118 protein-coding genes, 1 tRNA gene and 1 pseudogene are annotated in these 109,731 nt (G+C 67.1%); 80 read left to right on the forward strand and 40 right to left on the reverse strand.

Translation table 11 applies throughout. The features are described from left to right. Window positions 1-176: 176 nt before the first annotated feature. Window positions 177-928, forward strand: a pseudogene (locus KNW02_RS08130) (IS5 family transposase). Window positions 929-1,047: 119 nt separating this feature from the next. Here the strand turns inward: KNW02_RS08130 and KNW02_RS08135 are convergent. Continuing rightward, window positions 1,048-1,284 carry a hypothetical protein gene (locus KNW02_RS08135; RefSeq protein WP_216032771.1) on the reverse strand — a complete coding sequence of 79 codons (237 nt, stop codon included), beginning with the start codon at window positions 1,282-1,284 and terminating at the stop codon, window positions 1,048-1,050. Next, window positions 1,281-1,577 carry a PadR family transcriptional regulator gene (locus KNW02_RS21280; protein ID WP_216032772.1) on the reverse strand — a complete coding sequence of 99 codons (297 nt, stop codon included), beginning with the start codon at window positions 1,575-1,577 and terminating at the stop codon, window positions 1,281-1,283. The genes KNW02_RS08135 and KNW02_RS21280 overlap by 4 nt, the downstream gene beginning before the upstream one ends. A gap of 704 nt (window positions 1,578-2,281) precedes the next feature. On the opposite strand from KNW02_RS21280, the gene rpsJ reads away from it, so the two are divergent. The 20 genes from rpsJ (at window position 2,282) to rpmD (ending at window position 11,647) form a co-directional block, all read left to right on the forward strand. Then, window positions 2,282-2,590, forward strand: a complete 309-nt coding sequence (gene rpsJ / locus KNW02_RS08145; protein WP_042247848.1) for a 30S ribosomal protein S10 — start codon at window positions 2,282-2,284, stop codon at window positions 2,588-2,590. 11 nt (window positions 2,591-2,601) lie between these two features. Continuing rightward, window positions 2,602-3,468 (forward strand): 50S ribosomal protein L3, encoded by an 867-nt coding sequence (gene rplC, locus KNW02_RS08150; protein WP_216032773.1) that lies wholly within the window; start codon window positions 2,602-2,604, stop codon window positions 3,466-3,468. Continuing rightward, window positions 3,465-4,085, forward strand: a complete 621-nt coding sequence (gene rplD / locus KNW02_RS08155) for a 50S ribosomal protein L4 (RefSeq protein ID WP_216032774.1) — start codon at window positions 3,465-3,467, stop codon at window positions 4,083-4,085. The genes rplC and rplD overlap by 4 nt, the downstream gene beginning before the upstream one ends. Further along, complete coding sequence (locus KNW02_RS08160; RefSeq protein WP_216032775.1) at window positions 4,082-4,378, forward strand: 50S ribosomal protein L23; 297 nt, start codon at window positions 4,082-4,084, stop codon at window positions 4,376-4,378. The genes rplD and KNW02_RS08160 overlap by 4 nt, the downstream gene beginning before the upstream one ends. A 95-nt stretch (window positions 4,379-4,473) precedes the next feature. Beyond that, the gene (gene rplB / locus KNW02_RS08165; RefSeq protein ID WP_216032776.1) at window positions 4,474-5,310 is read left to right on the forward strand and encodes a 50S ribosomal protein L2; all 837 of its coding nucleotides are present in this window, start codon (window positions 4,474-4,476) and stop codon (window positions 5,308-5,310) included. Window positions 5,311-5,313: 3 nt separating this feature from the next. Then, window positions 5,314-5,592 (forward strand): 30S ribosomal protein S19, encoded by a 279-nt coding sequence (gene rpsS / locus KNW02_RS08170; RefSeq protein WP_216032777.1) that lies wholly within the window; start codon window positions 5,314-5,316, stop codon window positions 5,590-5,592. Window positions 5,593-5,597: 5 nt separating this feature from the next. Then, the gene (gene rplV, locus KNW02_RS08175; protein ID WP_216032778.1) at window positions 5,598-5,978 is read left to right on the forward strand and encodes a 50S ribosomal protein L22; all 381 of its coding nucleotides are present in this window, start codon (window positions 5,598-5,600) and stop codon (window positions 5,976-5,978) included. Further along, window positions 5,978-6,688, forward strand: a complete 711-nt coding sequence (gene rpsC, locus KNW02_RS08180; RefSeq protein ID WP_216032779.1) for a 30S ribosomal protein S3 — start codon at window positions 5,978-5,980, stop codon at window positions 6,686-6,688. Before rplV ends, rpsC begins: the two co-directional genes overlap by 1 nt. 13 nt (window positions 6,689-6,701) lie before the next feature. After that, window positions 6,702-7,115: a 50S ribosomal protein L16 gene (gene rplP, locus KNW02_RS08185; RefSeq protein WP_216032780.1), complete on the forward strand. Its 414-nt coding sequence runs from the start codon at window positions 6,702-6,704 to the stop codon at window positions 7,113-7,115. A gap of 200 nt (window positions 7,116-7,315) precedes the next feature. Then, window positions 7,316-7,522 (forward strand): 50S ribosomal protein L29, encoded by a 207-nt coding sequence (rpmC, locus tag KNW02_RS08190; protein ID WP_216032781.1) that lies wholly within the window; start codon window positions 7,316-7,318, stop codon window positions 7,520-7,522. A 12-nt stretch (window positions 7,523-7,534) separates the two neighbouring features. Further along, window positions 7,535-7,780: a 30S ribosomal protein S17 gene (gene rpsQ, locus KNW02_RS08195; protein ID WP_216032782.1), complete on the forward strand. Its 246-nt coding sequence runs from the start codon at window positions 7,535-7,537 to the stop codon at window positions 7,778-7,780. 79 nt (window positions 7,781-7,859) lie between these two features. Continuing rightward, a complete protein-coding gene (gene rplN / locus KNW02_RS08200) occupies window positions 7,860-8,228 on the forward strand; it encodes a 50S ribosomal protein L14 (protein WP_010400243.1) in 369 nt (122 codons plus the stop codon). Further along, on the forward strand, window positions 8,228-8,533 hold the full coding sequence (gene rplX / locus KNW02_RS08205; RefSeq protein WP_216032783.1) for a 50S ribosomal protein L24: 306 nt from the start codon (window positions 8,228-8,230) through the stop codon (window positions 8,531-8,533). The genes rplN and rplX overlap by 1 nt, the downstream gene beginning before the upstream one ends. After that, window positions 8,533-9,093 carry a 50S ribosomal protein L5 gene (gene rplE / locus KNW02_RS08210; protein WP_216032784.1) on the forward strand — a complete coding sequence of 187 codons (561 nt, stop codon included), beginning with the start codon at window positions 8,533-8,535 and terminating at the stop codon, window positions 9,091-9,093. The genes rplX and rplE overlap by 1 nt, the downstream gene beginning before the upstream one ends. A 19-nt stretch (window positions 9,094-9,112) precedes the next feature. Then, window positions 9,113-9,418 (forward strand): 30S ribosomal protein S14, encoded by a 306-nt coding sequence (gene rpsN, locus KNW02_RS08215; RefSeq protein ID WP_216032785.1) that lies wholly within the window; start codon window positions 9,113-9,115, stop codon window positions 9,416-9,418. A 10-nt stretch (window positions 9,419-9,428) separates the two neighbouring features. Continuing rightward, window positions 9,429-9,827 (forward strand): 30S ribosomal protein S8, encoded by a 399-nt coding sequence (rpsH, locus tag KNW02_RS08220; protein WP_216032786.1) that lies wholly within the window; start codon window positions 9,429-9,431, stop codon window positions 9,825-9,827. 12 nt (window positions 9,828-9,839) lie between these two features. Further along, window positions 9,840-10,373: a 50S ribosomal protein L6 gene (rplF, locus tag KNW02_RS08225; RefSeq protein ID WP_216032787.1), complete on the forward strand. Its 534-nt coding sequence runs from the start codon at window positions 9,840-9,842 to the stop codon at window positions 10,371-10,373. Window positions 10,374-10,385: 12 nt separating this feature from the next. Further along, the gene (gene rplR / locus KNW02_RS08230; protein WP_216032788.1) at window positions 10,386-10,745 is read left to right on the forward strand and encodes a 50S ribosomal protein L18; all 360 of its coding nucleotides are present in this window, start codon (window positions 10,386-10,388) and stop codon (window positions 10,743-10,745) included. Between the two features lie 121 nt (window positions 10,746-10,866). Further along, window positions 10,867-11,448, forward strand: a complete 582-nt coding sequence (gene rpsE, locus KNW02_RS08235) for a 30S ribosomal protein S5 (RefSeq protein WP_216032789.1) — start codon at window positions 10,867-10,869, stop codon at window positions 11,446-11,448. A 10-nt stretch (window positions 11,449-11,458) separates the two neighbouring features. Continuing rightward, entirely contained in the window at window positions 11,459-11,647 is a 189-nt protein-coding gene (gene rpmD / locus KNW02_RS08240) for a 50S ribosomal protein L30 (RefSeq protein ID WP_145396710.1), read from the forward strand. Between the two features lie 121 nt (window positions 11,648-11,768). On the opposite strand, the gene KNW02_RS08245 is transcribed toward rpmD, so the two are convergent. Further along, a complete protein-coding gene (locus tag KNW02_RS08245; protein WP_216032790.1) occupies window positions 11,769-12,380 on the reverse strand; it encodes an eCIS core domain-containing protein in 612 nt (203 codons plus the stop codon). A gap of 360 nt (window positions 12,381-12,740) precedes the next feature. On the opposite strand from KNW02_RS08245, the gene KNW02_RS08250 reads away from it, so the two are divergent. The 21 genes from KNW02_RS08250 to KNW02_RS08350 all read left to right on the forward strand — a co-directional run bounded on the left by KNW02_RS08250 (window position 12,741) and on the right by KNW02_RS08350 (window position 42,283). After that, window positions 12,741-14,036: a transporter substrate-binding domain-containing protein gene (locus KNW02_RS08250; RefSeq protein ID WP_216032791.1), complete on the forward strand. Its 1,296-nt coding sequence runs from the start codon at window positions 12,741-12,743 to the stop codon at window positions 14,034-14,036. Continuing rightward, entirely contained in the window at window positions 14,036-14,824 is a 789-nt protein-coding gene (locus KNW02_RS08255; RefSeq protein ID WP_252733567.1) for a class I SAM-dependent methyltransferase, read from the forward strand. Before KNW02_RS08250 ends, KNW02_RS08255 begins: the two co-directional genes overlap by 1 nt. Beyond that, window positions 14,818-16,473, forward strand: coding sequence for a transporter substrate-binding domain-containing protein (locus KNW02_RS08260; RefSeq protein WP_216032792.1), 1,656 nt, complete (start codon window positions 14,818-14,820; stop codon window positions 16,471-16,473). Before KNW02_RS08255 ends, KNW02_RS08260 begins: the two co-directional genes overlap by 7 nt. Next, a complete protein-coding gene (locus KNW02_RS08265; protein ID WP_216032793.1) occupies window positions 16,455-17,084 on the forward strand; it encodes a hypothetical protein in 630 nt (209 codons plus the stop codon). The genes KNW02_RS08260 and KNW02_RS08265 overlap by 19 nt, the downstream gene beginning before the upstream one ends. A gap of 150 nt (window positions 17,085-17,234) precedes the next feature. Continuing rightward, the gene (locus tag KNW02_RS08270; protein WP_216032794.1) at window positions 17,235-17,810 is read left to right on the forward strand and encodes a Pvc16 family protein; all 576 of its coding nucleotides are present in this window, start codon (window positions 17,235-17,237) and stop codon (window positions 17,808-17,810) included. After that, window positions 17,807-18,523, forward strand: a complete 717-nt coding sequence (locus tag KNW02_RS08275; protein ID WP_216032795.1) for a hypothetical protein — start codon at window positions 17,807-17,809, stop codon at window positions 18,521-18,523. Before KNW02_RS08270 ends, KNW02_RS08275 begins: the two co-directional genes overlap by 4 nt. 14 nt (window positions 18,524-18,537) lie before the next feature. Beyond that, window positions 18,538-20,841, forward strand: coding sequence for a phage tail sheath C-terminal domain-containing protein (locus KNW02_RS08280; protein ID WP_216032796.1), 2,304 nt, complete (start codon window positions 18,538-18,540; stop codon window positions 20,839-20,841). Window positions 20,842-20,873: 32 nt separating this feature from the next. Further along, window positions 20,874-21,332: a phage tail protein gene (locus tag KNW02_RS08285; RefSeq protein WP_216032797.1), complete on the forward strand. Its 459-nt coding sequence runs from the start codon at window positions 20,874-20,876 to the stop codon at window positions 21,330-21,332. A 5-nt stretch (window positions 21,333-21,337) separates the two neighbouring features. Further along, on the forward strand, window positions 21,338-21,796 hold the full coding sequence (locus tag KNW02_RS08290) for a phage tail protein (protein WP_216032798.1): 459 nt from the start codon (window positions 21,338-21,340) through the stop codon (window positions 21,794-21,796). After that, window positions 21,797-21,970: a DUF5908 family protein gene (locus KNW02_RS08295; RefSeq protein WP_216032799.1), complete on the forward strand. Its 174-nt coding sequence runs from the start codon at window positions 21,797-21,799 to the stop codon at window positions 21,968-21,970. Window positions 21,971-21,973: 3 nt separating this feature from the next. Then, window positions 21,974-22,660 carry a LysM peptidoglycan-binding domain-containing protein gene (locus tag KNW02_RS08300; protein WP_216032800.1) on the forward strand — a complete coding sequence of 229 codons (687 nt, stop codon included), beginning with the start codon at window positions 21,974-21,976 and terminating at the stop codon, window positions 22,658-22,660. A gap of 9 nt (window positions 22,661-22,669) precedes the next feature. Next, window positions 22,670-24,436 (forward strand): phage baseplate assembly protein V, encoded by a 1,767-nt coding sequence (locus KNW02_RS08305; RefSeq protein ID WP_216032801.1) that lies wholly within the window; start codon window positions 22,670-22,672, stop codon window positions 24,434-24,436. A 19-nt stretch (window positions 24,437-24,455) separates the two neighbouring features. Then, window positions 24,456-24,746: a PAAR domain-containing protein gene (locus tag KNW02_RS08310; RefSeq protein WP_216032802.1), complete on the forward strand. Its 291-nt coding sequence runs from the start codon at window positions 24,456-24,458 to the stop codon at window positions 24,744-24,746. 4 nt (window positions 24,747-24,750) lie between these two features. Then, a complete protein-coding gene (locus KNW02_RS08315) occupies window positions 24,751-25,188 on the forward strand; it encodes a GPW/gp25 family protein (RefSeq protein ID WP_216032803.1) in 438 nt (145 codons plus the stop codon). A 9-nt stretch (window positions 25,189-25,197) separates the two neighbouring features. Continuing rightward, window positions 25,198-26,088, forward strand: a complete 891-nt coding sequence (locus KNW02_RS08320; protein WP_216032804.1) for a hypothetical protein — start codon at window positions 25,198-25,200, stop codon at window positions 26,086-26,088. Between the two features lie 28 nt (window positions 26,089-26,116). Then, window positions 26,117-30,067 carry a hypothetical protein gene (locus KNW02_RS08325; RefSeq protein ID WP_216032805.1) on the forward strand — a complete coding sequence of 1,317 codons (3,951 nt, stop codon included), beginning with the start codon at window positions 26,117-26,119 and terminating at the stop codon, window positions 30,065-30,067. Then, window positions 30,064-31,032: a hypothetical protein gene (locus KNW02_RS08330; RefSeq protein ID WP_216032806.1), complete on the forward strand. Its 969-nt coding sequence runs from the start codon at window positions 30,064-30,066 to the stop codon at window positions 31,030-31,032. The genes KNW02_RS08325 and KNW02_RS08330 overlap by 4 nt, the downstream gene beginning before the upstream one ends. Beyond that, complete coding sequence (locus KNW02_RS08335) at window positions 31,029-33,230, forward strand: hypothetical protein (protein ID WP_216032807.1); 2,202 nt, start codon at window positions 31,029-31,031, stop codon at window positions 33,228-33,230. The genes KNW02_RS08330 and KNW02_RS08335 overlap by 4 nt, the downstream gene beginning before the upstream one ends. Continuing rightward, window positions 33,227-37,543, forward strand: a complete 4,317-nt coding sequence (locus tag KNW02_RS08340; protein ID WP_216032808.1) for a contractile injection system tape measure protein — start codon at window positions 33,227-33,229, stop codon at window positions 37,541-37,543. The genes KNW02_RS08335 and KNW02_RS08340 overlap by 4 nt, the downstream gene beginning before the upstream one ends. After that, window positions 37,536-38,885: an ATP-binding protein gene (locus KNW02_RS08345; protein ID WP_216032809.1), complete on the forward strand. Its 1,350-nt coding sequence runs from the start codon at window positions 37,536-37,538 to the stop codon at window positions 38,883-38,885. The genes KNW02_RS08340 and KNW02_RS08345 overlap by 8 nt, the downstream gene beginning before the upstream one ends. Then, complete coding sequence (locus tag KNW02_RS08350; protein WP_216032810.1) at window positions 38,882-42,283, forward strand: hypothetical protein; 3,402 nt, start codon at window positions 38,882-38,884, stop codon at window positions 42,281-42,283. The genes KNW02_RS08345 and KNW02_RS08350 overlap by 4 nt, the downstream gene beginning before the upstream one ends. 9 nt (window positions 42,284-42,292) lie before the next feature. On the opposite strand, the gene cobD is transcribed toward KNW02_RS08350, so the two are convergent. Continuing rightward, window positions 42,293-43,279: a threonine-phosphate decarboxylase CobD gene (gene cobD / locus KNW02_RS08355; RefSeq protein ID WP_216032811.1), complete on the reverse strand. Its 987-nt coding sequence runs from the start codon at window positions 43,277-43,279 to the stop codon at window positions 42,293-42,295. 205 nt (window positions 43,280-43,484) lie between these two features. On the opposite strand from cobD, the gene KNW02_RS08360 reads away from it, so the two are divergent. The 17 genes from KNW02_RS08360 to KNW02_RS08440 all read left to right on the forward strand — a co-directional run bounded on the left by KNW02_RS08360 (window position 43,485) and on the right by KNW02_RS08440 (window position 59,825). Next, complete coding sequence (locus KNW02_RS08360) at window positions 43,485-43,988, forward strand: type III secretion system chaperone family protein (protein WP_216032812.1); 504 nt, start codon at window positions 43,485-43,487, stop codon at window positions 43,986-43,988. Between the two features lie 40 nt (window positions 43,989-44,028). Then, window positions 44,029-44,844: a pyrroline-5-carboxylate reductase gene (gene proC / locus KNW02_RS08365; protein ID WP_216032813.1), complete on the forward strand. Its 816-nt coding sequence runs from the start codon at window positions 44,029-44,031 to the stop codon at window positions 44,842-44,844. Next, a complete protein-coding gene (locus tag KNW02_RS08370; RefSeq protein WP_216032814.1) occupies window positions 44,841-45,173 on the forward strand; it encodes a tRNA-binding protein in 333 nt (110 codons plus the stop codon). Before proC ends, KNW02_RS08370 begins: the two co-directional genes overlap by 4 nt. Beyond that, a complete protein-coding gene (locus KNW02_RS08375; protein ID WP_216032815.1) occupies window positions 45,173-46,123 on the forward strand; it encodes a 2-hydroxyacid dehydrogenase in 951 nt (316 codons plus the stop codon). The genes KNW02_RS08370 and KNW02_RS08375 overlap by 1 nt, the downstream gene beginning before the upstream one ends. A 79-nt stretch (window positions 46,124-46,202) precedes the next feature. Further along, window positions 46,203-46,403, forward strand: coding sequence for a CsbD family protein (locus KNW02_RS08380; protein WP_216032816.1), 201 nt, complete (start codon window positions 46,203-46,205; stop codon window positions 46,401-46,403). Between the two features lie 105 nt (window positions 46,404-46,508). Further along, on the forward strand, window positions 46,509-47,759 hold the full coding sequence (locus tag KNW02_RS08385) for a glycerate kinase type-2 family protein (protein ID WP_216032817.1): 1,251 nt from the start codon (window positions 46,509-46,511) through the stop codon (window positions 47,757-47,759). Window positions 47,760-47,768: 9 nt separating this feature from the next. Then, on the forward strand, window positions 47,769-48,749 hold the full coding sequence (locus KNW02_RS08390) for a magnesium transporter CorA family protein (protein ID WP_216032818.1): 981 nt from the start codon (window positions 47,769-47,771) through the stop codon (window positions 48,747-48,749). A gap of 161 nt (window positions 48,750-48,910) precedes the next feature. Beyond that, the gene (locus tag KNW02_RS08395) at window positions 48,911-50,458 is read left to right on the forward strand and encodes an ATP-dependent DNA helicase (RefSeq protein WP_216032819.1); all 1,548 of its coding nucleotides are present in this window, start codon (window positions 48,911-48,913) and stop codon (window positions 50,456-50,458) included. Between the two features lie 30 nt (window positions 50,459-50,488). Beyond that, window positions 50,489-50,974: an SRPBCC family protein gene (locus KNW02_RS08400; RefSeq protein WP_216032820.1), complete on the forward strand. Its 486-nt coding sequence runs from the start codon at window positions 50,489-50,491 to the stop codon at window positions 50,972-50,974. 89 nt (window positions 50,975-51,063) lie between these two features. After that, complete coding sequence (locus KNW02_RS08405) at window positions 51,064-51,951, forward strand: LysR family transcriptional regulator (RefSeq protein ID WP_348524697.1); 888 nt, start codon at window positions 51,064-51,066, stop codon at window positions 51,949-51,951. A gap of 86 nt (window positions 51,952-52,037) precedes the next feature. After that, entirely contained in the window at window positions 52,038-52,514 is a 477-nt protein-coding gene (locus KNW02_RS08410) for a formate dehydrogenase subunit gamma (RefSeq protein WP_216032821.1), read from the forward strand. Then, on the forward strand, window positions 52,511-54,028 hold the full coding sequence (locus tag KNW02_RS08415) for a formate dehydrogenase beta subunit (protein WP_216032822.1): 1,518 nt from the start codon (window positions 52,511-52,513) through the stop codon (window positions 54,026-54,028). The genes KNW02_RS08410 and KNW02_RS08415 overlap by 4 nt, the downstream gene beginning before the upstream one ends. Then, a complete protein-coding gene (fdhF, locus tag KNW02_RS08420) occupies window positions 54,025-56,958 on the forward strand; it encodes a formate dehydrogenase subunit alpha (RefSeq protein ID WP_216032823.1) in 2,934 nt (977 codons plus the stop codon). Before KNW02_RS08415 ends, fdhF begins: the two co-directional genes overlap by 4 nt. A gap of 1 nt (window position 56,959) precedes the next feature. After that, window positions 56,960-57,784, forward strand: coding sequence for a formate dehydrogenase accessory sulfurtransferase FdhD (gene fdhD / locus KNW02_RS08425; protein WP_216032824.1), 825 nt, complete (start codon window positions 56,960-56,962; stop codon window positions 57,782-57,784). After that, window positions 57,774-57,974, forward strand: a complete 201-nt coding sequence (locus KNW02_RS08430) for a formate dehydrogenase subunit delta (RefSeq protein ID WP_216032825.1) — start codon at window positions 57,774-57,776, stop codon at window positions 57,972-57,974. The genes fdhD and KNW02_RS08430 overlap by 11 nt, the downstream gene beginning before the upstream one ends. Before the next feature lie 55 nt (window positions 57,975-58,029). Next, entirely contained in the window at window positions 58,030-58,980 is a 951-nt protein-coding gene (locus KNW02_RS08435; RefSeq protein WP_252733569.1) for a diacylglycerol/lipid kinase family protein, read from the forward strand. Next, window positions 58,977-59,825 carry a metallophosphoesterase family protein gene (locus tag KNW02_RS08440; RefSeq protein ID WP_216032827.1) on the forward strand — a complete coding sequence of 283 codons (849 nt, stop codon included), beginning with the start codon at window positions 58,977-58,979 and terminating at the stop codon, window positions 59,823-59,825. The genes KNW02_RS08435 and KNW02_RS08440 overlap by 4 nt, the downstream gene beginning before the upstream one ends. On the opposite strand, the gene modC is transcribed toward KNW02_RS08440, so the two are convergent. The 3 genes from modC to modA are packed head-to-tail and all read right to left on the reverse strand — an operon-like array spanning window position 59,765 to window position 62,318. Continuing rightward, a complete protein-coding gene (modC, locus tag KNW02_RS08445) occupies window positions 59,765-60,853 on the reverse strand; it encodes a molybdenum ABC transporter ATP-binding protein (RefSeq protein WP_216032877.1) in 1,089 nt (362 codons plus the stop codon). The two genes, KNW02_RS08440 and modC, sit on opposite strands and share 61 nt — an antisense overlap. Continuing rightward, window positions 60,850-61,545, reverse strand: coding sequence for a molybdate ABC transporter permease subunit (gene modB, locus KNW02_RS08450; RefSeq protein WP_216032828.1), 696 nt, complete (start codon window positions 61,543-61,545; stop codon window positions 60,850-60,852). Before modB ends, modC begins: the two co-directional genes overlap by 4 nt. After that, window positions 61,542-62,318 carry a molybdate ABC transporter substrate-binding protein gene (gene modA / locus KNW02_RS08455; protein ID WP_216032829.1) on the reverse strand — a complete coding sequence of 259 codons (777 nt, stop codon included), beginning with the start codon at window positions 62,316-62,318 and terminating at the stop codon, window positions 61,542-61,544. The genes modB and modA overlap by 4 nt, the downstream gene beginning before the upstream one ends. 294 nt (window positions 62,319-62,612) lie before the next feature. Here modA and rpsA point away from each other — a divergent pair, with 294 nt between their 5' ends. The 6 genes from rpsA (at window position 62,613) to trpB (ending at window position 67,663) form a co-directional block, all read left to right on the forward strand. After that, on the forward strand, window positions 62,613-64,292 hold the full coding sequence (gene rpsA, locus KNW02_RS08460) for a 30S ribosomal protein S1 (protein ID WP_216032830.1): 1,680 nt from the start codon (window positions 62,613-62,615) through the stop codon (window positions 64,290-64,292). A 225-nt stretch (window positions 64,293-64,517) separates the two neighbouring features. After that, complete coding sequence (gene ihfB / locus KNW02_RS08465) at window positions 64,518-64,802, forward strand: integration host factor subunit beta (RefSeq protein WP_216032831.1); 285 nt, start codon at window positions 64,518-64,520, stop codon at window positions 64,800-64,802. A 68-nt stretch (window positions 64,803-64,870) separates the two neighbouring features. Continuing rightward, complete coding sequence (locus KNW02_RS08470) at window positions 64,871-65,269, forward strand: LapA family protein (RefSeq protein ID WP_216032832.1); 399 nt, start codon at window positions 64,871-64,873, stop codon at window positions 65,267-65,269. A 5-nt stretch (window positions 65,270-65,274) separates the two neighbouring features. Beyond that, window positions 65,275-65,910, forward strand: a complete 636-nt coding sequence (locus KNW02_RS08475) for a phosphoribosylanthranilate isomerase (protein WP_431356750.1) — start codon at window positions 65,275-65,277, stop codon at window positions 65,908-65,910. A 19-nt stretch (window positions 65,911-65,929) separates the two neighbouring features. After that, window positions 65,930-66,388 carry a GNAT family N-acetyltransferase gene (locus tag KNW02_RS08480; RefSeq protein ID WP_216032834.1) on the forward strand — a complete coding sequence of 153 codons (459 nt, stop codon included), beginning with the start codon at window positions 65,930-65,932 and terminating at the stop codon, window positions 66,386-66,388. Window positions 66,389-66,436: 48 nt separating this feature from the next. Then, window positions 66,437-67,663, forward strand: a complete 1,227-nt coding sequence (gene trpB / locus KNW02_RS08485; protein ID WP_216032835.1) for a tryptophan synthase subunit beta — start codon at window positions 66,437-66,439, stop codon at window positions 67,661-67,663. A 13-nt stretch (window positions 67,664-67,676) separates the two neighbouring features. On the opposite strand, the gene KNW02_RS08490 is transcribed toward trpB, so the two are convergent. The 12 genes from KNW02_RS08490 to KNW02_RS08545 form a co-directional block, all read right to left on the reverse strand. Continuing rightward, entirely contained in the window at window positions 67,677-68,132 is a 456-nt protein-coding gene (locus KNW02_RS08490; protein ID WP_252733571.1) for a PaaI family thioesterase, read from the reverse strand. 78 nt (window positions 68,133-68,210) lie between these two features. Continuing rightward, window positions 68,211-69,062, reverse strand: coding sequence for a pyridoxal kinase (gene pdxY, locus KNW02_RS08495; RefSeq protein WP_216032836.1), 852 nt, complete (start codon window positions 69,060-69,062; stop codon window positions 68,211-68,213). Continuing rightward, window positions 69,059-69,742, reverse strand: a complete 684-nt coding sequence (locus tag KNW02_RS08500; protein ID WP_216032837.1) for an MOSC domain-containing protein — start codon at window positions 69,740-69,742, stop codon at window positions 69,059-69,061. Before KNW02_RS08500 ends, pdxY begins: the two co-directional genes overlap by 4 nt. Before the next feature lie 73 nt (window positions 69,743-69,815). Next, window positions 69,816-70,370 (reverse strand): biotin transporter BioY, encoded by a 555-nt coding sequence (locus tag KNW02_RS08505; RefSeq protein WP_216032838.1) that lies wholly within the window; start codon window positions 70,368-70,370, stop codon window positions 69,816-69,818. 107 nt (window positions 70,371-70,477) lie between these two features. Further along, window positions 70,478-71,083 (reverse strand): 2-dehydro-3-deoxy-6-phosphogalactonate aldolase, encoded by a 606-nt coding sequence (locus KNW02_RS08510; protein ID WP_216032839.1) that lies wholly within the window; start codon window positions 71,081-71,083, stop codon window positions 70,478-70,480. Continuing rightward, window positions 71,080-71,994: a 2-dehydro-3-deoxygalactonokinase gene (locus KNW02_RS08515; protein WP_216032840.1), complete on the reverse strand. Its 915-nt coding sequence runs from the start codon at window positions 71,992-71,994 to the stop codon at window positions 71,080-71,082. The genes KNW02_RS08510 and KNW02_RS08515 overlap by 4 nt, the downstream gene beginning before the upstream one ends. A 77-nt stretch (window positions 71,995-72,071) precedes the next feature. Next, on the reverse strand, window positions 72,072-73,016 hold the full coding sequence (locus KNW02_RS08520; RefSeq protein ID WP_216032841.1) for an AEC family transporter: 945 nt from the start codon (window positions 73,014-73,016) through the stop codon (window positions 72,072-72,074). After that, window positions 73,013-73,837 (reverse strand): MBL fold metallo-hydrolase, encoded by an 825-nt coding sequence (locus tag KNW02_RS08525; RefSeq protein ID WP_216032842.1) that lies wholly within the window; start codon window positions 73,835-73,837, stop codon window positions 73,013-73,015. Before KNW02_RS08525 ends, KNW02_RS08520 begins: the two co-directional genes overlap by 4 nt. After that, window positions 73,834-74,640 (reverse strand): TatD family hydrolase, encoded by an 807-nt coding sequence (locus KNW02_RS08530; RefSeq protein WP_216032843.1) that lies wholly within the window; start codon window positions 74,638-74,640, stop codon window positions 73,834-73,836. Before KNW02_RS08530 ends, KNW02_RS08525 begins: the two co-directional genes overlap by 4 nt. A 3-nt stretch (window positions 74,641-74,643) precedes the next feature. After that, complete coding sequence (locus KNW02_RS08535; protein WP_348524699.1) at window positions 74,644-75,756, reverse strand: DNA polymerase III subunit delta'; 1,113 nt, start codon at window positions 75,754-75,756, stop codon at window positions 74,644-74,646. After that, window positions 75,753-76,430 carry a dTMP kinase gene (tmk, locus tag KNW02_RS08540; RefSeq protein ID WP_216032844.1) on the reverse strand — a complete coding sequence of 226 codons (678 nt, stop codon included), beginning with the start codon at window positions 76,428-76,430 and terminating at the stop codon, window positions 75,753-75,755. The genes KNW02_RS08535 and tmk overlap by 4 nt, the downstream gene beginning before the upstream one ends. Then, entirely contained in the window at window positions 76,431-77,576 is a 1,146-nt protein-coding gene (locus tag KNW02_RS08545; RefSeq protein WP_216032845.1) for a D-alanyl-D-alanine carboxypeptidase family protein, read from the reverse strand. It abuts the gene before it with no gap. A gap of 116 nt (window positions 77,577-77,692) precedes the next feature. Between KNW02_RS08545 and KNW02_RS08550 the strand changes: the two genes are divergently transcribed. Continuing rightward, window positions 77,693-78,151, forward strand: a complete 459-nt coding sequence (locus tag KNW02_RS08550; protein ID WP_252733573.1) for an SRPBCC domain-containing protein — start codon at window positions 77,693-77,695, stop codon at window positions 78,149-78,151. Between the two features lie 4 nt (window positions 78,152-78,155). Here the strand turns inward: KNW02_RS08550 and KNW02_RS08555 are convergent, their stop codons facing one another. The 7 genes from KNW02_RS08555 to KNW02_RS08585 form a co-directional block, all read right to left on the reverse strand. Further along, a complete protein-coding gene (locus tag KNW02_RS08555) occupies window positions 78,156-78,830 on the reverse strand; it encodes a DUF2270 domain-containing protein (protein ID WP_252733576.1) in 675 nt (224 codons plus the stop codon). Between the two features lie 80 nt (window positions 78,831-78,910). Next, a complete protein-coding gene (locus tag KNW02_RS08560) occupies window positions 78,911-79,483 on the reverse strand; it encodes a thymidine kinase (protein WP_216032882.1) in 573 nt (190 codons plus the stop codon). Window positions 79,484-79,593: 110 nt separating this feature from the next. Next, window positions 79,594-80,823 (reverse strand): DEAD/DEAH box helicase, encoded by a 1,230-nt coding sequence (locus KNW02_RS08565; protein WP_216032883.1) that lies wholly within the window; start codon window positions 80,821-80,823, stop codon window positions 79,594-79,596. A 535-nt stretch (window positions 80,824-81,358) separates the two neighbouring features. Continuing rightward, on the reverse strand, window positions 81,359-81,823 hold the full coding sequence (gene dtd, locus KNW02_RS08570) for a D-aminoacyl-tRNA deacylase (RefSeq protein WP_216032846.1): 465 nt from the start codon (window positions 81,821-81,823) through the stop codon (window positions 81,359-81,361). Beyond that, entirely contained in the window at window positions 81,820-82,236 is a 417-nt protein-coding gene (locus KNW02_RS08575; RefSeq protein ID WP_216032847.1) for a DUF6691 family protein, read from the reverse strand. Before KNW02_RS08575 ends, dtd begins: the two co-directional genes overlap by 4 nt. Next, window positions 82,233-82,658, reverse strand: a complete 426-nt coding sequence (locus tag KNW02_RS08580; RefSeq protein WP_216032848.1) for a YeeE/YedE family protein — start codon at window positions 82,656-82,658, stop codon at window positions 82,233-82,235. Before KNW02_RS08580 ends, KNW02_RS08575 begins: the two co-directional genes overlap by 4 nt. Before the next feature lie 67 nt (window positions 82,659-82,725). Beyond that, the gene (locus tag KNW02_RS08585) at window positions 82,726-82,953 is read right to left on the reverse strand and encodes a hypothetical protein (RefSeq protein WP_216032849.1); all 228 of its coding nucleotides are present in this window, start codon (window positions 82,951-82,953) and stop codon (window positions 82,726-82,728) included. Window positions 82,954-83,057: 104 nt separating this feature from the next. Between KNW02_RS08585 and KNW02_RS08590 the strand changes: the two genes are divergently transcribed. Together KNW02_RS08590 and KNW02_RS08595 are read left to right on the forward strand one after the other, a co-directional pair. Beyond that, window positions 83,058-83,300 carry a DUF2312 domain-containing protein gene (locus tag KNW02_RS08590; protein ID WP_216032850.1) on the forward strand — a complete coding sequence of 81 codons (243 nt, stop codon included), beginning with the start codon at window positions 83,058-83,060 and terminating at the stop codon, window positions 83,298-83,300. A 210-nt stretch (window positions 83,301-83,510) separates the two neighbouring features. Further along, a complete protein-coding gene (locus KNW02_RS08595) occupies window positions 83,511-84,773 on the forward strand; it encodes a glycosyltransferase family 4 protein (RefSeq protein ID WP_216032851.1) in 1,263 nt (420 codons plus the stop codon). Window positions 84,774-84,991: 218 nt separating this feature from the next. Here the strand turns inward: KNW02_RS08595 and KNW02_RS08600 are convergent, their stop codons facing one another. The 3 genes from KNW02_RS08600 to KNW02_RS08610 all read right to left on the reverse strand — a co-directional run bounded on the left by KNW02_RS08600 (window position 84,992) and on the right by KNW02_RS08610 (window position 88,922). Continuing rightward, window positions 84,992-85,987, reverse strand: coding sequence for a HupE/UreJ family protein (locus KNW02_RS08600; protein WP_252733579.1), 996 nt, complete (start codon window positions 85,985-85,987; stop codon window positions 84,992-84,994). Continuing rightward, window positions 85,984-86,817 carry a peptidyl-prolyl cis-trans isomerase gene (locus KNW02_RS08605; protein ID WP_216032852.1) on the reverse strand — a complete coding sequence of 278 codons (834 nt, stop codon included), beginning with the start codon at window positions 86,815-86,817 and terminating at the stop codon, window positions 85,984-85,986. The genes KNW02_RS08600 and KNW02_RS08605 overlap by 4 nt, the downstream gene beginning before the upstream one ends. Window positions 86,818-86,996: 179 nt before the next feature. Further along, the gene (locus KNW02_RS08610) at window positions 86,997-88,922 is read right to left on the reverse strand and encodes a DUF3604 domain-containing protein (protein ID WP_216032853.1); all 1,926 of its coding nucleotides are present in this window, start codon (window positions 88,920-88,922) and stop codon (window positions 86,997-86,999) included. Between the two features lie 341 nt (window positions 88,923-89,263). Between KNW02_RS08610 and KNW02_RS08615 the strand changes: the two genes are divergently transcribed. After that, window positions 89,264-89,674, forward strand: a complete 411-nt coding sequence (locus tag KNW02_RS08615; RefSeq protein WP_216032854.1) for a DUF6173 family protein — start codon at window positions 89,264-89,266, stop codon at window positions 89,672-89,674. 3 nt (window positions 89,675-89,677) lie between these two features. On the opposite strand, the gene KNW02_RS08620 is transcribed toward KNW02_RS08615, so the two are convergent. Then, window positions 89,678-89,998 carry a TM2 domain-containing protein gene (locus tag KNW02_RS08620; RefSeq protein ID WP_216032855.1) on the reverse strand — a complete coding sequence of 107 codons (321 nt, stop codon included), beginning with the start codon at window positions 89,996-89,998 and terminating at the stop codon, window positions 89,678-89,680. Between the two features lie 396 nt (window positions 89,999-90,394). Here KNW02_RS08620 and pheT point away from each other — a divergent pair, with 396 nt between their 5' ends. The 6 genes from pheT (at window position 90,395) to KNW02_RS08650 (ending at window position 97,002) form a co-directional block, all read left to right on the forward strand. Beyond that, on the forward strand, window positions 90,395-92,782 hold the full coding sequence (pheT, locus tag KNW02_RS08625; RefSeq protein WP_216032856.1) for a phenylalanine--tRNA ligase subunit beta: 2,388 nt from the start codon (window positions 90,395-90,397) through the stop codon (window positions 92,780-92,782). 185 nt (window positions 92,783-92,967) lie between these two features. After that, a complete protein-coding gene (locus KNW02_RS08630; RefSeq protein WP_216032857.1) occupies window positions 92,968-93,867 on the forward strand; it encodes a siderophore ABC transporter substrate-binding protein in 900 nt (299 codons plus the stop codon). Window position 93,868: 1 nt separating this feature from the next. After that, window positions 93,869-94,828 (forward strand): iron chelate uptake ABC transporter family permease subunit, encoded by a 960-nt coding sequence (locus tag KNW02_RS08635; protein WP_216032858.1) that lies wholly within the window; start codon window positions 93,869-93,871, stop codon window positions 94,826-94,828. After that, window positions 94,825-95,769: an iron chelate uptake ABC transporter family permease subunit gene (locus tag KNW02_RS08640; protein WP_216032859.1), complete on the forward strand. Its 945-nt coding sequence runs from the start codon at window positions 94,825-94,827 to the stop codon at window positions 95,767-95,769. The genes KNW02_RS08635 and KNW02_RS08640 overlap by 4 nt, the downstream gene beginning before the upstream one ends. Then, on the forward strand, window positions 95,766-96,527 hold the full coding sequence (locus tag KNW02_RS08645; protein WP_216032860.1) for an ATP-binding cassette domain-containing protein: 762 nt from the start codon (window positions 95,766-95,768) through the stop codon (window positions 96,525-96,527). The genes KNW02_RS08640 and KNW02_RS08645 overlap by 4 nt, the downstream gene beginning before the upstream one ends. Before the next feature lie 124 nt (window positions 96,528-96,651). Beyond that, window positions 96,652-97,002: an MliC family protein gene (locus tag KNW02_RS08650; protein WP_216032861.1), complete on the forward strand. Its 351-nt coding sequence runs from the start codon at window positions 96,652-96,654 to the stop codon at window positions 97,000-97,002. A gap of 250 nt (window positions 97,003-97,252) precedes the next feature. Here KNW02_RS08650 and KNW02_RS08655 read toward each other — a convergent pair. From KNW02_RS08655 to KNW02_RS08665, 3 genes are all read right to left on the reverse strand, one after another. Beyond that, a tRNA-Gly gene (locus KNW02_RS08655) sits at window positions 97,253-97,326 on the reverse strand. 39 nt (window positions 97,327-97,365) lie between these two features. Further along, window positions 97,366-97,968: an HAD family hydrolase gene (locus KNW02_RS08660; protein ID WP_216032862.1), complete on the reverse strand. Its 603-nt coding sequence runs from the start codon at window positions 97,966-97,968 to the stop codon at window positions 97,366-97,368. Beyond that, the gene (locus tag KNW02_RS08665) at window positions 97,965-98,414 is read right to left on the reverse strand and encodes a nucleoside deaminase (RefSeq protein WP_216032863.1); all 450 of its coding nucleotides are present in this window, start codon (window positions 98,412-98,414) and stop codon (window positions 97,965-97,967) included. Before KNW02_RS08665 ends, KNW02_RS08660 begins: the two co-directional genes overlap by 4 nt. Before the next feature lie 120 nt (window positions 98,415-98,534). Between KNW02_RS08665 and KNW02_RS08670 the strand changes: the two genes are divergently transcribed. Continuing rightward, the gene (locus KNW02_RS08670) at window positions 98,535-100,133 is read left to right on the forward strand and encodes a pseudouridine synthase (protein WP_216032864.1); all 1,599 of its coding nucleotides are present in this window, start codon (window positions 98,535-98,537) and stop codon (window positions 100,131-100,133) included. Window positions 100,134-100,159: 26 nt separating this feature from the next. Here KNW02_RS08670 and hemP read toward each other — a convergent pair whose 3' ends face one another. Together hemP and KNW02_RS08680 are read right to left on the reverse strand one after the other, a co-directional pair. Beyond that, entirely contained in the window at window positions 100,160-100,336 is a 177-nt protein-coding gene (hemP, locus tag KNW02_RS08675) for a hemin uptake protein HemP (RefSeq protein WP_216032865.1), read from the reverse strand. 132 nt (window positions 100,337-100,468) lie between these two features. Next, window positions 100,469-101,398 carry a zinc ABC transporter substrate-binding protein gene (locus tag KNW02_RS08680; RefSeq protein WP_216032866.1) on the reverse strand — a complete coding sequence of 310 codons (930 nt, stop codon included), beginning with the start codon at window positions 101,396-101,398 and terminating at the stop codon, window positions 100,469-100,471. A gap of 87 nt (window positions 101,399-101,485) precedes the next feature. Between KNW02_RS08680 and KNW02_RS08685 the strand changes: the two genes are divergently transcribed. The 4 genes from KNW02_RS08685 to KNW02_RS08700 all read left to right on the forward strand — a co-directional run bounded on the left by KNW02_RS08685 (window position 101,486) and on the right by KNW02_RS08700 (window position 103,951). Further along, a complete protein-coding gene (locus KNW02_RS08685; RefSeq protein ID WP_216032867.1) occupies window positions 101,486-101,986 on the forward strand; it encodes a Fur family transcriptional regulator in 501 nt (166 codons plus the stop codon). Continuing rightward, window positions 101,983-102,750 (forward strand): metal ABC transporter ATP-binding protein, encoded by a 768-nt coding sequence (locus KNW02_RS08690; RefSeq protein WP_216032868.1) that lies wholly within the window; start codon window positions 101,983-101,985, stop codon window positions 102,748-102,750. Before KNW02_RS08685 ends, KNW02_RS08690 begins: the two co-directional genes overlap by 4 nt. 17 nt (window positions 102,751-102,767) lie before the next feature. Next, the gene (locus KNW02_RS08695) at window positions 102,768-103,550 is read left to right on the forward strand and encodes a metal ABC transporter permease (protein WP_216032869.1); all 783 of its coding nucleotides are present in this window, start codon (window positions 102,768-102,770) and stop codon (window positions 103,548-103,550) included. 197 nt (window positions 103,551-103,747) lie between these two features. Continuing rightward, complete coding sequence (locus KNW02_RS08700) at window positions 103,748-103,951, forward strand: hypothetical protein (RefSeq protein ID WP_431356749.1); 204 nt, start codon at window positions 103,748-103,750, stop codon at window positions 103,949-103,951. Window positions 103,952-104,126: 175 nt separating this feature from the next. Here the strand turns inward: KNW02_RS08700 and KNW02_RS08705 are convergent, their stop codons facing one another. The 5 genes from KNW02_RS08705 to KNW02_RS08725 all read right to left on the reverse strand — a co-directional run. Continuing rightward, window positions 104,127-104,780, reverse strand: a complete 654-nt coding sequence (locus KNW02_RS08705) for a YjbF family lipoprotein (protein ID WP_216032871.1) — start codon at window positions 104,778-104,780, stop codon at window positions 104,127-104,129. Continuing rightward, complete coding sequence (locus KNW02_RS08710) at window positions 104,777-106,990, reverse strand: YjbH domain-containing protein (RefSeq protein ID WP_216032872.1); 2,214 nt, start codon at window positions 106,988-106,990, stop codon at window positions 104,777-104,779. The genes KNW02_RS08705 and KNW02_RS08710 overlap by 4 nt, the downstream gene beginning before the upstream one ends. 119 nt (window positions 106,991-107,109) lie before the next feature. Next, window positions 107,110-107,925, reverse strand: coding sequence for a COG3650 family protein (locus KNW02_RS08715; protein ID WP_216032873.1), 816 nt, complete (start codon window positions 107,923-107,925; stop codon window positions 107,110-107,112). Window positions 107,926-108,224: 299 nt separating this feature from the next. Further along, window positions 108,225-109,202 (reverse strand): N-acetyl-gamma-glutamyl-phosphate reductase, encoded by a 978-nt coding sequence (argC, locus tag KNW02_RS08720; protein ID WP_216032874.1) that lies wholly within the window; start codon window positions 109,200-109,202, stop codon window positions 108,225-108,227. Window positions 109,203-109,605: 403 nt separating this feature from the next. Then, a partial coding sequence (locus KNW02_RS08725; RefSeq protein ID WP_216032885.1) for an L-serine ammonia-lyase, iron-sulfur-dependent, subunit alpha occupies window positions 109,606-109,731 on the reverse strand: 126 nt, incomplete at its 5' end.

Genomic DNA, 109,731 nt, shown 5'->3' on the forward strand with positions numbered 1-109,731 from the left:
CCAAACACCACAATTCCCATAGCGCCAAACCGGACCGCGGCTTCGTTCAATCCGGCTTCAATGAGGTCGCGGAACGCGCCAAGACGCCCCCGATCCGCCACGCGACCTCACAGAACCCTCCAGATTCCCAACTTTGGTGAGTTCTGATTCAAGGTTGCAAACAGAGGAGAGCAACCTTGACCCGTCTTGTCCTGAACGACGCCCAGTGGGCGATCATCGAACCCTATTGCCTGGGCAAGCCGACGGACCCCGGCCAGACCGGGCGCGACCCGCGGCTTTTCGTTGAAGCGGTGCTCTGGATCGTCCGCACCGGGGCGCAATGGCGGGAACTTCCCGAGGTATTCGGCAAATGGAACTCGGTGTTCAAACGGTTCCGCCGCTGGGTCAAGGCGGATGTGTTCTATCGGATATTCAAGGCACTGTCCTCGGATGCCGACTTTGAGTACACGATGGTCGATGGCTCCATCGTCAAGGTTCACCGCTCGGGACAGGGCGCCAAAGGGGGACTCAAAGCCAGGCCATCGGGCGCTCTCGCGGGGGAGTGACCACCAAGATCGTCGCGCTGACCGATGCGCTCGGAAACCCCGTCGATTTCAGACTGCTGCCGGGACAGGCGCATGATCTGCGCGGCGTGCCGGACCTGCTCGCCGATCTCGCTGCCGGATATCTTCTGGCAGACCGCGCCTTCGATGCCGATTGGCTGAGATCCGATCTGGCGGAACGCGACATCGTGCCGGTCATTCCGCCGAGATCGAACCGGCGGTTCCCGGCGGAGTTCGACAGGGAAACCTACAAGTGGCGGCACCTCATCGAAAATTTCTTCGGAAAGCTGAAAGAGAACAGAGGCATCGCGATGCGCTCCTGCAAGACCGATCACAGCTTCATCGCGTTCATTGCGCTCGCCGCAACCATCATCCTCACAAAATGAACGTCAACAGACCCTAGGGTGCATACAAGAATGTCAAATACGCGTTTCCGCACGAGGTATTTCTCATAGTTATCAGCAGAAAAACCATGCGCTTTCCCCAGGCGCGCTGCGCCGAATAGCTAGATCGAGGCAGCGTGTGTCAGCTTTCCCGTAAGTGTTTTGGTTGAGTCATTGTGGCTTAGCCATTCTTCAAGGTAACGTTCCGCGATATCTTCATGGAGGCGGCCCGCAGATTTGCGCAGTAACTCCTCAGAAAAACTTGGGATAAAGACCTTGGCATCCTCGCCAAGAACACGGCCTATGACCGCGACAACCACAACGCCGAACAGCGAGATCAGGTTGAATAGCACGGTCAAGCTGGCAGTCCTCCGGTAGGAGGCATTTGCAGTGGCGCCAGTTCCCGCGCGGCAGCCGAGGCACCCAAACCCGTAATTCGGTAGAAACGCCGTCGTGGGCGACCCAGGTCTTTGGGATCGCCCTCTTCCCATCGGCTACTGACAAGCCCTTCCAGCTCCATTCGGGCGAGCAATGGATAGAGGGTGCCAGAGACGATGCCGAGTTCGCGTGACATATCGGCACCGGCATGTTCCCTGTTTGGGTCAGAGGTAAGAAACGCCAGCAATTGGAGAGATTTGTAAGACATCCGCATGGAGACCCTATATCACGAATCTACATAGGGGTGAAGCACGAACTCGACCTTGCGGATCAAAGGTTCTTTCACGTCACCGGCATGAGGAGATCCGGGGTCGGCAGCATAGCGCTTCAAGAACGATGCTCTATCTTCGTCGGCCTGACCGACCGGCCCCACGCCGCCCCCGGTTCCTGCGCCGCCGTCGAGGTGGCCCGGGGCCGCGCCGCGCATCCTCGCCAGCGAGAACCTGCGGGCCGCAGACCTCCGGCGGTTCCCTCCCCTCGCGCTCTTTCCAAGTACCTCGGGGGAGTCCGCAAGGACGGGGGCAGCGCCCCCCCTACATCCGCCAGCACAATCCGGCGCGCAACGCACGCAGGCGGTGTACAGCCTGTGCACTCCCGGTGCAGGGGTTGTGCGCCGCCGGAACCAGCAGTTCTTGGGGCTGTCACAGCCGACCCTTCAGATGGCTGGACGGCCGCAGAAGAACGGCCATGTAGGCAGGTGACGGCATCGGCGCGCGCCCGAAAAACCCCTGAACTGCGCTCTTGACGGCTTTCGGGCCATGGCGCTATACGCCACGTCGCACCGGCAGAGATTCCGGTTGCCATTATCAGGGCCGTCCGCTATGGGGGCGGCCTTGCAGTTTTTATACGGTTCGACGCTGGCTTCGCGTGGTGCGCTGTCAGCCTCTCAACTGGAACTCCCCATCAGAGGGATGACATATGCAAAGCCAGAATATCCGTATCCGGCTGAAGGCTTTCGATTACCGCGTGCTGGACGCCAGCACCCAGGAGATCGTCAATACCGCCAAGCGCACCGGCGCGACCGTTCGCGGCCCGATCCCGCTGCCGAACAAGATCGAGAAATTCACCGTCCTGCGCGGCCCGCATATCGACAAGAAGTCGCGCGACCAGTGGGAGATCCGCACCCACAAGCGTCTCTTGGATATCGTCGATCCGACGCCGCAGACCGTTGACGCCCTGATGAAGCTCGACCTCGCCGCCGGCGTGGATGTCGAGATCAAGGTGTAAGGGGGACGGACATGCTGCGTACAGGTGTTATCGCCAAGAAGCTGGGCATGACCCGGCTGTTCCTCGAGGATGGCCGCCAGGTTCCGGTGACCGTCCTGCAACTGGACAATCTGCAGGTCGTGGACCAGCGCACGGTTGCGCGTGACGGCTATACCGCCGTTCAGCTTGGCGCCGGCGTTGCCAAGGCCAAGCGCACGACCGCCGCGCTGCGCGGTCATTTCGCCAAGGCCAATGTCGCGCCCAAGCGCAAGATCGCGGAATTCCGCGTGGCTGAAGAGAACCTGATCAATGTCGGTGAAGAGATCACCGCTGACCATTATTTCGCCGGTCAGTATGTGGATGTCGCCGGCACCTCGATCGGCAAGGGTTTCGCCGGTGCGATGAAGCGGCACAATTTCGGCGGTCTGCGCGCCTCGCACGGCGTGTCGATCAGCCACCGCTCGCACGGCTCGACCGGGCAGTGCCAGGACCCCGGCAAGGTGTTCAAGGGCAAGAAGATGGCCGGCCATCTGGGTGCCGTGCGCATCACCACCCAGAACCTGCAGGTCGTGCGCACCGATGCCGATCGTGGCCTGATCATGGTCAAGGGCTCGGTTCCCGGCTCGAAAGGCGGCTGGGTCACCATCAAGGACGCCGTCAAGAAGGCGACGCCCGAGAACCTGATCTATCCCGCCGCGCTGAAATCGGCCGCCGAGGAGGCCAAGCGCGTCGCCGAGGCCGCTGCCGCCGCCGCCGCCGCCGAGGAAGAAGCCGCCCGCAAGGCCGCCGAGGAAGCGGCTGCCGCCGCCGAAGAGGCCGCGCTGAAGGAAGCCGAGGTCTCGATCGAGGCCGACAAGGCCGCCGAAGGCGATGCCGCGCCCGAAGGAGACAAGGAATGAAACTCGATGTGATCAAGCTGGACTCCGGTAAGGCCGGGTCCATCGAGCTGGCCGACGAGGTCTTCGGGCTGGAGCCGCGCGGCGACCTGCTGCAGCGCGTCGTCCGCTGGCAGCGGGCCAAGGCGCAGGCCGGCACCCATTCGGTGCTGACCAAGTCGGAAGTCAGCTATTCGACCAAGAAGATCTATCGCCAGAAGGGCACCGGCGGCGCCCGCCACGGTTCCAAGAAGGCGCCGACCTTCCGTCACGGTGGCGTCTACAAGGGCCCGACCCCGCGCAGCCATGCCTTCGATCTGCCGAAGAAGGTCCGCGCCCTGGGTCTGAAGCACGCCCTGTCGGCCAAGGCCAATGCGGGCGAGCTGGTGGTGGTCGAGGATCTGAACCTCGCCGATGCCAAGACCTCGGCCGTCGCCAAGGCCGTGAAGGAAAACGGCTGGAAGCGCGTGCTGGTGATCGACGGTGCCGAAGTCAACGAGGGCTTCGCCCGCGCCGCGCGCAACATCGAGGGCGTGGATGTCCTGCCGTCGATGGGCGCCAATGTCTATGACATCCTCAAGCGCGACACGCTGGTGATCACGCGCGCGGGTGTCGAAGCTCTGGAGGCTCGCCTGAAATGAGCGCGAAAGCTGAACATTACGACGTGATCGTCAAGCCGATCATCACCGAAAAGGCCACGATGACGTCGGAAAACAACGGCGTCGTCTTCGAGGTCGCCAAGACCGCCAGCAAGCCGCAGATCAAGAATGCGGTCGAGGCGCTGTTCGGTGTCAAGGTGAAGGCGGTGAATACCACCATCACCAAGGGCAAGCAGAAACGCTTCCGGGGCCAGCTTGGCCGCCGCAGCGATGTGAAGAAGGCCTATGTGACCCTCGAAGCGGGCAACACTATCGACGTCTCGACGGGACTTTGATAGACGGCTGCGACTCTGCGGCCCCGGCTCAACCGGGGCCGCGATCGTTTGACTGAAACGGACCAGATCGGTCCAAAGCAACGGAAGACAGAAAGATGGCATTGAAGTCGTATAAACCGACGACGCCTGGCCAGCGCGGGCTGGTTCTGATCGACCGTTCGGAGCTTTGGAAAGGTCGCCCGGTCAAGTCCCTCACCGAGGGGCTGACCAAGAAGGGCGGTCGGAACAACACCGGACGGATCACCATGCGCCGCAAGGGCGGCGGGGCAAAGCGCCTGTATCGCATCGTCGATTTCAAGCGCAGCAAGTTCGACGTGACCGCGGTGGTCGAGCGGATCGAATACGATCCCAACCGTACCGCCTTCATCGCGCTGATCTCGTATGAGGACGGCGAGCGCGCCTATATCCTGGCGCCGCAGCGTCTGGCCGTGGGCGACAAGGTGATCGCCGGCGCCAAGGTCGACGTGAAGCCCGGCAACGCCATGCCGTTTTCCGGCATGCCGATCGGCACGATCGTCCACAATGTCGAACTGAAGCCCGGCAAGGGCGGCCAGATCGCCCGCTCGGCCGGCACCTATGCCCAGTTCGTCGGCCGCGATGGCGGCTATGCCCAGATCCGCCTGTCCTCGGGCGAGTTGCGCATGGTCCGTCAGGAATGCATGGCCACCATCGGTGCGGTGTCGAATGCCGATCATTCGAACCAGAACCTCGGCAAGGCCGGTCGCAACCGGCACAAGGGTATCCGCCCTGCCGTTCGCGGTGTCGCGATGAACCCGATCGACCACCCGCATGGTGGTGGTGAGGGCCGGACCTCGGGCGGCCGTACGCCGGTCACGCCCTGGGGCAAGGACACCAAGGGCAAGAAGACCCGCAGCAACAAGTCGACCGACAAGTACATCCTGCGGTCGCGTCACCAGAAGAAGGGACGCTAATCCATGGCACGTTCTGTTTGGAAGGGCCCCTTTGTTGACGCCTATGTGCTCAAGAAGGCGGAAAAGGCCCGCGAGTCGGGGAAATCCGACGTCATCAAGATCTGGTCGCGTCGTTCGACCATCCTGCCGCAATTCGTCGGCCTGACCTTCGGCGTCTATAACGGGCACAAGCATATCCCCGTTTCGGTGTCGGAAGAGATGATCGGCCAGAAATTCGGTGAATATTCGCCCACCCGGACCTATTACGGTCACGCGGCGGACAAGAAAGCCAAGAGGAAGTAATCGTCATGGGTAAGGAACAGAATCCGCGCCGCGTGGCGGAGAACGAGGCGATGGCGAAGACCAAGATGCTTCGTACCTCGCCGCAGAAGCTGAACCTGGTGGCTCAGCTGATCCGTGGCAAGAAGGTGGATCGCGCGCTGGCCGACCTGACCTTCTCGCACAAGCGCATCGCCGGCGACGTGAAGAAATGCCTTCAGTCGGCCATCGCGAATGCCGAGAACAACCATGGCCTTGACGTCGACAGCCTGGTCGTCGCCGAAGCCTGGGTCGGCAAGAACCTGGTGATGAAGCGCGGCCGTCCGCGGGCGCGTGGCCGCTATGGCAAGATCATGAAGCCGTTTTCGGAAATCACCATCAAGGTGCGCCAAGTCGAGGAGCAAGCGTAATGGGTCAGAAAGTCAACCCCATCGGGATGCGCCTCCAGGTCAACCGCACCTGGGACAGCCGCTGGTATGCCGATGACAAGGACTATGGCGATCTTCTGCTGGAAGACCTGAAGATCCGGGACTTCATCAAGAAGGAAGCCAAGCAGGCCGGCATCAGCCGCGTCATCATCGAGCGTCCGCACAAGAAGTGCCGCGTGACCATTCACGCCGCCCGTCCGGGCGTCATCATCGGCAAGAAGGGCGCCGATATCGAGGAACTGCGCAAGAAGCTGGCGAACTTCACCAAGAGCGAACTGCACCTGAACATCGTCGAGGTCCGCAAGCCGGAAGTCGACGCCGCTCTGGTCGCGGAATCGATCGCCCAGCAGCTCGAGCGTCGGGTCTCGTTCCGCCGCGCCATGAAGCGCTCGGTCCAGAACGCGATGCGCATGGGTGCCCTCGGCATCCGCGTGAACGTCGCCGGCCGTCTGGGCGGCGCCGAGATCGCGCGGACCGAATGGTATCGCGAGGGCCGTGTGCCGCTGCACACGCTGCGCGCCGATATCGACTATGCGCTGGCCGAAGCCACGACCCCCTACGGGATCATCGGCATCAAGGTGTGGATCTTCAAGGGCGAGATCATGGAACATGATCCGCAGGCCCGCGACCGCCGCGCCGCCGAGGCCCAGGAAGGCCCGGCCCCGCGCGGCCCGCGCCGCGACGCCCGGTAAGGAGTAGGAAACAATGCTGCAACCGAAACGGACGAAGTTCCGCAAACAGCACAAGGGCCGCATCCACGGCCAGGCGAAGGGCGGGTTCGAACTGAACTTCGGCTCCTACGCGCTGAAGGCCACCGAGCCCGAGCGTGTGACCGCCCGCCAGATCGAAGCGGCCCGCCGCGCGATCACCCGCCACATGAAGCGTCAGGGCCGGGTCTGGATCCGGATCTTCCCGGACGTGCCGGTTTCCTCGAAGCCGACCGAAGTGCGGATGGGTAAGGGCAAGGGTTCGGTCGATTTCTGGGCCGCCCGCGTCCACCCGGGCCGGATCATGTTCGAGATCGACGGCGTGTCCGACGAGATCGCCCGCGAGGCGCTGCGTCTGGGCGCGCAGAAACTGCCGGTCCTGACCCGCATCGTCGCGCGCGAAGACTGGTAAGGCGGGGGAAACCCGGCCAACGGAAAGCCGCCCCGCCGGGAAACTGGCGGGGCTTGCCCTTTCCGCCCCGTCAGGGGCGAAAGGGGTTGCCAAAGACGGGGCCGGCCTGTATGGGCAGGCCTTCATCACGAAACTCCACCGGAATCAGGGTGGCCCGGACAGACCGGGGCTCTCCGGTGATGTTGAAAGGAACAGGCGCCATGGATGCGCAGGAACTGAAATCGAAGACGCCCGACCAGCTGCAAGAGCAGCTTGTCGCGCTGAAGAAGGAGGCGTTCAACCTGCGCTTCCAGCAGGCCACTGGTCAGCTTGAGAACACCGCCCGGATGCGCGCCGTGCGCCGCGACGTGGCCCGTGTGAAAACCATTCTGAACCAGAAAGCGGCCGACGCCGCTGCCTCGAACTAAGGAGCCCGGTCCATGCCCAAACGCATCCTGCAAGGCAAGGTCGTCAGCGACAAGAACGCCCAGACCGTGACCGTCCTGGTCGAGCGCCGCTTCAAGCATCCGCTGCTGCACAAGACCGTGCGGTCGTCGAAGAAATACCGCGCCCATGACGCGGAGAACCAGTTCAAGGTCGGTGACACCGTTCGCATCATCGAATGCGCGCCGATCTCGAAGACGAAGCGCTGGACTGTCCTGACGGATGAAGCCGTCTCGGCATAAGTCCTTCATTACAGATCAGTCATTGATCGAAACCCTGGGGCCGGAATAAGGCCGGTCCTCAAAGGTCGGGAGAAACCAAATGATCCAGATGCAGACCAATCTGGATGTTGCTGACAACTCCGGCGCACGCCGGGTTCAGTGCATCAAGGTCCTGGGTGGTTCGCACCGTCGCTATGCGTCGGTGGGCGACATCATTGTCGTGTCCGTCAAGGAAGCCATTCCGCGGGGCCGGGTGAAGAAGGGTGACGTCCGCAAGGCCGTCGTCGTTCGCACCGCCAAGGAAGTGAAGCGCGAGGACGGAACCTCGATCCGCTTCGACCGCAACGCCGCCGTCATCCTGAACAACCAGGGCGAGCCGGTCGGCACCCGTATCTTCGGGCCGGTCGTGCGCGAGCTGCGCGCCAAGAACTTCATGAAGATCATCTCGCTTGCCCCGGAGGTGCTGTGATGGCTGCCAAGCTGAAAAAGGGCGACAAGGTCGTCGTGCTGGCCGGCAAGGACAAGGGCCGTCAGGGCGAGATTACCGCCGTGTTCCCGAAAGAGAACAAGGCGGTCGTGGACGGCATCAACATCGCCATCCGTCACCAGCGTCAGAGCCAGAACAGCCAGGGCGGCCGCATCCCGAAAGCGATGCCGATCGACCTGTCGAACCTCGCGCTGATGGACAAGAACGGCAAAGCGACCCGCGTCGGCTTCCGCGAGGAAGACGGCAAGAAGGTCCGTTTCGCCAAGACCACGGGAGACGTGATCTGATGCTGGACGCCGCAAAATACACGCCGCGCCTGAAGGCGGTCTACAAGGACACGATCCGGGCCGCGATGAAGGAAGAATTCGGCTACAAGAACGACATGCAGATCCCGCGTCTGGACAAGATCGTCCTGAACATGGGCATCGGCGAGGCCGTCAAGGACACCAAGAAGGTGAAGCAGGGCGCCGAGGAACTGTCGCTGATCGCCGGCCAGAAGGCCGTGATCACCAAGGCGAAGAACTCGATCGCAGGCTTCCGCGTTCGCGAGGAAATGCCGCTGGGCACCAAGGTGACCCTGCGCGGTGACCGGATGTACGAATTCCTCGATCGTCTGATCAACATCGCGCTGCCCCGCGTCCGCGACTTCCGCGGCGTCAAGGGCAGCTCTTTCGACGGCCGCGGCAACTATGCCATGGGCCTGAAAGAGCACATCGTGTTCCCGGAAATCAACTTCGACAAGGTCGATGAAGTTCTGGGGATGGACATCATCATCTGCACCACCGCGCCGACCGACGCGGAAGCGAAGTCGCTGTTGAAGCATTTCAACATGCCGTTCAACAGCTGATCGCGGAGGGAAAGAAGATATGGCAAAGAAATCGATGGTCGAGCGCGAGAAGAAGCGCGAGCGTCTGGTTCAGAAATACGCCGCCAAGCGCGCGGCGCTGAAAGAGGTCATCAACGACCAGTCCCTGCCGATGGAAGAGCGGTTCAAGGCCTCGCTGAAGCTGGCCGAACTGCCGCGCAATTCCTCGGCCACGCGTCTGCACAACCGGTGCCAACTGTCCGGTCGTCCGCATGCGTATTACCGCAAACTGAAACTGTCGCGGATCGCGCTGCGCGAGCTTGGCTCGCATGGTCAGATCCCCGGCCTGGTCAAATCCAGCTGGTAAGGGGGCGACTATGAACATGAACGATCCTCTCGGCGATATGCTGACCCGCATCCGCAACGCGCAGATGCGTGGCAAATCGACCGTTCGCACCCCGGCCTCCAAGCTTCGCGCCTGGGTCCTGGATGTGCTGAAGAACGAAGGTTACATCCGCGGCTATGAGGAAGTGACCACCGATGCCGGCCACAAGGAGCTGGAAATCGGCCTGAAATACCACGACGGCGCCCCGGTCATCCGGGAACTGTCGCGGGTCTCGAAGCCCGGCCGCCGCGTCTATGCCGGCGCCCGTGAAATCCCGCAGGTCCGCCAGGGTCTGGGCGTCTCGATCGTCTCGACCCCCAAGGGCGTCATGTCGGATGCAGCGGCTCGCAACGCCAATGTTGGCGGCGAAGTCCTCTGCACCGTGTTCTAAGGAGGGCAGCAGATGTCTCGGATTGGTAAACGACCGGTCGCTCTGCCCAAGGGTGTGACGGCCGAGATCAAGGGCCAGACCATCGAGGTCAAGGGACCGAAGGGCAGCCGTACCTTCACCGCGACCGACGATGTCGATCTGGTGCTGGAAGAGGGCAGCGTTGCGGTCAAGCCGCGCGGCCTCAGCAAGCGTGCGCGCCAGCAATGGGGCATGACCCGCTCGATGATCGAGAACCTGACCGTCGGTGTGTCGGAAGGCTTCAAGAAAGAGCTGGAAATCCAGGGCGTTGGCTACCGCGCGCAGATGCAGGGCAAGACCCTGAAACTGTCGTTGGGCTATAGCCATGACGTGAATTTCGAGACGCCCGATGGTGTCACGATCACGGCGCCGAAGCAGACCGAAATCGTTGTGGAAGGCATCGACCAGCAGCTTGTTGGTCAGGTGGCCGCGAATATCCGCGAGTGGCGCCGTCCCGAGCCCTACAAGGGCAAGGGCATCCGCTACAAGGGTGAGTTCGTCTTCCGCAAGGAAGGCAAGAAGAAGTAAGGGGCGCGAGAAATGGCACTGAAAAAGCAAGAGCTGTTCCAGAAGCGCCGCCTGCGCGTGCGGAACAAGTTGCGGGCGATGTCGAATGGCCGTCCGCGTATGTCGGTTCACCGTTCGTCGAAGAACATCTCGGTTCAGATCATCGACGATCTGAAGGGCGTGACCCTGGCCTCGGCCAGCACGCTGGAGAAGGATTTCGGCGTCGTCGGCAAGAACAATGTCGAGGCCGCCGCCAAGATCGGCGCCGCGATCGCCGAACGTGCGAAGAAGGCCGGTGTGGAAGAGGTTGTCTTCGACCGTGGCGGCTTCATCTTCCACGGCAAGGTGAAGGCTCTGGCCGACGCCGCTCGCGAAGGCGGACTGAAGTTCTGATCCCTGTGGGTGGCGCCTGCCAGGTGGCGGGGCGCCATCCCGATGATCCGGGGATGCCATGCGCGTCCACCAGGATCGGTTGCAACGGCGCGGATCGCGCCAGATATACAAGGAATGCCTGATGGCAGAACGTGAAAACCGTCGGGGCCGCCGCGAAGAGCGCGAGGAGACCCCGGAATTCGCCGATCGTCTGGTTGCGATCAACCGTGTGTCCAAGACCGTGAAGGGCGGCAAGCGCTTTGGCTTTGCGGCTCTGGTCGTGGTGGGTGACCAGCGCGGCCGTGTCGGTTTCGGCAAGGGCAAGGCCAAGGAGGTCCCCGAGGCGATCCGCAAGGCCACCGAACAGGCCAAGCGCAACATGGTCCGCGTGCCGCTGCGCGATGGCCGCACCCTGCATCACGACATCGAGGGCCGCCATGGCGCGGGCCGCGTGGTGATGCGCACCGCCGTTCCCGGGACCGGGATCATCGCCGGCGGTCCGATGCGCGCCGTGTTCGAGATGCTGGGCGTTCAGGACGTCGTGGCCAAGTCGCTTGGCTCGCAGAACCCCTATAACATGATCCGCGCCACCCTGGACGGTCTGAACAAGAACTCGAGCCCGCGCTCGGTCGCGCAGCGCCGCGGCAAGAAGGTCGCGGACATCCTGCCGCAGACCGACAAGCCGGCCGAAGCGCCCGTCGAAGCCGCTGCGGCGGAAGCGTAAGGAGTAGGACATGGCCAAGACCATCGTCGTCAAGCAGATCGGCAGCCCGATCCGCCGCCCCGCCATCCAGCGCGAGACGCTGAAGGGCCTGGGCCTGAACAAGATGAACCGCACCCGCGAGCTGGAAGATACCCCGGCGATCCGCGGCATGGTCGCCAAGATCCCGCATCTGGCGGTCATCATCGAAGAGCGCGGCTGAAGCCGCCCCTTCCTGTGCGAAGCAATCAGAACGCCCCGGAGGTTTTCCGGGGCGTTTGCCGTTTTCGGGGCAGGCGGAAGCTGGAACAGGGTCCGTGTCGTGGCCCTGCGGATTGCGGCCGTCAGCCGTTGCCGGATCGTGCGGCTTGCTCGCCCATGCGGTCGGCCTCGGCCTCCAGCGACGGGCTGTCATTGACCGCGACATCGCCGATCTGCGTGGTCGGCTGGACCCGGCCTTGCTGCTGCTGAACGACATGCCAGGCTTCGTGCGGCAGGTGGCGTTCCTGTCCCGAGGCAAGGTGGATGTCGTTGCCCTGGGCGAAGGCATGCGCGCCGACCTGGGCGGGCGCGGCAGAGTTGTAATGGACCTGAACCCCGCTGAGATCGGCCCCGGACATCATCTGCATGGACTGCTGCAACCCTTCGGGAAGCCCGCCGCTTGAGGCCGGCTTGGCCTGCAGCATCTCCTCGTCCTCCTGGCGCTGGACCGGATCGGCTGCGGTGCCGAATCGGCCCTGCATCAGGTCCTCTTCATCCGGTCCCGCGCGTTGGAGCGCCCTGCCGTCGCCGAGGGCCTGCAACTGCGCCAAACGCTGGGTCGCCGGGCTCTGATCGGCGCGGAACTGCATCGCATCCAGACGATCCGCCGAGTCGATATCGTGATCGCGCTGACCACCCCCAACCCTGCCGGCCGGTGCAGACTTCGCGCGCTCGGACGTAAAGATCTGTGCCATGATGCCCTCATTTCTATGGCGACAGTCTAGCAGCCGGGCCGACAAAAGTCATGTCCGCCGCCACGCCGGATCGGCGGAAGAGATACGGGTTCTAGACCATTGTGTTTACTAGCGGAAAACGCGAGTTTTTGGTTTTGGGAAAGACCGCAAATCCGACGCACCGCCGGGGGCGGAACGGCTGCTTCCAGCCCTCCGGCAGTTCATCCCATGGAATCACTTGAAGAATTTGTTGCCGAGAGGTGGGTGGCGCGCGTATTAATTGTGGCGAGGATCAACGCTCGATAACCTGTCGGTTGAAACGCGGGACACGTTCAATTGCCATCATCTGCCAGAAACCTTGCCGTCGCCGGTATTCTCGGCGTGCTGACCATTGTTTTCGCGGGGGCGGCGGGCGCTGATTGCAGCGAAGACCCGGCCGCGCGGGATCTGACCGTCGCGCTGCGTCAGGCGGAACCCTTCACCTATCTCGACGAACATGGATCGCCGCAGGGTTTCACCGTCGATCTGTGGGAAAGGATCGCCCGGAACCTGTGGCTGGACCCGGAGAATCCCCCGTCCGCCGAACAGTTGCGGGGCATGTCGGCGACCGAGCAGAACGCGCTGCGGCGGCAGTATTCCTATGTGGTCCTGGACAGCATCGACCAGCAGGAGACGGCACTGGGCAATTGCGATGTCGATGTGGTGATATCGCCGCTGACGATCACCGCCGAGCGGATGCGCATTCACGACTTCTCGCAGCCCTATCTGTCCTCGGGGCTGGCGCTGGCGGTGCCCAGTTCCGGGGCGATCCATTTCGATCAGGCCGTCGCCACGATCGTCGAGACGATGTCGCAGTCGAACGTGCTGCTGGCCATCGTGGGCTTTCTCAGCTTCAACCTGCTGATGGCATTCCTGGTGCGGCGCTATCTGCGGCGATCCGAGGAGGCCGCGGCGGGTCTGCAGGTCGGCACGCGCGATGTGCTGGATGCGATCACGCGCACGGTGGCGCTGCGCGGGGTCGGTGACGACTACACCACCGCGCTGGCGAAACTGCTCGAGATCTTCATGGCGGTGGTCGGCACGGCGCTGTCGGCGACGATCCTCGGGGTGCTGACCACGGCTTTCGTCAGCTCCATCGGCACCCAGCAGCAGGTCGATGCCGGCAAGCTTGTGACCATGCGCGTCGCCACGCTGCGATGCTCGACCGCGCAGGCCTTTCTGACCGAACAGTATGTCAGCCAGCGCCAGACCATCCTCGAGGGCGATCCCTTGCGGCCGGCGCTGGAGGCGCGCATTGACTGGCTGGCCTGTCCCGAAGGGGCGACGATGGAAGGCCCCGCCGAGATGTACGAGGCCACCGGACTGCCCGGCGCGGTGATGCTGGCCGGTTCCTGGCAGGAGGCGGTTCGGCGTCTGGCGTCGGGTGAGGTCGATGCGGTTCTGGGCGACTGGGTGGCGCTGACCTATCTCAGCCGTCAGGGGGTCTTTTCGGGCCGTCTCGACGTGCTGCCGACCGTCTATCGCAATGAGCCCTATGGCTGGGGAATCGCCCGTCGGAATGATGCGGATGGCCTGCGCAACGCCATAGACAGCGCGCTGATCTCGGAGATTCGGGGTGAATACTGGCGCCGGGATCTTGAGGAGGTGCTGGGTCAGGGCAGCATCTCGCCGAACTGATGCGTGCCGAGGGCGATCATTCCGCGTTGTCCGACGAGGATGACAACCTGCCCTCCTATCAGGCCTATTTCGAATCCGGCCAGTACGACCTGCGCTATCCGGGGCCCAACCGCACCATCGCGCGGCGGCTGGCACAACTGCTGACCCCGGAAAGCAGCCTGCTGGATTTCGGCTGCGGCAGCGGGCGTTATCTGCTGTCGCTGCAGGGCCGGGTCGGGCGGGCCGCGGGCTATGACATCAGCCCCGCCGCCCTTGCCCTGCTGCGCGCGCGCGCGGCCGCGCGTGGCTGGGACGAGTTGTCGATCCTCGGGCCCGAAACCGCGGCGCTGCCGCAGTATGTGGCGCAGCGGGGGCAGGTCGATCTTGTCCTGTGCCTGTTCGGGGTTCTGGCTCATATCACCTCGCCGGTGGCCCGTGCCGAGGCGCTGGAACGGATGCGTCTGGCGTTGAAACCCGGCAGCGGGCGGCTTTTGCTGTCGGTGCCCAATATCCGCCGCCGGTTCCGCCAGGAACAGCGGCAGATGAATGGCGCGGCGCCGGGCTTCGTGCGTTATCGGCGCCGGATCAATGGCGGCTCGGTGCCGCTCAACTATCAGCTTTTCGATGCCGAGCGGTTGCGGCGGGAACTGACCGAGGCGGGCTTTCTGGTCCGCCGCCTCGGCTGTGAAAGCGTGCTGCCCGAAAGCTGGATCGTGAACGGCCCTGCGGCCCGGCATGTGGACGGGATCCTGACCCCGATCTGTCCGCTGCGCTGGTGCTATGGGATCTATGCCGAGGCGTCATGCTAGGCCGCCTGCTTCCACTGCTTGGTCTTCTGGCCGGGCTTGCGGGGGCGGTCGCGCAGGCCCAGACCGTTCCGGTTCCGCCTGAACTGGTTGCGCAGGCGCCGGACGATCCCGATGGCCGGCTGGGACATGTCCTGCGTCGCGGGACGCTGATCGTCGGGGTAAAGACCGACTACCCGCCCTGGGGCATGCTGGACATTGCCGGCAATGCCGTCGGACTGGAGGCCGATCTGGCCCGTGATCTGGCCGACCGGCTGGAGGTCGGCCTGGAACTGCGGCCGGTCACCGCCGGCAACCGCATCGGTCGGGTCAATCAGGGTCAGGTGGATCTGGTCATCGCCACCACCGGCGACACCTATGAGCGGCGCCTGCAGGCCGATCTGTTGCAACCCGGCTATTATTCGGCCGGCGTGGTCTTGTACGGGCGCGCCGATCTGGCGCTTGGCGACTGGTCGGCCCTGCGCGGGCGGCCGGTCTGCCTGAACCGGGGCGCCTATTACAACCGCGCGCTGGAACAGGATTACGGACTCGATGGCCAGTATTTCACCGGCAACCGGGAATCGCGGCTGGCGCTTCTGTACGGGCGCTGCGTCGGCTGGGCCTTTGACGACACGATCCTGACCCGCATGGTCCGCGACGCCCCGAGCGACGATCTGGCGGTGATGAAACAGGCGATCCTGGTCAGCCCCTGGGTCGCGGTCGTGGCCCGGGGCGAGGGAGAGCGTGATCTGGGTCGCTTCGTCTCGGACATGATCGGCGAATGGCATGCCTCGGGCCGGATCCTCGAATTGCAGGACAAATGGGATATCCCCCGCACCGGGTTTCTGGAAGACAAGCATGCGCTCTGGTCGCGGCGCGGCGAGGATGGGCGCGCGCTTTGTGCCCGCCAGCCCGAGACCGGCCGTTTTCCCGCCGAATGTCTGGACCCGCCGCCGCTGCGCAGCGTGCCCGCCGCGCAGCCGCCCGACTGGATGCAGCGGCTGGACGAAGCCACCGGGATCAATCTCTCGGTTCTGGCCGACGCCTATGATCGCGGGCGGTTGATCCGCGGGCTGGGGCTGACGCTGGCGCTGGCGGGCATGGCGATCGTCGGGGCGCTGACGGTTGGGGTGGTTCTGGGGTTGCTGCATGTGATCCTTTCGGGGCGCGGCTGGATTGGCCGGTTGCTGCTGCTGCCCCAGAGGCTGCTGGTCACGGTCTCGCGGATGACGCCGCCCATCCTGCAACTCTATATCGTGTTCTTCGGCCTCGGCGGAGTATTGGCGAATTCCGGGGCCTTCACCCCCGGCGCCTTTGTCATCTCCACGGTGATCTTCTCGCTCTATGCCGGATCGACCAATACCGTGATCCTGTCGCATGCGCTGGAGCATGAGCGCGGCCTGCACCCGGACCGCCCGGCCTTGCGGCTGCTGCCGATGGCGATCGAGCGTGGATATGACGGGCTGGTCGCGTCCTGCGTGAACATCGTCAAGGCGGCCGGCATGGCCAGCGCCATCGCCGTCGGCGAACTGATCTCGACCGTCAACCTGCTGGTCTCGGAAGGGGCGGATACGCGCACGCTGATGAACGGGTTGCTGCTGTTCTACTTCCTGTTCGTGCTGGGGATCGTCTGGCTGTTCGGGCGGGCCAAGTCATGGCTGGTGCGGCCATGATCGAGCAGGTGCTGGCACAAAGCCGCTATCTGGGCGGCGGATTCGCAATCAATCTGCTTATCTCGATCCTGGCGATGGCCATCGGGACCGTTCTTGGCGCGGTGCTGGGGGCGATTCGCTTTCACCGGCTGACCGGCCTGTCGGCTGCGGCGCGGCTGGCGACCAACCTGTGCCGCAACGTGCCCAGCTTCGTGCTGCTGTTCTACATGGCCTCGATGCTGCCGGCCGAGATCGAGGTCAACGGCGCGATCGTGGTGGTGCCGCTGTGGATCAAGGCGACGCTGGCACTGATCTTTCCGGTCGCCGGCTTCGCCTCGGACCAGTCGCTGGGCTATCTTCGTCAGCGTCATGCGCAGATTGGCGGTGCGGCCGAAACCTTCGCCGTGGCGTGGATGCAGTATTTCCTGATCGTCATCATGGCCTCGGCGACCGCTTCGGTCATCGGCGCGGATGAAATCGTCGGGCGGGCAAACAACCTGATCTCGCGGGTGGATGATCCGTATTTCATGCTGGTGGTATATCTCTACGTTTCGGTCTGGTTTCTGGCCGTCGGGATGATCTTTTCGGGGCTTCTCAAGGTCACCATGAGACGGCGTGTGGAAAAGGCATGATACAATCCCGGCGTGTTTTTTTCCTTGTGTTGGCAGCACTTTGCGCTACGCTGCGTCAAATCCGAATCTGAACTGTACCGATCGGTAAGATTAAAAACCCGCGCCAGACGGGGAGGGATATCCTTTGCGTAGAGATGATGGGCTGCCGGCATGATCGATCTGTGCCTGAAGCTGATCCGCGACCAGTTGAACCGCCATCTGCAGGGCCTGTTCGCGGTGCCCGAGGACATGGTGGTCCTGTCGCCGCTGGTCGATGCCACGGGCAAGCAGGCGGACGAAACCCGGAACCGAGTGGCGTTGTTTCTGCTGAACCTCGCGCAGGATACGGTGCCGCGGCAGCGTCGCCCCGGCGGGTCGCCCGAGGTCGGCATGTTGCCCCCGATCCATCTGGACATCTATTTCATGCTTGCCGCTGCCCATGACCCCGAACTTTACGCCGAGGGGCTGAAGCAGATGTCGGCGGCGATGCTGTTCTTTCAGGCCAATCCGGTGCTGACGCCCCGCAATGTTCCCGAGATGCCGCGACCACTGTCGCAGCTCAGCATCGACATGATCAACCTGCGGGTCGAGGAACTGGCACAACTCTGGGGCAACCTTGGCGGCCGCTATGTGCCCTCGGTCACATACAAGATGCGCACGGCCATGATAGATGCCGAGGCGATAACCCGGATCGACCCGGTGATCACGACGCGCGAAAACCGCGCGCTGCCCAAAGGGGGCGCATGATGCCCGATCACGTCGTCATAAGGCTGACGCTTCGGCACGACTACTACCTTCCCGACCTGCCGCCCCTGCGGCTGTTGGCGCCGGTGGGTCTGGTGGTCCGCCGTATCGGGGAACGACTTGTCGTGATCGCGCGGGACGGGGCCGATCTGCCCGAGCGTGTGACCCTGACGCTGCTGGCGCAATCGCCCGATCTCTGCCGGGTTACCCAAGGCTATGATTGGCACCGGGTCCCGGTCCTGAAGCTGGCCGAAGGCGAGGATCAGGTCCGGTTCGGGACCCGTCCCGAGGATGGCGATGAGGCGCGGCGGATGGGCGACTGGCGGGTGGTCCTGCTTGATGTCGCGCTTGCGGCCGACCCGCCCCGCGATATCGAGGTGCATTTTTCAGCGGTCGCTGCCTATTGGGCCTATTGGCTGACCGGGCGCGGCCTGCGCGACGATATCCGCATCGTGGATCCGCATGATGCCGCGCAGTTCGACGATCTGGGTCCGGCGACCCTGCCCGACGGCCGGGAGGCCCGGGTCATCCGCTCGGCCGAGCCGCTGGCCCTGCGGGCCCGGCCGACCGAACGTTTCGCGCTGCAATACGAGGGCCAGTTCGGCCCGGTCATGCTGGTCCCGGTGCTGCCGGCGGCCGGCGTGAACACCCGCAAGCTCACCGGAGACGGAGCCGATGACCGTCTTCAGGCAGACATCTACGTCACGTTGAGTTGAAGGAGAGCCCTGCAATGGTCATGAAAACGCCCGGTGTCTATATCGTCGAAAAGAGTGCCTTTCCCAACTCGGTCGTTCAGGTGGCGACCGCGATTCCGGCCTTTATCGGCTATACCGAGAAGGCGATGAACGGGAATGTGCCGCTGCACCTGACCCCGATGAAGATCAACTCGTTCTCCGAGTTCGAGACCTATTTCGGCGGGCCGCCGGTGCCCTATTTCACCCTGTCCGAATTCGCCGAACGCGAGGGGCTTCAGCCCTATGGCGAGGATGCCGACCAGCAGCAGGCGGCCGAGCTGCCGCAGGCTGTCTTCACCACCAACGGCCCGCGCGGCCTTGAGAAGTTCGAACTGAAGCAGGTCAATCCGGCCCATCTGCTCTATGCCGCGATGCGGCTGTTCTACAGCAATGGCGGCGGCAGTTGCTTCGTCGTTTCGATCGGCACTTATGACGACCCGATCGAGCCCGGCCCGATGCTGAAGGCGCTGACGCGGCTTGAGAAGGAAACCGAGCCGACGATGGTGGTCATTCCCGAGACCACCCGCCTGAACCGTCAGGATTCGGCCAATGTGCAGCAGCAGATGATGCGCCATTGCGGCGAGGTGATGAAGAACCGCTTTGCCATTCTCGATATCCATGGCGGCTATCTGGACGAGCGCAGCCCGCGCGGCGATCCCGTCGCATCGTTCCGCAACGATGCCGGCACCAATAATCTGGACTATGCCGCGGCCTATTATCCGTGGCTGGATACCTCGGTCTTCACCTCGCGGGTGTTCACCTACGAGAACATCGTGCTGGAAAGCCGCGGCAAGTTCATCTCGCTGCTCAAGCGCAGCGTGAACTCGAACAAGCAGATCGTCGAGGAGATCAAGAAGGTCGGCACGGCGGTCCTGACGGGCGATTTCACCATCTCGGTCAAGTCGGGCGGCAGCACGGTTCTGAAGCCGGGCGATATCTCGGCCCGCGACGACACCACCGAGGCCGGGGCGCTCAGCTACAAGGTCGAGACCCGGGAAGGCGAGATGCCCGGCAAGCTGGTCCGCAAGGGATCGACCGATCCGGTTGCCGGCTTTACCCAGAAGGAAATCGAGGCGGGGGTGATCAGCTTTGAACACGATGCCGCCCAGGGGCCGCGTGGCAGCTTTTCGATCGTCGTGACCGACGAGGACGGGGTGCAGACCGAGGCGCGCACGGTGGCCATCGTCGCCGGAAACGAGGTGCTGGCTCTGCCCGATGTGGTCAAGGGCACCTCGGTCAAGATCGATGTCGGCAGCGCCGGGGGCGACGCGGGCAGCGTCCGTCTGGTGGGGGCGGACCCGATCGACGAGGTGGCGGTCAGGAAGGCAGATCAGGACGTGATCGCCGCCAAGGACGCGGTCGACAAGGCCGCCGACAAGGTGACCGACGCGCAGACGAAGAAGCTGGCGGATGCCGAGGCGGCGGCGGTGGTCAAGGTCAAGGACAAGACCCTGACCCTGCGCGGCATCGGTGTCTGGCAGGTCGATGGCAGCGCCATCAGCTTTGCCCCGGCGCCGGAACTGCGCGACAGCGAGGTGGCGGTGAAATACACCGTCGATGTGAAGGGCGAAACGCAACCCCCGCAGGAGATCAGGGTGCTGCTGGACGGGATCGACACCAAGCCGCCCGCGCCCTCGCCCAGCACCGCGACCGTGGACAAGACCATGCGCGCGATCGTGCCGCTCTATAACGACGTGATGAACAGCATCACCCGCTATATGAACGCCATGTCGCCGGCTGCCGCCATGGCCGGCCTCTATACCATGGTCGACAATTCGCGTGGCGTCTGGAAGGCCCCGGCCAATGTCTCGGTCAATTCGGTCGTCGCGCCGATGGTCAATATCGACAACCTGCAGCAGGAGAACCTGAACGTCTCGACCACCGGCAAGTCGATCAACGCGATCCGTCCCTTCGTGGGCGAGGGCACGCTGGTCTGGGGGGCGCGGACGCTGGACGGCAACAGCCTCGACTGGCGCTATATCAACGTCCGCCGGACCATGATCATGATCGAGGAATCGATCCGTCTGGCCGCCAAGGCCTATGTGTTCGAACCCAACACCGCCAATACCTGGGTCACGATCCGCTCGATGCTGGAAAACTTCCTGACCTCGGTCTGGAAGGCCGGCGGCCTGGCCGGCGCCGTGCCCGAGGACGCCTTCAGCGTCCATGTGGGCCTGGGCGAGACGATGACACCGGTGGATATCCTGGAAGGCCGTCTGCTGATCACGGTTCTGGTCGCCGTCGTGCGCCCGGCCGAGTTCATCGAGATCACCTTCCAGCAGCAGATGCAGAAATCCTGAGACACGCCATTCAGCACGAAGGAACTTGACCCATGGCAGATGACGGCTCCGCCCAGACACAGGCCATCTGGCCGCTTCCGAAGTTCCATTTCCAGGTGAAATGGGACGACACCGAACTGGCCTTTCAGGAGGTCTCGGGCCTCGATATCGAGACCGAGGTGCTGGAATACCGTGCCGGCAACAGCAAGGTGTTCTCGAAGGTGAAGATGCCGGGGATGATCAAGTCTGGCAACATCACCATGAAGAAGGGTGTGTTCGCCAAGGACAACGCGATCTTCGACTGGTTCAAGGAAATCAAGATGAACACCATCAAGCGCAAGGCGATCACCATATCGCTGCTTGATGAAAGCCAGACGCCGACCATGGTCTGGAAGGTGCAGAACGCCTTTCCGGTCAAGATCACCGGCACCGATCTGAAGGCCGAGGGCAACGAGGTTGCGGTGGAAAGCATCGAGATCGCGCATGAGGGCCTGGTCATCGAGAATGCGTGATCCCGATGGCCGAGGATTTCAGCCTTCCCGTCGCCTTTCACTTCACGCTGTCCTTCGCTGGAAGCGGCATCCCGGTCAAGGATGCCGCCTTCCAGGAGGTGTCTGGCCTTGAACGGGGCATCGAGCTGGAAACGGTGGTCGAAGGGGGCGAGAACCGCTTTGTCCACCAGCTTCCGAAGCCGGTAAAGCAGGGAACGCTGAAACTGAAACGCGGGCTGACCGACAGTTCGGGCGGCCTGGTCAAATGGTGCAAGGCCACGATCGAAAGCGATTTCGCCAAGCCGATCGAAACCAAGGAACTGGTGATCGACCTGCTGGACGAGGAGGCCGAGCCGATCGCCTCGTGGAGCATCAGCAACGCCTATCCGGTGAAATGGTCGATGGCGGCCTTTGATGCCATGCGAAACGAGATTGCGATCGAAACGGTCGAACTGGCCTTCACCACAATGCGGAGGAAACTGTAAATGGCGGTCGAGATCGGACAGCTTGTCCTGCGGGCCACGTTCGGACCGGCCGAGCGCCAGCCTGCAATGGCCGAGACCGAGATCGAGCAGGCGCTGGCCGACCTGCGCCGCGACCTGCTGGCCGAGACGCGGGAGATGATCGAGGACGAGGCCCGGCGGCGGTGGGAGCGCTGAGCCATGGCCAAGCTGAAGATCATCCGCTGCAAGATCCAGTCCGGCAAGATCGAGCCGCAGAGCGGACCCGCGAATACCTTCGAGGCGGTGATCAATCCCGAAAGCTATTCCCACAGTTTCGGGCTGAACTATTCCGGTGGAAAAAGCAGCCGCAGGCGATCGCTCAGCAGATCCGCGGCGACCCCCAGATATTCGACACCCCAGCCGCAGGAGCTGAGCTTCACCATCGTTCTGGATGGCACCGGGGTCGTGCCCGACCCCAAGAAACAGAGCGTCAGCGATCAGATCACCCAGTTGCGGCGCGTGGCCTATGATTATGACGGCAACGAGCACGAGCCAACGCCGGTCAAGATCATCTGGGGCAAGGGCCTGAAGGCGTTCTTCGGCCGGCTGGTCCGGATGAAGGTCGACTATACCCTGTTCCATCCCGACGGCTCGGCCCTGCGCGCCAAGGTCGCGCTGTCGCTGATCGAGGCGGTGACCGACAAGCAGGAGGCGCTGCAGGCCAAGAACCGCTCGCCCGACCTGACCCATGTGGTCCGGGTGCGCGAGGGCGATACGCTGCCGCTGCTGTGCTACCGGGTCTACAATGACGCAACCAAATACCTCGAGATCGCGCGGTTCAACGACCTCGACGGATTCCGCGACCTGATGCCCGACACGCTGCTGCGTTTCCCGCCGATGAGATGAGGGGGAACCATGCCGGCAAGCCCATTGGAAAACTGCGACGGGGTCCTTGGCGTCACCATCAAGCTGGACGGCGCGCCGATATCGTCGGAAACGCAGGTTGCCCTCGTCGATGTGCGCAAGGCCGTCGGCACCATTCCCGAGGCGAGGGTCGAGGTTCCGGTCTTCGAGATGCTGGCGGACGATGCCGCGGAGCTTGACGGCAACAGTATCAGCCTCGGCGCCCAGATCACCATTGCCGCCTTCTATGGCGACGGCGCCGAGCAGGAGCTGTTCAGCGGCGTGATCATGGCCGTCAGGCTGCGCGTCGACGGGCGGTCCGGCCCGCGGCTTGAGCTGACCTGCCGTGACAAGGCGATGGCGCTGCTGGAGTTGCGCAACTCGCTGGCCTATGTCGACCAGAAGGACAGCGATGCGATGAGCGCGGTGATCGGCGACGCGGGGTTGGAGGCGGATGTCGAGGCCAGTACGGGTGACGCGCTGACGCAGTTGCGCTTTGCGGTCAGCGACTGGGATTTCCTCAACATCCTTGCCGACCGCAATGGCCAGATGGTGATCGTCGATGGCGGCAAGATCAGCATCCGGGCGCCCGACACCTCGGCCGCGGCGCCGCTGAAGATCACTTTTGGCTTGGATGTGATCGAGTTGGATGTCTCGGTCGATGCGCAGCGCGCCATCGGCGCCGCCGAGATCAGCGCCTGGGACAGCCAGCAGCAGCAGGCACTGACCGGCAGCGGCGGCGCATTGCCCGCGATCAGCCTCGGCAACAAGACCAGCGACGCGATCGCCGAGGTGCTGGGCGCGCGCACCCGCCGCACCAGCACCGCCGGCGAATTCGCCAGCGCCGATCTCGAGAGGATGGCCAAGGCCCGGCTGGCGCGATCGGCGCTGGCGGCGGTGCATGGCAGCTGCCTGTTCCAGGGCTCGGGCGCAATCGCGCCGGGCGACATGCTGGAGATCGGCGGGGTCGGGGCGATGTTCAGCGGTACCGGCTATGTCTCGGGCGTGCAGCACCACATCAGCGACGGCAACTGGACGACCGAGACGCGGCTTGGCCTGTCGCCGTCCTGGGCCACCGACCGCAGCGGGGCCGATGCGCCGGCGGCGGCGGGGATCACCGCGCCGCATATGGGCCTGCAGATCGGCAAGGTGCTGACCATTGCCGAGGATCCCGACGGCAAGCAGCGCATCAAGGTCAAGCTGCCGATGATCGGCGACCCGGCGGCCGAGATCTGGGCGCGCTATGGCCAGCCCTATGCCTCGGGTTCGGCCGGGATCCAGTTCATGCCGGAAACCGATGACGAGGTTGTGGTGGGGTTTCTCAGCGCCGATCCGAACTCGGCGATCGTTCTGGGATCGCTGCATAACGGTCAGGCCACGCAGGCGATTGCGCCCGAGGCCGAGAACAAGCTGAAGGGCATCATCACGCGCGAGAACCTGCGCGTCGATTTCGACGACGACAAGAAGATCCTCAAGCTGTCCACGCCCGGGGGTCATGCCATCACCATGGATGACGACGCCAAGGAGCTGAAGCTTGAGGACATGAACGGCAATTCGATCACCTTCAGTACGTCCGGCATCGCCATGGCCAGCGACAAGGACATCAGCATCACCGCGACCGGCAAGGTCGACGTCACCGCCACGCAGGATGCCACGCTCAAGGGCATGAACGTCACCTGCAACGGCGATACCGGCTTTACCGGCAAGGGCGGGGCCACGGCGGAACTGTCGGCGGGCGGGCAGACGACCGTCAAGGGCGCCATGGTGATGATCAACTGAGGACCGAGGAGGAACAGGAATGCCACCCGCTGCCAGACTGACCGACATGCACAGCTGTCCCATGGTGACCGGCATCGTGCCGCATGTCGGCGGGCCGATCATCGGGCCGGGGGTGCCGACCGTTCTGATCGTCAGCCTTCCCGCCGCCGTGGTCGGTGACAACTGCACCTGCGTCGGCCCGCCGGCGACGATCGTCAAGGGCTCGGCCACGGTGATGATCGGCGGCAAGCCGGCGGCACGGATGGGCGATTCGACCGCGCATGGCGGCGCCATCGTGCTGGGCGCCCCGACCGTGATGATCGGGGGCTAGGGCCATGGCGCGCGATGACCCGGGATTTCTTGGCCGAGGCTGGCACTTTCCGCCGGATTTCGACGCCAATACCGGCCAGCCCGCGCTGGCCGAGGCCGAGGACGACATCGCCGAAAGCCTGCACATCCTGATGGGCACGCGCCGAGGCGAGCGGATCATGCATCCGACCTATGGCTGCCGGATCCACGATCTGGTCTTCGAGATCATGGATGGCGAGACCGAGGCGGCGATCGAGACGGCAATTTCCGAGGCGATCCTGTTCTTCGAGCCGCGCATTACCCTACATCAGGTCATCGTCGGCACCGAGGACTGGCTTGACGGGATTCTGCGCATCCGGCTGGACTATTCGGTCGATCAGACCAACTCGCGCAGCAACATCGTCTTTCCCTTCTACCTGGCCGAGGGCACGCTGCTGCCCGGCTTCGCCGCCTCGGGCTCATAGGGGGCAGCGATGGAAAGCCGGCATCAGCTTCGGATCATGCGGACCGCCCTGCTGGCGGGGCTCGCGCTGGCTGTTGCGGGCTGCGGGGGCGCCGATGACCCGGAGCCGGTTGCGGCCTGTGCCCTGGCGGATGGCGGCGATGACCGGCTGAGTGGCGCCTATCTGCGGCAATCCGAAGCCGCGCAGGGCTTCGAGGCGCTGGTCGTAAGCGGCGTGGAGGCCGGAAACGGGATGCTGCAATCGCTGGCCTTCGACGATCAGAACTTCGAGAAGTTCAAGGCCGGCGACGGGGGGCTGACGGGTTCGGGAGGCTCGAACGCGACGGCGCGGGCGGGCTTCGGGGCCGCCGGAAGTTTGCCCGCGGTCTACGACTTCCTCTACGAGGCCGAGGGCAGCGCCTATGCCGGCGCGATGGTTGTCGGGCCGATGCCGGACGCCGCCGAGATCCCCGGTGCGGGTGGCGCGAGCCACAGCGGCCGGATCGAGGTCCGGCTTGGCGCCCCGGCCAGCGACGGGCAGGGCATGACCGCGCAGGCGACGGGACGGTTCACGCTGGTCGTGGGCTACGGCACCCGGCGCGCGGAACTCAACGCCGAACTCTCTGGCGGCGGGTTGCCCTTCACGCGGCTTCGCTGGACCAATCTCTTTCTCTGCGGCGCGCGATTCGTCAGCAGCGGACAGGGCCAGATCACGGTGAGCGACGCAGCCGGCGCGACCGGCCAGCCCTTCGGTCAGGGCGATCAGCCGGTGCCGTTCAGGGCCGCCTTCGAATCCTCGCTTTTTGCATCCGGGGAACGCCCGGCACCGCCCGATGCCGTCGGCGGGGTCTTCATGATCGAAAGCGATGTCGGCGCCATTACCGGGGTGTTCCTGTCCGATCAGCCGGCGGGGTCGCCATGACGTATCTCGCGGTTGAGGAGGAAGGAAGGTGAGCGGGCGTTGGCTCGATATCGAACCGACGCCGGGTTCGCTGGCCTCCGCGCGGCTGCCGGCGGCCCTGGCGCATCGCGACTTGTGGATTCGGTCGCGATCGCTGGCTGTGGCCTTCTGCGCCGCGGGTCGGCGGCTGGGGGCAGACCGGGCCGCGGTCGCGCGCCTCGACCCCTATGCCAGCCCCTGGGCGCGGCTCTTCCAGCAGGAACCGGCCTACCTCTTCGCCCAGTTGATCAGCTTCGATCCGGCAGAGGCCGGTTTCGCCTTTTCCGAGGTGCTGGAGCGCGATCCGCACCTTGCCGCCGCGATGATCGCCGATCTGGCCGGGCAGTTGCAGGGCTTTATCCAGCGCATGGATTTCGACGCACCGCGTCTGTTCTCGCGCCAGCTTGACCAGATGGATGCCGAGATTCGACTGCGCGAACGTCTTGGCGTGCTGGCCGTCGATCGCAAGGGCGCGGTGCTGGACCTGTTGCGGCAGCATCCGGCGGTCGAGGCGCTGAAAGGGCAGGGCAGGGCACTGGCCGCTGCCCGCGAGTTGCACGAGCAGTTGCGGGCCGCCCACACCATGCTGCGCAATGCCGCGGCCACCTTCGCACCGCTTGCACAGGCCGCGTTCGACAATCGGATCCATTCGGGCCGGATCGATCCCGCCCTTGGCCTGCTGATCGCGGAACTGCGCACCGCGCAGCATGTCGAGGCCGCGCTCAACCGCCTGCCGGAAATCCATACCCGGCATTACTATGACGCGATCATCGGGCAGAAGCCTGCCCCGCCGGGGACCGAACGGGTTCTGCTGGCGCTGGATCAGTCTCTGCAGTCGCTGCATCTTGCGCCCGAGACAAAGCTGGCGGCGCGGCTGCCCGATGCCACCATCCAGCAGTTCTCCAGCGAGGCGGCAGTGCCGGTCGGCCCCGCGATGATCGCGGATGTGGCGATGCTGGCCTATGAAACCGACCGGCATATTTCCTACAATGCGGCGCTGGACGGGATCACCGGCGTCCGCGCCGCCCGGTTCCGGCCGGATGCGGCGACCGGCGATCCATCGGGCAGGGTCTTTACCCAGGGCAGCGAAATCCCGAACCAGATGGGGCTGGATATCTCGTCTCCTATGCTGGCGCTGTCCGAGGGGGTGCGGCTGATCGAGGTCTCGCTGCATCTGAAGCGCTGCTCGGACCTGCCGGCGGCGTCGCGGCCCCTGACCCGGCACGAGCAGGAAAACCCGGGCCCCTTCCCCGATCCCGATGTCCGGCTGGTGCTGGCGGGCGATCCCGATCTGGTCGCCGCCATGATGACGGGCAAGCGCGAGGCCGCGGTCGAGACCCTGACCCTGGCCATCAGCCAGCTGGCGCTGGACCGGCAGATCACCCCGTCGATGTCGCTGATCTACGAGCATCTGACGGGCCTTGTCCCGGGCGTCGCCGGGTTGCGGATGCTGCTGGGCCGGATCGCGACGCTGAGCCTGATCGAGCGCGCGCCGTTCCCCGCCGGCGAATACTGGACCCGGCTGTTCGCGCTGATCGACCGTCACCGGCCGGATCTCGTCGGTCAGGGCCGGGCCGGCCTGGAACCCTACGAGGATGCGCTGCAGGGATCGATGATCTTCTCGGCCTTCTCGGAACGGCCCGACGGCACCATCGACTATACGCCCGAGGACGTGTTCGAAAGCCTGCTGGGCGATGCCTTCGATCTGCGGCTCAGCACCGCGGAAGGCCCCGTGAGCCCCAGCATGATGCAGGTGCTGCCGATCCGCGCCCGACGCTCATCGGGGGGGATCACCCTGTCGCTGCGGCTGGACCCGTCGGTGCCGGCGATCACGGGGCCGGCGCCCGGTTTCTCGCCGACCCTGATGCTGCGCGCGGCCGGGAACGGTCGGCTTTGCCCGCTGTCCTTCTTTGAGCGCTATACGCTGGAGAACGTGGAATTCACCGTCAAGGTCAGCGGGCTGCGAAAGCTGTCGGCATTCTCGGACGAGGGGCCGGTCACCACCGCCCAGACCTTTGCCCCCTTCGGCCAGCGTCCCGCCGACGGTTCGACCTTTCAGGTCGGCCACCCCGAGATGGCCGGCAAGCCGGTCACCGCGGTCGGCGTGGTTCTGACATGGGATGCGATCCCGGACCGCATCGGCGGCTTCGTGCGCCATTACGACGGCTATCCCAAGTGGACCGATATTCCCGATCCGGTGCTGCAGGTGGACTATCTCAGCGGCGACGGCTGGAAGCCGGTCAGCGCCGCGCCGCTGCCGCTGTTCCAGAGCGAGGATGTCGCCGGCGAGCTGATGGAGACCTGGCGCTTCGAGGGGCAGGTGGCCGGGCATTCGATCCCGGCCACCGGTGCCGTCTCGCCTGACGAGTTCCGATCACGCCAGACCGTGCGGGCGGGGATGGTGCGGCTGACGCTGGCCGGGACGGCCGGCGGTTTCGGCCGGGACCAGTATCCGCTGGCGCTGGTGCGGGCGATGCGGCCGCAGCTTCTGCCCTTCCTTGCCCGTCGCGTGCCTTCGGCTCCCTTCGTGCCGAGCATCGCCCGGTTTTCGCTGGACTATACCGCCCATGCGGTGACCGATGTGAACGCCCCCGACAGCGCCAGGCCGGGCGAGCGGATCGTGCAGGTCGGCCCCTTCGGCCGGGTCGAGGTGTTCCCGCAGCGGATGATGCGCGATTTCGAGCTGTTCCCGCCGCGGCTGGGCTTCGGGCAGCTGTTCATCCAGATCACCGGGCCGAACCCGACCGGGCCGACGGTGATCTGCTTCGATATCGCCGAATCCGCGCATCTGCGGCTGGTGCCGCGGCCCAATCCGGTGCGCTGGTGCTATCTGTCGGCCCATGGCTGGAAGGACATGCCCGAGACCTCGCTGTCCTCGGACACCACCGCCGGGCTGATGCGCTCGGGTCTGGTGACGATCGACCTGCCCGAGGATGCGATCGAGCATTCACCCGAGATGCCGGCCGGCGGGGTCTGGATCGCCGCCGTTGCCACCACCCGCCGGCTGCATGTGTTTCCGCGGCTGAACCGGATCAGCGTGAATGGCATCTGGGTGCGGCGCGGCGACAGCAGCTGGCGCGGCGATGAGCCGGGCCGCGTCTGGAGCTTCAACCCGCCGCAGCCCGGAATCGGCGCGATCCGCGAGATCGCCACGCCCGGCGATGTCCATCCCCCCGAAACCACCGACGCCTATGTGGCCCGCGTCGGCGAGCGGCTGCGGCATCGCCGGCGCGCGGTGACGCCCTGGGATATCGAGCGGATGGTGCTGCAGGAATTCCCCGAGGTCTGGATGGTGAAATGCCTGCCGCATCTGGACCGGACCGACCCGGCGCCGATGCCGGGCGTGGCCACCGTGGTGGCGGTGCGGCGCCCGCCCGGAGGGCGGACGCCGCGCCATCCCGAGCCCTGCCTGTTCGACGTCGCCGTCCTGCAGCGGATCCATGATTTCATCGCCGGTCAGGGCACTGCATTCGCCCGTTTCGAGGTGGTGAACCCGGCCTTCGAGCGGTTGCAGGTCCGCGCCAAGATCGCGGTCGAGGCCGGGCGCGAGAACGGCGCCATGGCCCAGGCCCTGAAGCACGAACTGGCGCGTTACCTGTCGGTCTGGACCGCGGGGCGGGCGCTGCAGCGTTTCGGCTGGTCGCTGAACACGCGCGCGCTGAAGGCCCATATCGCCGATCTGGGCTATGTGCGCGGGGTGACCGATTTCTCGGTCCTGCATCTTTCGGCCGATGACAGCCGGAGCCACGAGCTTCTGGACACGGCCCAGGCTGCCGAGGATCCGCGCGGCCTCTATGGTCCGATCATCCGCCCGCGCCGGCCCTGGGGCCTGCCGCTGTCGGCGGCCGATCATGTTCTCACCATCCTGTCCGACATCGAGGAGGAGGCCCCGGCTGCCAGTGGCATCGGCAGCCTGCATGTCGGCGAGATGCTGATCGTAGGTCAAAGGACGACGCCGTGACAAAACAAGACCGCCCGACCCTGAAGTCCTTTTTCCGCAATGGCGCGCTGCCGACGGCAGAGCATTACCGCGACCTGATCGACAGCACCGTGAACCAGGTCGAGGACGGGTTTTCCAAGACCGTGCCCGACGGGCTGCGCATCCATTCGGCCGGCTCTTCGCTGCGGCTTCTGAGCCTCTATCAGGGGGCGGGCACGCCGAACCCGTCCTGGGTGGTGGAACATGGTGATGTGCCAGGCGCCCTGCATCTGCGGCCCGATCTTGGCCGTGCCGCGCTGCTGGACGGCGAAGCAAGGCCCGCGGCGCCTGCGCCGCGTGACGAGGGGGCCGGCCGTGCCCTGCCGTCGGGCTATGTCCGCGCCCGGCCGGGGGCGACCCGCCTCGGCTCCGCGCGTCCGGCCGAGGCCGCGACGCCCGGATCGCTGTCCCATTCCGGGCTCAGCCTCACGCATGACGGTCGGGTCGGGGTCAGCAACGAGGTTCCCGACTGGCGGCTGGATGTGGGCGGTGTCGCCCGCATGTCGGGCCGCATCGGGGCGCCGACACAGAAGATCGTCTCGGTTCCCGCCGATGGAAAATGGCACGACATCACCCATCCGCTGACCGGCTGCCAGGCCTTCGAGGTGATGGCCGGGGCCGGGGGCGAACGCTATCGGGGCCGCTATTCCATGTTGCATGCCATCGCCATGAACGCCTTTCATCCGCGCAACCCGATCCTCAACTGGCTGTTCGGCCGGCGTGAAATCCGGACCCAGACCGCGGTCTATGGCAGCTATGCGGACCGGCTGCGGCTGCGTTGGGTGGCGACGGGCGAGCGGCATTACTTCAAGCTGCAACTGCGGACCAACGCCAATTTCGGCTCGGACAGGGTGGTCCGCTATTACCTGACGCGGTTGTGGTTCGACAGCTTCATGCAGGGGTCGGACGAGAGGGACGGGCGCGACCGGGACGAAGGTGTGCTATGACCGGCGCGGTTCCCGAATATGCCGATTTCGCCGATCTGCGCAGGGTCGGGATCGGCTATGCGCAAGAGGCTTCGGGCGAGATCTGGACCGATTACAACCTGCACGATCCGGGTGTGACCCTGCTGGAGCAGAGCTGTTTCGCGCTGAGCGAACTGGCCTACCGGATCGCCCATGACCCGCGCGATCTGCTGACCGACGCGCGCGGGCATTTCAATTTCCGGGACCTCGCCCTGTTCCGGCCGCGCAAGGTGCTGAACAGCGATCCGGTCACGACCGCCGATCTGGAGATCTGGCTGTCGGCATGCGAGGGGGCGGCCAGTGTGACCTTGATGCCTGCCGGAGCCGGGGGGCCGGGGTTGTACGATCTTCTTGTCGTTCCTGCCTCCGAAGATGTCGCGCATCAGCCCCTGTACGAGGCCATGGCGCGTGCATTCGACGCGGTGCGGCCGCTCTGCTGTGACCGCAACGCGATCCGCATCGCCCGCTGCCGCGAGGTGCAGCTTGCCGGCCAGGTCGAGATGATCCCCGACGCCCTGCCCGAATTCGTCGCCGCCCAGATGTATCAGGCGGTCTCGATCATCCTGCGCGGGGGCGCGCATGGCGCCGAGGCTGGCGGGATCACGCGGCAGGACGCCTATGCTGCCCCCGAGGCGATGCTGCGCGGGCGCGAGGGGCACCGCGATCACAGCCTCGATCTGGACAACCATCTGGGCGATCTGCGGGCGCTGCCCGGGCTGCGCGATATCGGGCCGCTGAAACTTGAACCGGTGGGGGCGCCACCCGATGGCGCGGGGCCGTTCTATTTCGCCTCGCGCCTGCCACGCACCGCCGAGGAAATCGCCCTGACCGTCACCCTCAACGGCGTTCCCATCCCGCTTGATCCGGTGCGCCTGCACGAGGAGTTCGTGCGCATCTCTGCCGAGCGCATCGCCCAGGCGCGGCATCACTTTGACGCGACCGACTGGCATGTCATGCGACCGGGCCGCCGCCGGGACTATTCGCATCGTCAGGTCGATGGCCTGTTGCCCGGCTTCTATCGTGCCGCGATGCAAAGCCAGGCCGATGTCGGGGCCGGGCTGAAAACCTATCGCCAAGCGATCGACGGGCATCTGGCCTCGATCGCGGGGGATCTGTCGGAACTGCCGCGCTTCTTTGCCGCCGAGACGGATATTTCGACCCACGACCCCGCGACATGGCACCGCCGGCGTGCGCTGCTGGATTATCTGATTGCGCTGCAGGGCGAAGAGATGCCGGCGACGCGCCATACCGGGCTGCACCACTATCTCGGGGACCGGGCGCGGCATGGCTTCGAACTGGACTGGCGGCTGCGCTATCTTCTGGCGCTGCCGCGGCTGAATGCGGCCCGCATCACCGGGCCGGGTCCGGCCGGCGCGGGCGGGTTTCTGGGGCGTCTTTCCATCCTTGCCGATCTGGCCGCCGAGCAGACCGTGCAGGCGGGCATTGGCGGCCTGCTGGACGACTATGGCCTGCGCATCGGCGAGGACGAGGCCGGGGGCGGGCCACGGGCCGAAATGGCCGGCGAGGACGCGGATCCCGATGCCGGCTACCGGCTGGAGGACGAACCCGGGATGCCGCCCGACCTTCTGGACATGCTGGGCATGGAGGCCGAGGCCCGCCCCTTTCCGGCCGCGGCTCTGCGCGATCTGGTGCCATGGACCGGCGCCGGCATGATCTCGCATCGGCAGTTCCTGCGGCTTGCCGATCGCCGCCACCTGTTTCTTACGCCGGAGGGGGGCGGATGGTCGATCCTGTTCGACGATGGCGCCGGGCGGGCACCCCTGCGGCTGGCCCGCTGCGACGACCACGCCTCGGCCCGGCGCGACCTTGCCCGGCTTCTGGCGACATGGCGGCAGTTGCACCGCGACAGCGAGGCCATGGTTCTGGTCGAGGATATCCTGCTGCGCGACGGGCCGCGCGACGTGGCGGGCTTTCGCCCGCATGTCGCCCATCTCGTGCTGACAGGCTGGACCGCGCGCTGTGCCATCCCGGCCTTTCGCCGCTATGTCGAGGATCTGGTCGAACAGCACGCGCCCGCGCATCTGCTGATCCGGCCGCTGTGGCTGTCCTTGCCGGGAATGCGGCGGTTCGCGTCCCTCCATGCCGCTGCGCGGGCGGGCGAAGCCGGTGCCGGCGGGAAGCTGCGCGACTATCTTGCCAAATGCGAGGCAGGCGCATGACCCGGGCGATGCGCGCGGACTGGCCGGATGCCGACGGGCCGCGGATCGGCAGTTGCGAGGCCGAGTTGCGGGTGACGGCGCGCAGCGGTCCGCTTGCCTCGCCCGAGTCCTTGCTTCAGGCCCTGCAGCGCGAGATCCTGCCGGTGCTGTCCGACGTTCTGGACCGCCCGCCGCTGGCTTCGGCCGATGCCCGGATCCCCCGGATCGAGATCGAATTGGGGCAGTGGCCCGAGGATCCGGACTGGCCGGCCCTGCGCGAGGTGTTCGACCGGCTGCTGCGCGAGGCGCTGGCGCCCTATCTGCCCGCCGTTGGCCGCATCATGGCGGCGGGACCGCTTCGGGTTGCGGACGGCAAGGATACAAATGCCTTGTTGGATGCGTCTTCTGCCGCAAGGGAGGATGAACCTGTCGGGCAGGACGGTGAGGTAAGCCGGGACGACGGGGCGGCGCAGGGACTTCTTCGGCAGATCCGGCGCTGGTGGGGGGCGGAGGCCGGCAGCGATGCACCTGCGCTGATCCGCCATCTGCGGGACACCCGGCCGGCACGATACCGGGACTGCCTGGCCGCACTGTCCTCGCTGCCGGACCGGGACTTTCTGGACCGTCTGGCCGCGGGCGATGCCGACAGTCTTGGCGCCGTTCGTGACCTGGAGGCGCGGCTGGCGCGGGTCTTTCGTCCGGTCGGCCTGCCGGATGCCGAACTGGATCGCCTGGTCGCCAGCCTTGTCGCCGGGCTCATGTTGCGGCTTGGGTTTTCGCGGCTGCAACCCGACCGGCAGGTTCCGGTCAGCCCGGGCGGAAAGCCGGCGGCAACCGGCCCGGATGCCGGCAACCGGCAAGATGCTCGACATCCTCTTGCGACATCTGCGGACGCGGGCAGGGGGGCGGATGCGATACGGGGGGCCACGCCGGAAGGGGCCGCCGGAAGGGGCCGCCGTCAGGTGCACGACCGGGTGGTTAATGATGCCGCGGAGTTGACCCCCCTTGATCCGGGCGAGGGGCAGACGCGTTCTGAGACGGCAATTGCGGAGGGTGTTTCCGGAACCGATCCGGGCCGGGCGCACACGGCAGGGAACGACGCCGGGCGTCGGGATGGGGAACACCGGCAAGGCGTGCCGGATGACCTGCAGGATCCCCCTGCCACGCCTGCGGGCGCCGACGACTTCCGGGCGCGGGCGCGGTTCGCCACGCCGGAAGGTGCGGCAGCGGTTCCCCCTCCTCAGGCGCCTGACCCGTTGGTGGACGAGGCCGCAGACCTGCCGCCCGTTGATCCGGACGAGGGACGGGCGCCCGGTGAGGCAACAGCGGCAGACGGCGTCTCGGCGACCGATCCGGGGCGGACGCGCAAGGCAGAGGGGGATGCGGGTCGCGCGGATGGCGGAAGAACCAGCCCGGCTTGGGAGGACGGTGTCCAGCCCGGAGAGCAGGCGGGGAATGCCGGGTATTCGGACCTTGATACGGCCGGCTACGCCGCACCGATTGACGATGCCGCGGCCGACCTGCTCGACGCTGCGCGGGCTGTTCTGAGGGTTCCGGATGACGTTTCACCCGCGCTTCTGCGCTGGCAATTGGCGAACCTGCGGCAGGCCGATCAGACCGGCTTTGCGCGCAGGCTCGCCGCGATCCCGGATCTGGCGCTGCAACATCGCCTCGGGTTGTGGCTCGACGGCCAGCCCGCGCAATCCGGGCCAGCGGTGGGTGTTTCCGCCGAGCCGCGGAACGACCGGATGCAGCCCCGAAACCGGCCCGGGAATCTGCGTCCCCCGTTGAGCGCCGAGGAACTGACAGGCCTCGCCCTGCGGCTGTTGCCGCCCGGTGCGGATATGCTTGGCGAAGCTATCGCGCGGCTGGCCCGCGAGGTTTCCGATCCGGTTCCGGCGATGCTCAGCGTCCTGCGCGATCTGCTGGCGGGCGGTCTGATCGACCTCGAGGCCGCGGGACGGGTCGGGCGGGCCGCAGACACCGCAGAATCCGTGAAGGGCGGTATGGCCGGCCCTGAACGGAAGGGTGAAGGCACCCCGCCACCGGCCGCCGCATCGGGGCGCCCCGGCTCTGAAATCCCGCGGCAGGAAGACGTGGCCCATGCCGGGCACGATCCGGGCAGCCATTCGGCAGAGAAGGCGTCGCTCACAGGGCGCGACGGGTCGCGGGCCGATCAGGCATCGCGGGGAGCCGCGAAAGGCATGTCGCAGGAGGGTGATGGCCCCGAAATCAACGAGGGAACTGCCGACCCCGCTTCCGGCGACGGAACCCGCGTGCCGGAAGCGAGCGACGCGGGCGGCCTTGATGCCGCGCGCGTCGGGCGGGACGGGGCGGGCGATGTCCGGCCGCAGGACCAAGGGGGAAATGGCGGGCCCCCGGCCGATGATGTGGCAGCGCAGGGCATGTTCGCGGGCGATCCCGTCGCCGATATCTACGACGCGGCGCGGGCCATTCTGCAGGCTGCGGATGAACTTTCGCCCTCGCTTCTGCAGCAGCGATTGTTGCATCTGCGGCAGGCCGATCCGGAGGATTTCGCCCGCAGACTGGCGGCGATCCCTGGTGCGCGGCAGAGAGACCGCCTGCAGCAATGGCTCGGGCACCACACTTCGGAGGGCGAACGACCGGGGGGCGTTTCTGCCGGGGCAAGCGAGGGTCCGAGGCAGCCCACGGGCCGGGAGGCGCTGCCTCACCCGCTGGGCGCGGAGGAAATGACCCGCCTTGCCCTGCGGATCCTGCCGCCCGGCGCAGATGCGCTTGGCGCCAGCATCGCGCGGCTGGCCCGCGAGGTTCCCGATCCGGTTTCGGCGCTGCTCAGCGTTCTGCGCGATCTGCTGGGCGGCGGCATGATCGACCTTGAGGCGGCGGTTCGGGCCGGTAAAACCGCACCCTCCGGAGACCTGACCCGTCGCCCTGACGCCGGAAGGGTCGACCCCGAGCGAGCGGGGGGCGGCAGACCACTCGTGGCGGACGCAGACGACACCGGACAGGAAGTCCGGCGGCCCCGCGCAGGGACACCCGCCCGCCCCGACAAGTCGAGCGACGATGCGACAGAGGTGCCGCCGATGGTCCGGGGCGGATCGCAGACCGCCCGGAATACCGTTGATGCGCGTCCGGAAGCCGAGGCCGACGATGGCCCGGCAATCGCGGGTGCGGACCTTGATGCGCCGGGCACCCGGTATCGGTCCGTGATGGCGGAACTGCTGCGGGCGGTGGGTCTTGCAGAGGATGACATAAGCCGGCTGTTGCAGACGGTCCCGCCGATGACTTCGGGCGAGGTGTCGCACAAAGCGATGCAGCCGGATGCTGACAGGGCAAGGCAGGCACCGTCGTCGCGAGTATTGCCGGTGTCGGCGGACGGGCGCGAACGGGTCGAGGCCTTGCTGGATGCGGGCCTTGATCCGGGCGGATACATCCTGCGGGACAGCCTGTCCCTGATCCTTGCAGCCTGGCCCTCGGGTCCGGCGAGCGGTGATGACCCTGCGGCGCCGGACGGACGGGCGTGGCGGCAACATGCGGTCTGGCAATTGCTGCTGGAACGGCTGATCGGGCACGGGCGAGGGGCGGCGAAAAACGGGATGCTGGACGCCGCGCTTGCCGAGGCGCTGGCGCGGATCGAACCTGATCCTGAGGCGCGCGCAAGGGCGCTGCGGCATGTGGTGGCGCGGATCGGATATGGTGCCCGGCCGGGCGAGGGGTCGATCCGGGCGCGGACGCGGCGGGCGCTGGAAAGCCTGATCGCCGGCACCCGCAAACCCGCCTCCGCAGCGCAGGAAACCGCGGTTTCCGACGGTGGCAGGGCCGTAGATACCGCCGATCGGGTCCAGGAGCTTCTGGTGACCGAAACCGCCGGTCTGGTCATCCTGCATCCGTTCCTGCAACTGCTGTTTCAGCGTCTGGGCCTGCTGACGCCGCAACCGTCGATCCACCCCGAGCATCTGCCGCAGGCGCTGGCCACGCTGCTTGCGCTGTCCGGCACCGATGCGTCGCGGGGGGCCGATCCGATGCACCGGCTGCTGCTGGGCCTGCCCGACGGTGCGCCGCTGATCCTGCCCGAGCCCCTGGACGATGCCGGGCGCGACCTGATCGACGGGCTTCTGCGGTCGGTGATCGCGCATTGGGGCCGGCTTGGGAACACCTCGCCGGACGGGTTGCGTCAGACCTTCCTGCGTCGCGGCGGGATCCTGCGCTTCGACGAGGCGGGGGCGCATCTCCGCGTCGCGCCGGGGCCCTATGACATGCTTCTGGATGGCCTGCCCTGGTCGCTGACGGTCTTTGCGCTGCCCTGGATGAGACAGCCCTGCCATATCGGCTGGAGGTCGCAGGATGAATGACGCCCGGATCATCACCCCGAAACAGGCCTCTGCCCCCCATGCACGGGCGGTGGCGGACGAGATCGCCTGGCTGGGCGACTGCATCGATCTGCGGCTGCGGCATTTCTTCGCCGGCAGCTCCGATCCCTTCGTTCTGCCCGTGCCGCCGGTTCCGGCGGCGGAATCGGCTCTCGCGGTGCTGCTGCGCGAACCCGAGATGACCCCGGCTGCGCGTCTGGTGCTGGCACTGGCCGTCGCGCCGCATGTGAATTCCGCGGCGCTGGACCCGTTCTATGTCCGCAACTCGGCCATCGACCGGATTTTCTCCGAGTTCGGCGGGCAACCGGCCGGGCAGGGTGCCTTCATGCCGACGGCCGAGACCGCCCTGTTCCTGCTGGCCGGGACCGATACCGTGGCGCGGATCGCGGCCATGCGCCTGTTCGAGCCCGATCACCCGCTGCGCCGCAAGGCCGGCTTGACGCTGGGCGCGTCCGGCACCGTTCATGGCGCGGTGCTGGACCTGCCGGTCCAGCGGATCATCGCGCTGTGTGACGGCACGCCGCCGCGGCCCGACTTCACGCCCTCGTTTCCGGCGCGGCGGCTGACGACCGGTCTGGGCTGGGAGGACCTGATCGTGCCGCGGGCGGTGCGCGACCAGCTGGAGCATATCCTTGCCTGGCAGGTCGGGCGCCGCCGGATCCTCGACGACTGGGGCCTGGGGCGCCATGTCGGGCGCGGTTTCAAGGCCTTGTTCTTCGGGCCGCCCGGCACCGGCAAGACGCTGGCCGCGACGCTCTTGGGGCAGCGGACCGGGCTTGATGTCTATCGTGTCGATCTGTCGATGGTGGTGTCCAAATATATCGGCGAGACCGAGAAGAACCTGGGCCGCATCTTCGACATGGCCGCCGAATGCGACTGGGTGCTGTTCTTCGACGAGGCCGACGCGCTGTTCGGCGCGCGTACGCCCTCGGCCAATTCGAACGACCGCTATGCCAATCAGGAAGTGTCCTATCTGCTGCAGCGGATCGAGGAATGCGAAAGCCTGGTGATCCTGGCAAGCAACCTGCGCGGCAATATCGACGATGCCTTCTTCCGGCGCTTTCAGGCAGCCGTCGGCTTCAGCCGTCCAAGCGCGGCCGAGAGGGTGCAGTTATGGACCGGCATCGCCGCGGACCTGCCGCTGGCGGCCGATGTTGATATCCGCAGGCTGGCGGGTGACCACGACCTGACCGGGGCTGCCATCACCAATGTCGTGCGCCACGCCGCGATTTCGGCGCTGCGCGGCGGGCATGCAGAGATCAGCGATCAGGATCTCCGCCTCGCCATCACCGCCGAAATGCGTAAGGAGGGTCGCACGTCATGAACGCTCTGCTTGGTGGGTTGCGCCGTTTCGTCCTGCCCTTCGTGCTGGCTGTTGCCGCGCCGGTCGCGGGTCTGGCGGCCTGTGCCGATCTTGACGCGATCACCACCGCCCAGCTTGACGGAACCCCGGTCGAGACCGTGCAGACCGGACTGCGCCGCGCCCTGCAGGACGAGAACCCGCGGCTGCGTGACGGGCTTCTGGGGTCCTATACCCGGCAGGCCATGGTGCGCCTGTGCGAGACGGTGCCGCGTTTCGAGGATGGCGAGGACGTGCCGGGCACGGTTGCGCTGACACGTGAATATGCCGCCCTCACCGACCTGATGCCGGAATGGCGCGAGGTGCTGTCGGACCGGCCGCTGGCGGATCTGATGCTTGAGCAGATTGCCACCGGCGAAGTGACCTTGCCCCTGCGGCTGGCCGGCACACCGATGATGACGGTGCAGGTGCTGAGTGATCAGCGCGCCAGCTTTCCCTGCGCCGGGGCCGAGGCGGCCATTGCCGATGCGTCCACTGCCGCCGAGGGCGCCGCGTTGCTTGAGCAGCTTTATGGCCTGACCTCGGCGGCGCAGGTCTGTGCCCTGTTGCCGGTGGCGGGCGAGGCGGCGGATTTCACCGGGGCTTTGGCCCGGCTGAACCGGATCGAAGCCGGCCTACCCGGCGCCTTGCAGGATCTGCGGGGGCAGGGCTTCGCGCGCTGGATCCTGGGCAATCCCGACAGCTATCGGCTGCGCCTGACCGGCACCGAACCGGCGGTCTGGGATCTGATCCGCGAATACCGCGCCGTCCAGGGCGGAACCGTTCTGCCGCCGGCCGAGGCCGAGACCGGAGAGGAGACCGGCGAGGCGATCGTGACCGGCCCCTGCACGGCCGACAGGACCGAACGGACGCTGACCTATTATGCCTTGTCGCAGGACGACATCGACTCGCTGGCCTATTTCGTGAACCTCTCGCCGATCTTCCAGCAGTTCCGCGAGCAGAATCCCGGCTTCGACAGTCGCGATGCCCTGTGGCAGGCGCTGCGCGAGGTGCTGGCGCCGGTGCTGGACGCCTGCATCCTTGAGACCGTCGGCCAGATCGTCGCCGACCCGCGGGATCTGGCGCTTGAATTCCATCTGGATGCGGAGCGGACCGATAATCTGATCGTGAATCCGCTGGTGCAGCCGGTCGTGCCTGTGCTGCAGGAATTCACCGATATCAGAACCCAGACCGAGGAGGAACTGGCAACGGGGATCCGTGCGGCCCTGACGGTCGATCGCGGCAAGGCGGTGGAGGCCGAGGTTCAGGAAGCGGCCGAGACCATGGCGGCCTCGGCCGAGCCCGAGGCGATCTTCTATGATGTCGCGCCCGAAGGGGTCGAGGTGCCGGAGGTGCCGCCAACCGTGCCGCGCGTGGTGGTGACCGGGGCAACCGATGACGCGCTGGCCGACAGCATCACCAACGAACAGATCCTGAAGGTTCTGGCCGAAACCGTGTTCGCGCCGGCCACCTCGCCCGAACTGATCGAAAGCCAGGTCAGGGGCGCGCTGCGCGGCGTGGCGGCGGCGCAGACGGCAGAGCAGGTGGACGATCTGATGCAGCAGATCGAGCCGGCGATCGTCTCGGGCTGGTCGCTGACGCCCGAACTTGAGGATGCGATCCTTGGCGTGCCCTATATTGCCGCGGCTGTGGACGACCCCTCGGCACGGAACCTGCCCGAGCGGATGGCGTCGCTGGCCGGGATCGCCTATCCCAGCTATCGCCTGTTCGAGGCCGCGCTGGATCAGGTGCCCCTGGCCGAGGGCTGGGTCGGCGACGGGCCGCTCTCGGAATTCGTGTCCGACCGGATCACCATGAAGGCGCAGAGGATCGTCACCGAACCCGAGGAGCCGCGCGATTACGGTGCCCTGCAGGTGCAGGATTGCCGCTGCGTGTCCTCGCGGCTGCCCTATGCCGAGGTCTATGGCTTCTATCCCTTCTGGGAGGCTCCGCTTCTGTCCCCGCCGCCGGCAGAAACCGTTGAGGCGGAGGAGGGGGCCGAGGCCGAGGCCGGGGAAACGGCTGCGGCCGCCGAGGCACCCCGCAACCGGGTGAATTTCGAGATCGTCAGCCGGCTGGCCTTCTACGGGCTGGAATTCGCCTTCGACCAGCCCGGCGCCGCTCCGGCAACGCGCCGGGTGCTGTTGCGCAACGAGGTGCAATGGTCCGACGCCAAGCGCGATTTCGTCAATACGGCCCACAGGTACCGCGCCAAGGCCGATGTGGCCTTCGATCTGCGCGACTGGAGGGCCTGGAGCGACGCCAATATTGACGAGGTGGTGGCCGAAATCTCGGCCCAGATGGCCCCGTTCAAGCGGTTTCAGGGCTATGATCTGGAACAGATCGACGCCGCCCTGCCGACCCTGTTCGATTCCGTGCAACCCGACGGGGTGACGCTGATCTTCCATGGCTATGAGGGGCAGGGTCTGGCGCCGCAGGACATGGAGAAGATGACCCGTCTGATCCTCGAGGTCTATGAATCGCTGCCGAACCGGAAGAACCTGTCGATCAATCTGGCCTTCGACTTCGCGCTGTTCGGAGAGCAGTTGAACCAGCCCCTCTTTGACGATCTTTACGAGTTGCTGATCGAAAGCAGCTATGTGATCCGCGAGGAAGGCTGGCGGCCGGATGATGGCGGACAGTCCGGCCAGGGTGCGCGGCAGCGCGAAACGGTCAAGATCGTCGACAAGATCCTGCTGTTCCTCGAACGGCCGACCACCGAGACCAAGAAGGAACTGCGCTACCGGATGGAACGCGGCGTCTTCAAGGGCGAAAGCCGGGCCGGGGTCCTGCGCAGCATCATCCCGGTCATTCCGCCCGGCGCGAACCGGAATGTGCTTCACAATGTCTCGGCCGGCGCGGAGCAACCGGGCGACTATTCGCAGCTTGAAGACGATGTCGTCTATTTCAAGGACAATTTCGGCGGCATCGGCTTCTGGCCCGCGCCGCTGCTGTCGACCGACGATCCCGTCGCGGCCGAGGATACCCGGCGGGTCGAGGCGATCCTGACGGCAAAGCTGGACGACGATCCCCTGCCGGCCGTGCTGGCCAGTTTCCGCGGCCCGGTCGAGAGCGTCTGCGGCTTCACCTGCCCGCGTCGCGGCTATGTTGGGCTGGGTGCGATCCTGCTGTTCGTGACCATCCTGGCACTGACCTGGCGGTCATTCTACAGCGGCATCGTAGACCGGATCGCGTTCAGGACATTGATGATCGGCGCGGTCTGGATCGGGAATATCGTCCTGATCGGGGCGCTGGCTCTGCTCAGCGGCTGCGATCCGGTTTCGGTCTGGCCGCAAGTGTTCCTGTTCCTGCTGCTTGCCGCCCTGGGTCTGATCCTGCTCTATAATTTCGTGCAGCGGGTGCAGAACGGGCCGAAGCCGTAGAGGGGCGGGTCAGCCCGGCAAGGATGCGGGCGCCGGCTGTCGCAGCGCGGTGGCCAGCCGGTCCCATTCGTCGTGGCTGCCGGGGATCCCCAGTCGCAGCCAGCGGGCGGAATAGGGAAAGCGGCGGGTCCAGATCCGGGCTTCGGCCAGTTGCTGCTGCGCCGCCGCCGCATCGGGCGTGTCATAAAGGCGGAACAGATGGGTGCCCCCGGCGGGTATCCACCCGGCAGCATGGGCCAGCCGGTCGAGGCGCAGGCAGGCCTCGGAATGATAGACGACGGTCTCGTCGGCCCAGAGGTGATCGGCCATCGCGGATGCGCCGATGGCAAGCGCCGGGCCGCTGACCGACCAGGGGCCGGCAACCTCGGCCAGCCGCTCCAGCAGCGCCGGGGCGGCGATGACAAAGCCCAGCCGCAGCCCGGCCAGCCCCCAGAACTTGCCGAAGCTGCGCAGGATCAGCGTATTGTCAGGCGCGGTCGGGGCCAGCGACAGGTCGGGTCGCGGATCGGCAAAGCTTTCGTCCACGATCAGATGGCCGACCCGGCCCGCCAGCGCGGCCAGGGTTTCGGGCGCCCATTCGCGGCCATCGGGATTGTTCGGGTTGACCACGACGGCGAGGTCGGCGCCCGCCATGTCCTCGATCCCGGCGGCATCACCGACCTGCCAGCCCGCCGCGCGCAGGCTGGCCGCGTGTTCGTTGTAGCTGGGGGCCAGCACCGCCGCGCGGCCGGCAGGCAGAAGGCGCGGGATCAGCTGAATGGCCGCGCTGGCCCCGGCCAGCGGCAGGACATGGCCCGGATCGCAACGGTACCAACCGGCGGCGATGCCGGTCAGGCGCGCGCTCGCGGCGGCCGTGGGCAGGGCGCGCCAGGCCTCGTCGGGCAGGGCGGCGACGGGCCAGGGGCGGCGGTTGATGCCGGTCGAAAGGTCGATCCAGTCGCCGGCCCCATAGCGCGCCGCCGCCTTGTCGATATCTCCGCCATGATCGCGGCGCATCTTGTGTTCTCCGCTGTTGTCCTGCGCCGATCTGGTAGGCGAGCAGCCCATTGGCTGCAATCGGTTAACGAATTTTCGCTTTACAGCACGCAGATTCGCGCCCACGATATATGGTGAGAACATTCGGGCACCCATGCCCGGTATTGTATCCACAACGAGGGTTAGCGGCGTCAGAATCGCTCCCGCAGAGAGGCAGGACGCAGGCATGGCACAGACGGATCACTTCATTGCCAGTGACGAGATTCACCCGATCGACATCGTCGAGGCGGTGGCGGCGCATCACGAATGGGATTTCGACCGGCTGGCCGACGACCAGATCGCCATGGTGGTCGAGGGGCAGTGGCGCAGCTATTCGCTGACCCTTGCCTGGTCGCCGCGCGAAGAGGTGCTGCGGCTGATCTGCACCTATGACATGGACCCGCCCGCGGACCGGCTGCCGCTGATCTACGAGACGCTGAACCTGGCCAATGATCAGGTCTGGGATGGCGGCTTTACCTTCTGGTCGCAGCAGCGGCTGATGCTCTGGCGCTATGGGCTGGTTCTGGCCGGCGAGGCGGTGGCCTCGGCCGAGCAGATCGACCAGATGATCGGCAATGCGCTGATCGCCTGCGAACGCTTCTACCCGTCCTTCCAGCTTGTCGGCTGGGGCGACACCGCGCCCGCCGCGGCGCTGGACATCGCCTTGGGCGAGGCCTACGGACGGGCCTGAGGGGGGCGGGCCGCGCCCCCGCCGGAGGCAGGGGAAGCGGATGAGCGATTTCGACGATATCAATGCGCGCGGGCTGGTGCTGGTCGGCTGCGGCCGGATGGGCGGCGCGATGCTGAAGGGCTGGCTTGCGCGCGGCCTGCAGGCGGATGCGGTCACGGTGATCGACCCGAAACTGGCGCCCGAATGGCAGGACAGGGGGCTGCGGGTGAATGCGCCCTTGCCGGAAAGCCCTGCCGTGCTGGTGCTGGCGGTCAAGCCGCAGATGATGGCCGATGCCCTGGGCGAACTGCCGGTGCTGCGCGACACGCTGGTCGTCTCGGTCGCGGCGGGCACCACCATTGCCACCTATGAGGCGGCCTTTCCCGGCGCGCCGGTCGTGCGGGTCATGCCGAACACGCCGGCGGCGATCGGGCAGGGCATCTCGGCGCTGATCGGCAACCCCGCCGCCACCGCCGCGCATCTGGCGCTGGCCGAGGCGCTGATGGCGGCCGTGGGCCGGGTCGTTCGGCTGGAGCGCGAGGAGCAGATGGATGCCGTCACCGGCCTGTCGGGCAGCGGGCCGGCCTATGTCTTTCACCTGATCGAGGCGCTGGCGGCGGCGGGCGCGGCGCAGGGGCTGCCGGCCGCACTGGCGCTGGACCTAGCGCGGATGACCGTGGCCGGGGCGGGGGCGCTGGCCGTCGATGCCGACGAGGATCCGGCGGTGCTGCGCGAGAACGTGACCTCGCCCGGGGGCACCACGGCGGCGGGTCTGAAGATCCTCATGGATCCGGCGACCGGATTGCCGCCGCTGATGGCACGGACCGTGGCCGCCGCCACCGAACGCGGGCGCGAGCTTGGCCGGAGCGCGACATGAGCATCAGCTTTGACGATTTCCTGAAGCTCGATATCCGCGTGGCGACCGTCACCCGCGCCGAACCTTTCCCCGAGGCGCGCAAGCCCGCGATCAAGCTGTGGCTTGATCTGGGCGAGATGGGGGTGCGCAAATCCTCGGCCCAGATCACCCGGCATTACGACCCCGAGGTGCTGGTCGGCAAGCAGGTGCTGTGCGTGACCAATTTCCCGCCGCGCCAGATCGGGCGGTTCATGTCCGAGGTGCTTGTCCTCGGCGTGCCCGACAGCGACAATGAGGTGGTGCTGATCCGGCCCGATCTGGACGTGCCGAACGGAGGGAGGCTGTACTGATGAGACTTCTGGTCACGCGCCCGATGACCGAGCGGGCGACGAAAGCCATTGCCGCCCGTTTCGAGGCCGACTTCCGCGACAACACCCCGCTGGGCGAGGATCAGGCCGGGCAGGCCCTGCGCGACTATGACGCGATCCTCCCGACCCTGGGTGACGCCTTCACCGCCCGGGCCTTCGCGGGCCGCGATCTGCGCTGCCGGTTCATGGCGAATTTCGGTGCCGGCTACAACCATATCGACATCGCGGCGGCGCAGGCGGCCGGGATCGGGGTCAGCAACACCCCCGACGTGGTGACCGAGGCGACGGCGGATATCGCGCTGATGCTGATCCTGATGGCCATGCGTCGCGCCAGCGAGGGTGAGCGGATGCTGCGCGCCGGGCAATGGGTCGGCTGGAACCCGACGCAGATGCTGGGGGCGCAGGTCGCGGGCGCGACGGTCGGCATCATCGGCATGGGCCGGATCGGCAAGGCGATCGCCCGGCGCTGTCATCTGGGTTTCGGGATGCCGGTCGTGTTCCACAACCGCTCGACCGTGTCGGCGCTGGATATTCCGGCCCGGCAGATGCTGGGACTGGCCGAGATGATGGCCGCCTGCGACGTGGCCGTGGTCGCGGTCCCGGGCGGGGCCGGAACCCGGCACCTGATCGGCGCGGCCGAGTTGCAGGCCCTGGGGCCGAAGGGTCATCTGGTCAATATCGCGCGCGGCGATGTGGTCGACGAGGCGGCGCTGATCGCGGCGCTGCAATCGGGGGCCATTGCCGGCGCCGGGCTGGATGTCTATGAGCGCGAGCCGCATGTGCCGCAGGCCCTGATCGAGGCGCCGAACGCCACGCTTCTGCCGCATCTCGGCACCGCGACCGACGAGGTGCGGACCGACATGGCCCTGCGCGCGCTGGACAACCTGATCGCCTTTGCCGAGGGGCGGCGACCTCAAGATTTGTTGACCTGAATCTCGCGGCGCGGTGAAACCTGTTGCCGCCCGTCCCGGTTGAATGCGCATCGCAACCATCCATGCCAAGGAGGATCGCATGAACTGGGATATCATCGAAGGCAAGTGGAAGCAGCTGAAGGGCTCGGTCCAGCAGAAATGGGGCGAGCTGACCGATGACGAGCTGGATCAGATCGACGGCAACCGCGAGAAGCTGACCGGCAAGCTGCAGGAAAAATACGGCTGGACCCGGGACGAGGCCGAGCGGAAGGTCGACGACTATTTCCGCGACAAGGGCTGATCCGGCCTGAAACCGCCGCGAAAGGGCGCCCCATGGGCGCCCTTTCCATGCCGGCGCCCGTGCCGGGCCTTTCCTTTTCCTGCATCTGCTTTAACCATGCCTCCCATGGAACAGAACCCCTCCCTGCGCACACGCGCGATGCAGTTGATCGAGGCCGGGATCGGTGCCGCCGATCCGGGCCTGTCGGTGGCCCGGGCGATGGCCTCGGTTCTCGCCGATCCGCCCGCGCCGGGCGGCGCATGGCGGCTGATCGCGCTTGGCAAAGCGGCCCGCGCCATGGCCGCCGCCGCGCTTGAGGCCTTGCCCGGCGCGCGGGCGCTGGTGGTGACCAATGCCGGCAATGACGCGCCGCTGGAGCGGGCCGAGATCCTTGTCGCCGGTCATCCGGTGCCCGATGCCGCGGGCGAAAGCGCGGCACGGCGGGTCGAGGCGCTGCTTGGCGGGGCTGGGGCGCAGGACCGGGTTCTGGCACTGATCTCGGGTGGCGGCTCGGCCATGCTGCCGGCGCCGCTTGCCGGCATCTCGCTGGCCGAGAAACAGCAGGTGAACCGGCTGCTGCTGGCCTCGGGCGCCGATATCGGCCAGACCAACCTGATACGACAGGCGATCTCGCGGCTGAAGGGCGGCGGCTGGCTGCGGATCTGCCCGGCGCCGGTCACCGCGCTGATCCTGTCGGACGTGCCGGGCGACGACCTGCGGGTGATCGCCTCGGGTCCGACCGTCGCCCCGATCGGCGCGATTGCCGAGGCTGCCGGGACCGCGCGCGTGCTGGGCATCTGGGACCGGCTGCCCGCCTCGGTGCAGGTGGCATTGAGCCGGCCCGAGGATCGGCCGGCACCGCCACCGGCGCGGAACACCCTTGTCGGCTCGAACGGCCAGAGCGTCGCGGCGATGATCGCGGCCGGGGCGCAGGATGGCGGTCTGCCGCTGGAGGGTGATGTCGAGGACTGCGCCCGTGCCCTGATGGCCGTGGCCGCGAAGGCGCCGCCCGGCGCGGCGCTGGTCTTTGGCGGCGAAACCACGGTGCGGCTGACCGGCGACGGGCTTGGCGGGCGCAATCAGGAACTGGCGCTGCGTTTCGCCCGCGCCGCCGAGGCTGCCGGGATGGGCGGCGACTGGCTGTTCGCCTCGGTCGGCAGCGACGGGCGCGACGGGCCGGGCGAGGCGGCGGGCGGGATCGTCGATCCGCAGACGCTGGCCCGGATGCGCAAGGCCGGGCTGGACCTCGAGGATGTGCTGGCGCGCAACGATTCGACTCCGGCGCTGCAGGCTGCCGGCGGGCTTGTCGTTACCGGTGCGACCGGCACCAATGTCGCCGATCTGGCCGTGTTCCTGCGCGCCGGCCCCGCCGTCTGAGGAGGCTTCATGCTCTATGCCTATGCCGTCGAGGGCGGCCGCATCACGCTGATGGAACGCGGTGCCGACCTGCGCGGGGCGATGTGGATCGACATGGTCCAGCCGGGCGATGTCGAGGTTGCGGCGCTGACCGCCCTTGGCGTCGAGGTGCCCAGCCTTGCCGATATGGAAGAGATCGAGATCTCGAACCGTCTGTTCCGCGAGAACGGCATGGACTACATGACCGCGGTGCTGCCCGGCGAACGCGGCGATGGCAGCCGGGCGGCGATGCCGGTCAGCTTCATCCTGTCGCCCGAGCGGCTGGTGACGGTGCGCCACCACTCGCCGCGCCCGTTCCTGACCTTCCCCGACCGTGGCGAACGCTCGACCCTTGGCTGCAGCACCTCCGACCGGCTGTTCATGGGCCTGGTCGAGGAGATCGTGGCCCGGCAGGCGGATATCCTCGAAGCCTCGGGCCGGGTGCTGGACGAGGCCGCTCAGGCCGTGTTCGAGCGTCGTACCGGGGCGACCGGCCCGATGGCCCGCGCCGGGGCCGAGCGGCTGCAGGCGGTGCTGCGCCAGGTCGGGCGCGAGGCGGAACTGCTGGCGCGGGTGCGGCTGGGCCTTCTGACCATCGAGCGCATGCTGGCCTTCTATATCGCCATCATCGGCGAGCGGAAGGAAAGCGGCAGGCTGCGCCCGGCCATCAAAGGCCAGTTGCGCGACGTGCAGGCGCTTCAGGTGCACGCCGATTTCCTGTCCTCGCGGGTCAGCCTGACCGTCGACACGACGCTTGGCATGATCAATCTGGAACAGAACAGCACCGTGCGCATCCTGTCGGTGCTGACCGCGCTGTTCCTGCCGCCGACCCTGATCGCCAGCATGTATGGCATGAACTTCGTCAACATGCCCGAGTTGGAAAAGCCCTGGGGCTATCCGATGGCCCTGGGTCTGATGGTCGGCACGTCGGCGGCGACATGGCTGCTCCTGCGCTGGAAGAACTGGCTTTGAGGCATGAACTTGCGGCCGGGGTTGCCTGCCGCCCTGTTCGTGCATTGCCTCGCGGGGCTTCCGCCGCCGGGGGCAATGCCGGGGCGCCATCCCGCGCCGTTTCATCGGTCGAAAGCCCGTTCCCCCTTCGCTTTCGTGGCCCGGCAGGCTAAGGCAGGTCGATGACCGGTCCGTCGCCCAACCCTGACAGCCTCACCCCCAGCCTGTCGCCGGATCAGGCCGATGCCTGGGACGCGCTGGCCGAGGTTTTTGCCGCGGCGGGTGTCGATCTGCTGGCCGAGGAAATCCGGCCGCCGCAACCCGGCAAGGGCCGGGTCATGGCGGTGATCGGCAAGGCGGGTTCGGGCAAGACGCTGCTGCTGTCCGAGATCACCCGGGCGCTGCGCGCGGGCGGGGTCGAGATCGTCAGCGCCGATTACGAGGGGCGCCGCCGCAAGGATCGCCGCACGGTGGCGATCCTCGCGCCGACCAACAAGGCCGCCTTCGTGCTGCGGACCCGCGGCGTGCCGGCCACCACCATCCACCGCATCCTTTACACCCCCGTTTACGATCCGGAATATGAACGCATCGCCGAATGGCTGGCGGGCGAGGGGCAGCGCCCCAAGGTCGAGGGGCTGACCGATGAGGCGCTGGACCGGGCGAAAGCCTTCTACGACCAGCATGCCTCGATCCCCGGCGCCCTGGCGGCGGCGGGGCTGCGCGGCTCGGACTTCATCAAGGGCTGGAAACGGCGCGAGGACGGGCTGGATATCGGCCTGATCGACGAATCCTCGATGCTGGACGAGCGGCAGTTCGAGGATCTGCGCGAGATTTTCCCGGTCCTCGTGCTGTTCGGCGACCCGGCGCAGCTGGCCCCGGTCGGACAATCGGGCGAGATGGTCTTTGACAAGCTGGCCGAAAGCCAGCGCCTGATCCTGCACCGCATCCACCGGCAGGCCGATGACAGCCCGATCCTCGATCTTGCCCATGCCCTGTCCGACGACAGCCTCGACTTCGCCGGGTTCGAGCGGCTGATCCGCGCGGCGGCCGGCCGCGACGACCGGGTGGTCTGGGCCGAACGGGTAGAAAGCGACCTGATGGCGCGCTCGCCGGTGCTGGTCTGGCGCAACGCCACCCGCATCCGGCTGATCCACGCCTTCCGCTCGGCCTTCGGCGCGCCGGGCGACGCGCTGCTGCCGGGCGAGCCTCTGATCTGCGACGGTCTGGAACTGCCGCTGAAACACCGCAAGAAGCGCATCGACCTTGAAGCGCGCGGGCTGATCAAGGGCGCGCAGGTGGTCTATCTGGGACCGGGCCGCAAGCCCGGCTTCTCGCGGCTGCATGTGATCGGGGCCGAGGATCCGCGCCTGTCGGCCGCCAGCATCGTCAAGATCGAGATGCCGGACGAGGAAGAGCCCTTCATCCCCTATGCCGCCCGCATGGGCGCGGCCTTCCTGCATGGCGCGGCGGTCACGATCCATAAGTCGCAAGGCTCGCAATGGCCCGATGTGCAGGTCTTTGCCCCCGATATCAGCGCCGCCGCATGGTCGAACCGGACCGAGGCCGGCATCCCGCTGTGGAAACGCCTCGCCTATGTCGCCATCACCCGCGCGCAGGAGCGGCTGTACTGGGTCGTCCGCCCCCGCCTTGCGCGGCCGTCGGCCGGGCTTTCGACCGCGGATCTGGACGCCCCCGCGACCGCCCTTGCCCTGGAGGGTGAAGGCTCGTGATTCCCCTGATGGCATGACCCGGGTGCAGCCGTGATCAGAACCGTCTCGCTTGACACCTATCTGGACGCCCGGCCCGGGCAGGTCTGGGACGAGGTGAACCGGCCGCGCCTGCTGCGCTTCGTCGCCCATCCGCTGATCCGCTTTGATCCGGTCGACCCGGCCGTGTTTCCGGATTGCTGGCAGGACCGGGACTATCTTGTCGCGATGTCCTGGCGCGGCATCCTGCCCCTCGGGCGGCAGACCATCCGCATCTCGCGTCCGCCATCGCGGGACGGCCGGCGCCTGCTGCTGGATGACGGGCAAAGCGCGATGATCCGGCGCTGGCACCATGTCGTGTCGGTCGAGGCCGAGGGCGCGGGAACCCGCTATCGCGACCGGATCGAGATCGAGGCGGGCCTTCTGACCCCGCTGATCGCGTTCTGGGCGCGGCACTTCTATGCCCACCGCCAGCGACGCTGGCGCAGCCTCGTGCGGGCGGGTTTCGACTATGACCGGGCCGAAAGCGCCCGCCCTTGACCTGAAGGTTATCCTGCTGCCCCGGGACATTCGCCGGCCATTGACCTGTCCCCATGGGCCGGGCTTGATGGCACGGGGGAGGCAAGCGCGTGATCGACAAGCTGGAAATGTTCATCGCGGTGGCCAAGGAGCGCCATTTCGGCCGCGCCGCCGCCAGTCTCGGCATTACCCAGCCCACGCTGTCCGCGGGCATCAAGCAGCTTGAGGAACAGCTGGGCGTGCTGCTGATCTTTCGCGGCTCGCGTTTCGGCGGGCTGACCCCCGAGGGGCAGAGCGCGCTGGTCTGGGCGCGGCGCATCGTCGGTGACGCAAGGCAGCTGCGCGAGGAGATGCGGGCGGTGCGGCACGGGCTGTCGGGGCGGCTGCGGATCGCCGTCGTCCCCACGGCGCTGACCTGGGCGGCCAAGATCTCGGCCCGGTTCGGCACCCTGCATCCGAATGTCAGCTTCACCATCCTGTCGCGCACCTCGATCGAGATCCTGCAGATGATCGACGACCTCGAGATCGACGCGGGCATTTCCTATCTGGACAACGAACCCCTCGGCAAGGTCAGCACCGTCCCGCTTTATGACGAGCGTTACATGCTGGTTTGCGGTGCCGGGGGGGCCTTCGCGGGGCGCGACAGCGTCACCTGGCCCGAGCTTGACGGCCATCGGCTGTGCCTGCTGACCTCGGACATGCAGAACCGGCGGATCATCAATCGCAATCTGGTCGCCGCCGGGGTGACGCCGCGGGCCACGGTGGAATCCAGTTCGACCGTGGTGCTGGTCGCGCATGTGCTGGAGGGCGGCTGGCTGACCGTCCTGCCCGAGGATATCGCCAGCTTCCTCGCCCAGGGCAAGCCGCTGCGGCTGGTGCCCCTGGAGAAGCCCGAAACTGCCCATGCCGTCGGTCTGGTCGCGCCCTGGCGGGAACCGCATACGCCGGTGCTGAATGCCCTTCTGGCCGAGGCCCGGCGCATGGTTTCTGATAGTTGATCTCTATTGATCGACGGAATAACGATATTGATTTCGGATCGACGAGCCTGTTTGCTGGGGGCTGAGGAATTGTCGAAAGGCTAGCCATGCATGCGAATGCGCCAGCCCCGACCGAGGAGGAGATCCGCGCCCTTGCCGCGCCGCTTGCCTCTCTGGAAGGGCCACTTCTGCCGATGCTGCACGCGGTGCAGGAAACATACGGCTTCATCCCTGAAAATGCCGTGCCGGTTCTGGCGGATATCCTGAATCTGGGCCGGGCCGAGGTGCATGGCGTCGTCAGCTTCTATCACGACTTCCGCGAGGCACCGGCGGGCCGGCATGTGCTGAAAATCTGCCGGGCCGAGGCCTGCCAGTCGATGGGTGGCAGCGCGCTGGCCGAGGCGACCCTGCGAAAGCTGGGCATCGGCTGGCATGACACCACGGGCGATGGCGCGCTGACGGTCGAGCCGGTCTATTGCCTGGGCATGTGCGCCTGTGCGCCGGCCGCGATGCTGGACGACCGGGTGGTGGCGCGGCTGGACGAGGCGCGGATGGACCGGCTGCTGAGCGAGGCCGGGGCATGAAGATCTATGTTCCCATGGACAGCGCCGCCCGCGCGGTCGGTGCCGACGAGGTGGCCGAGGCCATCGCCCGCGAGGTGAAGGCGCGCGGCATCGAGGCCCGGATCATCCGCAACGGCAGCCGCGGCATGATCTGGCTTGAACCGCTGGTCGAGATCGACCGGGGCGAGGGGCGCATGGGCTACGGTCCGGTCGCGCCCGAGGATGTGCCGGCGCTGCTGGATGGCGGGCTGGACAGCCTTGGTCCGGTCGAGGAAATCCCGTTCTTCGCCCGTCAGCACCGGCTGACCTTCGCCCGCTGCGGCCTCATCGACCCGCTGGACCTTGCGGATTATCAGGCGCATGGCGGCCTGACCGGGCTGCGCCGCGCCATCGGCATGGAACCGGCGCAGATCGTGCAGGAGGTCACCGACAGCGGCCTGCGCGGGCGCGGCGGCGCGGGCTTCCCGACCGGCATCAAGTGGAAGACGGTCCTCGGCGCGCAGGCCGCGCAGAAGTATATCGTCTGCAACGCCGATGAGGGCGACAGCGGCACCTTCGCCGACCGGATGATCATGGAGGGCGATCCCTTCACCCTGATCGAGGGTATGGCGATTGCCGGTCTGGGTGTGGGTGCGACGCGCGGCTATGTCTATCTGCGCAGCGAATATCCCGATGCGGTCCGGGTGATGAACGCGGCGGTGCGGATCGCCCGCGAGGGCGGCGTGCTGGGGTCGGACATCCTCGGCTCGGGCCGGGCCTTCGACATGGAGATTCGGGTGGGCGCGGGCGCCTATGTCTGCGGCGAGGAGACCAGCCTGCTGAACAGCCTCGAAGGCAAGCGCGGCGTGGTCCGGGCCAAACCGCCGCTGCCGGCGCTGGAGGGGTTCCTTGGCCAGCCCACCGTCGTCAACAACGTCATCAGCCTGGCCACGGTGCCGGTGATCTTCGAGAAGGGCGCCGCGCATTACGCCGATTTCGGACATAACCGATCCCGCGGGACGGTGACGCTGCAGATCGCCGGAAACGTGAAGCGCGGCGGGCTGTTCGAGGCGGGCTTCGGCCTGCATCTGGGCGAGATTGTCAATGATATCGCCGGCGGCACCGCTTCGGGGCGGCCGGTAAAGGCGGTGCAGGTCGGTGGGCCGCTGGGCGCCTATATGCCGGTCGACAAGTTCGCGACGCCGATGGGCTATGAGGAATTCGACGCCGAGGGCGGGCTGATCGGCCATGCCGGGCTGGTGGTCTTTGACGACACCGCCGACATGCTGCAGATGGCCCGCTTTGCGATGGAATTCTGCGCCGTCGAATCCTGCGGCAAATGCACGCCCTGCCGGATCGGCGCGGTGCGCGGGGTCGAGACCATCGACCGCATCGCCCAAGGCGATCCGAACGCGGCCGCGCTGCTGAGCGATCTTTGTGATACAATGCGGGATGGCTCGCTTTGTGCCCTGGGGGGCTTCACGCCCTTCCCGGTGATGTCCGCGCTGACCCATTTCCCGGACGATTTCGCGTGCCAGAAGGAGGCCGCCGAATGAAGGATTTCATCATCCCGCAATTTGCCCCCGGCGATGACCGCGACATGGGCACCCCGGCAAGGCTGGGCGCCCCGGTCAGCCTGCTGGTGGACGGCATTGCCGTGACCGTGCCCGAGGGCACCTCGGTCATGCGCGCCGCCGCCGAGGCCGGGATCGACATCCCGAAACTTTGCGCCAGCGACAACATGGAGGCCTTCGGCTCCTGCCGGCTCTGCGTGGTCGAGATCGAGGGCCGGCGCGGCACGCCCGCGTCCTGCACCACGCCTGTTGCCGAGGGCATGGTCGTCAGCACCCAGACCGCGCGCATCCAGCGGCTGCGCAAGGGTGTCATGGAGCTTTACATCAGCGACCACCCGCTGGACTGCCTGACCTGCGCGGCCAATGGCGATTGCGAATTGCAGGACGCGGCCGGGCAGGTGGGCTTGCGCGACGTGCGCTATCTGCCGGGCGACAACCATTTCGACCCCTCCGGCACCGGCGCCCGCAGCCAGGCCGAGGCGCGGCTGCGGATGCCCGATGGCGTGGCCAATCCGCGCTGGACGCCGAAGGATGACAGCAACCCCTATTTCAGCTTCGATCCGTCGAAATGCATCGTCTGCTCGCGCTGCGTGCGGGCCTGCGAAGAGGTGCAGGGTACCTTCGCCCTGACCATCGAGGGGCGCGGCTTCGGCAGCAAGGTCAGCGCCGGCATGGCGGGCGACGACTTCCTGTCCTCGGATTGCGTCAGCTGCGGCGCCTGCGTGCAGGCCTGCCCGACCGCGACCCTGCAGGAGAAATCGGTGATCGAACTGGGCCAGCCCAAGCGATCCGTCGTCACCACCTGCGCCTATTGCGGCGTCGGCTGTTCCTTCAAGGCCGAACTGAACGGCGACCAGCTGGTGCGCATGGTGCCCTACAAGCAGGGCAAGGCCAATCACGGCCATTCCTGCGTCAAGGGCCGCTTTGCCTATGGTTATGCCGAACACAGGGACCGCATCCTGAAGCCGATGATCCGCGACCGCATCGACGAGCCCTGGCGCGAGGTCGAATGGGACGAGGCGCTGGCCTTCGCCGCGAACCGGCTGAAAGGGCTGCAGGAGAAATTCGGCCGCCAGTCGATCGGCGTCATCACCTCCAGCCGCTGCACCAACGAGGAAAGCTATCTGGTGCAGAAGCTGGCGCGGGCGGTGTTCCTGAACAACAACACCGATACCTGCGCGCGGGTCTGCCACTCGCCGACCGGCTATGGTCTCGGCAAGACCTACGGCACCTCGGCCGGCACGCAGGATTTCGACAGCGTCGATCATTGCGACGTGATGATGATCATCGGCGCCAACCCCACGGACGCGCATCCGGTCTTTGCCAGCCGGATGAAGAAGCGGGTCCGCGAGGGCGCCAAAGTGATCGTCGTCGATCCGCGCCGCATCGACATGGTGCGCAGCACCCATATCGAGGCGGCCCATCACCTGCCGCTGCGCCCGGGCACCAATGTCGCCGTGGTCACCGCCATGGCCCATGTGATCGTGACCGAGGGGCTTTATGACGAGGCCTTCATCCGCGCCCGCTGCGACTGGGGCGAGTTCCAGCATTATGTCGATTTCGTCCGTGATCCGCGCCACAGCCCCGAGGCGATCGAGGCGCTGACCCGGGTGCCCGCGGCCGATCTGCGCGCCGCCGCGCGGCTTTACGCGACGGGCGGCAATGCGGCGATCTATTACGGCCTCGGTGTGACCGAACACAGCCAGGGCTCGACCACCGTGATGGGGATCGCCAACCTTGCCATGCTGACCGGGAATATCGGGCGCGAGGGCGTGGGGGTGAACCCGCTGCGCGGCCAGAACAACGTGCAAGGGTCCTGCGACATGGGTTCCTTCCCACATGAACTGCCGGGCTATCGTCATGTGAAACTGCCCGAGGTCCGCGCCATCTATGAGAAGGCCTGGGGCGTCGAGATCGACCCCGAGCCGGGCCTGCGCATCCCCAACATGCTGGATGCCGCCGTCGAGGGCAGTTTCAAGGGCCTCTATTGCCAGGGCGAGGATATCCTGCAATCGGACCCCGACACCCATCACGTCGCGGCCGGTCTGGCGGCGATGGACTGCGTCATCGTCCATGACCTGTTCCTGAACGAGACGGCGAACTACGCCCATGTTTTCCTGCCCGGCTCGACCTTCCTCGAAAAGGACGGCACCTTCACCAATGCCGAGCGTCGCATCAACCGTGTCCGCAAGGTGATGGCGCCGAAGAACGGCTATGAGGACTGGGAGGTGACGCAGCTTCTGGCCAATGCGATGGGCGCGGACTGGCACTATACCCACCCGGCGCAGATCATGGACGAGATCGCCGCGACCACGCCCAGCTTTGCCGGCGTCAGCTTCGATCTGCTGGACGAAAAAGGTTCGGTCCAGTGGCCCTGCAACGCCACCGCGCCCGAGGGCACGCCGATGATGCATGTGGATCACTTCGTCTCGGGCAAGGGGCACTTCATCGTGACCGAATATCTGGCCACCGATGAACGCGCCGGCCCGCGCTTCCCGCTGTTGCTGACGACGGGCCGGATCCTGTCGCAATACAATGTCGGCGCGCAGACGCGGCGGACCGAGAATGTCGTCTGGCACCCCGAGGACGTGCTGGAGATCCATCCGCACGACGCCGAGGTGCGCGGCGTGAACGATGGCGACTGGGTGCGCCTGGCCAGCCGCGCGGGCGAGACGACGCTGCGGGCGAAGATCACCGATCGGGTGGCGCCGGGGGTGGTCTACACGACCTTCCACCACCCCTCGACGCAGGCCAATGTGGTGACCACCGATTTCTCGGACTGGGCGACGAACTGCCCGGAATACAAGGTCACGGCGGTGCAGGTCAGCCCCTCGAACGGGCCTTCGGACTGGCAGGAAAGCTATACCGAGCAGGCCGAACGTTCGCGCCGGATCCTGCCGGCGGCGGAATGACATGAACCTGCCGAAGCCTCTTGACGGGGCCGCCGCGATCCATGTCCGGGCCGGCAGCCGCCGTGCCATCCAGCGGGTCCTGCCCGAGGAGGCGGCGGTGGCCATGGTCTATGACGGCACCACCCATGCGGTGATGATGGCCACGCCTGCCGATATCGAGGATTTCGCCCTGGGCTTCTCGCTCAGCGAAGGGATCGTGACGGGACAGGGGCAGATCGCCTCCTGCACCGTGGTCGCGCAGGATCAGGGGATCGAGGCCCGTCTCTGGCTGACCGGCGACCGGGCCGAGGCTCTGGCCGCGCGCCGGCGCAACCTTGCCGGGCCGGTCGGCTGCGGGCTGTGCGGCATCGATTCGCTTGAACAGGCGATGCGGCCCTTGCCAGATCTGGACGGCATCGGCCCGGTGATGACCTCCGGGGATATCGCCGGCGCGACCGATGCGCTGCGCGACTGGCAGCCGCTGCACGACCGCTCGCGCGCGGTTCACGCCGCCGGGTTCCTGATCCCCGGCAAGGGCATCGTGCTGGCCCGCGAGGATGTCGGCCGCCACAACGCGCTGGACAAGCTGATCGGCGCCATGGCTCGGCAGGGGCTGGATGCAGGGCAGGGCGCCTTCGTGGTGACCAGCCGTGTCTCGATCGAGATGGTGCAGAAATGCGCCATGGCGGGCTGCGCGGTCCTGATCGCGGTTTCCGCACCCACACTGCACGCCCTGCGCCTGGCCGAAGGCGCGGGCATTACCCTGGCCGCCTTCGCGCGCGGCGAGGGGTTCGACCTGTTTTCCCACCCCGAACGGCTGAGTGCCGAGGTGTCCGATGTCGCCTGAGAAGATGGTCCATATGGCCAACCAGATCGCCAGTTTCTTCAACAGCCAGCCCGGTGACGAGGCCGAGAAGATCGCGGCCCATCTGAAGGACTTCTGGTCGCCGCCGATGCGGGCGCAATTGCTGGACTATCTCGCCGCCGGCGGGACCGGGCTGAAACCCGCAGTCGTGGAAGCCGCCAGGAAACTGTGAAACCCGGGCGGGCCCGGGCGGGTTGATGCCTGAAACAGCAACCCGACGGAACGCCATGCCGGACACCCCTTTCGATCTGTCGCGACGCCGCCTCTGCGTCATCTTGAACCTCGGCTCGGGCCGCAAGGACGGCCGGGAATTCGCCGAGACACTCGGCAAGGCGCTGAAACCCCGATGTGCCGGGTTCGATCTGCGCCAGACCCCGCGCGGCAGCGATCTGGTCGAGATGGCGCAGCAGGCCGTGGCCGACGGCTTCGATATCATCGTGGCGGCCGGGGGCGACGGCACGCAATCGGCCATTGCCGGCGCGCTGACGGGAACCGAGGCGATCATGGGCATCCTTCCGGGCGGCACCTTCAACTATTTCGCCCGCGATCTGGGCGTTGGCGAAAGTCTGGAAGACGCGCTGGACACGATCCGCGAGGCGCGGGTCGAGCGGATCGACATCGGCCTGATCGAGAACCTTGTCTTTCTGAACAATGTCAGCCTGGGCGCCTATCCGCATATCCTGAAGACGCGTGAGACGATCTATCGCCGCTGGGGCCGCTCGCGCGTGGCGGCCTATTGGTCGGTGCTGGTGGCGCTGCGCCGTCTGCGGCGGCCGATGGTGCTGACCGCCCGGCTTGAAGGCGAGGCGCGGCAATTCACCACCGCGCTGCTGTTCGTGGCCCGCAGCGCTTATCAGCTTGAGAGTTTCGGGCTGGACGGGGTGGAGGCGGTCCGGAACGGTCAGTTCGCCGTCCTGATCGCAAGGGCGCGCAAACCCCTGCCGCTGTTGCGGTCGGCCCTGCGGCTGGCCTTCGGCTTTTCCGCGCAGGACAGTGACTTCGATCTGATCGTGACCGATGAGTTGACGATCGAGACGCCGAAGAAACGTCTGCTGATCGCGCATGACGGCGAAAAGACGGTGATGGCGTCGCCGCTGCATCTGCAGGTCCGGCAGGGCGCGCTGCAGGTGCTGCTGCCGGCCGACGGCACCAACAAGACGCGGGATGCCGGCGGGTGACCCGGATCGTTCACCTGTCGGACCTGCATTTCGGCCTGCATCGGGGCGATCTGGTCGGGGCGCTGCTGGACAGGATCAACCATGCGCGCGCCGATCTGGTGGTCGTGACGGGGGATCTGACCCATCGCGGTCGTCCGGGCCAGTTCCGGCAGGCGGCCGGGTTCCTGGCCCGGATCAACGCCCCGGTGATGGCGGTTCCCGGCAATCACGACGTGCCCCTCTACAATATCCCGCTGCGCTTTGCCTGGCCTTTCGCCGGCTTTAGCGAGGCGATCGGCGCCGATCTGGCGCCGACCCGTGCCGCGGGTACGGTGCGGGTCTTGGGGCTGAACAGCACCGATCCCTTCTCCTGGCAGCGCGGGGTGATCCGCCGGGGCGAGATCGACAGGCTGATCGGCGGCATTGATCCGCTGGCCACGAATATCCTTGCGCTGCACCACCCGTTGCAGCAACTGCCCGCGATCGACAAGGAACTTGCTACGCGCGCGCCCGAGGCGCTGCGGCGGCTTGGGGCCGCGGGCCTGCATGTCGTGCTGAGCGGCCATCTGCACCTGTGGGACTGCGGCGGGCTGCTGGCCTGCGGGCATCCGGGCGTGCTGCAGATTCAGGCGGGAACGGCACTCTGTTCGCGGCTCGGAGACCGCCAGAACGAATTCGCCGTGCTGGATTTCGCAGGCACGGGCCTGACGGTCGAGCGCCATGTCGCGCCGATGGCGCAGGAGGGTTTTCAGCCACCCGAGAGGCTGCATTTCCGGCGCGGCGGCGGGGTTTGGCAGGCTTTGGATCAGGGCCCGCCGGTGCCGATGCTGCCCGGCGCCACCGACACCGCCTTCAGGACCGCGTAAACCCGCATCCCGGGGGCCAGCCCCAGCCCCGCGGTTGAACGGGCGGTGATCCTCGCCAGGATGACCTCGTCGCCCGCCTCAAGCCGCACCAGAACGCCGCCTTCCCCGGGGGTCACATCGCGCACCGTCACCGGCAGCACGTTCAGCGCCGAGATGCCGGAGGGCCGCTGCAGCGCCAGCATCACGTCCTGCGCCAGTATCCGCAGCCGCAGATGGCTGCCCTCAGCGGCCGTGATCCGCGACAGCCAGACCGGCCCGGCGCCGGTCGCCAGACGGGTCAGGCCATCCTCCTCCTGGGCCTCGATCCGCGCGCTCAGGATCGCGCCGGCCTCGCGCAGCCCCAGCACCGGCGCGGTCGCGGGGTCGGACAGGATCGTCGCGGCCGGACCTGCGGCAAGCACCCGCCCGGCCTCGATCAGCACGATGGTTGTGGCCAGACGCGCGACCTCGGCCGCCGAGTGGCTGACATAGAGGATCGGCAACCCGGTTTCGTCGCGCAACCGTTCCAGATAGGGCAGAATCTCGGCCTTGCGGGCCTCGTCCAGCGCCGCCAGCGGCTCATCCATCAGCAGCAGGCGCGGATTCGACAGGATCGCCCGGCCAAGGGCGACGCGCTGCTTTTCGCCCCCCGACAGGGCGCCCGGTCGGCGGGCCAGAAGATCGCCGATGCCCAGCAGATCAACGATACGGGAAAACCTTGCCCCGTCCTTCATGCGCGCAAACCATCGCCCGTAGAGCAGGTTCTGGCGCACGGTCAGATGCGGAAACAGCCGCCCTTCCTGAAACACATAGCCGACGCCGCGCCGGTGCGGCGGCAGGAAACGGCCGCTGGCACTGTCCGACAGGATCAGCCCGTCGACCTCGATCCGGCCCTGATCGGGGCGCATCAGCCCGGCGACGGCGTTGACGATGGTGGTCTTGCCCGAGCCGGACTTGCCGAACAGGGCGGTGACGCCCGGCGGGGCCTCGAACCCGGCATCCAGAGCAAAGCCCGGAAATTCGTGGCGGATCGCAAGCTTCAGCATCAGGCGCCGGAAATCCTGCGCGCGACCGACCGGGCCAGCCATTCCGACAGGAACAGCGCCGCCATGGCCACCGCGACGGCGACCAGCACCAGCCGCGCGGCCGAGGATTCGCCGCCCGGCACCTGCAGGAAGGCATAGATGGCCGAGGGCAGGGTCTGGGTCTGGCCGGGAATGTTCGAGACGAAGGTGATGGTGGCGCCGAATTCGCCCATCGCCTTGGCGAAGGCCAGCACCATGCCGGCAAAGATCCCGGGCAGGATCAGTGGCAACGTGACTGTCGCGAACACCCACAGGCGCGAGGCGCCCAGCGTCGCGGCGGCCTGTTCAAGCTTCGGGTCCACGGCCTCGATCGACAGCCGGATGGCCCGGACCAGCAGCGGGAAGGCCATGATCCCGCAGGCCAGCGCGGCACCGGTCCAGCGGAAGGCGAAGACGATGCCGAACTGGTCGAGAAAGGCACCGATGGTGCCGCGCCGCCCGAAGCTCAGCAACAGCAGATAGCCGGTGACGACCGGCGGCAGCACCAGCGGCAGGTGGACGAGGCCGTTCAGCAGCCCATGCCCCGGAAAGCGCCAGCGCGCCAGGGCATAGGCAACAAGGACCCCAAAGGGCAGGCTGGCCAGAACCGCAACACTCGAAACACGCAGCGACAGAACGACGGCCTGCCATTCCTCGGGGGTCAGCCAGTCCGTCACTGCGTCTGGGTCAAGACCGTGAAGCCCTGCTTTTCGAACGAGGCCTTGGCGGCCTCGCCCGACAGGGCGTCATAGAACGCACGGTCGGCCGCGTCCGCGGCCACGGTCAGCAGGGCTGCCGGATAGATGATCGACGGATAGCTGTCCGCCGGAAATTCGCCCACCACGCTCACATTGTCGTCCGCTGCTGCATCGGTCGCATAGACGATGCCATAGGGCGCCTCGCCGGTCGAGACAAGCGCCAGCGCGGCGCGCACATTGTCGGATTGCGCGACCTCGGCCTGAACGCCCTCCCACAGGCCGAGGCTTTCCAGCGCGGCCTTGCCATATTGTCCGGCCGGGACGGAATCGACCATGGCCATGGCCAGCTTGCCGCCATCCAGCAGCGCGGTCAGGTCGGTATCGGCGCCGATCTCGACCGCTGCGGCATCCTTGCCATGCGCGATCAGGACCAGCGTGTTGCCCAGAAGGTCGCCGCGCGCGTCACCGGCCAGCAGCCCGGCCTTCGCCACCTCGTCCATCCACTGGACATTGGCGGATATGAACAGATCGGCCGGTGCGCCTTCAATGATCTGCTTGGCCAGCTGGCTGGACCCGGCATAGGAGACCGTGACTTCATTGCCGGTCTCGGCGCCGAAATCGGCGGCGATCTCGTCCAGCGCATTCTTCAGCGAGGCGGCGGCGAAGACCACGACTTCTTCGGCTGCGGCCTGCAAGGGCAGCGCGGTCGCCAGCAGAAGGGCGGGCAAGAGGGCGGAACGGGGAATATTCATCTGAAGCTCTCCGGTTTCGATATGTCAGATGGGACATAACACGATCGGATGCGGGTCCTGCAAGGGATATTTCTGTTGAGACATATCCTGCCGGGCCGGGCACTTTTCCGTTGAGTTCCGGGCCTCGCGGCCCTATATCAGCCGCAGTCAATCGGGCGACATGGTCAAAACAGGCCACGGGAATACGGGTCGGGCGTCATGCCGCGACCCTTTGTCGTTCCAGAAAGACACCTTACAGACCGGCGGAGCCAACCGTCTGGCCAGTGAAACAGACGTAAAGGAAACTGAATATATATGTGCGCTAAAGCGACCATGGAGGAATTCGAAGCCCTCCTGAACGAAAGCTTCGAGATCGACACCCCCGATGAGGGCAGCGTCGTCAAGGGCCGGGTCATCGCCATCGAGGCGGGTCAGGCCATCATCGATGTCGGCTACAAGATGGAAGGCCGCGTCGATCTGAAGGAATTCGCAAATCCCGGCGAAGAGGCCAAGCTGGCCATCGGCGACGAGGTCGAGGTTTATCTGGACCGCGTCGAGAACGCCCGCGGCGAAGCCTCGATCAGCCGCGAGAAGGCCCGCCGCGAAGAGGCCTGGGACCGTCTGGAAAAAGCCTATGCCGATGAAGAGCGCGTCGAAGGTGCCATCTTCGGCCGCGTCAAAGGTGGCTTCACCGTCGATCTGGGCGGCGCCGTGGCCTTCCTGCCCGGCAGCCAGGTCGATGTGCGCCCGGTGCGCGATGCCGGCCCGCTGATGGGCCTGAAGCAGCCCTTCCAGATCCTGAAGATGGACCGCCGCCGGGGCAATATCGTCGTCTCGCGCCGCGCCATTCTGGAAGAAAGCCGCGCCGAACAGCGCGCCGAGGTCATCGCCAACCTGACCGAAGGCCAGACCGTCAAGGGCGTGGTCAAGAACATCACCGAATACGGTGCCTTCGTCGATCTGGGCGGTGTGGACGGGCTTCTGCACGTCACCGACATGGCCTGGCGCCGCGTCAACCACCCGTCCGAGATCCTGTCGATCGGCGAAAGCGTCGATGTTCAGGTCATCAAGATCAACAAGGACAGCCACCGCATCAGCCTCGGCATGAAGCAGCTGCAGGCCGATCCGTGGGATACCGTCTCCGACAAGTTCCCGCTCGGCTCGGTCCATAATGGCCGCGTGACCAACATCACCGATTACGGCGCCTTCGTGGAGCTGGAAGCCGGCGTCGAGGGTCTGGTCCACGTCTCGGAAATGAGCTGGACCAAGAAGAACGTCCATCCGGGCAAGATCGTCTCGACCTCGCAGGAGGTGGACGTGATGGTGCTGGAAATCGACGAGGCCAAGCGCCGCGTTTCGCTGGGTCTCAAGCAGACCATGCGCAACCCGTGGGAAGTCTTTGCCGAGACCCATCCCTCGGGCACGGTCATCGAGGGCGAGGTCAAGAACATCACCGAATTCGGTCTGTTCATCGGTCTCGACGGCGATATCGACGGCATGGTGCACCTGTCGGACATCAGCTGGGATGCCCGGGGCGAGGATGCCATTCAGGACTTCCGCAAGGGCGACATGGTCAAGGCCGTGGTCCAGGACGTGGATGTCGAGAAAGAGCGTATCTCGCTGTCGATCAAGGCGCTGGAAAACGAGCATATGGCCGAAGCCGTTGACGGCGTGAAGCGCGGCTCGGTCGTCACCGCCCTGGTCACCGCGATCGAGGATGGCGGCGTCGAGGTGGAATATAACGGCGTCAAGTCGTTCATCCGCCGCTCGGACCTGGCCCGCGACCGTCAGGACCAGCGCCCCGAGCGCTTCCAGGTCGGCGACAAGATCGATGCGCGCGTGACCAATATCGACACCAAGACCCGCCGTCTTGGCCTGTCGATCAAGGCCCGCGAGATCGCCGAAGAGAAAGAGGCCGTCGAACAGTATGGCAGCTCGGATTCGGGCGCCTCGCTGGGCGATATCCTCGGCGCCGCGCTGAACCGCAACAACTGATCGCGGCTCGCCCGCAGCCTTCCGGCCCGCCCCTGTTTCACGGGGGCGGGCCTTTTTTCATGCGCCTGTCGTGGGTTGCGCCTTCGCTAGTGGCTTGCGCGCAACGCGCAAAGCTGGCATCGCTAGGAAACCGAAGGATTGATTGATGCGTTGCCCGATGGGCTGGACAGCAGCCGCAGCGGGGGCGACGGCCAAAGTTGACTGCCGCATTCAGAGGGGGGAAGGATGATCCGTTCCGAACTGATCCAGAAGATTGCCGATGAAAACCCGCATCTCTTCCGGCGCGATGTCGAGCGGATCGTGAACACCGTCTTCGAGGAAATCATCGACGCGATGGCACGTGGCGACCGGGTCGAGCTGCGTGGGTTCGGCGCCTTTTCCGTCAAGAAACGCGACGCGCGCACCGGCCGCAATCCGCGCACCGGCGACGCGGTCGATGTCGAGGAAAAGCATGTGCCCTTCTTCAAGACCGGCAAATTGCTGCGTGATCGGTTGAACGGCGAGGCCTGACTGTCTTAAACAGGGGCATGGCCGCCCGGCGAAGGGTCCGCGGCGGTCGCGTCAGTCAAGGATATCCCATGCGCTTTCTCCGTCTGCTGTTCGTTGCCGTCCTGGCCATCATCCTGATCGCCGTGGCGCTGGCCAATCGCGGGATCGTTACCCTGTCGGCCGTTCCGCCCAATTTCGCGCAGCATCTGGGTGGCCGCTGGTCGGTCGACCTGCCGCTGTTTCTGGTGATCTTCGTGGCCTTTGCCAGCGGCATGCTGGCCGGGCTGGTCTGGGAATGGCTGCGCGAGGCACATATCCGGCGCGAGGCACGGCAGCGCAGCCGCGACATTGCCCGCCTCGAAGGCGAGGTCGGGCAGTTGCGCGACCGTCACGCGGCCCCGCGTGACGAGATCCTCGCGATCGTCGATCAGCCGAAATCCCGCCCCGCCAGCCCGGCGACCGGCACGACACTGCCCGCGCCGCGCTGAGGGTGATCATGGCGCAGGTCAAGATCTGCGGGCTCAGCCAGCCCGCGCATGTCGCCGCGGCAGTCGAGGCCGGCGCGCGCTATCTGGGCTTTGTCTTCTTCGCGGAATCGCCGCGCGCGGTCACCCCCGGCAGGGCTCGGGCACTTGGCGCCGAGGTGCCGCCCGGCGTGGCGCGGGTCGGGCTGTTCGTCGATCCCGACGATGCGCTGCTGCAGGCGGTGCTGGCCGAGGCGCATCTCGACCTGATCCAGTTGCACGGCGCCGAAAGCCCCGGGCGGGTCGCGGACGTCAAGGCGCTGACCGGCCTGCCGGTGATGAAGGCCGTGGGCCTGTCCGCGCCGGAGGATCTGCCGGCGCTGACCGATTACGGCCTCGTGGCAGATCTTCTGCTGGTCGACGCCAAGCCGCCAAAGGATGCTGTTCTGCCCGGCGGCAACGGGCTGGCATTCGACTGGCGGCTGCTGACCGGGCGGCGCTGGCTGCGGCCCTGGCTCCTGGCGGGCGGGCTGACACCGGCCAATGTCGCCGAGGCGATCCGCCTGACCGGCGCCCGGGGCGTCGATGTCAGTTCGGGCGTCGAGACGGCGCCCGGCGTCAAGGACAGCGGCATGATCCGCGATTTCATCGCCGCCGCATCCTGAACCGCCGCCCCCCTTTGCCATGACCGCCGGTCCCCCGCCCCGTTTCCGATCCGCCAGCCGCGACGATGTTCCCGCGGTCATGGCGCTGCTGCGCGAGGACCTGCTGGGCGCGGTGCGCGAGGGGCATGATCCGGCAACCTATCTCGCCGCGTTCGACTCGATGCTGGCCGAGGGCAACAACCACCTGATCGTGGCCGATGGCGGCGACGGCATCATCGCCTGCTACCAGATCACCTTCATCTCGGGCCTGTCACTGTCGGCCACCCGCCGCGCCCAGATCGAGGGCGTCCGCGTCGCCCCCGCCCATCGCGGCCGCGGCATCGGCGAGGCGCTGATCCGCGACGCCGAGGCCCGTGCCCGCGCCGCCGGCTGCCGCTTGCTGCAGTTCACCACCAACAAGGCGCGCCGGGATGCGCATCGCTTCTATGACCGCGTGGGCTTCACCCCAAGCCATATCGGCTATAAGAAACCGCTCTAGGCTTCTTCTTCATTCAAATATCCGAATCCCAACCGCGAAGGCAGACCGATGGCCGATGATCTGGTGAACAGCTTCAAGCATGGCCCCGACGAACAGGGCCGTTTCGGCATCTATGGCGGCCGCTTCGTCAGCGAGACGCTGATGCCGCTGATCCTCGATCTCGAGGCCGAATACGAGCGCGCCAAGACCGACGCGGATTTCTGGGCCGAGATGGACGATCTCTGGACCCATTATGTCGGCCGTCCCTCGCCGCTCTATCATGCCGAGCGCCTGTCAGATCATCTGGGCGGCGCGAAGATCTACATGAAGCGGGATGAGCTGAACCATACCGGCGCGCACAAGATCAACAACGTGCTGGGCCAGATCCTGCTGGCGCGCCGCATGGGCAAGACCCGCATCATCGCCGAGACCGGCGCCGGCCAGCACGGGGTTGCCACCGCCACGGTCTGCGCCCGCTTCGGGCTGAAATGCGTGGTCTATATGGGCGCCCATGATGTCGAACGTCAGGCCCCGAACGTGTTCCGCATGCGCCTTCTGGGGGCCGAGGTCGTGCCTGTCACCTCGGGGCGCGGCACCCTGAAGGACGCGATGAACGACGCGCTGCGCGACTGGGTGACAAATGTGCGCGACACCTTCTACTGCATCGGCACCGTTGCCGGGCCGCATCCCTATCCGGCCATGGTCCGCGACTTCCAGTCGATCATCGGCAAGGAGGCGCGCGAGCAGATCATGGCCCGCGAGGGGCGCCTGCCCGACACCATCATCGCCGCAATCGGTGGCGGGTCGAACGCGATGGGTCTGTTCTTCCCCTTCCTCGACGACGCCTCCGTGCGCATCATCGGGGTCGAGGCGGGCGGCCGTGGCGTGGACGACCGGATGGAGCATTGCGCCTCGCTGCTGGGCGGGCGCGCGGGCGTGCTGCATGGCAACCGCACCTATCTGCTGCAGGATCAGGAGGGCCAGATCCTCGAGGGCCATTCGATCAGCGCCGGCCTCGACTATCCCGGCATCGGCCCCGAACATGCCTGGCTGAAGGATGTCGGCCGGGCCGAATATGTCGCCATCACCGATGCCGAGGCCCTGGGCGCGTTCCAGCTCTGCTGCCAGACCGAGGGCATCATTCCGGCGCTGGAACCCAGCCACGCGCTTGCGCATGTGATGAAGATCGCCCCCGACCTGCCCGCCGATCACCTGATCGTGATGAACATGTGCGGGCGTGGCGACAAGGACATCTTCGCGGTGGCCAAGCATCTGGGCGTCGACATCAAGGCCTGACGGCGTCGGCCGCTCAGGACCCGGTGTCGGGCCGGTCCTTCATGCAGATCAGCGTCTGCAGGCCGGTCGCCACATGCCTGCGGCTGCCACCGCTGACGCCCCAGACATCCAGCTGGCAGATGGTCAGGGTGCGGCCGGGTTTCACCACCCGGCCCGTCGCCTCCAGCCAGTCGCCCTGGGCGGGGTTGATCAGGTTCAGCTTGAACTCGACCGTCAGGACCGAACTGTTCTCGGGAAACAGCGTATAGGCCGCATAGCCGCCGGCGCTGTCGGCGATGGTCGCGCTGCCTCCGGCGTGGAAAAAACCGTGCTGCTGGGTCAGTTCCGGGCGGAATTTCATCTTCAGCGTCACCAGGCCCGCCCGCACCTCGGCCACTTCGACCCCCAGATGCGCCATCAGGCCCTGCCGCTCAAAGCTCTCCTGCATCCGCCGCACGATTGCCGCATCCAGGTTCGATCCGATTTCCATTGGGCAGTCCTCCGTTTTCGCCAGACTGGACGGCGATTGGCCCCGTCGACAAGCCCGATTGATCGATCGGACGCAGGGTCAGATCCGCAGCAGCGCCGCCCGGAAGCCGGGATCGGACAGCACCACCTCATGCGCGCCGATCCGGGCGGCATGGGCCAGCGCAAGCCCGGTCAGTTCCTGCGCCAGATCGACCGCATCAGTCAGGTCACGCCCGCGCCCCAGAGCCGCCGTCACCAGACCCGAGAACAGATCGCCGGTGCCGGGCAGGGCGACGGGCAGATGCGGCGTCGGGTGCCGGCTGGGGCCGTCAGGCGCGACGATGACGCTTTCCAGATGGTTCGCCGGCGTATCGGCCAGCACGCAGCCGGTCGCGATCAGCCGCCCGCCGGCGGCAAGGTGCAGGGCGCGCCCGGCCGCGACCACATCGTCCAGATCCGCAATCTCCTGCCCGGTCAGGTAGGCCAGTTCGAACGCATTGGGCGTCGCCAGATCGGCCAGCGGCAACATGCGGTCGCGGATGACATGGGCGATGGCCTCGGGCACATAGAGCCCCGGCTCGTGATCGCCCATCACCGGATCGCAGAGATAGCGCAGGCCCGGATTCGCCGCCTTGCAGCGGGCGATGAAATCTGCCGTCAGCTCCGCCACCTCGACCGAGCCGATATAGCCGGTGACCAGCCAAGCCGCGCGCCCGGGCAGGCCGCGTTCCTCGGCGCCCAGCAGCAGGTCCGCGAACAGATGCGGCGGCAGCGGCGCACCGCGCAGGGTCGGATAATGCGGCGTGTTCGAGAACAGCACGGTCGGGATCGCGGCCACTTCCAGCCCCACGGCCTGCATCGGAAACACGGCGGCCGAATTGCCGACATGGCCGAAGGTGACTTGGCTCTGGATCGAGATGACCAGTGGCGGCGGGGTATCACTGACGTTCATGCCGATCCCTCCAAACGCCGGTTCCAGTCCTCGACCCGGCCGCTGTCAAGCCGGCGCTGCGCGTATCGGCGCCAGCCCTCGGCCAGAACCCCCAGCCCGGCGATCCCGGTCAGGGCATCGCGGTTCAGCCGGTCTACATACATGACATGCCATAACCGCTGTACCGTCCAGTCGGGCGCCAGCCGGTCGATCAACTCGAGGCGGTCGCCCGGCGTCACCCGGCCCGGCTGCAACACGCGGTAATACCAGCCGGTGCGGCCGCTGTTCTGTACCCTTCGCGCCATGTCGGGCATGCCGAAACGCAGGTTCAGCTTCCAGCAGGGCTGGCGGCCCTGCGACACCTGCAGCAAGGCATCGCCCAGCCGGAAGATGTCGCCCACCGCGATATCGGCCTCGGTCAGCCCCTCGCTGGACAGGTTCTCGCCAAAGGCGCCCGCGCGGGCAAGCGCGGGTTGCGGGCCGATCTCGGCCAGCCAGCCGGCATAGTGGTCGCGGGCGTAGTGATGCACCGCCTTTTCCGGGCCACCATGGACGCGCCGGTCGGCCTGCTGGTCGCCCTCGAACCCCTCGGCCCCCAGCCAGAGCGGGCCGGCAACCGGGGTCTTGGCGATTCCCGACGGGGTATCGCTGCCGGGCAGGGGCGCGACGGGGCCGGTCAGCAGGGTCGGGGTGACGGTCATGGCTCGGGGCCTGTTCAGGAAAAGCGCGCGGGCCGTCACGGCCCCCGCGATCCGTTCTTCCGCGCGGGCGGGCTCAGCGCCGGGGGCTGCGCAGGCGCAGGGCGCCCTCGATTGCCAGGGTGGCGATGGCGACCTTGACCAGATCACCCAGGATGAACGGGGTGAAACCGGCGGCCAGCAGCCTGTCGGCGGGGACAAAGGCCGACAGCCAGGCGAGGCCCAGCAGATAGGTCACGGCAAGGCCGGCCAGCATCGCCAGGGTCCGGCCGGCAATGCCGCGCCCCTGTGCCAGCCAGCCCGTCACCGCCATGGCCAGCAGCATGCCGATCAGGAAGCCGCCGGTCGGACCGGCCATATAGGCGAGGCCGATGCCGCGTTCGGGCGAGCCGGCGAAAACCGGCAGCCCGGCCGCGCCGGCGCCCAGATAGGCCAGCATCGCGGCGAGGCCAAGGCGCGGACCCAGAACCACGGCGATCGCCAGAACGGCCATCGTCTGCAGCGTCATCGGAACAGGCCAGAACGGAACCTGGGTCTTGGCGCTGAGCGTGATCAGCGCCGCGGCGGCAAGGGTCAGGCCGACGGTGCGGGCCGGGCTGGCGCCAAGCGCCGGGTTCGTTGCAAGTTGCATGGGCTGTCCTTTCCGGTGGATCGTCTTACCCTGTCGATAGGACCGGCATGTCGCAACGTCAATATTGGCCTTGCGGAACGCGCCGCGGGCGAAGGGGCGGGGTCCGCTCAGGACGCCGCATCATAGGCCGCGACGATGCGGTCTGCGCGTTCTGCGATGGCGGCGATGCCAAGGCCGGGCTGATAGATCGCGGTTCCCATCCCGAAGCCCGCGGCCCCGGCCTGCCGCCATGCGGCGAAATCATCCGGGCCGACACCGCCCACCGCATAGATGGGCACCTCGGGCGGCAGGACCGCGCGCATCGCCGACATGCCGGAAACGCCGATCAGACTGGCCGGGAACAGTTTCAGCCCGTCCGCCCCGGCCCGCAGCGCCGCGAAGCACTCGGTCGGGGTCAGGCAGCCGGGATAGGACAGAAGGCCCGCCGCCTTGGTGGCGCGGATGACCTCGGGATTGCAATCGGGCGAGACGACCAGATGCGCGCCCATGCCGGCCAGCCGTTCCACCTCGGCCACCTGCAGGACGGTGCCGGCGCCGATCTGCGCGCGCCCTTTTGCGGCGGCCAGCATCGCCGCGATGCTGTCGAAGGGGCGCGGAGAGTTCAGCGGCACCTCGATCCGGGTGATTCCGGCGGCGATCAGGGCTTCGGCGACGGGGACAGCCTCCTCGGAGGTGATGCCGCGCAGGATGGCGATGATGTTGCGGTCGGTCACAGTTGTCCTTTCAATGCGTCATGGGCGGCGGCAAGACCCGCCAGCGTCATTGCCTCGGCATCGGTGCGGCGCGGGCTCAGCCCCTGCGCCGCCAGCCCGGTCGCATAGGCATCGGCCAGTCCGCCCGCGCCGATGATCGCCACCTCCTGGCCCAGCCAGTAGGGCCGCGCGCCAGCCAGTTCGATGCCGATCAGCAGCCCCGACAGCCTTGCCCGCGCGGTCACCGGGTCAAGCCCCTGCAGCAGCGATTCGGCCCGCAGGGAGAACAGATCCGTCGCCACCGTCGCCGGCCGGGCCATGGCCTGATCGAGGGCGGCCGAAAAGGCCGCTTGGTCCTCGCCTGTCGTCGCCACCGAATGGCGCAGCACCGATGCGGTGGAGAGCAGTGCGAACAGCTCTCCGGTCATGAAGCTGCGAAAGCTGACCACCTCGCCGGCGCTGACATGGGCCCATTTGCAATGCGTTCCGGGCAGGCACAGCACGCCGTCGAAACCGGGATTGGCGGCCAGATAGCCCGCGATCTGGGTTTCCTCGCCGCGCATCACATCGGCCGGGCGGGCCTGCGACAGGCCGGGCAGGATGGCGACCGCAAGGCGCGGGTCCGAGGTGCGGGGCCGGGCGGCCCGGTCCCAGGTGCCGGGCAGGCAGGGCACGGCGGCATAGGGCGCCTCGGCCCAGCCCTGCCGCGCCCCGGCCATGCCGCAGCAGATCACCGGGACGCGGCGCCCGGCGGGCAGGCGATCCCCCACCAGCGCCAGCAGCGTCGCTTCGAATTCGTCGGGTTTCAGCTTCGACATGCCGCGGTCGCTGTGCCGCCGGTCCAGCACCTGCCCGCCGTCGCCCATCAGCCACAGGCGCAGATGCGATGTGCCCCAATCGACGGCAATCCAGTCGATCCTGCCGCTTGTCACCCTGCGCCCTCCGTCTGTTCCCGTGTTCGATCAGCGGGCACTCTCGACAAGCCGTTAGCGCCTGTCAAGACGGCGGATCATGGCAGCAGCGCCAGCCACATCCAGACCGTAAAGACCGACGCGGCGGTGGCGATCAGCACCGAGGATGCCGCCACCCGCCGGGCGGCGCCGTAGATATTGGCAAAGAGATAGGCGTTGACCCCGGGCGCCATAGCCGCCGTCATCACCGAGGATCGCATCCCCGCGGTATCGAGACCCAGCAGATGCCCCAGCCCGAAGGCGATGCCCGGATGTACCAGCAGCGAGCAGGCGCAGCACATGGCGATGGTGGCCATGTCACCCTCGGGGCGATAGCGGTGCAGCACGCCGCCCAGCCCGAACAGGGCGGCGGGCAGCGCCGCGCGCGCGATCATGTCGACGGCGCCCCAGAACCCTTCCGGCATGACCAGTCCGGCCTGAATCAGCAGGTTCATCGCCAGCCCGCAGGCGATACCGATGACCAGCGGCGTGCGCAGCACCCCCGAAAGCGCCCGCATCGCGACGCCGCCCACCGACAGGCCGGTGCCGCGGGCGCGGGTGAACTCCATCAGCGTGATCCCGAAGGTATAGAGCAGCGGCGAGTGCAGGGCGATGATCGCCCAGTTGCCGTCCAGCGATTCGGGGCCGAAGGCGCGCTGCGTGATCGGGATGCCCAGCAGCAGGCTGTTCGAGAACAGGCAGACGAATCCGATCGCGACGCAATCGGCGGGGTTGCGCCCGAACAGGTATTTCGCCCCGGCCCAGCCCGCCGCAAAGCTGACCATCGCCCCGGCATAGAACGAGATCAGCAGCGGCGCGCGGAACTCGTTGCCCAGATCCAGCCGCGCCATCGAGACGAACAGCAGGGTCGGGACGGCGAAGTTCTGGGCGAAACGCATCAGCCCGTCCACCGCCGATTCCGAGAACCAGCCGCGCCAGCTGACCAGATAGCCAAAGCCGATCACCAGAAAGACCGGCAGGATGATGGTGAAAAGTGCGCTCACAGCGCGGCCTCCAGAGGCAGGGCGGGGGTGTCGGCCGACACTTCGATGACCATGCCGTCATGTGCCGGGACGATATGATCCGGCGTGTGCGACATGACCTCGGCGTAATCCATGTCGATATGCATGTTGGTCAGCACGCCACGCGCGGTTCGGGCGCGGGCCAGCCATTCCAGTGCCTGCGCCATATGGGCGTGGCTGGGATGCGGCTCGGGGCGCAGCGCGTCGCAGACAAAGACCTCGGCCCCCTCGATCAGCGGCCAGGCCGCATCGGGGATCTCCGACACGTCGGGCAGATAGACCAGCCCGCCGATGCGGAAGCCCAGGGCGTCGATCTCGCCATGTTCGACCTGGAAGGGATGGAAGGTGATCGGCCCGCCGGGGCCGTCGATGGTGACCGCGCCCTCGATCAGGTTCAGGTCGCAGATCGGGGGATAATAGCTGCCGGCCGGGGTCTCGAAGACGTAGCGGAAGCGTTTCAGCAGCGCCAGGGTCGTTGCCGCATCCGCCCAGACCGGCATGCGGCGGCGGGCGTTGTAGACCAGTTGCCGCAGGTCGTCGATGCCGTGGACATGATCGGCATGGGCATGGGTATAGATGACCGCGTCCAGCGTACTGACGCCCGTATCCAGAAGTTGCGGCACCATGTCGGGGCCGGTGTCGATCAGCACCTGCGTCGTGCCCTCGGGGCTGGGGCGCTCGACCAGCAGCGAACAGCGGCGACGGCGGTTCCTGGGGTTTTGGGGGTCGCAGGCGCCCCAGCGGTTCCCGATCCTCGGCACCCCGCCCGACGAGCCGCAGCCGAGGATGGTGGCCCGGATCATGCCGCGCCCCCGGCGGCCTTCCAGAACAGCCGGTCGAAATTCGCGGTCGTCTGCCGGGCGAACTCGGCATAGTCCATGCCGAAGATCCGGGCGCCGACGGCGGCGGTCCTGGCCACATAGGCGGGCTCGTTGCGCCTGCCGCGATGCGGCGGCGGGGCGAGATAGGGGCTGTCGGTCTCGACCAGGATGCGTTCGACCGGGGCGGCGGCGAAAATCTCGCGCAGGTCCGTCGATCGCGGGAAGGCGGCGATGCCCGACATGGACAGGTAGAAGCCCAGATCCAGCGCCGCGCGGGCCAGCCCCGCGCCCGAACTGAAGCAATGCATCACGCAGGCATAGGCGCCCGCCCGGTATTCCTCGGTCAGGATGCGGGCCATGTCGTCATCGGCGTCGCGGGCATGGATGATCAGCGGCAGGCGGGTGCGGCGCGCGGCCTCGATATGGATGCGCAGGCTTTCGGCCTGCGCCGCGGCGCTGTCGGCGGTATAGTGATAGTCCAGCCCGGTTTCGCCGATGCCGACGAATTTCGGGTGGTCGGCCAGCCGCGTCAGTTCCTCGACCGTCGCCATCGGTTCCTCGGCCACGCTCATCGGATGGGTGCCGGCGGCATAGAACAGACCCTCATGCGCCTCGGCCAGCGCGCGGATCTGCGGCTCGTGCCGCAGCCGGGTGCAGATGGTCACCATCCGGCCCACGCCCGCGGCGCGGGCGCGCTCGATCAGGGCCGCGTGTTCGCCATCGAAATCGGAGAAGTCCAGATGGCAATGGCTGTCGACAATCGGCGGGGGGGCCGCTTGGGTCATGGGTCAACTCTTGGTCGGCAGGGCGGATTGCGCCGGCGCCAGATGCGCCAGTTCCGTCAGCATATCCATCACCAGGGCGGCGGGGTCAAGATTGACCGCCCGGCCTGCGCGCGCCCGCGCCGACAGCCGCGCCTGCGCATCGGCCCAGTCGCGGGCGGCGCGGTCATCCGGGGACAGCCGGGCCAGCAGCGCACCCTCGCCACGCGCGGCCTGCGGCAGCGGCGCACCCATCAGCCCGGCCCGCGCGGTGCGGGTCAGGAACCGGTCCAGCAGGGTGATCGTCAGATCGAAGGGATCGCCCTCGGCGCCGGCGCGGCCCGCCGCCGCATCCGACAGCTTTGCCGCCGCCAGCCGGTCCATGCGGGGCAGGGTGGCGAACAGATCCACGATCTGCTGATAGCGCGTCAGCCCGTCCTGCCCCGACAGCCGCAGCGCCTCGCCCACCGATCCGTCGGACAGGGCCGCGAGCGCGTCCGCATCCTCGTCCATCCCCAGCCCGTCCAGCGCCCGGGTCATCAGATCGGGCGTCAGCGGGTTCAGCCGCAAGGTCCGGCAGCGCGACCGGATCGTGGGCAGCAGCCGCGCCGGCTGATGCGCGATCATCAGGATCAGCGCGTCCTTCGGCGGTTCTTCCAGCACCTTCAGCAGGGCATTGGCGGCAGCCAGGTTCATCTCGTCGGCGGCGTCGATGATGGCGATGCGGCGGCCGCCCTCGGCCGCCGAAAGATGAAAGAAGGACAGCAGCCTGCGGATCTCGTCCACAGTGATCTGGGCGCTGAGCCGGCCGGCCTTGTCGTCCCATGGCCGGCGGACCAGCTGCAGATTGGGCTCGGACAGGGCGGCAAGGCGGCGCGCGGCGGGGGCGTCCGCCGGCACCGACAGATCGTCGCTTTCCGCGCCCGACAGCAGCCAGCGGGCGATGGCCCAGGCCAGCGTCGCCTTGCCCACGCCGCGCGGCCCGGTCAGCAGCCAGGCGTGATGCAGCCGGCCGCTGCGGCTGGCCTCGACGAAATCGCGGATGGCGTGGTCCTGCCCGATCACGCGCGGCGTCATGCGCGGGTGCGGCGCACCGGGAACCCGGTCCGGCTCGGGGATATCCTCGAGCCCGGTCTTCACAGCGCGGCCCTGACGCGGGCGGCCACGTCCTCGGGCGTGCCGCTGCCGTCGATCAGACGCACGCGGTCGGGATATTCGCGCGCCAGCGCCCGAAACCCCGCCGCCAGCTTCTGCTGAAAATCCAAGCCCAGGCTTTCAAAGCGGTCCTCGGCCATCAGGGCCTGTGCGGTTGCGGCCGTGCGGGCGGCTTCCAGCGGCGTGGTGGCAGTGGCGGCCTTTGCTGCCAGAACCGCAGCCTGTCGTTTCGCCGCCCGCCGTAAGGCATCTTCCGGGGCGATGTCGATGACAAAGCTGCGATCCGGCTCGACGCCGATCATCAACGCGTGCAGCCGATCCACGATGCCGCGCAACTCACCCCGCGCGGCGCCCTGATAGACGCGGGTGGAATCGGCGAAACGGTCGGTGATGACGGTCCTGCCCGCCGCAAGCGCCGGGCGGATCGTGCGTTCAAGGTGATCGCGGCGGGCGGCGGTGAACAGCAGGCATTCGGTTTCCGCCGACCAGCGTTCGCCATGTCCCTCGACCAGCAGACGCCGGATCTCCTCGGCGCCGGGGCTGCCGCCGGGCTCGCGCGTCAGGACGACTTCGCGGCCCTCGGCCCGCAGCGCCTCGGCCAGCAGCCGGGCCTGGGTGGACTTGCCGCAGCCGTCGATACCTTCGAAGCTGAGAAACATTCAGAGGCCCGCGGCGGTCATGGCCTTCTTGCCAAGCTGCATGACCGCGCCCTTCATCCGCCCGGCAAAACCCGCCTCCGGCACGTCCTGCGCGGCGATCAGGGGCGTGATCGCATCCCTGGCGCCGGGCACGGTCACGACCAGTTGGCCCAGACGGTCGCCCTTGGCGATCGGGGCGGGGATCGGCGTTTCATAGATCGCCTCGACCTTGACGTCATCCTCGGCCCCGGCGGGGATCAGCACATTGGCGCCCGCCGCGGTGGTCAGCGCGATCCGGGGCTGGGTTCCCAGCCAGACCGGCGCCTCGACCACGGTTTCACCGGCCGGCACCAGCTGCTTCATGGTGAACTGGCGAAAGGCCCAGTTGACGATCCGCTCGGCCTCTTCGGCGCGGGCCGTCTCGGAGGGCAGGCCGGTGATGGCGAAGATCACCCGCCGCCCGTCCTGCACGGCCGAGCCGACAAGGCCGTAACCGGCCTCCTGGGTATGGCCGGTCTTCAGCCCGTCTGCGCCTATCCCCAGCTTCAGGATCGGATTGCGGTTGAAGCGGTTCGACGGCACCCGGTCCATGTAACGGAATTCGGTCAGGGCGAAGTCACCGTAATATTGCGGGAAATCCTCGATCAGGCGCAGCGCCAGAAGGCCCAGATCCTCGGCCGACATGCGGTGTTCGGCGTCCGGCCAGCCGGTCGAGTTGCGGAAGGTCGAGTTCTTCAGCCCCAGTGCGCGCCCGCGTTCGGTCATCTGGCGGGCAAAGGCCTCCTCGGTGCCCGCCAGCCCCTCGGCGACGACCACGCAGGCGTCATTGCCCGACAGCACGATGATCCCCTTGATCAGCTGTTCGACCGTGGGATTGTCGCGCGGCTCGACGAACATCTTCGAGCCGCCCATCTGCCAGGCCTTGGTCGAAACCGGCAGCGTATCGTCCAGCCGCAGGCGGCCGTTCTCCAGCGCCTCGAACAGCATGTAGATCGTCATCAGCTTGGACATCGAGGCCGGCGGCACCGGCTGATCGGCGTCCTTGTCCATCAGCACCGTGCCGGTCGCCACGTCATAGATCCAGGCTGTCCGTGCATTGGTTTCGAAAGCCTGTACCGGGGCGGCCAGCATCGTCAGGGCGAGAAGCCTCAGCAGGAAAGCGCGCATGGGAAGTCCTTTGCCTGTTTGGTCCTGATGGTTACAGTAAGCCCGGCGGCGCCGCAACGCGCGCGCGCGGGTAAGCGCGGGATTTTGAACGTCAGGGTTGTGTGCCGGAGGTCGGGATGACACTGGATGACAAGGATCTGGATTTCACCGTCTGGGCGATCATGGACGTGCCGGCCGGGCGCGCCTATGAGGCCGTGGCCGATCCCGGCCAGTTGCAGCAGCATTTCACCATGGGCGGCGCGCAGGGCCGGATGCAGACGGGCGCGACGGTGACCTGGGAATTCGCCGATTTCCCCGGCCCGTTCGATGTGACCGTGGCCGAGGCCGATCCGCCCCGGCTGATCGTCTTCGACTGGGGTCACCCCTCGGGCGAGGGCACGAACCGTGTGACCTTTCGTTTCGAGCCCATCGGCATCGACCGCTGCAAGGTCGATGTCAGCGAAAGCGGCTGGACCGCCAGCGCCGAGGGGCTGCGGTCCGCCTATGGCAACTGCATGGGCTGGTCCCACATGCTGGCGGCGATGAAGGCATGGCTGGATCACGGCATCCAGCTGCGCCCCGGAATGTTCCGGTAGGGCCTTACCCCATGCCCAGCGGGTCGCGCCGGGTCTTGGCACGCCTGATATCGGATTTCTCGCTGAGGATGGCGATGATGCCCCAGCTAAGACAGTAAAGGGCGCCGATGGTCAGCACCAGCCAGCCGGGAAGCGGCCCGATGGCGGCGCGCTCCAGCAACTGGCCGACCGTTTCCAGCGGCGTCGGATGCACGATCAGCTTGCCCAGATAGGCGACGGTCTGGATCAGCAGAATCCAGAAATAGTTGCGCCGGATGCGGCGGCCGATCGCGGTCCACATGCTGACGTGATAGACCGGGTGCAGATAGTCATTGGCCAGCCGGTCCTGCCAGCAATCCTCGAGATGCAGATCGCCCTCCCGCAGCATCGGCGCGAAGAAATGCAGCTCCATCCAGCGGCAGCGCGCGCGCCAGACGTTGAAATAGCGATAGCGCCGCGCCTCCTGCATCAGGAAGAAGATGATCAGGATGCCAACCAGCACCAGCGGCAGGGGCGAGGCCTGCGGCGAGGAATAGGTGATCGACAGCGCCACCCCCAGCGTCACCACCGACCAGTTGGTCGTCGTGTCCAGCCGCGTCCGCCAGATGGTCGATCGATAGACCTCGCCGCGATAGAGATGCGCGATCGCGCCCATCTCTGCGGCATCCAGCTTCTTGCGGGGTTGCGCGTTCCCGTCCATCCGTTTCCCCCCTGCCTGTTAAACTGGCAGGGTTGCCCGATTTCGGCAAGCATTTCTGCGGCGGATTGTCGCAGGAAGGGTCAGGCGCCGACTTCCGCGCGCCAGTGGCGGCGGCACAGCGAGACATAGGTCTCATTGCCGCCGACCTGCACCTGCGCGCCCTCGGTGATGGTGCGGCCATCCGCGTCGCGGCGGATCACCATGGTCGCCTTGCGACCGCAATGGCAGATCGTGCGCACCTCGCGCAGGTCGTCGGCCAACGCCAGAAGCGCGGCCGAGCCCGGAAACAGGTCGCCCCGGAAGTCGACCCGCAGCCCGTAGCACATGACCGGGATATTCAGGTCGTCCGCCACGCGGGCCAGTTGCCAGACCTGATCGCGCGACAGGAACTGTGCCTCGTCGATGAAAATGCAGGCACAATCGCGGCCGTGCCTGTCGATCAGGGCGAACATGTCGGTGTCGGGGCGAAAGGTCAGCGCCTCGTCGCCGATGCCGATGCGGCTGGCGATGCGTCCGGCGCCGGCGCGATCATCCAGCGCGGCGGTCAGCAAGAGCGTGGCCATGCCGCGCTCGCGATAGTTGTAGGAGGCCTGCAGCAGCACTGTGCTCTTGCCGGCATTCATGGTCGAGTAGTGGAAATAGAGCTTGGCCATGGGCCGCCAGATACAGCCGGCCACGGCGGGCATCAACCGAAACGAAAAAGCCGCCGGGTTGTTTCCCGGCGGCCCCTTCCTTGTTCACATCACTGTCGCGGGCCTTCGCCTCAGGCTTTTGCCTGCTGGGTCTTGGGCCGGCGCGAGGGGCGCCGCGACGGGCGCTTGCTGCCGCCGTCCATCGGCTTGCCGCGACCGCGCGGGCCGCGGCCCGAGGGCGCGGATGCTGCTGGAGGCTCGCCGCCGATGACCGGGATCACGGCCTTCATCGCCTTCTCGATGGCGCGCAGCTCGCCCGCCTCGGCGGGGGCGCAGAAGGCCACGGCGCGACCGTCGCGGCCCGCGCGCGCGGTGCGGCCGATGCGGTGGACATAGTTTTCCGGCACGTTCGGCAGGTCGTAGTTATAAACATGCGCGACCTCGGGGATATCGAGGCCCCGCGCCGCCACATCGGTCGCCACCAGCACCTGCGTCTCGCCCTTGCGGAAGGCCTGCAAGGCGCGCTCGCGCTGGCCCTGGCTCTTGTTGCCGTGGATCGCGGCGACGGCGAAGCCCCATTTCTCCAGGACGTTCGACAGCTTTTCGCAGCCATGCTTGGTGCGGCCGAAGACCATGGCCAGTTCGCCCGGATGCTTCGACAGGTATTCCGCCAGCAGCGTCGCCTTGTCGCCCTGGGTGACGAAATGCACGCCCTGCTCGATCTTGTCGGCGGCCTTGCCCGGCGTGTTGACGGCGACCCTGACCGGATCGCTGAGATAGGTGTCGGCCAGTTCCGACATCAGCTTCGGCATGGTGGCCGAGAACAGCAGCGTCTGGCGTTCCTTCGGCAGGATCTTGGCGATCCGGCGCAGCGCGTGGATGAAGCCGATATCCAGCATCTGGTCGGCCTCGTCGAGGACCAGATAGGTGGTGGCCGACAGGTCCACGGCGCGACGCTCGATCAGGTCGATCAGCCGGCCGGGCGTTGCGATCAGCACGTCGACGCCGCGCGACATCCGCTCGGTCTGGACATTGATCGAGGCACCGCCGACGACGCGGAAGCTGCGGATCGGCGTGCCCTCGGCATAGGCGTCGATATTCTGGGCGATCTGGGTGGCCAGTTCGCGGGTCGGCGCCAGGATCAGCGCGCGGCAGGTCTTGGGATCGGGCTTCTTGCCGAACTTGATCAGCCGCGTCAGCATCGGCAGGCCGAAGGCCGCGGTCTTGCCGGTGCCGGTCTGGGCCAGACCCAGAACGTCACGGCCCTCGACCACTGCCGGGATGGCCTGCGCCTGGATCGGCGTCGGCCGGGTCAGGCCCATGGCGGCGATATTGGCGTTGATGCGCGCATCGATCCCCATCTCGGCGAAGGGGCCGGTGGGCAGCGGGTCGCGCGCAGGCGCGCGGCGCCCCTCGTTTGCGGCATGATGCGGGGCGGGGCGGGACTTGCCCTTGCCGCCACGGAAGGGGCGGCCGCGATTGGATTTCTGTTCCATAAACAACTTTCATCCCCGCATCCCCCGTATCGGATGCAAGGGCAGGGGCCGCGCAACCATGGCGCGGCGATCAGCAGGGGTGCGGGCGCGATACGAGATGCCCGCAAGCCTCCCCGCGTGAATTGGGAAACTGGTTCAATGTCGGGTCATGGACGAGCGAACTCGCGGCTGCTCACGCGGCAGCGGACGGCGACCCGTGCCAGATGGGGCAGGCTGCGCCGTAAGTCAAGCCTCTTTGCCGGTTTCGGTCGCCGGTGTGGCAAACATGGCACCGGCGCGGGCACAGCGCACATGGCACAGCAGCATGACCGCCGGGCCGATGAGCGCGCGCAGCAGGGCTGCGGCGCCAGAAACGGGTTGCCGAAATGGACCGGCGACAGGGTCAGCGCGGCGGCGTCAGTCAGCTGGCCTGATCCGTGCCGGGTGCCGGGGTTTCCAGCCAGATCGTCACCGGCCCGTCATTGACCAGATGCACCTTCATCTCGGCGCCGAACTCGCCGGTCTCGACCGGGATACCGTGGCCGCGCAGGCTGGCGGCGAAATGTTCATAGAGCCGCCGGCCATCCTCGGGCGCGGCGGCGGCCGAAAAGCCGGGACGGTTGCCGCTGCGCGTATCGGCGGCCAGCGTGAACTGGCTGACGACCAGCGCCCCGCCCCGCATTTCCAGAAGCGAGCGGTTCATCTTGCCCTGATCGTCGTGGAAGATACGCAGCCGTGCCACCCGCGCGGCCAGCCTGTCGGCGGCAGCCTCATCATCGCCCTGCATCGCGCAGATCAGTACCAGAAGGCCGGGCCCGGTCCGGCCGATGACGCGGCCCCCGACCTCGACCGCGGCTTCGGTGACCCGCTGGACCAGTGCCCTCATGCCCGCCGGTCCCAGAGGGCAAAGAGCAGCATTCCCGCGATCATGGCGGCGAAGAAGATCAGGAAGGGCGCGCCGCCAAATCCGACCGAGGCGATGGCGGGGCCGGGACAGAGGCCGGCGAGGCCCCAGCCGAGGCCGAACAGCGCCGCACCGCCGATCAGCCGCGTGTCGATCCGCTGCGGCGGCGGGGGCGGCAGTCCAATTCCGGTGAGCGCGGTCCGGCGACGTGCCGCCACGCGCCAGGCCACGAGCATCGGCAGGATCGCCCCGGTCAGCACGAAGCCCAGCGTCGGATCCCACCTTCCGAACACATCCAGCCAGCCCTGAACCTTGGCCGGGTCGGTCATCCCCGAGATCACCAGCCCGGCGCCGAACAGGGCCCCCGACAGCGCCGCGATCGCCAGCCGCATCATGCCGTCCACCCCGCCGCCCGGGCCAGCAGGACCGCGAAACTACCGGCCAGAAGGTAGACGACGGTGGCCACGATGCCGCGTCTCGAAAAGCGCGAAATGCCGCAGACCCCGTGCCCCGAGGTGCAGCCATTGCCCAGCCGCGTGCCGAAACCGACCAGCAACCCGGCCAGCACCAGAACGCCGGTTCCCGCGACCGGCGCCGAACGCTGGACGATCCCGGTTGCAACCAGAAGCGCCGGCACGAAGATCAGCCCGCCAAGAAAGGCCACCCGTTCCAGCCAGTTGGCGCGGCCGGTGCCATCGACCAGCCCGCCCAGCAGGCCGCTTGCGCCCATGATCCGGCCATTGCCCAGAAGGTACAGCGCCGCCGCGCAGCCGATCATCAGCCCGCCGGTCAGGCCGGCGATCCAGTCAGGGTTCATCTCGCGCTCCCGCATCTTCGCGGAGGCAGATATATTCGCCGCAAGGAATGTGTCAAGCCGTCCGCGGTTACGGCCGCAGAAGGATCCCCAGGACGACCAGCATCAGGCCCAGCGTCGAGGCCAGCAGCGCGCCCATGTTCACCGTCAGCACGCGGCGCATCTTTTCGCGCAGGGCCTCATCGCCCAGGCCGGCCCGACGCGCGCGGGCGACGGTCGCGATGCACCAGACCAGCGCGACAAGCCCCGCCAGCGTCAGCGCCGCGCCGGCCCAGATGATTGCGTCGAAGATGTCCATCGCCACGTTCCTTCTCGCTTGGTCGGGCCGCAGCGGGCCTAGCCGCGATTGCGCGCGGGAACAAGAGCGCCTAACAGTCGGCCGCAACAGGAACGGAGTGGAAAATGGACACCTATCAGGTCACCGCCGACGAGTTGCGCCAGTTTGTCGAGCGCATCGAGCATCTCGAACAGGAGAAGAAGGACATCGCCGAGCAGATCAAGGAGGTCTACGGCGAGAGCAAGGGGCGCGGTTATGACACCAAGGCGCTGCGGGCGATCATTTCCCTGAGAAAGAAGGACCGGGATCAGCTCGCCGAGGAAGAGGCGCTGCTCGAGATCTACAAGGAAGCGCTTGGCATGCGCTGACGCACCAGGGCCGGCCGGTTCGGCCAGCACCCGCAGGAACGTACCGGCGGGGACGGCGGCCGGTCTGGAATTGGCACGGCGACGGCCCGGAACCTCCCCGATCGGTGCCGGTTCCAGCGACACCGCCCGCCGCCGGGCATGGCGAATTTCTTTGCCCTTGGCCCGCGGCTGTTCAATAAAGGCCCCAGTCACGAGTAGCTTGATGAACCGATGTCTGACGCCGCACCGAAAATTCTGATCGTCGCGCCCAATGCCTCGGCCCGCTTCGGAGGCGAGGCCATTCTGCCGCTGCATTACTTCCGGCTGTTGCGCAAGCGCGGCCATCCCGTGCATCTGATCGCGCATGAAAGAAACCGCGACGAACTGCTTGAATTACCTGAGTACGATCCCGCGCTAGTGCATTTTGTGCCTGACACCCATTGGCACCGGATGATCTGGCGCGGTTTCAGCCGCTTTCCCGATCGCGTACGTGACCTGATCGGTGGCGGGTTGATGACCTGGCTGAATGAGCGCTATCAGGCCCGCATCATCCGTCGGCTGGTGACCGAAGGCGTGGTCGATGTGATCCATCAGCCGATTCCGGTCTCACCTTTGACGCCGTCGAGCCTGCACCGTTTCGGTGTGCCGCTCGTGATTGGCCCGATGAATGGCGGGATCGACTTCCCACCGGGATACGAGGATCATGAAAGCCGGGCGACACGCCTCTCGATCTCGCTGGGGAGGCGTTTTGCACTGGTCCTGAACCGTCTCAATCCCGGCAAGCACCGCGCCGCCGTTCTGCTGGTGGCCAATGAGCGTACGCGCCGGGCGTTGCCGGATCCGCGGCATCCGCGTATTGTAACCCTGATCGAGAATGGTATTGACTTTACCTGCTGGAATGCGCCGCGGCAGTTGTGGTCTGAAGCGCCGCCGGGTCGGCTGCGGCTCGTCTATCTGGGCAGGTTTGTTGATTGGAAAGCCATCGATATCACGCTGCGTGCGGTGATGCTGGCTCGCAAGACCGGGATCGATGCGACACTGGACCTGCTCGGCGATGGGGATATACGACCCGATCTCGAAGCACTGGCAGCCGAACTGGGTATCGCCGATCGGGTTGTCTTTCACGGATTTCAGCCTCAGGCGCGTTGCGCCGAGGTGCTGGCGCAATCGGACGCGCTGGTGCTGAACTCGCTGCGCGAATGTGGTGGTGCGGTCGTATTGGAGGCGATGGCCATGGGATTGCCGGTCATTGCCGGTGCCTGGGGTGGGCCGCTTGATTACCTGAATGCAGAAAGCGGTATTCTGGTTCATCCCGTCCCGCGCGATGACTTTGCCCAGCGGCTGGCCGGTGCCATCGCTACGCTGGCGAATGATCCCGAGCTTCGGGCCGGCATGGGGGCGACCGGGCAGAGGATCGTGCGCCGGGATTTCGACTGGGAGGCCAAGGTGGACAGGATGGTCGAGATCTATCTCGAGGCCCGCAACGCGGGCTGACCTGTTCCAACGGGCGTGCGTGTGGCCCTTTCGACGGCCCCGATGGCCTTTCGGAGCCTTTGAGGCCGGACCTGTCCCGTCATGGGCTTCCTGAGGACCGCGTTCGAGAAGTTCGGCCGTCGGGTGATTTGTGCAACACCGTCGCAACGTGACAGGGCCTTTGGCCCATGAATCGATGGTTTTCCAAGGGAACCTGCGCGCGAGAAGCCGGCGCGGTTTCAGAAACCGGCGAGCCTCTGGATGACCCAGAAGGCCGCGAGGCTGCCGATGGCATAGCTTGCCGCGCGGGTCATCTGCCGGGCAAGGCGGCGGATCCCGGGGTAGAGGCGCGTCAGTGCCATCGCCACCAGAACGACCAGCCCGATGAACAGGATCTGGCCCAGTTCGACGCCGAGGTTGAAGGCGAAAAGCGCCAGCGGAATATCCCCCTCGGGCAGGCCGATCTCGCGCAGGGCGCCCGCGAAGCCGAGGCCGTGGATCAGCCCGAAGGCGAAGGACACGAGCCAGGGCCAGCGTTCGGCCAGCGGGTCGCGCCGCCGGGGCGGCAGGGCCAGCTCATAGGCCAGAAAGACGATCGACAGGGCGATGACCGCCTCGACCGGAGGCGGGGCCACGCTCAGCCAGCCCAGAGCGGCCGCGGCAAGGGTCAGGCTGTGCGCGAGGGTGAAGGCGGTGATGGCCCAGAACAGCCGCGCCCGGTCACGCACCAGCAGAAGCAGGGCAAACACGAACAGAAGATGATCGATCCCCTGCAGGATATGGCTGACGCCGAGCGACACATAGCTTTGCAGGATGCCCGGCACCCCGGCATCGGCGGGAATGGCAAAGCCGGTCTCGCCCGGCGTCAGCCGCCGGACGCGGGTTTCGCCGGGCTGCAATTCGTATCGCACCAGCGCCTCGGTGCGGGTCCTTTCAAGATCCCGGATCCGGATCGCGCCCCCCTGAAGCCCCTTCGCGCAGGTCGCGATCCAGACGCTGCTCCATGCCCTGCCGTCGAATTGCAGGGCCGGGGCCTCGCCAGCGCAGCCCTCGGGCAGTTCGGCCAGGATCGGCATGGGCTTCCCGTTCAGGTCCGGCACGCGCCAGGTCACCCGCCAGCGGTCCTGACCAAGGGCGCCCAGTTCCAGAAAGCCGGGGTCCAGCGCATGCGCCGAGCCGCGCATCGGCATCAGGGCCGCGACCAGCATCAATGCGACAAGCAGGACCAGCCTCATCGGGCCAGTACCTCGCCCGCCCCTGGCAGCGAAACCTGAAAGCGGTCCAGAAGCGCCTGGTTCAGTTTCGCGCGTGCCTCGGCGGCGCGGTCCGCGCGCCATTCCGCCTCGACCCGCGCGCGGATATCGGCCAATGGCGGAAGGATGCCCTCGCGGCGTTCCGAAATCCGGACAAGGTGCCGGCCATAGCTGCCCTGGATCGGCCCCTGCCAACCGGACAGCGAAAGCCCCGCAAGCGCGTCGTGAAAGCCGGGTCCGAACATCTGGTCGATGGTCGGGGCGGCGGTCAGCGGGATACGCGACGGCAGAAGGCTCGGGCCGGCGAAATCCGCGGGATCGGCGCCGTCTTCCAGCGCGGCGATCCCGGTCCGGGCCGCCTCGGCCTGCGCGGGCAGCAGCACCTGTTCGAACGCGGCTTGCGCGGGACGCGCGAACTTGTCCGGATTGGCCTCCAGATAGGCCTGCAGCGTCGCCTCATCGGCCGCAAGCAGGGCCGCGCCCGATTCCGACAGGAACTGCATCTTGAGGCTCAGCCGCTGACGGATGACCGGATCGCCCCGGTCCAGCCCAAGCGCGATGGCTTCGCGGACCTGCGCCTCCTCCAGCGCCCAGGCCTGCATCAGATCCGTCATTTCCTGCGGGCTCGGCGCTCGGTTCCAGGTGCCCTCGAACTGGTCCGCCAGGCGCCGCGCCTCGGCCGTTGAAAGTGTGATCCGATTGGCCGCGACGGGTGCCGGATCATCGCTGATCACCCTGTAGGCGCCGAAGATCAGGCCGCCGAGAACGAAGAAGTGCAGCAGCGGCGATCTGAGAAAGGTCCGGAATTTCATGCGTCTCGCATCATGTCCTGAAGTGGTTTCCGGTCACGATCTGGCGGGCAGGGCCATCACCATCGGGCCGACCGCTGCGCCCGATGATGCCGCGACTGCACCTGCGATGCGGCGATCCCCGCCACGGTCGCGGCCGGCGAAAACCCCAACAACGCGCCTCCCGGTCATCGCGGCCGTGCTCAGCCCGGGGTGTACCAGATCGGCGAGGTATAGGCGCGCTCGGTGACGGTCATCGGAGCCTCGGCCGGGAATTCCGCCCCCTCGAAATAGGCTGCATCATAGGCCGTCCAGCGCGGCGTCGGGATTTCGATCACCCGGGCATAGTAGAAGGCCCTGAGCGCCGGATCGAAGTCCGGGTCCTGCCACACCGCGATCAGTTCCGGCGCACCGATGCTGTTGGTCCAGGTCGCGTTTTCGACATCCACGGTATCGCCCACGGCCGGAACCTTGCCGTCCGCACCCGGCTCGCGATCCCCGGACCAGACGACATCATGGACATGTTCCTGCATCCCGCCCGCCGCATCGACCCATCCCTTGACGATCTGGATCCGGTCGAGATTGCCCGAGAACGGATCCCTGATCGCCGCGACCAGGAAACTGGGGGCCGCCGCACCCTCGGGGGCCGGATGAAGATCGCCCCCCATGGGCACGCCCTTGCCGTATCCGACCAAGGCGGGTTCGCGGCGCCGGGCATCCTCGGCCACGAAATCCCAGCCGCCGAAGAAGCGAACGCCGATCCGCGGGCCGGTGGTGCCGTAGACCTCCTTGCGCTTCATCGCGTCCCAGATCGATTCGCGGGTATTCTCCTGCGCCCAGACGGCCGTCAGGCCCGAGGCGCCCAGTTGCCAGTCCTTCACCGTGCGCCCGTCCATGTCGAAGGCATTGCCGGTCGCGCGTTCGGGCCCCGGCTCGCTGGCCGGGAACTTGCCCCAGAAATTGTTCTCTTCGGCCGAGGACACGCCGGTATGGTCGTCGGTCGAGCCGAGCAGGCCGAACTTGAACGGGTTGGTGCCGAACTCGGCCTCCAGCTTCAGCCCGCGCTTCAGCGCCTCGCGGGCATATTCGAACTCGATCATGCCGGGCGCCTTGGGCGCGACGTTGAGGTTGCCCTTGTCCCAGATCTCGAAATCGGCGAACTCGTCGGCGGGCGCCAGCGAAGGGTGCTGCTCCGAGGTGCCCTTGCTCTGCGTGACCTCGAACAGCGGCTCCCACCGGGCGCGTGCCTCGACCCAGGCCTGGTCGATCGGGATGCCGTCGGGGGTTTCCAGCGCGAACATCAACCCGTTCGACAGGTTGCCGTTATGCGGCACGGCCAGAATCCTGCCGCCCGTCGCCTCCTCGTACATCGCCATCCAGTCCCAGAGCCGGTTCGGGATGTCGCTGTCATAGGTGGTCATCGGGCGGACCATGTCGGCCTTGGCCTTGCCGTCACGATAGACGACGTTGCGGTGCAGGTTGTTGCCGCCGCCGAAGTTCGAGGTCCATTCATAGCCGATCAGCGCGGTAAAGCTGCCCGGATCGTTATGGGCCTCGACGATCCCGGTCATCCTGCGCCACATGTCCATCTGCACGTCCCGGTCGGTGATGGCAACCGGCAGCTTTCCCAGGCCCTGCAAGGTGATCATGTCCATGACCACGGCCATGGCCGCGTCGCCGCCGGCCACCATGCCGTCATGCCAGCCCTTCAGGGTCGCATCGGCAAGCAGGTTCGGATCGCCGTCCAGAACCCCGTTCATGACCCCCAGCGAATCCGAGTGGTCGGCGACCATCATGAAGTCATAGGGCCGCGACAGCCTGACCTGCTGGCCGGTGCTCGAGGTGATCTCCTGCCCCCTGGCATAGCGCAGCGCTTCGTCCGGCCCGACCCGGGTGCCGCCGGCAATGGCATCGGCCGACCATGAGGTGTGCAGGTGGATCTCGCCCCACAGCGGCCGCATCGGATAGTCATGTGCCGCATAGGGGGAATAGCCGGGCTGGTTGAAGAACCGCTCGATCCTCGCGGGGTCGAGCGTGCCCGCATCAGTGGTGACCTGCGCCATGGCCGGAAGGCTCCAGCAGGCGGCGATCACGATGCCGGTCGATCCAAGGCAGGCCGAAAGGCGCATTGTCGGGTTCCTCCGCAATGACCAGAGAAGCGCTGCCGACAGGTTACCCGAGCCTCCCGCATTGCGGCAAGATTCGTCGCGTCCGCGATCTGCTAAATCCGCGACTGCTCTGGCTATCCTCCCCCATTCTGGCGGGCCAGGCTCACCGAACCCATGCGGCCATGCCCAACGCCCTCGCGGGCGTGACGCCGGCGATGCCCCGGCCCGGGCGGTCATTGCTGCAGGCCCCGGACCACCCCGCCGCGATCGATCGAAATCCCCTCGCGCAGCCCGCCGGGAAGATGCTACTGCTGAAACCCCCGGCCCATGCGGGGGGGATCATTCAGGGACGGGGCCAGCCGATGACCAGAAAACCCAAGGGCAAAAGCAAGGCGAAGCCTGCCGACCTGCCGGCCGATCTGCCCGCCGTCGCGCCCAATACCGCGATCTGCGACGAGGCCGAACAGGCCGCCGTGCTGACCGCCGCCGAACAGGTCTTCGATCATATCATCGGCCGGGTAAAGCAGTTCCAGGCCGATCTGCCCGAGGATCACGAGCTTGGCCTGCATCTGGCCGATTTCGGCGGCCGCGCCCTGCATGTGCGCGGCATGGGCTTCAGGAACCCCAATATCATCGAATTCTACGGCATGCTCGACGGCGACAAGCAGGTCGCCATCATCCAGCATATCTCGCAGCTGAACTTCCTGCTGATCGCGGTGCCGCCGCCTGCCGATCAGGCCCCCTATCGCATCGGCTTCGGCGCCGAACTCTAGGTCTCAGCGAAAGCCCGCCAGCTCGGCCGCCAGCTGCTGCCGCAGCACCGCCTGGTCCTCGCGGATCATGCCGGGGATCAGGAACAGATCGACCACCATCCAGACGGCGACCAGCGCGATCGGCAGCCAGCCGATCAGGATCGGCGCGGTCAGCCAGCCGATCCCCCACAGCGCCAGCATGATGAAGCCGCTCATGTAGCGGCCAAGATAGAACCGGTGCGCGCCAAAGCCCCACAGCAGGATCGCCAGCAGATAGGCGACAAAGGGCGATCTCGCCTCGTTCGTCACCCGCTGCTCGATCAGCAGTTGCTGCTCAACACCCATCTCTCGCTCATCCTCGCTGTTGCCCGGCGGCCTCGTGGCCCCGCCTTTTTCAGATAGGAACCGTCAGCCCCCGCGCAAGACCGCCCCCTCGCACTCTTCCCAAATACCTCGGGGGTCCGGGGACAGAGCCCCCGGCCATCGCGGGACGCGAAGACCCGCCCGTTGCGCAATCGCGCCCAACAGCGTGCGCAAGCTGTGTACAGCCTGTGCAGGCGCGGTGCGCCCCCGGTGCACGCGCGGAACAGCCGCAAAGGCTGCAGATGCTGGCCCCGCCCGCCCCGGCCCGCGCGCCGCCGCCCCGCGCGCAACACCCGGCCCCTACCAATCCCCGCCGCCTTGCGCTAGGAACCGGGCGAAAGCCCAACCCGGGTGCCGGCCCGAACGGAAGTCTGCGACATGAAATTCACCCTTTCCTGGCTCAGGGAACATCTCGACACCCCCGCAAGCCTCGCCCAGATCACCGAGGCCCTGACCGATCTCGGCCTCGAGGTCGAAGAGGTCGCCGATCCCGCCTCCAGGCTGAAAACCTTCACTCTCGCCAAGGTGTTGCAGGCCGAACCGCATCCCGATGCCGACCGGCTGCGGGTCTGCCGCGTGCTGACCGACGAGGGCGAGAAACAGATCGTCTGCGGCGCCCCCAACGCGCGTGCGGGCATCACCGTGGTTCTCGCCAAGCCCGGCGATTACGTCCCCGGCATCGACACCACGCTGGGCGTCGGCCGGATCCGCGGCGTCGAAAGCCACGGCATGATGGCTTCCGAGCGCGAGCTGGAACTGTCGGACGAACATGACGGCATCATCGAACTGCCCTCGGGCGAGGTCGGCCAGCGCTTCACCGACTGGCTGGCCGCGAACGCGCCCGACAGGATCGACCCGATGATCTATATCAAGATCACCCCGAACCGCCCCGACGCGCTTGGCGTCCGCGGCATCGCCCGCGATCTGGCCGCGCGCGGTCTGGGCAGCCTGAAACCCCTCCGCGCGGCTGAGGTCGAGGCCAAATTTCCCTGTCCGGTCAAGGTCACGATCTCGCCGGAAGTCGCTGAAAAGGTGCCGTTCTTCAGTGGTCGTCTGGTGCGCGGCGTCAGCAACGGCCCCAGCCCCGCCTGGCTGCAGAAACGCCTGAGGGCGATCGGGCTGCGGCCGATCAGCGCCCTGGTCGATATCACCAATTTCTTCACCTATGACCTCAACCGCCCGCTGCATGTCTTCGACGCGGCCAGGGTCAGCGGCGATCTGACCCTGCGCGCCGCGCGCGAGGGCGAACAGATCGTCGCGCTGGACGACAAGACCTATGCCATGCCCGAGGGCGCGGTCGTCATCTGCGACGAGAACGGCCCCGAAAGCATCGCCGGCATCATGGGCGGCGTGGCCTCGGGCTCGACCGGGGCGACCACGGATGTCTTCATCGAGGCGGCCTATTTCGACCCGATCAGCACCGCCGCGACCGGCCGGGCGCTGCGCGTCAACTCGGATGCCCGCTATCGCTTCGAGCGTGGAATCGACCCGAATTTCACGCTGCATGGTCTTGATCTGGCAACGCAAATGGTCATCGACCTGTGCGGCGGTGAGGCGTCCGAGGTTGTCACCGCCGGCGCCGTTCCCGCCAGCGACCGTGCCTATCGGCTGAACCCGGCCCGCACCGCCAGCCTTGTCGGCCTCGACATCCCCGAGGCGACGCAGCGCGCCACGCTGGAGGCCCTGGGCTTCCGGATGGAGGGCGACATGGCGCAGGTGCCAAGCTGGCGCCCCGACATTCTGGGCGAGGCCGATCTGGTCGAGGAAATCGCCCGCATCGCCAGCCTGACCCGGCTTGAGGGCAAGCCGCTGCCGCGCCCGCAGCCCGGCGTGCCGAAGCCGATCCTGACGCCGTTGCAGATCCGCGAGAAGGCGGCCCGCCGTCAGGCCGCGGCCCTGGGCTATAACGAATGCGTCACCTACAGCTTCATCGACCAGGCGGCGGCGACCCTGTTCGGTGGCGGCGCCGATGCCGTCCGGGTGGAAAATCCGATCAGCAGCGAGATGACGCATCTGCGGCCCGACCTGCTGCCCGGGCTTCTGGCCGCTGCCGCCCGCAATCAGGCGCGCGGATTCGCCGATCTTGCCCTGTTCGAGATCGGCCCGGTCTTCGCCGGCGGCGAGCCGGGCGAGCAGGCCACGCAGCTGACCGGCCTTCTGGTCGGCGCCAGTGCCGCGCGCGATCCCTTCGGCAGTCGCCGCAAGGTCGATCTCTACGATGCCAAGGCCGATGCCGAGGCGGTGCTGGCGGCGATCGGGGCGCCCGCCCGGGCGCAGATCAACCGCAAGCTGGACGGCTGGTGGCATCCGGGCCGGGCGGGCAATATCGCGCTTGGCCCGAATGTGCTGGCCAGTTTCGGCGAGGTCCATCCAAAGGTGCTGCGCGATCTCGACGTGAAGGGTTCCGCCGTGGCCTTTACCATCCGCATCGCCAATGTGCCTTTCCCGAAGTCGCAGATGGCAAGCCGGCCGGCGCTTGATATCTCGGAACTGCAGGCGGTCGAGCGTGACTTCGCCTTCGTCGTGGACGGGCAGGTCGAGGCCCTGGCGCTGGTCAATGCCGCGCAGGGTGCCGACAAGGCATTGATCGAGCGGGTGACGGTCTTCGACCAGTTCACCGGACTGGAAGGTGGCAAGAAGTCCATCGCCATCACCGCCCGGCTGCAACCGCGCGACAGGACCCTGACCGATGCCGAGATCGAGGCGGTCAGCCGGAAGATCGTCGAGAAGGTCCAGAAGGCCACGGGCGGCGTCCTGCGCAGCTGAAACCGCTGCCGCCCCGCAGCTTTAACAGGCCCGCCATGGCGACATGGCGGGCCTCTGCTTCGCCCGGGGTCAGGATGCGCGCCGATGCCGTCTTGCATCTCCGGATATTCTGAGGTTTTTAGTCGGCTGTTCGCGGCGACCCGCAGGCAATCGGGCGCAACATCCTGACCGGCAAGGAGAAGAAGATGAGGGCATTGATCTGCGCGGTGGCTCTGGCCATTCCGGGCACCGTTGGCGCGGCCGAGGTCAGCATCGCGACCGCGACCGGTGAGGCCCGCGTCGAACAGGCGCCGCAGCCCGTGGCGGTGCTGGACATGGCCGCCATCGACACGCTGGCGGCTCTGGGGGTCAAGGTGGATGGCGTTCCCGAATTCCAGCCCCCCGCCTATCTGGATGAGGTAATGGCCGATGGCGCCGGCATCGGCACCCTGTTCGAGCCGGATTTCGAGGCGCTGGCCGCCATGGCGCCGCAGCTGATCATAGCCGGCGGGCGGTCGCAGACGCAGGTCGAGCCGCTTTCGGCCATCGCGCCGACCATCGACATGACGATTTCGGGCGCCGACCTGGTCGCCGAGGCCCAGGCCCGGATCGCGGCCTATGGCGCGATCTTCGACAGGTCCGATGAGGCCGCTGAACTGGAGGCACGGCTGAACCGCCGCATCACCGAGGCCCGGGACGCGGTCGCGGGCAAGGGCGATGCGATGATCCTGATGACCAATGGCAGCAAGATTTCGGTCTTCGGGGCCAATTCGCGCTTTGGCTGGCTGCATCAGCGGCTGGACCTGCCCGAGGCGCATGCCGATCTGGCCGAGAACACGCATGGCGAGGCCGTGTCCTTCGAATTCGTCGCCGATGCCGATCCCGACTGGCTGCTGGTGATCGATCGCGGTGCCGCGGTCGGTCAGGGGGGCGAGGCGGCCTCGGCCACGCTGGACAATCCGCTGATCGCGGCGACGACGGCGGGCCGAAGCGGCCAGATCGTCTATCTGGACAGCGCCGCCCTGTATCTGGCCGATGGCGGTTTTCAGTCGGTGATGATCACGCTGGGCCTTGTGATCGACGCCTTTTCCGCCGCCGGCAGTTGAGATGCGCCTTGCCGCGATCACCCTCTGCCTGCTGCTGCTGGTCCTGCTGAGCCTGATGATCGGGGCCGCCGGTCCGGGGGGCGGGCTTGATTCCGGGGTGGTCATGTCGGTCAGCCGCATTCCCCGCACCCTCGCCGCGCTTCTGGCCGGGGCGGGGCTGGCGCTGAGCGGCGCGGTGGTGCAACTGGCGGTGCAGAACCGGCTGGTCGAGCCGGGGCTGACCGGAACGCCCGAGGCGGCGATGATCGGGCTTCTGCTGATCACGCTGCTGGCGCCGGCTTCGCCGCTGATGGTCAAGATGGCCGTCGCGTCGCTGGCGGCCCTGATCGGGACCCTCGGATTTCTGCTGCTGGCGCAGCATGTGCCGCGGCAGGACCCGATGCTGCTGCCGCTGGTCGGGATGATCTATGGCGGCGTGCTGGGCACCGGCGGAATCCTTGGCTCGGGCGCCACATGGATCGCCTGGAACGCCGATCTGGTGCAGTATCTGGGCAGCTGGCAGACGGGCGAATTCTCGGGCGTGCTGCGCGGGCGCTATGAGCTGCTGTGGCTGATCGCGGCTCTGGGCGGGCTTCTGTACCTTGCCGCCGACCGGATCACCCTGCTGGGCATGGGCGAGGATCACGCCCGCAGCCTGGGGCTGAACGCCCGGCAGACGCTGCTTCTGGGGCTGGGCATCGTCTCGGCCACCATCGCGGCGGTGGTGGTGACGGTCGGGGCGATGCCGTTCGTGGGCCTGATCGTTCCCAATCTCGTCTCGCGCTGGCGTGGCGACAACCTGCGCGCCAACCTGCCCTTGATCGCGCTTCTGGGCGCGGCCCTGATGCTGGCCGCCGATATCCTCGGGCGGGTGATCCGCTGGCCCTACGAGATCCCGGCCTCGACCATTTTCGCGGTGGCCGGGGCGGGGCTGTTCCTGTGGCTGATCCATGCGGCGCCGCGGCAGGCGGGGCGGACGTGACCCTGCGCAGACTTGGCCTTCTGTCGGCCGCGCTGGCCTTGGGCGTCGCCCTGTTCCTGTTCTGGGGGCTGCGCGCGCCGCAGGGCTTCATCCTGTCGCTGCGCTCGACCAAGCTGGCGGCGCTGCTGCTGGTCGGCGGATCGGTCGGCGCGGCCACGGTGATGTTCCAGACCGTGACCACCAACCGGCTTCTGACCCCCGGCATCGTCGGCTTCGATTCGCTTTTCGTGCTGCTGCAGACGACGCTGGTGCTGACGCTTGGCGGGGCGGGCTATGCGGGGCTGCCGCCGATTCCGAAATTCCTGATCGAGACTGCCTGCCTGACCGGCGCCGCGATGCTGCTGTTCGGCTGGGTGCTGCGCCGGGACGCGGATGACATGACCAAGCTGGTGCTGACCGGGGTGATCTTCGGCGTGCTGATGCGCGGGCTGGCGGGGTTCATGCAGCGCATTCTGGACCCCTCGGAATTCGCCATCGTCCAGCAGGCCAGCTTTGCCACCTTCGCCGGTGTCGATCCGCTGATGCTGGCGATCGCGCTGCCGGTCTTTCTGGCCGCTCTGGCGCTGTCCTTGTGGCTGGCGCCGGCGCTGGATGTGGCCGCACTGGGGCGCACCGCCGCGCTGTCTCTGGGGGTCGATCACGGCCGGCTGGCCCTGGCGACGCTTGGCCTGATTTCGGTGCTGGTCGCGGTGGCGACGGCGCTGGCCGGGCCGATGACCTTTCTCGGGCTGCTGGCCGCCTCGCTGGGGGCGGCGGCGATCCGGCGGCACGAACATCGCCTGCTGATCCCCGCCGCCGCCCTGACCGGCGCCCTGATCCTCGTGGCCGGGCAGTTCGTCTTCGAGCGGCTTCTGGGCCTGCAATCCACGCTGGCCGTCATCGTCGAGTTCTTCGGCGGCCTGCTGTTCCTTGCCCTCGTGCTGAAAAGGCGCACCGGATGATCCAGATCGAGAACCTGACCCTGCAGCGCGACGGCCAGCCGATCCTGACCGGGGTCGAGACGACCATCCCCGCGACCGGCCTCACGGCGCTGATCGGCCCCAACGGTGCCGGCAAGTCCACGCTGCTGCACGGGCTGGCCGGGCTGCTGCCGCCGGCCGCGGGGCGGGTGCTGGTCAACGGCATCGACATCGCCTCCGCCCGCCCGGCCGAACGGGCGCTTCGTGTCGCGCTGCTGACCCAGAACCCGCTGCTGGTCCCGCGGCTGAGCGTCCGCGACCTGATCGGTTTCGGGCGCTGGCCGCATCACCGCGGCCGGCCCCGGCAGGAGGATCGCGATCACGTCGACGAGGCGCTGCGGGTCTTCGACCTGAGCGCACTGGAACATCGCAGCCTCGACAGCCTGTCGGGCGGCCAGCGCCAGCGCGCCTATGTCGCAATGGCCCACGCCCAGGCGACGCCCTGGATGCTGCTGGACGAGCCGCTTTCGGCGCTGGATCCGCGCTATGCCCGCGACATCATGGAACGGCTGCACCGCCTGTCACGCCCCGGCGAGGGCGCACGCGGCGTGGTCATCGTGCTGCACGATCTGGGCATGGCCGCGCGCTATGCCGATTGGGTGGTCACGTTGCGCGACGGCCGGCTGGTGCGTTCGGGACCGCGGCCCGAGGTAATGACCACCGAGGCACTCAGCGCGCTGTTCGAGACCGGCCTTGCGGTCGATGAATGCCGCGGCCGGCCGGTGGTGCTACCGGTCTGAGCGCATGGGTCGGGAAGGATCGACCGGCTGACGGTTGGCTCTGGACGTTCCCGGAACTAACCGTCAGCTTCAGACAGGTTATCGCTGCGACAGCACCGATTCACAAAGGTAAAGGAAGAAAACCATGCGCAATACCATCATGATCGCCGCCATCCTGACCCTGCCATCTGCGTCAGCGATGGCTGATACCTCGCTTGCGATTACCTTTGATCTTGATGGGGCCGATGTTGCGACCACCACCTATGACTGCGGCCCCGACACGACCCTTGCGGTGAAATACATAACCTCCGAGGCCAATGCCCTGGCGCTTCTGCCGGTTGAGGGCGCGGAACGCGTGTTTGCCGGGGTGGTGGCCGCATCGGGATCGCGCTACGTTTCCGGGCCATATGAATGGTGGGCAGATGGCGAAACGGCCATGCTGACCGATCTCATCGCGGATAAAATGATCCTCGAATGCGAGGCCAGTCAGCAGTAGAAAACCTCGCCCCGATCCGCGTCAGAGCCGAGGCCGCGGGATCGGGTGTCCGGGGCGAGTTATCCTTTTCCACGTTTCCGTTTGCGCGTGAGCCATTCGCGTTTGTCGCGCCTGTCGCCATCCCGGGAACGGTCACCGCCTTGCCGCCGATCACCTTTCGTCAGGTATCAGAAAAACATGGCAAAAACCTGATGGCCTGACGGGGTGCGTAAACAATACTCCGCAAGCCACTGAAGTTTCATGAGGATGGTGGAGCGGGTGATGGGAATCGAACCCACGTATTCAGCTTGGAAGGCTGCTGCTCTACCATTGAGCTACACCCGCATGGCCCCTCGTATAAGCGGGGCCGGGCCGCGGCGCAAGCTATCCGATGCCGCGCTGCGCCAGTGCCGCGCGCAGGTTCGGCGCGCCGGTGAACAGGATTGCGTCCATGCCGACGGCTCGCGCGCCGTCGATATTGGCGGGGCTGTCGTCGATGAAGATGCAGTCACCCGGCGCGATGGCGTTGCGCCCGGTCAGTGTCAGATAGATTTCGGGTCCGGGTTTCAACAGGCCCTCGATCCCCGAAACCGCGATGTCCTCGAACAGGGTTTCAAGCCGGGGCCAGCCCGCCAGTGCGGCGGGCCAGTTGTCCGCCGCCCAGTTGGTGATCGCGAACAGCCGGTGGCCTGCAAGCCGCAAGGCCTCTGCAATCTCCCAACTGCCGGGCACGGCCTCGGTGATCGTGGCCCCGAAACGTTCGGCATAGCCCTGCAACGGGCGGGCATCCGCCCCGTGCGCGGCGCCGGCCGCGGCCAACCCGTCCCGCAGGCTGCGCCCGCCGTCCTGAAGGCGGTTCCAGTCGTGAAAGCCGATCCGCGTCATCCAGTCGCGCAGGGCCTCGGGACTTTCGAAATGTCCGTCGAAAGCGCGTTCGGGGGCCCAGTGGATCAGCACCTGGCCAAGGTCGAAGACGATATGTTTCATCGGCGTGTCCCGAAAAAGGATTGCAGCAGGGCGCGGGCGGGCGCGGCATCGATGCCGTCATAGACCTGCGGGCGGTGATGGCATTGCGGGTGATCGAAGACCCGCGCGCCATGTGCCACGCCGCCCATGCGCGGGTCCGAGGCCGCGTAATACAGCGTCGCTATCCGCGCGGCCGAGATGGCGGCGGCGCACATCGGGCAGGGCTCCAGTGTCACCCACAGCCTGTGGCCGGGCAGCCGCTCGGATCCGGCGGCGGCGCAGGCGTCGCGGATCGCCAGGATCTCGGCATGCGCCGTCGGATCGGAAAGTTCGCGGGTGCGGTTTCCGGCGGCGGCCACCACCCGGCCATGGGGGTCGACCAGCACGGCGCCCACCGGCACCTCGCCGCGATCCGCGGCGGCCCGCGCCTCGGCCAGAGCCGCGGCCATATGCGATGTGAATGCCATGCCCGCTTGTCGCAAGGGCGCGGGGGCGGCGCAAGCGGGCAAAAGAATCCTTCCCCCCAGCGGTGCAAGCGCGTAGAAGGCCGGCTTTGCCACCGCAGCGATGCGCAGGAGACATTCGCCATGACCGACAGTTCAGACACCCCCGATTCCGCCGAGAAGCCGGCCGAGGCCGACCGCATCGCCAAGGTGATGGCGCGCGCCGGCATCGCCAGCCGCCGCGAGGCCGAGCGGATGATCGTCGAGGGCCGGGTGACGGTGAATGGCACCCGGATCGACAGCCCGGCGCTGGACGTGCTGCCCACCGACCGCATCGTCGTCGATGGCAAGAAGCTGGATGAAAAGCAGGACACGCGGCTGTGGCTTTACTACAAGCCGATCGGCCTGGTGACCTCGGAAGCCGATGAGAAGGGCCGCCAGACGGTGTTCGACGCCCTGCCGCGCGATCTGCCGCGGGTGATGACCGTCGGCCGGCTGGACCTCAATTCGGAAGGCCTGCTGCTGCTGACCAATGACGGCGAGTTGAAGCGGCGGCTGGAACTGCCGGCGACCGGCTGGCTGCGGCGCTATCGGGTGCGGGTGAACGGCACGCCCAGTGACCTGACCTTCGCGCCGCTGCGCCGCGGGGCGACCATCGACGGCGAGGAATTCGCGCCGATGGAGATCAAGCTGGACAGCCAGCAGGGCGCCAATGCCTGGCTGACTGTCGGCATCCGCGAGGGCCGCAACCGCGAGATCCGCCGAGCCATGGCCCATGTCGGCCTGCAGGTGAACCGGCTGATCCGCATCGGCTATGGGCCGTTCAAGCTGACCGGGCTGGAAAAGAACGAGGTGGCCGAGGTCAAGCGCCGGGTGCTGCGCGACCAGTTGGGCGGGCTGCTGACCGGCGAGGCCGGCGAGAAAGAGCGTGAACTGCGCCCGCGCGGGGCCGAGGGGCCGCGTCGCCGCGATGACGACCGGGGCGAAGGGCGCCGTCCGTTCCGCAAGGCTGGCGAGGGGGAGGAACGCCCGTCGCGCCGCGACGGTCCGGCCCGCGAACCCCGCGCCGGTGCGGGCTCCGGCGGTTTTCGCAGTGGTCCGAAGGCAACAGGCGGACAGGCGCGGGCGGGCAAGCCCTGGTCCGAGGGCGATCGCCCGCGTGGTCCGCGTCCTGAAGGCGCGGAACAGGGTGACCGTCCGCGCCGCAGCTTTGGGGCCGGGCGCGGCAAGCCCGGGGATGGAAAGGCCGGCAAGCCCTGGTCCGAGGGCGACCGTCCGCGCGGCCCGCGTCCGGAACGCGCCGAACAGGGTGAGCGTCCGCGCCGCAGCTTTGGGACCGGACGCGGCAAGCCCGGGGAGGGAAGGGCAGGCAAGCCCTGGTCCGAGGGTGATCGTCCGCGTGGTCCGCGCCCGGAACGCGCCGAGCAGGGCGACCGTCCGCGCCGCAGTTTTGCCGCCAAGCGCGAGGAGGGGCAGGAGGCGCGGGCCGGACGCCCGGCGGGCAAGCCCGGTGGCGGCAAGAGCTTCGGAAAGCCGGGGGCGCGCAGCGGCGGCGGAAAGCCCGGTTTCAAGGGGGCGGATTCGCGCGGTCAGGGCGCTAGGCGCGACGATTCCGGCGGATTTGCAGGCAAGCGGCGCGAGGGAGGGAAGCCGTTCGGCAAACCCGCCGGACGTCCCGGCGGCAGGCCGCAGGGAAAGCCGGGCGGTCGCCCGTCCGGTACGCCGCGCGGGCCGCAAAAGTGATGAAAGGGCGCGTCAAGCGCCCTTTTTCATTTCGTCAGGATCAGTTTTCCCGCCCGGGTGATGCGCAGCTGATAGACCTGATCGTCCAGCAGGATCATCGCCTGATTGCCGCCGCGCGTCAGCTCCGTGGCATCATGCTGCGGAATCCGCGCCAAGATGCTGGTCGCGGGGCGCGTGAATTCGGAGGGGCGGGTCGCGGTCATGTAAGGCCTCTTGGGATTTCTGTTCGCTCTGCCGTAATGCTGACAAGTTTCCTCGGAAAAGTCAAAGTAAAAGAGTCGGATATTATGCGGGTGATGCAATTGGGCACGGCACGCCGGAAAATGCGGGTCGGATCACCGGGCTGACAGGCATTCGAGCAGGGTTCGGGCGATCGTCCGGATCAGGTCTTCGTAGAGGCCCGGCCCGACCGCAAGTGCGGTGCCGGACGGGTCCAGCGGCTTGCCCAGACTCACGTCGCTGCCGTCAATGGCGGTCCTGATCAGCTTGGAATTCTGGGCCTGCTCGGGAAAGGCGCAGGCCGCACCTGATTGCGCGATTCGTGACCGAACCTCGGTCAGGCGTGCCGCCGAGGGGCCGGCGGCATCGCCCAGCGATACCGCGATCGCGGGCGGCAACTCATAGTGATCGGTGAAATACCCGTAGGCATCGTGGAGGACGACGAAGCTCTGGCCGCGGACGGGGGCCAGTTCCCGCGCGATCTCGGCGTCCATCCGGGCCAGGGCCCCGGCCGCCGCCTCGGCGTTGGCGGAATAGGTGCCGGCATTGCCGGGGTCGAGTTCGGACAGCCGGGCTGCGATGGCGGCAAGCCATGGCCCGGCATTGGCCGGGTTCAGCCAGGCATGCGGGTCGGTGCCCGCGTGGTCATGGCCGTCATGATCGTCGCCCGCGTCATCCTGCGGATGATTCTGGTCGTCCGCCGCTTCATCGGGGTCGTAGCCGCGCAACCGGGTGCCCGTGACATGCAGCAGTTCCAGATCAGCGCCCCCACCGGCGCTTGCGGCCTTCGACAGCCACGGGGTCAGTTCCGGGCCGAACCAGACCAGAAGATCGGCCGATTGCAGTGCCGCGGCATCCGACGGGCGCATCTGGTAGTGATGGGCGCTGCTTCCGGCGGGCAGCAGGATTTCGGGCCGGGCAAGATCGCCCGACACAAGCGCGACCAGCGAGGCCGCGACCGGCGTATCGGCCAGCACCTGCGGCGGCGCGGCCCCGGCGGCGGACGTCGTGGCGAGAAGTGCGGTCGCGGCGAACAATTGGCGCATGGTGGTCTTTCCGGTTCGTGTTGCGGCCGCGTCCTTCTCTATGTTATATGATAACAAGTCAACTGATATGTTATAGAGTTACATGAATTGAACCACGACCCTTCCTCAACCATCGCGGCCTTCACGCCGCATGATCACCATGCCTGCCAGTCCCAGGCGCTGGATGCCGCCGAGGAACTGGTGGCGGCTCAGGGTGCGCGACTGACGCCGGTGCGACGGCGCACGCTGGAAATCCTGCTTGAGGCGCATCGCGCCATGGGGGCCTATGAGGTGCTGGACCGGCTGGCCGACGAAGGTTTCGGGCGGCAGCCCCCGGTAGCCTATCGGGCGCTGGAATTCCTGGTCCAGCACGGGCTGGCGCATCGCCTGCAGCGTCTGAACGCCTTTGCGGCCTGCCTGCATCCGGACCGGGACCATGTGCCGGCTTTCCTGATCTGCCGGTCCTGCGACAAGCTGGCCGAACTGTCGGCGGAATCGGTGCGCGACCTGCTGTCGGGGATCGCCCGCGATCAGGGTTTTGCCGTCGAGCGGGCAACGATCGAGGCGGTCGGGCTTTGCGCGGCCTGCGCGGAGAAGGGGGCGGCATGACGGCGCTGATCGAGGCGCGCGGCCTGACCATTCATCGCCCCGGCAGCACCGAGACGGTGCTGCGCGAGGTCGATTTCCGCATCGAACCGGGCGAGGTCGTGACCGTGGTCGGCCCCAATGGCTCGGGCAAGTCCTCGCTGGTCCGGGCCTTGCTGGGCCATATGCCGCTGGCGGACGGACAGGTGCTGCGCCGACCCGGCCTCAGGATCGGCTATGTGCCGCAGCGCGTGCAGGTGGATACGGCGATGCCGATGACCGTGCGGCGGTTTCTGTCGCTGCCGCGGAGGATCGGTGACGCCGAAGCGACGGCGGTTCTGGCCCGCACCGGCGTCCCGGGGCTGGAGGGGCGGCAGCTGACCCAGTTGTCGGGGGGGCAGTTCCAGCGTGTGCTGCTGGCCCGGGCGCTGCTGCATGACCCGAATCTGCTGGTTCTGGACGAACCGACCCAGGGGCTGGACCAGCCCGGCATCGTCGCCTTCTACCAATTGATCGAGGATGTCCGGCGCGAAACCGGCGCCGCCGTGCTGATGGTCAGCCACGACTTGATGGTGGTGATGCGCGCCTCGGACCGGGTCGTCTGCCTGAACGGACATGTCTGCTGCGAGGGCAGCCCCGAACATGTCAGCGAGGCCCCGGCCTATCGCGCGCTGTTCGGCACCGAGGCGCAGGGCACGCTGGCGCTGTATCGCCATCATCACGATCACGACCATGACCACGGCTGCACCCCGCATCCGCATGGAGCGGATCACGGTCATCACGCCTGAGCGGCAGGACAGGGAACATGCTGGACGATTTCTTCATTCGCGCTCTGCTGGCAGGGCTGGGGCTGGCCGTGGTGGCCGGACCGCTGGGCAGCTTCGTGGTCTGGCGCCGGATGGCCTATTTCGGCGATTCGACCGCCCATGCGGCAATTCTGGGGGTGGCGCTGAGCCTTGCCTTCGGCATGTCGGTCTATGTCGGCACGCTTGCCGTCGCGCTGGCGGTGGCGGTGATGGTCTCGGCGCTGGCCGCGCGCGGGCAGGCGATGGATACGGTGCTGGGCGTGCTGGCCCATTCCGCCCTTGCCATCGGCCTCGTTGCGATCAGCTTCGTGCCCGCGGCCCGGGCCGATCTGAACAGCTATCTTTTTGGCGATATCCTGGCCGTCGGAGGCACCGATCTGGCCCTGATCTGGGGCGGGGGCGGGCTGATTCTGGCGCTGCTGGTCTGGCGCTGGCAGTCGCTGGTGACGGCCACGGTCAACGAAGAGCTGGCCATGGCGGCGGGGATCGACCCGAAGGTCGAGCGGCTGGTGCTGTCGCTGGCGCTGGCGGTCACCGTCGCGCTGGCGATTCGTGTCGTTGGCTCGCTGCTGATTTCGGCCATGCTGATCGTGCCCGCCGCCGCCGCGCGCGGGCTGGCATCGACGCCCGAGCGGATGGCCGCCGCCGCGGCGCTGATTGCTGCCGCCTCGGTTGCGGCGGGGCTTTGGGCAAGCCTGCAACTGGACAGCCCGGCCGGCCCCTCGATCGTCGCCGCCGCCGCGGTTTTCTTCGCCGCCGGGCAGATTTTTCGTCGCATTTAATTCAGCTTTGTCGCACACTTGTGTCGCGATCGTCGCAGTCGGAACCCGTTTGCCGCGGATCTGTTGGCCAATATGCAACAGTGCGGGCAAGCCCTGGGGGAAATTAATTTAATGCTGCTTTTCAACCGTTCGGGATTGTGTAACTGTCGCATCGATGTTGCCGGAGACGGCAGCCTTCAACGAAACGGAGCATGATCATGACCAAATTCGCTACCTTCGCTGCCGTCCTCGGCCTGACCGCTTCGTCGGCTCTGGCTGGCGGCTATGTTGCCCCCGTCGTCGACGTCGAGCCGATCGTCGTCGAAGAAGAGCCCGCGTCGTCGAACGCTGGTATCGTCATTCCCGCCCTGCTGCTGCTGGGCGTGATCGCCGCCGTCGCTTCGGACGACGACGACAGCTGATTTCGGAACGGATCGGCTCCAATCCGATCTGTTTCACAAGGGCCGGCCTTCGGGCCGGCCCTTTTCCTTTGCGCGCCTGCCGGCGTGGGACCGGGGCGCCCGCCACGAAAAAAAAGCCGGCCCAAACGGGGCCGGCTGCGAAGTTTCGATGACGAGAACCGGACGGGCTTGCCGTTCAGGGCCGCAAGGTCTGGATGGTGACATAGCCGAGCGCGGGGCCGATCCATTGCCGCGACACCGGCACCTGGCCACCCTGAACCAGATAGCTGTTCTGGAAGCTGGCGCCATGCCCCTCGCAATCCTCGACCATGACCCCGGGCTTCGGACCCGCGCCCACGGTGCAGGCGAATTGCAGCGGCCGCTCGAGGCCATCGCCGGTATAGTAATACATGGTGCGCTGGCCGCTGCCGGCCCGCCCGGCGCGGATCAGCGGCTCGGTCTGCGCGACGGCCACCGACAGGTCCTGGCCCAGCCCGCGGGTCCCGACCAGCAGGCCGTTGCGCAGGATCAGCGCGTCCTCGGCGGGGGTCATGTAGGTGCGCATGTCGCCGTTCTGCCCGGCCATGGCCATGATCGGGTTCTGGTTCAGCAACTCGAAGCTTGCCCGGATCAGCGGCCCCGGATTGACCCGCAGGGCTTCCGCTGCCGCCTCCTCGGGCGATTTCGGCTGGGCCGCGGGTGCGCCCGGCGCGGTTTTCGCCGCCGCCGCCTCGACGGCCGTCCGGGCGAGGACGTCCCAGGGCGAGCCGCCGGTCTCGGTGTCGCTTCCACAGGCGGCCAGCAGCGGCAGCAGCGCTGCCGCCAGGATCCGGTTGCGTGTCGTCGTCATCGCCAGAACCTTCCCCAGCCTTGATACAGTTCGACCTCATGGCTGTCGCGCAGCGTGTCATAGAGGCGTCCCGAGACATCCACCCGCGCGCCGCCATCGCGTGACAGCGACCGGATGGTGGTGGTGGCGCGGTTGCGCGACGGCTTGCCGGTCGCCCAGGACAGCGGCAGGGACAGCATGATGCCCTTGTCATACGAGCCCTCGCCGAATTCCTCGGCGCTGAGATCGGTCTTGGTGACATAGGCCCCGACGCGCCAGCCATTGGCGAATTCGCGCGCCAGGGTCACGGTCGCGCCCTTGTCGCCGGCCAGGTACTGGCCGATGTCGAGCTCGGCCGAATAGCCCTGGGCGAACTGGTAATAGGCCGAGACGAAGGCGGTGGTGGCCTCGTAGTCGCGGAACGAGAACAGCGAGTCGAAATCGCGCTTGCGGACCCGGTTGACCTCGACCCCGAGGGCCAGCGGCGAACTGGTCGGCCACCACATGACCTCGGCCGAGATGCCGCCATAGGCCCGTTCCAGAAGCCCGGCGGTGACCCGGGTATAGACGTTCTCGGTGGGCTTGGCATACCAGGCCAGCGTCAGCTCAGGAATGGTCGGGCTGGAATTGCCGGTATACATCCGCGTGTCCGAACGGACGCGCGGCACCCCCTCGGGGGTCGTCTCCAGCGAGGGATCGGATTCGTATTCTTCCGGCGTATAGTGATCGCCGCGTTCTCCGCCGTTCAGTTCGGGCGGGATGCCGGGTCCGCGCTGGTCGATATTGCCGAAGAAGCCCTGCCGCACCCGGCCGGTCAGGACCAGACCCGGAACCAGTTCCCAGATGCCGCTCAGCTCGGCGCCGACCTCATAGCGCAGCGGATCGTCGGGGTCGAACAGGCCAAGGTCCAGATAGGGGCCAAGCCGCCAGCTGAAGTCGGGATAGAGCTCATCCGAATAGACCAGCCCCTGGGGGCGGGGGGCGGCATCGCTGATCTGCGCGACTGCGGCGATTTCACCGGCCGGGCTGTTCTCCAGCCGTTCGACATCGGACCGGCGCAGGGTCACCGACGAGGTCGGGACGCCGTCGGGCGTCGAGGTGATGACCAAGGTGTCTACCGAAGGCGGCAGCGCGCGGGTCATCAGCCGGGCGGTGCGGCCGATCGCCTCGGCCTGCTGGATATAGCGCTGGTTCTCGATCCGGGCTTCGGCCCGGTTCGCGGTCAGGACCATGCCCTCAAGCACGATGCCCTCTTCCATCAGGGCATCGCCAAGCGCCGCCTGGATGGCCGGCTGCGCCGTCGGATCCGCCGCCCACTGGCCCGACCAGCCCTCGGGGTCGGAGGTGCGGCTCGGGCGCGGCCGCACCGGGGCCGGCGCCTTCTCGAGCCCGGACGGATAGGGCGCGGTGCGCGGGTTCAGCGCGAAGGAGAACTGCGCCCCGATCGTCTCGCCGCCGATGGTATAGAGGCCGACCTGATAGCTGCGGCCAAAGCTGTAATAGGCACCCAGATTCAGGTTGCTGCCGGGTTCGTCTTCACCCTGCTGGATCTCCCACACGGTGTCGCCATTGGTATAGCTGGCCCGGTAATTGTTATAGGAATATTCGGCCACCAGGCTCAGCCGGTCATTGACCTGCCAGTTGAGCGAGGCGAAGGGCTTGGGGGTGCCCGAGAACCAGTCCTCGACCTTCGGCGTCCCGCCCTCGTCGCGGATGTCGATGCTGCGCGGCTGACCGGCCAGCGCCCCCCAGCCAAGACCGACCGAGGCGCGCAGCTGCGGCGTGATGTCCTTCGTTGCAACCAGATACTCGCCCGAATGGACGCCGGTGCCGAGGAAATCCATCAGCCCCACCGCGACCGCCGGACGCCAGCCCTGCTGTTCCAGCAGCAGCAGCCGCAGGTCCAGCGACCGGTCCCAGATATGGCCGAGGTCGTTGTGGTCGTTGATGCCATCGATCCGCGAATAGCGCAGGGCGGTGGTCAGGCGCGGCATGGCCTGGAAGGTCACGTTGTTGCGCAGCGCGTAATCGGAATAGGAGACCGTTCCTCCCAGAGTGCCGTCGGGCAGCATCTCGGCGGTCGGGGTGTCGATCCCTCCGGGCATGCCGAAGGAGGACATGTTGCGGGCGATCAGCGGCTCTGCCACCGCGGTCGAGGAGACTGAGCCCAACACCATGGCCGCCGGCAGCGTCGTGGCCATCAGGCGGCGGATGATAAGGGATCGGCGCATCGTCGCTTCCTTGTTCAGCTTTGGCCGGATCATAGCCATGGGCCGGCGCGATTGCATCCCGCCGGCAGAATTTCACCGGCCGAGTGCGTCATCTGGGTCGCACGGGTGGCGGGCGGGCGTCACTGCCCGGCCGCGCCGGCGTCCGCAGGGGCTGCGGGCTCTGCGGCGGCATCGGCGGCAGGCGTGACCGCCGGCGGCGTCGAGGGCAGTTGCAGGGCCGGAGCCGGGACGGTCGTGCTGTCGCCTGCCGGGGTCGCCGGCTCGGTCTGGGAGGCCGCGGCCGGAGCCTCGGTCGGCGCGGGGGCCGGTGCTGGTGCTGCGGCCGGTGTCACGGCAGGCTTCGGCGCGGCGGGGCGGGGCGATGCCGGTTTCGGGGCAGCGGCGCGCGGCGCGGCCGGGGCGGGGGCCTTGACCGCCGCAACCGCCGCCGCCACTTCGGCGCTGGCCGGGCCGGCGCAGCCCGGGTCGGTGCGGCCCGAGACCTTCAGCGTCGCAGTCATCGGGAATTTCTCGCCCGACATGCTGTCCTGGCAGGCGGCGCCGCGTACGGTCAGGGCGAAGGGTCTGCCGCCCAGCATGCCGACATATTCGACCCCCTCGGCGAAGGCGATCCGCTTGACGCGAATGGCGCGGCCGCTCTGGTTTTCGGGGGTCTTGTAGATCGCGGTGCCGCCTGACGCGTCAACCGCCCAGAAGGGCTCGTTCCCGCGGGCGCTGAAGGCGGCGGTGTTGTAGGTCGCGGCTTCGGCGGTGGCGACGGCGCGCGGCTCGGCGGTGCCGGTTTCGATGGGCTGTTCCAGCGGGGACACGCCGGGCGGGCCCTTGTGCCCTTCGGCCTGAACTTCGTCCTGCCCGCCGAGACCGGGCAGCCCGGTGCCCTCGCAGGCGGCCAGCGGCAGGGTCAGGAGGGCGATGAGTGCGAGACGCGGAGACATCGGCGGCCTTCTTCTTATGGATCACTGTCGGCCAAGCGTTAGCAATGGCCGGCGCGGGGGGCAAGCGCTCCGCGCCACCGGCGGCGACAGATCGCCGCAGTAGCTATGGTCAGATGCCGGCAGTTCTTGACACAGTGTGTCGCTGAATTCTCGCCGTGCGGGCCGGGGCGTCAGGAAAAAGCACCCCAAACCCCAATTCGAGTTCCCTCATGTCGTCCGAATGAGGGCGTTCCCACTGCGGACAAAGCTGCCGCTCACAACATGGCGAGCGGCCAGACAAATGCGATCCTGCCGGGGCATCACGGCCAGACAGGGGGCAGGTCCAGTCCTGCGGTTTCGGACAGCCCGCATATCAGGTTCGCATTCTGCACCGCTTGCCCCGCCGCGCCTTTGCCGAGATTGTCGACCACACCCATCGCGATCACCAGCCTGCGCTCGGGGTCGGCTGCATAGCTGACGAACGAGAGGTTCGAGCCCGTCGCCCATTTGGTCTGCGGCGGCCTGTCGGTCACGCGCACGAATGGGCGGTCTGCATAGAAGCTCTGGGCCGCGTCGACACATTGCCGAGTGGTGGCGTTGCCGCGGCAGTAAATGGTGACAAGCACGCCGCGGGTCATCGGAACCAGATGCGGTGTGAACACCAGCCCGGAGGCGCTGCCGCCGCTCAGGCGCTCGATCGTCGTGGTCATTTCGGGCATGTGGACATGCTTGAGCAGGCCATAGGGCTGTAGATTTTCGTTGCTTTCGGCATAGCCGAACTTGCTGTCACCGCCACCACGCCCCGCACCCGAGATGCCGGTCTTGGAATCGATCACGATATTGTCGGGCTCGATCAACTTGCCGGCCAGAAGCGGCGCGAGGGCGTTCAGCGTCGCGGCGGGAAAACAGCCGGGGTTGGCAACGCGGCTCTGGCCTCTGATCCGGTCGGGCCAGACGTCCGCCAGGCCATATGTCCAGCCGTCAACGTACCGGTGGTCGCCGCCGATATCGACGATCTTCACCTCCTCGCGAACGCGCGACAGTGCCTCGGCCGACGCACCGGTGGGCAGCGAGGCGAAGAGCAGGTCGAGCTCTGGCAGAGTCTCGGGGTCCCATTTCTCGATCATCAGTCCGGCGAGCTTGTGCGGCACACCGGGGTAGCGGTCGATCAATCGGCAGCCAGCACTGCCTTCGCCCGCTGCATAGACAAGCTCGAATGACGGATGGCCCGCAATCAGGCGCAGGGCCTCACCGCCACCAAAACCGCTGATGCCGACGATGCCGACGCGAATACCCATGATGATGTCCTTCGATGATTGGAAAAAGAAAGCCCCCGGAGCCGAGGGCTGCGGGGGTCAGGAACGCGGGTCGGAAGTGCTCCGGCGGGCGATAATTATGGCAAGCCGATTATCACGCCAAAGAACACTGATCGACACGCAGCCCGAAGAGCCGCAGCATCGGTGCGCGGCGTCGGCGTCGATCGAAGAGGTTTTGGTTCCTGAACATCCTGCGATGAAATGCCGGCAACCGTGCTCATGGTCAAGCGGGATGTTGGCTCATGGCGAGATTTCCGGGTGTGTCTGGTCAACAGAGCGAATGTCGCGCAAGGGGCGCAAACTGACAGGTGGCGTGATTTCAGATGAGACGCCAACTGATACGGGAACCTGACAGAAAGCCGGAAATCTCTGACGGACACTGACATCAACAGTTCGGGACATTGACGGCCAGGCCGCCAAGCGAGGTTTCCTTGTATTTCTCGCTCATGTCGCGGCCGGTCTGGCGCATCGTCTCGATCGCGGCGTCCAGCGGCACGAAATGGTCGCCGTC

The sequence above is a fragment of the Paracoccus marinaquae genome, from assembly GCF_018860165.1.
GTDB classification, from domain to species: Bacteria; Pseudomonadota; Alphaproteobacteria; order Rhodobacterales; family Rhodobacteraceae; genus Paracoccus; species Paracoccus marinaquae.

Coding starts and splice junctions, on each gene's coding strand:
- KNW02_RS08610 (WP_216032853.1), bottom strand. CDS start 88,922: ATGCGCCTTTCGGCCTGCCTTGGATCGACCGGCATCGTGATCGCCGCC.
- KNW02_RS08635 (WP_216032858.1), top strand. CDS start 93,869: ATGCGCCTTGCCGCGATCACCCTCTGCCTGCTGCTGCTGGTCCTGCTG.
- KNW02_RS08260 (WP_216032792.1), top strand. CDS start 14,818: ATGCTAGGCCGCCTGCTTCCACTGCTTGGTCTTCTGGCCGGGCTTGCG.
- KNW02_RS08360 (WP_216032812.1), top strand. CDS start 43,485: ATGGCACAGACGGATCACTTCATTGCCAGTGACGAGATTCACCCGATC.
- KNW02_RS08310 (WP_216032802.1), top strand. CDS start 24,456: ATGCCACCCGCTGCCAGACTGACCGACATGCACAGCTGTCCCATGGTG.
- rplR (WP_216032788.1), top strand. CDS start 10,386: ATGGCACTGAAAAAGCAAGAGCTGTTCCAGAAGCGCCGCCTGCGCGTG.
- KNW02_RS08650 (WP_216032861.1), top strand. CDS start 96,652: ATGCGCAATACCATCATGATCGCCGCCATCCTGACCCTGCCATCTGCG.
- KNW02_RS08395 (WP_216032819.1), top strand. CDS start 48,911: ATGACCGGTCCGTCGCCCAACCCTGACAGCCTCACCCCCAGCCTGTCG.
- KNW02_RS08665 (WP_216032863.1), bottom strand. CDS start 98,414: ATGGCATTCACATCGCATATGGCCGCGGCTCTGGCCGAGGCGCGGGCC.
- rplN (WP_010400243.1), top strand. CDS start 7,860: ATGATCCAGATGCAGACCAATCTGGATGTTGCTGACAACTCCGGCGCA.
- KNW02_RS08340 (WP_216032808.1), top strand. CDS start 33,227: ATGACCCGGGCGATGCGCGCGGACTGGCCGGATGCCGACGGGCCGCGG.
- KNW02_RS08380 (WP_216032816.1), top strand. CDS start 46,203: ATGAACTGGGATATCATCGAAGGCAAGTGGAAGCAGCTGAAGGGCTCG.
- rpsA (WP_216032830.1), top strand. CDS start 62,613: ATGTGCGCTAAAGCGACCATGGAGGAATTCGAAGCCCTCCTGAACGAA.
- KNW02_RS08705 (WP_216032871.1), bottom strand. CDS start 104,780: ATGACGACGACACGCAACCGGATCCTGGCGGCAGCGCTGCTGCCGCTG.
- KNW02_RS08320 (WP_216032804.1), top strand. CDS start 25,198: ATGGAAAGCCGGCATCAGCTTCGGATCATGCGGACCGCCCTGCTGGCG.
- KNW02_RS08410 (WP_216032821.1), top strand. CDS start 52,038: ATGCATGCGAATGCGCCAGCCCCGACCGAGGAGGAGATCCGCGCCCTT.
- KNW02_RS08305 (WP_216032801.1), top strand. CDS start 22,670: ATGCCGGCAAGCCCATTGGAAAACTGCGACGGGGTCCTTGGCGTCACC.
- rplV (WP_216032778.1), top strand. CDS start 5,598: ATGGGTAAGGAACAGAATCCGCGCCGCGTGGCGGAGAACGAGGCGATG.
- KNW02_RS08585 (WP_216032849.1), bottom strand. CDS start 82,953: ATGGACATCTTCGACGCAATCATCTGGGCCGGCGCGGCGCTGACGCTG.
- KNW02_RS08555 (WP_252733576.1), bottom strand. CDS start 78,830: ATGGACGGGAACGCGCAACCCCGCAAGAAGCTGGATGCCGCAGAGATG.
- rpsN (WP_216032785.1), top strand. CDS start 9,113: ATGGCAAAGAAATCGATGGTCGAGCGCGAGAAGAAGCGCGAGCGTCTG.
- KNW02_RS08245 (WP_216032790.1), bottom strand. CDS start 12,380: ATGGCACAGATCTTTACGTCCGAGCGCGCGAAGTCTGCACCGGCCGGC.
- KNW02_RS08280 (WP_216032796.1), top strand. CDS start 18,538: ATGGTCATGAAAACGCCCGGTGTCTATATCGTCGAAAAGAGTGCCTTT.
- KNW02_RS08505 (WP_216032838.1), bottom strand. CDS start 70,370: ATGCAACTTGCAACGAACCCGGCGCTTGGCGCCAGCCCGGCCCGCACC.
- KNW02_RS08530 (WP_216032843.1), bottom strand. CDS start 74,640: ATGACCCAAGCGGCCCCCCCGCCGATTGTCGACAGCCATTGCCATCTG.
- KNW02_RS08480 (WP_216032834.1), top strand. CDS start 65,930: ATGACCGCCGGTCCCCCGCCCCGTTTCCGATCCGCCAGCCGCGACGAT.
- KNW02_RS08600 (WP_252733579.1), bottom strand. CDS start 85,987: ATGAGGCTGGTCCTGCTTGTCGCATTGATGCTGGTCGCGGCCCTGATG.
- rplE (WP_216032784.1), top strand. CDS start 8,533: ATGCTGGACGCCGCAAAATACACGCCGCGCCTGAAGGCGGTCTACAAG.
- KNW02_RS08270 (WP_216032794.1), top strand. CDS start 17,235: ATGATCGATCTGTGCCTGAAGCTGATCCGCGACCAGTTGAACCGCCAT.
- tmk (WP_216032844.1), bottom strand. CDS start 76,430: ATGTTTCTCAGCTTCGAAGGTATCGACGGCTGCGGCAAGTCCACCCAG.
- KNW02_RS21280 (WP_216032772.1), bottom strand. CDS start 1,577: ATGCGGATGTCTTACAAATCTCTCCAATTGCTGGCGTTTCTTACCTCT.
- KNW02_RS08285 (WP_216032797.1), top strand. CDS start 20,874: ATGGCAGATGACGGCTCCGCCCAGACACAGGCCATCTGGCCGCTTCCG.
- KNW02_RS08300 (WP_216032800.1), top strand. CDS start 21,974: ATGGCCAAGCTGAAGATCATCCGCTGCAAGATCCAGTCCGGCAAGATC.
- KNW02_RS08575 (WP_216032847.1), bottom strand. CDS start 82,236: ATGATGCGGCTGGCGATCGCGGCGCTGTCGGGGGCCCTGTTCGGCGCC.
- KNW02_RS08580 (WP_216032848.1), bottom strand. CDS start 82,658: ATGAACCCTGACTGGATCGCCGGCCTGACCGGCGGGCTGATGATCGGC.
- KNW02_RS08565 (WP_216032883.1), bottom strand. CDS start 80,823: ATGGGGATCGATGCGCGCATCAACGCCAATATCGCCGCCATGGGCCTG.
- KNW02_RS08290 (WP_216032798.1), top strand. CDS start 21,338: ATGGCCGAGGATTTCAGCCTTCCCGTCGCCTTTCACTTCACGCTGTCC.
- KNW02_RS08595 (WP_216032851.1), top strand. CDS start 83,511: ATGTCTGACGCCGCACCGAAAATTCTGATCGTCGCGCCCAATGCCTCG.
- KNW02_RS08345 (WP_216032809.1), top strand. CDS start 37,536: ATGAATGACGCCCGGATCATCACCCCGAAACAGGCCTCTGCCCCCCAT.
- KNW02_RS08275 (WP_216032795.1), top strand. CDS start 17,807: ATGATGCCCGATCACGTCGTCATAAGGCTGACGCTTCGGCACGACTAC.
- KNW02_RS08415 (WP_216032822.1), top strand. CDS start 52,511: ATGAAGATCTATGTTCCCATGGACAGCGCCGCCCGCGCGGTCGGTGCC.
- KNW02_RS08265 (WP_216032793.1), top strand. CDS start 16,455: ATGGCTGGTGCGGCCATGATCGAGCAGGTGCTGGCACAAAGCCGCTAT.
- KNW02_RS08490 (WP_252733571.1), bottom strand. CDS start 68,132: ATGGAAATCGGATCGAACCTGGATGCGGCAATCGTGCGGCGGATGCAG.
- KNW02_RS08295 (WP_216032799.1), top strand. CDS start 21,797: ATGGCGGTCGAGATCGGACAGCTTGTCCTGCGGGCCACGTTCGGACCG.
- modA (WP_216032829.1), bottom strand. CDS start 62,318: ATGAATATTCCCCGTTCCGCCCTCTTGCCCGCCCTTCTGCTGGCGACC.
- rplX (WP_216032783.1), top strand. CDS start 8,228: ATGGCTGCCAAGCTGAAAAAGGGCGACAAGGTCGTCGTGCTGGCCGGC.
- pdxY (WP_216032836.1), bottom strand. CDS start 69,062: ATGAACGTCAGTGATACCCCGCCGCCACTGGTCATCTCGATCCAGAGC.
- KNW02_RS08525 (WP_216032842.1), bottom strand. CDS start 73,837: ATGATCCGGGCCACCATCCTCGGCTGCGGCTCGTCGGGCGGGGTGCCG.
- KNW02_RS08700 (WP_431356749.1), top strand. CDS start 103,748: ATGACCAAATTCGCTACCTTCGCTGCCGTCCTCGGCCTGACCGCTTCG.
- KNW02_RS08255 (WP_252733567.1), top strand. CDS start 14,036: ATGCGTGCCGAGGGCGATCATTCCGCGTTGTCCGACGAGGATGACAAC.
- KNW02_RS08545 (WP_216032845.1), bottom strand. CDS start 77,576: ATGCGCGCTTTCCTGCTGAGGCTTCTCGCCCTGACGATGCTGGCCGCC.
- KNW02_RS08715 (WP_216032873.1), bottom strand. CDS start 107,925: ATGTCTCCGCGTCTCGCACTCATCGCCCTCCTGACCCTGCCGCTGGCC.
- KNW02_RS08695 (WP_216032869.1), top strand. CDS start 102,768: ATGCTGGACGATTTCTTCATTCGCGCTCTGCTGGCAGGGCTGGGGCTG.
- KNW02_RS08710 (WP_216032872.1), bottom strand. CDS start 106,990: ATGCGCCGATCCCTTATCATCCGCCGCCTGATGGCCACGACGCTGCCG.
- KNW02_RS08335 (WP_216032807.1), top strand. CDS start 31,029: ATGACCGGCGCGGTTCCCGAATATGCCGATTTCGCCGATCTGCGCAGG.
- KNW02_RS08470 (WP_216032832.1), top strand. CDS start 64,871: ATGCGCTTTCTCCGTCTGCTGTTCGTTGCCGTCCTGGCCATCATCCTG.
- rplB (WP_216032776.1), top strand. CDS start 4,474: ATGGCATTGAAGTCGTATAAACCGACGACGCCTGGCCAGCGCGGGCTG.
- rpsS (WP_216032777.1), top strand. CDS start 5,314: ATGGCACGTTCTGTTTGGAAGGGCCCCTTTGTTGACGCCTATGTGCTC.
- KNW02_RS08560 (WP_216032882.1), bottom strand. CDS start 79,483: ATGGCCAAGCTCTATTTCCACTACTCGACCATGAATGCCGGCAAGAGC.
- cobD (WP_216032811.1), bottom strand. CDS start 43,279: ATGCGCCGCGATCATGGCGGAGATATCGACAAGGCGGCGGCGCGCTAT.
- KNW02_RS08370 (WP_216032814.1), top strand. CDS start 44,841: ATGAGCATCAGCTTTGACGATTTCCTGAAGCTCGATATCCGCGTGGCG.
- KNW02_RS08630 (WP_216032857.1), top strand. CDS start 92,968: ATGAGGGCATTGATCTGCGCGGTGGCTCTGGCCATTCCGGGCACCGTT.
- rpsH (WP_216032786.1), top strand. CDS start 9,429: ATGAACATGAACGATCCTCTCGGCGATATGCTGACCCGCATCCGCAAC.
- rplP (WP_216032780.1), top strand. CDS start 6,702: ATGCTGCAACCGAAACGGACGAAGTTCCGCAAACAGCACAAGGGCCGC.
- dtd (WP_216032846.1), bottom strand. CDS start 81,823: ATGAGGGCACTGGTCCAGCGGGTCACCGAAGCCGCGGTCGAGGTCGGG.
- KNW02_RS08435 (WP_252733569.1), top strand. CDS start 58,030: ATGCCGGACACCCCTTTCGATCTGTCGCGACGCCGCCTCTGCGTCATC.
- KNW02_RS08660 (WP_216032862.1), bottom strand. CDS start 97,968: ATGAAACATATCGTCTTCGACCTTGGCCAGGTGCTGATCCACTGGGCC.
- hemP (WP_216032865.1), bottom strand. CDS start 100,336: ATGACCGCGACCCGCCCCTCCGAATTCACGCGCCCCGCGACCAGCATC.
- KNW02_RS08590 (WP_216032850.1), top strand. CDS start 83,058: ATGGACACCTATCAGGTCACCGCCGACGAGTTGCGCCAGTTTGTCGAG.
- fdhF (WP_216032823.1), top strand. CDS start 54,025: ATGAAGGATTTCATCATCCCGCAATTTGCCCCCGGCGATGACCGCGAC.
- rpmC (WP_216032781.1), top strand. CDS start 7,316: ATGGATGCGCAGGAACTGAAATCGAAGACGCCCGACCAGCTGCAAGAG.
- KNW02_RS08680 (WP_216032866.1), bottom strand. CDS start 101,398: ATGCGCCAATTGTTCGCCGCGACCGCACTTCTCGCCACGACGTCCGCC.
- rpmD (WP_145396710.1), top strand. CDS start 11,459: ATGGCCAAGACCATCGTCGTCAAGCAGATCGGCAGCCCGATCCGCCGC.
- KNW02_RS08645 (WP_216032860.1), top strand. CDS start 95,766: ATGATCCAGATCGAGAACCTGACCCTGCAGCGCGACGGCCAGCCGATC.
- rpsJ (WP_042247848.1), top strand. CDS start 2,282: ATGCAAAGCCAGAATATCCGTATCCGGCTGAAGGCTTTCGATTACCGC.
- rpsC (WP_216032779.1), top strand. CDS start 5,978: ATGGGTCAGAAAGTCAACCCCATCGGGATGCGCCTCCAGGTCAACCGC.
- KNW02_RS08670 (WP_216032864.1), top strand. CDS start 98,535: ATGACCGACAGTTCAGACACCCCCGATTCCGCCGAGAAGCCGGCCGAG.
- KNW02_RS08620 (WP_216032855.1), bottom strand. CDS start 89,998: ATGGGTGTTGAGCAGCAACTGCTGATCGAGCAGCGGGTGACGAACGAG.
- KNW02_RS08500 (WP_216032837.1), bottom strand. CDS start 69,742: ATGACCGTCACCCCGACCCTGCTGACCGGCCCCGTCGCGCCCCTGCCC.
- rplD (WP_216032774.1), top strand. CDS start 3,465: ATGAAACTCGATGTGATCAAGCTGGACTCCGGTAAGGCCGGGTCCATC.
- KNW02_RS08430 (WP_216032825.1), top strand. CDS start 57,774: ATGTCGCCTGAGAAGATGGTCCATATGGCCAACCAGATCGCCAGTTTC.
- rplC (WP_216032773.1), top strand. CDS start 2,602: ATGCTGCGTACAGGTGTTATCGCCAAGAAGCTGGGCATGACCCGGCTG.
- KNW02_RS08615 (WP_216032854.1), top strand. CDS start 89,264: ATGACCAGAAAACCCAAGGGCAAAAGCAAGGCGAAGCCTGCCGACCTG.
- trpB (WP_216032835.1), top strand. CDS start 66,437: ATGGCCGATGATCTGGTGAACAGCTTCAAGCATGGCCCCGACGAACAG.
- fdhD (WP_216032824.1), top strand. CDS start 56,960: ATGAACCTGCCGAAGCCTCTTGACGGGGCCGCCGCGATCCATGTCCGG.
- ihfB (WP_216032831.1), top strand. CDS start 64,518: ATGATCCGTTCCGAACTGATCCAGAAGATTGCCGATGAAAACCCGCAT.
- KNW02_RS08160 (WP_216032775.1), top strand. CDS start 4,082: ATGAGCGCGAAAGCTGAACATTACGACGTGATCGTCAAGCCGATCATC.
- KNW02_RS08390 (WP_216032818.1), top strand. CDS start 47,769: ATGCTCTATGCCTATGCCGTCGAGGGCGGCCGCATCACGCTGATGGAA.
- KNW02_RS08315 (WP_216032803.1), top strand. CDS start 24,751: ATGGCGCGCGATGACCCGGGATTTCTTGGCCGAGGCTGGCACTTTCCG.
- KNW02_RS08605 (WP_216032852.1), bottom strand. CDS start 86,817: ATGAAATTCCGGACCTTTCTCAGATCGCCGCTGCTGCACTTCTTCGTT.
- proC (WP_216032813.1), top strand. CDS start 44,029: ATGAGCGATTTCGACGATATCAATGCGCGCGGGCTGGTGCTGGTCGGC.
- KNW02_RS08375 (WP_216032815.1), top strand. CDS start 45,173: ATGAGACTTCTGGTCACGCGCCCGATGACCGAGCGGGCGACGAAAGCC.
- KNW02_RS08550 (WP_252733573.1), top strand. CDS start 77,693: ATGACACTGGATGACAAGGATCTGGATTTCACCGTCTGGGCGATCATG.
- KNW02_RS08690 (WP_216032868.1), top strand. CDS start 101,983: ATGACGGCGCTGATCGAGGCGCGCGGCCTGACCATTCATCGCCCCGGC.
- argC (WP_216032874.1), bottom strand. CDS start 109,202: ATGGGTATTCGCGTCGGCATCGTCGGCATCAGCGGTTTTGGTGGCGGT.
- pheT (WP_216032856.1), top strand. CDS start 90,395: ATGAAATTCACCCTTTCCTGGCTCAGGGAACATCTCGACACCCCCGCA.
- rpsE (WP_216032789.1), top strand. CDS start 10,867: ATGGCAGAACGTGAAAACCGTCGGGGCCGCCGCGAAGAGCGCGAGGAG.
- KNW02_RS08350 (WP_216032810.1), top strand. CDS start 38,882: ATGAACGCTCTGCTTGGTGGGTTGCGCCGTTTCGTCCTGCCCTTCGTG.
- KNW02_RS08385 (WP_216032817.1), top strand. CDS start 46,509: ATGGAACAGAACCCCTCCCTGCGCACACGCGCGATGCAGTTGATCGAG.
- rplF (WP_216032787.1), top strand. CDS start 9,840: ATGTCTCGGATTGGTAAACGACCGGTCGCTCTGCCCAAGGGTGTGACG.
- rpsQ (WP_216032782.1), top strand. CDS start 7,535: ATGCCCAAACGCATCCTGCAAGGCAAGGTCGTCAGCGACAAGAACGCC.